The sequence below is a fragment of the Enterococcus sp. C53 genome, assembly GCF_040887425.1.
GTDB lineage: Bacteria > Bacillota > Bacilli > Lactobacillales > Enterococcaceae > Enterococcus_B > Enterococcus_B hirae.
The window spans coordinates 1-115,343 of record NZ_JBFOFT010000007.1 but is presented as its reverse complement, the minus strand read 5'-3'; the positions used below and the strand labels follow the sequence as shown (position 1 = coordinate 115,343).

At 37.8% G+C, this 115,343-nt stretch carries 113 protein-coding genes, 2 tRNA genes, 2 pseudogenes, 1 riboswitch and 1 other annotated feature (1 of these 119 running past the window's edge); of the genes and pseudogenes, 98 read left to right on the top strand and 19 right to left on the bottom strand.

Features of this window, described 5'->3' with window-relative positions; genetic code table 11:
• The 8 genes from rho to AB3I42_RS10075 all read left to right on the top strand — a co-directional run.
• Positions 1-259, top strand: the 3' portion of a protein-coding gene (rho, locus tag AB3I42_RS10110) for a transcription termination factor Rho (protein ID WP_010718706.1). Its footprint begins 1,037 nt before the window's first position; 259 of the gene's 1,296 nt are visible here — the last part of the coding sequence; its start codon lies off the left edge, out of view; its stop codon occupies positions 257-259.
• Positions 260-356: 97 nt separating this feature from the next.
• Complete coding sequence (locus AB3I42_RS10105; RefSeq protein ID WP_010718705.1) at positions 357-620, top strand: type B 50S ribosomal protein L31; 264 nt, start codon at positions 357-359, stop codon at positions 618-620.
• Between the two features lie 232 nt (positions 621-852).
• The gene (locus AB3I42_RS10100; protein ID WP_368022473.1) at positions 853-2,379 is read left to right on the top strand and encodes a M60 family metallopeptidase; all 1,527 of its coding nucleotides are present in this window, start codon (positions 853-855) and stop codon (positions 2,377-2,379) included.
• 250 nt (positions 2,380-2,629) lie between these two features.
• Complete coding sequence (locus tag AB3I42_RS10095; protein WP_010738050.1) at positions 2,630-3,094, top strand: PTS sugar transporter subunit IIA; 465 nt, start codon at positions 2,630-2,632, stop codon at positions 3,092-3,094.
• Positions 3,095-3,165: 71 nt separating this feature from the next.
• Positions 3,166-4,593 carry a PTS fructose transporter subunit IIC gene (locus AB3I42_RS10090; protein WP_010738049.1) on the top strand — a complete coding sequence of 476 codons (1,428 nt, stop codon included), beginning with the start codon at positions 3,166-3,168 and terminating at the stop codon, positions 4,591-4,593.
• The gene (locus AB3I42_RS10085) at positions 4,593-5,456 is read left to right on the top strand and encodes a ketose-bisphosphate aldolase (protein ID WP_368022472.1); all 864 of its coding nucleotides are present in this window, start codon (positions 4,593-4,595) and stop codon (positions 5,454-5,456) included. The genes AB3I42_RS10090 and AB3I42_RS10085 overlap by 1 nt, the downstream gene beginning before the upstream one ends.
• A 270-nt stretch (positions 5,457-5,726) precedes the next feature.
• Complete coding sequence (locus tag AB3I42_RS10080) at positions 5,727-6,497, top strand: DeoR/GlpR family DNA-binding transcription regulator (protein WP_081123240.1); 771 nt, start codon at positions 5,727-5,729, stop codon at positions 6,495-6,497.
• Between the two features lie 206 nt (positions 6,498-6,703).
• A complete protein-coding gene (locus AB3I42_RS10075; protein ID WP_368022471.1) occupies positions 6,704-9,454 on the top strand; it encodes a discoidin domain-containing protein in 2,751 nt (916 codons plus the stop codon).
• A 177-nt stretch (positions 9,455-9,631) separates the two neighbouring features.
• Here AB3I42_RS10075 and AB3I42_RS10070 read toward each other — a convergent pair whose 3' ends face one another.
• Both AB3I42_RS10070 and AB3I42_RS10065 read right to left on the bottom strand, forming a co-directional pair.
• Positions 9,632-10,819 carry an MFS transporter gene (locus AB3I42_RS10070; protein ID WP_010738045.1) on the bottom strand — a complete coding sequence of 396 codons (1,188 nt, stop codon included), beginning with the start codon at positions 10,817-10,819 and terminating at the stop codon, positions 9,632-9,634.
• Positions 10,820-10,837: 18 nt separating this feature from the next.
• Complete coding sequence (locus AB3I42_RS10065; protein ID WP_010718697.1) at positions 10,838-11,116, bottom strand: hypothetical protein; 279 nt, start codon at positions 11,114-11,116, stop codon at positions 10,838-10,840.
• A 194-nt stretch (positions 11,117-11,310) separates the two neighbouring features.
• Here AB3I42_RS10065 and AB3I42_RS10060 point away from each other — a divergent pair, with 194 nt between their 5' ends.
• A complete protein-coding gene (locus AB3I42_RS10060; protein WP_010738044.1) occupies positions 11,311-11,967 on the top strand; it encodes a Crp/Fnr family transcriptional regulator in 657 nt (218 codons plus the stop codon).
• A gap of 116 nt (positions 11,968-12,083) precedes the next feature.
• Here AB3I42_RS10060 and AB3I42_RS10055 read toward each other — a convergent pair whose 3' ends face one another.
• Genes AB3I42_RS10055 through AB3I42_RS10045 form a run of 3 tightly spaced genes read right to left on the bottom strand, consistent with a single transcriptional unit; the run spans position 12,084 to position 15,359 of the window.
• The gene (locus tag AB3I42_RS10055) at positions 12,084-12,881 is read right to left on the bottom strand and encodes a TPM domain-containing protein (RefSeq protein ID WP_368022470.1); all 798 of its coding nucleotides are present in this window, start codon (positions 12,879-12,881) and stop codon (positions 12,084-12,086) included.
• A complete protein-coding gene (locus AB3I42_RS10050; protein ID WP_010718694.1) occupies positions 12,878-14,089 on the bottom strand; it encodes a hypothetical protein in 1,212 nt (403 codons plus the stop codon). The genes AB3I42_RS10055 and AB3I42_RS10050 overlap by 4 nt, the downstream gene beginning before the upstream one ends.
• 22 nt (positions 14,090-14,111) lie before the next feature.
• Positions 14,112-15,359 carry an SPFH domain-containing protein gene (locus AB3I42_RS10045; protein WP_010718693.1) on the bottom strand — a complete coding sequence of 416 codons (1,248 nt, stop codon included), beginning with the start codon at positions 15,357-15,359 and terminating at the stop codon, positions 14,112-14,114.
• A 297-nt stretch (positions 15,360-15,656) separates the two neighbouring features.
• Between AB3I42_RS10045 and dnaX the strand changes: the two genes are divergently transcribed.
• From dnaX to AB3I42_RS09995, 10 genes are all read left to right on the top strand, one after another.
• Positions 15,657-17,405: a DNA polymerase III subunit gamma/tau gene (gene dnaX / locus AB3I42_RS10040; RefSeq protein WP_010738042.1), complete on the top strand. Its 1,749-nt coding sequence runs from the start codon at positions 15,657-15,659 to the stop codon at positions 17,403-17,405.
• Between the two features lie 24 nt (positions 17,406-17,429).
• Positions 17,430-17,741, top strand: coding sequence for a YbaB/EbfC family nucleoid-associated protein (locus AB3I42_RS10035; RefSeq protein WP_010718691.1), 312 nt, complete (start codon positions 17,430-17,432; stop codon positions 17,739-17,741).
• A 23-nt stretch (positions 17,742-17,764) separates the two neighbouring features.
• On the top strand, positions 17,765-18,361 hold the full coding sequence (gene recR / locus AB3I42_RS10030; RefSeq protein ID WP_010718690.1) for a recombination mediator RecR: 597 nt from the start codon (positions 17,765-17,767) through the stop codon (positions 18,359-18,361).
• A gap of 63 nt (positions 18,362-18,424) precedes the next feature.
• Complete coding sequence (tmk, locus tag AB3I42_RS10025) at positions 18,425-19,069, top strand: dTMP kinase (protein WP_081123239.1); 645 nt, start codon at positions 18,425-18,427, stop codon at positions 19,067-19,069.
• A 14-nt stretch (positions 19,070-19,083) separates the two neighbouring features.
• Positions 19,084-19,413: a cyclic-di-AMP receptor gene (locus AB3I42_RS10020; RefSeq protein ID WP_010718688.1), complete on the top strand. Its 330-nt coding sequence runs from the start codon at positions 19,084-19,086 to the stop codon at positions 19,411-19,413.
• 8 nt (positions 19,414-19,421) lie between these two features.
• On the top strand, positions 19,422-20,363 hold the full coding sequence (holB, locus tag AB3I42_RS10015; RefSeq protein ID WP_010718687.1) for a DNA polymerase III subunit delta': 942 nt from the start codon (positions 19,422-19,424) through the stop codon (positions 20,361-20,363).
• A 35-nt stretch (positions 20,364-20,398) separates the two neighbouring features.
• Complete coding sequence (locus tag AB3I42_RS10010) at positions 20,399-21,223, top strand: stage 0 sporulation family protein (protein ID WP_010738041.1); 825 nt, start codon at positions 20,399-20,401, stop codon at positions 21,221-21,223.
• Complete coding sequence (locus AB3I42_RS10005) at positions 21,216-21,560, top strand: DNA replication initiation control protein YabA (protein ID WP_010718685.1); 345 nt, start codon at positions 21,216-21,218, stop codon at positions 21,558-21,560. The genes AB3I42_RS10010 and AB3I42_RS10005 overlap by 8 nt, the downstream gene beginning before the upstream one ends.
• Positions 21,561-21,982: 422 nt before the next feature.
• Positions 21,983-22,849 (top strand): 16S rRNA (cytidine(1402)-2'-O)-methyltransferase, encoded by an 867-nt coding sequence (rsmI, locus tag AB3I42_RS10000; protein ID WP_368022469.1) that lies wholly within the window; start codon positions 21,983-21,985, stop codon positions 22,847-22,849.
• A gap of 145 nt (positions 22,850-22,994) precedes the next feature.
• Positions 22,995-23,255, top strand: a complete 261-nt coding sequence (locus AB3I42_RS09995) for a hypothetical protein (protein ID WP_081123238.1) — start codon at positions 22,995-22,997, stop codon at positions 23,253-23,255.
• A 301-nt stretch (positions 23,256-23,556) separates the two neighbouring features.
• Here the strand turns inward: AB3I42_RS09995 and AB3I42_RS09990 are convergent, their stop codons facing one another.
• Positions 23,557-23,904 (bottom strand): thioredoxin family protein, encoded by a 348-nt coding sequence (locus AB3I42_RS09990; protein WP_002328072.1) that lies wholly within the window; start codon positions 23,902-23,904, stop codon positions 23,557-23,559.
• 221 nt (positions 23,905-24,125) lie between these two features.
• Between AB3I42_RS09990 and AB3I42_RS09985 the strand changes: the two genes are divergently transcribed.
• Both AB3I42_RS09985 and AB3I42_RS09980 read left to right on the top strand, forming a co-directional pair.
• Complete coding sequence (locus AB3I42_RS09985) at positions 24,126-25,076, top strand: permease (protein ID WP_010738040.1); 951 nt, start codon at positions 24,126-24,128, stop codon at positions 25,074-25,076.
• A gap of 10 nt (positions 25,077-25,086) precedes the next feature.
• Positions 25,087-25,950, top strand: coding sequence for a TIGR03943 family protein (locus tag AB3I42_RS09980; protein ID WP_010718682.1), 864 nt, complete (start codon positions 25,087-25,089; stop codon positions 25,948-25,950).
• A 142-nt stretch (positions 25,951-26,092) separates the two neighbouring features.
• Here the strand turns inward: AB3I42_RS09980 and AB3I42_RS09975 are convergent, their stop codons facing one another.
• Together AB3I42_RS09975 and AB3I42_RS09970 are read right to left on the bottom strand one after the other, a co-directional pair.
• Positions 26,093-26,584: a threonine/serine exporter family protein gene (locus tag AB3I42_RS09975; RefSeq protein ID WP_010718681.1), complete on the bottom strand. Its 492-nt coding sequence runs from the start codon at positions 26,582-26,584 to the stop codon at positions 26,093-26,095.
• 15 nt (positions 26,585-26,599) lie between these two features.
• Positions 26,600-27,352 carry a threonine/serine exporter family protein gene (locus AB3I42_RS09970; RefSeq protein ID WP_010738039.1) on the bottom strand — a complete coding sequence of 251 codons (753 nt, stop codon included), beginning with the start codon at positions 27,350-27,352 and terminating at the stop codon, positions 26,600-26,602.
• A 119-nt stretch (positions 27,353-27,471) separates the two neighbouring features.
• On the opposite strand from AB3I42_RS09970, the gene AB3I42_RS09965 reads away from it, so the two are divergent.
• From AB3I42_RS09965 to AB3I42_RS09930, 8 genes are all read left to right on the top strand, one after another.
• Positions 27,472-27,542: transfer RNA gene (locus tag AB3I42_RS09965), tRNA-Gly, on the top strand.
• Between the two features lie 285 nt (positions 27,543-27,827).
• Complete coding sequence (locus tag AB3I42_RS09960) at positions 27,828-28,544, top strand: DNA/RNA non-specific endonuclease (RefSeq protein ID WP_010718679.1); 717 nt, start codon at positions 27,828-27,830, stop codon at positions 28,542-28,544.
• A gap of 268 nt (positions 28,545-28,812) precedes the next feature.
• A complete protein-coding gene (locus AB3I42_RS09955) occupies positions 28,813-29,079 on the top strand; it encodes an IreB family regulatory phosphoprotein (RefSeq protein WP_010718678.1) in 267 nt (88 codons plus the stop codon).
• The gene (gene ruvX, locus AB3I42_RS09950) at positions 29,076-29,507 is read left to right on the top strand and encodes a Holliday junction resolvase RuvX (RefSeq protein WP_010718677.1); all 432 of its coding nucleotides are present in this window, start codon (positions 29,076-29,078) and stop codon (positions 29,505-29,507) included. The genes AB3I42_RS09955 and ruvX overlap by 4 nt, the downstream gene beginning before the upstream one ends.
• Positions 29,508-29,530: 23 nt before the next feature.
• Positions 29,531-29,842, top strand: coding sequence for a DUF1292 domain-containing protein (locus AB3I42_RS09945; protein ID WP_010718676.1), 312 nt, complete (start codon positions 29,531-29,533; stop codon positions 29,840-29,842).
• Positions 29,843-30,236: 394 nt separating this feature from the next.
• A complete protein-coding gene (locus AB3I42_RS09940; protein ID WP_306690401.1) occupies positions 30,237-30,722 on the top strand; it encodes an RNA polymerase sigma factor in 486 nt (161 codons plus the stop codon).
• A complete protein-coding gene (locus AB3I42_RS09935) occupies positions 30,722-31,648 on the top strand; it encodes an anti sigma factor C-terminal domain-containing protein (protein ID WP_010738037.1) in 927 nt (308 codons plus the stop codon). Before AB3I42_RS09940 ends, AB3I42_RS09935 begins: the two co-directional genes overlap by 1 nt.
• A gap of 730 nt (positions 31,649-32,378) precedes the next feature.
• Positions 32,379-32,555: an SEFIR domain-containing protein gene (locus tag AB3I42_RS09930; protein WP_014834493.1), complete on the top strand. Its 177-nt coding sequence runs from the start codon at positions 32,379-32,381 to the stop codon at positions 32,553-32,555.
• A 72-nt stretch (positions 32,556-32,627) separates the two neighbouring features.
• On the opposite strand, the gene AB3I42_RS09925 is transcribed toward AB3I42_RS09930, so the two are convergent.
• A complete protein-coding gene (locus tag AB3I42_RS09925; protein WP_368022468.1) occupies positions 32,628-33,461 on the bottom strand; it encodes a GNAT family N-acetyltransferase in 834 nt (277 codons plus the stop codon).
• A gap of 283 nt (positions 33,462-33,744) precedes the next feature.
• On the opposite strand from AB3I42_RS09925, the gene AB3I42_RS09920 reads away from it, so the two are divergent.
• From AB3I42_RS09920 to AB3I42_RS09890, 7 genes are all read left to right on the top strand, one after another.
• Positions 33,745-35,385: a malolactic enzyme gene (locus AB3I42_RS09920; protein WP_368022467.1), complete on the top strand. Its 1,641-nt coding sequence runs from the start codon at positions 33,745-33,747 to the stop codon at positions 35,383-35,385.
• Positions 35,386-35,603: 218 nt separating this feature from the next.
• Positions 35,604-36,926: a 2-hydroxycarboxylate transporter family protein gene (locus AB3I42_RS09915; protein ID WP_368022466.1), complete on the top strand. Its 1,323-nt coding sequence runs from the start codon at positions 35,604-35,606 to the stop codon at positions 36,924-36,926.
• A 305-nt stretch (positions 36,927-37,231) separates the two neighbouring features.
• Entirely contained in the window at positions 37,232-37,627 is a 396-nt protein-coding gene (locus AB3I42_RS09910; protein ID WP_010738034.1) for a DUF1310 family protein, read from the top strand.
• Between the two features lie 26 nt (positions 37,628-37,653).
• Entirely contained in the window at positions 37,654-38,679 is a 1,026-nt protein-coding gene (locus AB3I42_RS09905; protein WP_368022465.1) for a hypothetical protein, read from the top strand.
• Entirely contained in the window at positions 38,680-38,844 is a 165-nt protein-coding gene (locus AB3I42_RS09900; RefSeq protein ID WP_154650182.1) for a hypothetical protein, read from the top strand.
• A 16-nt stretch (positions 38,845-38,860) separates the two neighbouring features.
• Positions 38,861-39,178, top strand: a complete 318-nt coding sequence (locus AB3I42_RS09895) for a hypothetical protein (RefSeq protein ID WP_010738032.1) — start codon at positions 38,861-38,863, stop codon at positions 39,176-39,178.
• Positions 39,179-39,201: 23 nt separating this feature from the next.
• Positions 39,202-39,450: a hypothetical protein gene (locus AB3I42_RS09890; protein ID WP_010738031.1), complete on the top strand. Its 249-nt coding sequence runs from the start codon at positions 39,202-39,204 to the stop codon at positions 39,448-39,450.
• A gap of 184 nt (positions 39,451-39,634) precedes the next feature.
• Here the strand turns inward: AB3I42_RS09890 and AB3I42_RS09885 are convergent, their stop codons facing one another.
• Entirely contained in the window at positions 39,635-41,029 is a 1,395-nt protein-coding gene (locus AB3I42_RS09885) for a PLP-dependent aminotransferase family protein (RefSeq protein ID WP_131773396.1), read from the bottom strand.
• Between the two features lie 91 nt (positions 41,030-41,120).
• On the opposite strand from AB3I42_RS09885, the gene AB3I42_RS09880 reads away from it, so the two are divergent.
• From AB3I42_RS09880 to AB3I42_RS09845, 8 genes and pseudogenes are all read left to right on the top strand, one after another.
• Entirely contained in the window at positions 41,121-42,086 is a 966-nt protein-coding gene (locus AB3I42_RS09880; RefSeq protein WP_131773029.1) for an ornithine cyclodeaminase family protein, read from the top strand.
• A gap of 1 nt (position 42,087) precedes the next feature.
• Positions 42,088-42,879 carry a PhzF family phenazine biosynthesis protein gene (locus AB3I42_RS09875; protein ID WP_010738028.1) on the top strand — a complete coding sequence of 264 codons (792 nt, stop codon included), beginning with the start codon at positions 42,088-42,090 and terminating at the stop codon, positions 42,877-42,879.
• A 308-nt stretch (positions 42,880-43,187) separates the two neighbouring features.
• Positions 43,188-44,294 (top strand): alpha-hydroxy-acid oxidizing protein, encoded by a 1,107-nt coding sequence (locus AB3I42_RS09870; RefSeq protein WP_368022464.1) that lies wholly within the window; start codon positions 43,188-43,190, stop codon positions 44,292-44,294.
• Positions 44,295-44,556: 262 nt separating this feature from the next.
• Positions 44,557-45,627, top strand: a complete 1,071-nt coding sequence (locus AB3I42_RS09865) for an ABC transporter permease (protein ID WP_010738026.1) — start codon at positions 44,557-44,559, stop codon at positions 45,625-45,627.
• A gap of 12 nt (positions 45,628-45,639) precedes the next feature.
• On the top strand, positions 45,640-46,311 hold the full coding sequence (locus tag AB3I42_RS09860) for an ABC transporter ATP-binding protein (protein ID WP_010718656.1): 672 nt from the start codon (positions 45,640-45,642) through the stop codon (positions 46,309-46,311).
• Positions 46,312-46,332: 21 nt separating this feature from the next.
• The gene (locus tag AB3I42_RS09855; RefSeq protein ID WP_010738025.1) at positions 46,333-46,905 is read left to right on the top strand and encodes a TetR/AcrR family transcriptional regulator; all 573 of its coding nucleotides are present in this window, start codon (positions 46,333-46,335) and stop codon (positions 46,903-46,905) included.
• A gap of 278 nt (positions 46,906-47,183) precedes the next feature.
• A complete protein-coding gene (locus tag AB3I42_RS09850; RefSeq protein WP_306690397.1) occupies positions 47,184-49,829 on the top strand; it encodes a hypothetical protein in 2,646 nt (881 codons plus the stop codon).
• A 456-nt stretch (positions 49,830-50,285) separates the two neighbouring features.
• Positions 50,286-52,598, top strand: a pseudogene (locus AB3I42_RS09845) (glycosyl hydrolase family 18 protein).
• A gap of 266 nt (positions 52,599-52,864) precedes the next feature.
• Here the strand turns inward: AB3I42_RS09845 and rnhC are convergent.
• Entirely contained in the window at positions 52,865-53,779 is a 915-nt protein-coding gene (rnhC, locus tag AB3I42_RS09840) for a ribonuclease HIII (protein WP_181914352.1), read from the bottom strand.
• Positions 53,780-54,000: 221 nt separating this feature from the next.
• On the opposite strand from rnhC, the gene zapA reads away from it, so the two are divergent.
• The 7 genes from zapA to AB3I42_RS09805 all read left to right on the top strand — a co-directional run bounded on the left by zapA (position 54,001) and on the right by AB3I42_RS09805 (position 62,363).
• On the top strand, positions 54,001-54,438 hold the full coding sequence (zapA, locus tag AB3I42_RS09835; RefSeq protein WP_081123231.1) for a cell division protein ZapA: 438 nt from the start codon (positions 54,001-54,003) through the stop codon (positions 54,436-54,438).
• Positions 54,439-54,459: 21 nt separating this feature from the next.
• Positions 54,460-55,008, top strand: a complete 549-nt coding sequence (locus AB3I42_RS09830) for a CvpA family protein (RefSeq protein ID WP_010718650.1) — start codon at positions 54,460-54,462, stop codon at positions 55,006-55,008.
• A gap of 129 nt (positions 55,009-55,137) precedes the next feature.
• On the top strand, positions 55,138-57,498 hold the full coding sequence (locus AB3I42_RS09825; RefSeq protein ID WP_010718649.1) for an endonuclease MutS2: 2,361 nt from the start codon (positions 55,138-55,140) through the stop codon (positions 57,496-57,498).
• A gap of 85 nt (positions 57,499-57,583) precedes the next feature.
• Positions 57,584-57,898, top strand: a complete 315-nt coding sequence (gene trxA / locus AB3I42_RS09820) for a thioredoxin (RefSeq protein ID WP_010718648.1) — start codon at positions 57,584-57,586, stop codon at positions 57,896-57,898.
• A 195-nt stretch (positions 57,899-58,093) separates the two neighbouring features.
• Complete coding sequence (uvrC, locus tag AB3I42_RS09815) at positions 58,094-59,872, top strand: excinuclease ABC subunit UvrC (protein WP_010738020.1); 1,779 nt, start codon at positions 58,094-58,096, stop codon at positions 59,870-59,872.
• 336 nt (positions 59,873-60,208) lie between these two features.
• Positions 60,209-61,108: an ABC transporter ATP-binding protein gene (locus tag AB3I42_RS09810; RefSeq protein WP_010718646.1), complete on the top strand. Its 900-nt coding sequence runs from the start codon at positions 60,209-60,211 to the stop codon at positions 61,106-61,108.
• A complete protein-coding gene (locus tag AB3I42_RS09805) occupies positions 61,101-62,363 on the top strand; it encodes an ABC transporter permease (protein ID WP_010738019.1) in 1,263 nt (420 codons plus the stop codon). The genes AB3I42_RS09810 and AB3I42_RS09805 overlap by 8 nt, the downstream gene beginning before the upstream one ends.
• A gap of 89 nt (positions 62,364-62,452) precedes the next feature.
• Here the strand turns inward: AB3I42_RS09805 and AB3I42_RS09800 are convergent, their stop codons facing one another.
• Positions 62,453-63,172 carry a gamma-glutamyl-gamma-aminobutyrate hydrolase family protein gene (locus tag AB3I42_RS09800; RefSeq protein ID WP_034867347.1) on the bottom strand — a complete coding sequence of 240 codons (720 nt, stop codon included), beginning with the start codon at positions 63,170-63,172 and terminating at the stop codon, positions 62,453-62,455.
• 215 nt (positions 63,173-63,387) lie between these two features.
• Positions 63,388-63,436 (top strand) — a sequence feature (sodium ion sensor (DUF1646 type); this cis-regulatory element may regulate processes involved in with the transportation of sodium ions).
• A 107-nt stretch (positions 63,437-63,543) separates the two neighbouring features.
• Between AB3I42_RS09800 and AB3I42_RS09795 the strand changes: the two genes are divergently transcribed.
• The 10 genes from AB3I42_RS09795 (at position 63,544) to AB3I42_RS09750 (ending at position 73,760) form a co-directional block, all read left to right on the top strand.
• Positions 63,544-63,897 carry an ATPase V gene (locus tag AB3I42_RS09795; protein ID WP_205943385.1) on the top strand — a complete coding sequence of 118 codons (354 nt, stop codon included), beginning with the start codon at positions 63,544-63,546 and terminating at the stop codon, positions 63,895-63,897.
• A complete protein-coding gene (locus tag AB3I42_RS09790) occupies positions 63,884-65,878 on the top strand; it encodes a V-type ATP synthase subunit I (protein WP_181914353.1) in 1,995 nt (664 codons plus the stop codon). The genes AB3I42_RS09795 and AB3I42_RS09790 overlap by 14 nt, the downstream gene beginning before the upstream one ends.
• Positions 65,879-65,901: 23 nt before the next feature.
• Complete coding sequence (locus AB3I42_RS09785; RefSeq protein WP_010738015.1) at positions 65,902-66,372, top strand: V-type ATP synthase subunit K; 471 nt, start codon at positions 65,902-65,904, stop codon at positions 66,370-66,372.
• 27 nt (positions 66,373-66,399) lie between these two features.
• The gene (gene ntpE / locus AB3I42_RS09780; RefSeq protein WP_010738014.1) at positions 66,400-66,984 is read left to right on the top strand and encodes a V-type sodium ATPase subunit E; all 585 of its coding nucleotides are present in this window, start codon (positions 66,400-66,402) and stop codon (positions 66,982-66,984) included.
• A 14-nt stretch (positions 66,985-66,998) separates the two neighbouring features.
• Positions 66,999-67,985: a V-type ATPase subunit gene (locus AB3I42_RS09775; protein WP_181914354.1), complete on the top strand. Its 987-nt coding sequence runs from the start codon at positions 66,999-67,001 to the stop codon at positions 67,983-67,985.
• Positions 67,975-68,286: a V-type ATP synthase subunit F gene (locus AB3I42_RS09770; protein ID WP_010718638.1), complete on the top strand. Its 312-nt coding sequence runs from the start codon at positions 67,975-67,977 to the stop codon at positions 68,284-68,286. The genes AB3I42_RS09775 and AB3I42_RS09770 overlap by 11 nt, the downstream gene beginning before the upstream one ends.
• A gap of 20 nt (positions 68,287-68,306) precedes the next feature.
• The gene (locus AB3I42_RS09765; RefSeq protein ID WP_010718637.1) at positions 68,307-70,088 is read left to right on the top strand and encodes a V-type ATP synthase subunit A; all 1,782 of its coding nucleotides are present in this window, start codon (positions 68,307-68,309) and stop codon (positions 70,086-70,088) included.
• Positions 70,081-71,457, top strand: a complete 1,377-nt coding sequence (locus AB3I42_RS09760; RefSeq protein WP_010718636.1) for a V-type ATP synthase subunit B — start codon at positions 70,081-70,083, stop codon at positions 71,455-71,457. The genes AB3I42_RS09765 and AB3I42_RS09760 overlap by 8 nt, the downstream gene beginning before the upstream one ends.
• A gap of 7 nt (positions 71,458-71,464) precedes the next feature.
• Entirely contained in the window at positions 71,465-72,097 is a 633-nt protein-coding gene (locus AB3I42_RS09755; protein ID WP_080292479.1) for a V-type ATP synthase subunit D, read from the top strand.
• Positions 72,098-72,413: 316 nt separating this feature from the next.
• On the top strand, positions 72,414-73,760 hold the full coding sequence (locus AB3I42_RS09750) for a TrkH family potassium uptake protein (RefSeq protein WP_010738011.1): 1,347 nt from the start codon (positions 72,414-72,416) through the stop codon (positions 73,758-73,760).
• An 86-nt stretch (positions 73,761-73,846) separates the two neighbouring features.
• On the opposite strand, the gene AB3I42_RS09745 is transcribed toward AB3I42_RS09750, so the two are convergent.
• Positions 73,847-74,218, bottom strand: coding sequence for a VOC family protein (locus AB3I42_RS09745; protein WP_010718633.1), 372 nt, complete (start codon positions 74,216-74,218; stop codon positions 73,847-73,849).
• Positions 74,219-74,347: 129 nt separating this feature from the next.
• Between AB3I42_RS09745 and AB3I42_RS09740 the strand changes: the two genes are divergently transcribed.
• Positions 74,348-74,785, top strand: coding sequence for an NUDIX hydrolase (locus AB3I42_RS09740; RefSeq protein ID WP_034867355.1), 438 nt, complete (start codon positions 74,348-74,350; stop codon positions 74,783-74,785).
• 90 nt (positions 74,786-74,875) lie between these two features.
• Here the strand turns inward: AB3I42_RS09740 and yidA are convergent, their stop codons facing one another.
• Genes yidA through AB3I42_RS09725 form a run of 3 tightly spaced genes read right to left on the bottom strand, consistent with a single transcriptional unit; the run spans position 74,876 to position 77,897 of the window.
• Positions 74,876-75,688 carry a sugar-phosphatase gene (gene yidA, locus AB3I42_RS09735; protein ID WP_010718630.1) on the bottom strand — a complete coding sequence of 271 codons (813 nt, stop codon included), beginning with the start codon at positions 75,686-75,688 and terminating at the stop codon, positions 74,876-74,878.
• A gap of 24 nt (positions 75,689-75,712) precedes the next feature.
• Complete coding sequence (locus AB3I42_RS09730) at positions 75,713-77,083, bottom strand: HD domain-containing protein (RefSeq protein ID WP_010738007.1); 1,371 nt, start codon at positions 77,081-77,083, stop codon at positions 75,713-75,715.
• A complete protein-coding gene (locus AB3I42_RS09725; RefSeq protein WP_010738006.1) occupies positions 77,067-77,897 on the bottom strand; it encodes a lipoate--protein ligase family protein in 831 nt (276 codons plus the stop codon). Before AB3I42_RS09725 ends, AB3I42_RS09730 begins: the two co-directional genes overlap by 17 nt.
• A gap of 370 nt (positions 77,898-78,267) precedes the next feature.
• Between AB3I42_RS09725 and AB3I42_RS09720 the strand changes: the two genes are divergently transcribed.
• From AB3I42_RS09720 to AB3I42_RS09670, 11 genes are all read left to right on the top strand, one after another.
• Entirely contained in the window at positions 78,268-78,705 is a 438-nt protein-coding gene (locus tag AB3I42_RS09720; protein WP_010718627.1) for a DUF1934 domain-containing protein, read from the top strand.
• Between the two features lie 75 nt (positions 78,706-78,780).
• The gene (rpoE, locus tag AB3I42_RS09715; RefSeq protein WP_010718626.1) at positions 78,781-79,392 is read left to right on the top strand and encodes a DNA-directed RNA polymerase subunit delta; all 612 of its coding nucleotides are present in this window, start codon (positions 78,781-78,783) and stop codon (positions 79,390-79,392) included.
• 134 nt (positions 79,393-79,526) lie between these two features.
• Positions 79,527-80,039 carry an RNA polymerase sigma factor gene (locus AB3I42_RS09710; protein WP_010738005.1) on the top strand — a complete coding sequence of 171 codons (513 nt, stop codon included), beginning with the start codon at positions 79,527-79,529 and terminating at the stop codon, positions 80,037-80,039.
• A 27-nt stretch (positions 80,040-80,066) separates the two neighbouring features.
• Positions 80,067-80,960, top strand: a complete 894-nt coding sequence (locus AB3I42_RS09705; RefSeq protein ID WP_010738004.1) for an RsiV family protein — start codon at positions 80,067-80,069, stop codon at positions 80,958-80,960.
• A gap of 585 nt (positions 80,961-81,545) precedes the next feature.
• Complete coding sequence (locus AB3I42_RS09700; protein ID WP_010738003.1) at positions 81,546-82,271, top strand: GntR family transcriptional regulator, LSA1692 subfamily; 726 nt, start codon at positions 81,546-81,548, stop codon at positions 82,269-82,271.
• A 1-nt stretch (position 82,272) separates the two neighbouring features.
• Positions 82,273-83,574, top strand: a complete 1,302-nt coding sequence (locus AB3I42_RS09695; RefSeq protein WP_081115184.1) for a Sapep family Mn(2+)-dependent dipeptidase — start codon at positions 82,273-82,275, stop codon at positions 83,572-83,574.
• A gap of 145 nt (positions 83,575-83,719) precedes the next feature.
• Positions 83,720-84,667, top strand: a complete 948-nt coding sequence (locus tag AB3I42_RS09690; protein ID WP_034699124.1) for a N(4)-(beta-N-acetylglucosaminyl)-L-asparaginase — start codon at positions 83,720-83,722, stop codon at positions 84,665-84,667.
• Between the two features lie 61 nt (positions 84,668-84,728).
• Positions 84,729-85,058: a PTS sugar transporter subunit IIB gene (locus AB3I42_RS09685; protein ID WP_181914355.1), complete on the top strand. Its 330-nt coding sequence runs from the start codon at positions 84,729-84,731 to the stop codon at positions 85,056-85,058.
• Between the two features lie 52 nt (positions 85,059-85,110).
• Complete coding sequence (gene celB / locus AB3I42_RS09680) at positions 85,111-86,466, top strand: PTS cellobiose transporter subunit IIC (protein WP_010738000.1); 1,356 nt, start codon at positions 85,111-85,113, stop codon at positions 86,464-86,466.
• 14 nt (positions 86,467-86,480) lie between these two features.
• Positions 86,481-86,999 carry a GrdB-related putative oxidoreductase gene (locus tag AB3I42_RS09675; RefSeq protein ID WP_131773398.1) on the top strand — a complete coding sequence of 173 codons (519 nt, stop codon included), beginning with the start codon at positions 86,481-86,483 and terminating at the stop codon, positions 86,997-86,999.
• A gap of 375 nt (positions 87,000-87,374) precedes the next feature.
• Positions 87,375-87,986, top strand: a complete 612-nt coding sequence (locus AB3I42_RS09670) for a hypothetical protein (RefSeq protein ID WP_081123229.1) — start codon at positions 87,375-87,377, stop codon at positions 87,984-87,986.
• 214 nt (positions 87,987-88,200) lie between these two features.
• Here the strand turns inward: AB3I42_RS09670 and AB3I42_RS09665 are convergent.
• A tRNA-Arg gene (locus AB3I42_RS09665) sits at positions 88,201-88,272 on the bottom strand.
• Between the two features lie 59 nt (positions 88,273-88,331).
• On the opposite strand from AB3I42_RS09665, the gene rpoN reads away from it, so the two are divergent.
• The 8 genes and pseudogenes from rpoN (at position 88,332) to AB3I42_RS09625 (ending at position 98,172) form a co-directional block, all read left to right on the top strand.
• Positions 88,332-89,663: an RNA polymerase factor sigma-54 gene (gene rpoN / locus AB3I42_RS09660; protein ID WP_010718616.1), complete on the top strand. Its 1,332-nt coding sequence runs from the start codon at positions 88,332-88,334 to the stop codon at positions 89,661-89,663.
• Positions 89,664-89,815: 152 nt separating this feature from the next.
• On the top strand, positions 89,816-90,907 hold the full coding sequence (locus tag AB3I42_RS09655; protein ID WP_172595671.1) for a sugar-binding transcriptional regulator: 1,092 nt from the start codon (positions 89,816-89,818) through the stop codon (positions 90,905-90,907).
• A 40-nt stretch (positions 90,908-90,947) separates the two neighbouring features.
• Positions 90,948-91,949: a type I glyceraldehyde-3-phosphate dehydrogenase gene (gene gap / locus AB3I42_RS09650; protein WP_010718614.1), complete on the top strand. Its 1,002-nt coding sequence runs from the start codon at positions 90,948-90,950 to the stop codon at positions 91,947-91,949.
• A gap of 110 nt (positions 91,950-92,059) precedes the next feature.
• Positions 92,060-93,250, top strand: a complete 1,191-nt coding sequence (gene pgk / locus AB3I42_RS09645) for a phosphoglycerate kinase (protein ID WP_010718613.1) — start codon at positions 92,060-92,062, stop codon at positions 93,248-93,250.
• Between the two features lie 155 nt (positions 93,251-93,405).
• Positions 93,406-94,161, top strand: a complete 756-nt coding sequence (tpiA, locus tag AB3I42_RS09640; RefSeq protein ID WP_010718612.1) for a triose-phosphate isomerase — start codon at positions 93,406-93,408, stop codon at positions 94,159-94,161.
• Between the two features lie 115 nt (positions 94,162-94,276).
• Complete coding sequence (gene eno, locus AB3I42_RS09635; RefSeq protein ID WP_010718611.1) at positions 94,277-95,575, top strand: phosphopyruvate hydratase; 1,299 nt, start codon at positions 94,277-94,279, stop codon at positions 95,573-95,575.
• Between the two features lie 261 nt (positions 95,576-95,836).
• Positions 95,837-96,863: pseudogene (locus tag AB3I42_RS09630) on the top strand (alpha/beta hydrolase).
• A gap of 172 nt (positions 96,864-97,035) precedes the next feature.
• On the top strand, positions 97,036-98,172 hold the full coding sequence (locus AB3I42_RS09625) for an ArgE/DapE family deacylase (RefSeq protein ID WP_368022463.1): 1,137 nt from the start codon (positions 97,036-97,038) through the stop codon (positions 98,170-98,172).
• A 168-nt stretch (positions 98,173-98,340) separates the two neighbouring features.
• Here AB3I42_RS09625 and AB3I42_RS09620 read toward each other — a convergent pair whose 3' ends face one another.
• Both AB3I42_RS09620 and AB3I42_RS09615 read right to left on the bottom strand, forming a co-directional pair.
• Positions 98,341-98,907, bottom strand: coding sequence for an ECF transporter S component (locus AB3I42_RS09620; protein ID WP_010737992.1), 567 nt, complete (start codon positions 98,905-98,907; stop codon positions 98,341-98,343).
• A 5-nt stretch (positions 98,908-98,912) separates the two neighbouring features.
• Positions 98,913-99,887 carry a nucleoside hydrolase gene (locus tag AB3I42_RS09615; protein ID WP_181914356.1) on the bottom strand — a complete coding sequence of 325 codons (975 nt, stop codon included), beginning with the start codon at positions 99,885-99,887 and terminating at the stop codon, positions 98,913-98,915.
• Positions 99,888-99,910: 23 nt separating this feature from the next.
• Positions 99,911-99,955: riboswitch (PreQ1 riboswitch) on the bottom strand.
• Positions 99,956-100,168: 213 nt separating this feature from the next.
• On the opposite strand from AB3I42_RS09615, the gene AB3I42_RS09610 reads away from it, so the two are divergent.
• From AB3I42_RS09610 to AB3I42_RS09530, 17 genes are all read left to right on the top strand, one after another.
• Positions 100,169-101,164, top strand: coding sequence for an alpha/beta hydrolase (locus tag AB3I42_RS09610; RefSeq protein WP_010718606.1), 996 nt, complete (start codon positions 100,169-100,171; stop codon positions 101,162-101,164).
• A 71-nt stretch (positions 101,165-101,235) separates the two neighbouring features.
• Positions 101,236-101,511 (top strand): GNAT family N-acetyltransferase, encoded by a 276-nt coding sequence (locus tag AB3I42_RS09605; protein ID WP_010718605.1) that lies wholly within the window; start codon positions 101,236-101,238, stop codon positions 101,509-101,511.
• Between the two features lie 279 nt (positions 101,512-101,790).
• Entirely contained in the window at positions 101,791-102,027 is a 237-nt protein-coding gene (gene secG / locus AB3I42_RS09600) for a preprotein translocase subunit SecG (RefSeq protein WP_010718604.1), read from the top strand.
• 220 nt (positions 102,028-102,247) lie between these two features.
• Positions 102,248-102,997, top strand: coding sequence for a carboxylesterase (locus tag AB3I42_RS09595; RefSeq protein WP_034867368.1), 750 nt, complete (start codon positions 102,248-102,250; stop codon positions 102,995-102,997).
• Positions 102,998-102,999: 2 nt separating this feature from the next.
• Entirely contained in the window at positions 103,000-105,366 is a 2,367-nt protein-coding gene (rnr, locus tag AB3I42_RS09590) for a ribonuclease R (protein WP_034867370.1), read from the top strand.
• 39 nt (positions 105,367-105,405) lie between these two features.
• Entirely contained in the window at positions 105,406-105,870 is a 465-nt protein-coding gene (gene smpB / locus AB3I42_RS09585) for an SsrA-binding protein SmpB (RefSeq protein ID WP_010718601.1), read from the top strand.
• A gap of 300 nt (positions 105,871-106,170) precedes the next feature.
• Positions 106,171-106,890, top strand: a complete 720-nt coding sequence (gene atpB, locus AB3I42_RS09580; protein ID WP_010718600.1) for a F0F1 ATP synthase subunit A — start codon at positions 106,171-106,173, stop codon at positions 106,888-106,890.
• Positions 106,891-106,940: 50 nt separating this feature from the next.
• On the top strand, positions 106,941-107,156 hold the full coding sequence (gene atpE / locus AB3I42_RS09575; RefSeq protein ID WP_010718599.1) for an ATP synthase F0 subunit C: 216 nt from the start codon (positions 106,941-106,943) through the stop codon (positions 107,154-107,156).
• Positions 107,157-107,365: 209 nt separating this feature from the next.
• Positions 107,366-107,890 carry a F0F1 ATP synthase subunit B gene (gene atpF, locus AB3I42_RS09570; RefSeq protein ID WP_010718598.1) on the top strand — a complete coding sequence of 175 codons (525 nt, stop codon included), beginning with the start codon at positions 107,366-107,368 and terminating at the stop codon, positions 107,888-107,890.
• The gene (gene atpH, locus AB3I42_RS09565) at positions 107,877-108,419 is read left to right on the top strand and encodes an ATP synthase F1 subunit delta (RefSeq protein WP_010737988.1); all 543 of its coding nucleotides are present in this window, start codon (positions 107,877-107,879) and stop codon (positions 108,417-108,419) included. Before atpF ends, atpH begins: the two co-directional genes overlap by 14 nt.
• Positions 108,420-108,441: 22 nt before the next feature.
• Entirely contained in the window at positions 108,442-109,998 is a 1,557-nt protein-coding gene (gene atpA / locus AB3I42_RS09560) for a F0F1 ATP synthase subunit alpha (RefSeq protein WP_010718596.1), read from the top strand.
• A gap of 13 nt (positions 109,999-110,011) precedes the next feature.
• Positions 110,012-110,914, top strand: a complete 903-nt coding sequence (locus tag AB3I42_RS09555; protein WP_010737986.1) for a F0F1 ATP synthase subunit gamma — start codon at positions 110,012-110,014, stop codon at positions 110,912-110,914.
• A gap of 22 nt (positions 110,915-110,936) precedes the next feature.
• Positions 110,937-112,343, top strand: coding sequence for a F0F1 ATP synthase subunit beta (gene atpD, locus AB3I42_RS09550; RefSeq protein WP_010718594.1), 1,407 nt, complete (start codon positions 110,937-110,939; stop codon positions 112,341-112,343).
• A gap of 13 nt (positions 112,344-112,356) precedes the next feature.
• Entirely contained in the window at positions 112,357-112,779 is a 423-nt protein-coding gene (locus AB3I42_RS09545; RefSeq protein WP_010737985.1) for a F0F1 ATP synthase subunit epsilon, read from the top strand.
• Positions 112,780-112,997: 218 nt separating this feature from the next.
• Positions 112,998-113,744 carry a hypothetical protein gene (locus tag AB3I42_RS09540; protein ID WP_368022462.1) on the top strand — a complete coding sequence of 249 codons (747 nt, stop codon included), beginning with the start codon at positions 112,998-113,000 and terminating at the stop codon, positions 113,742-113,744.
• A complete protein-coding gene (locus AB3I42_RS09535; RefSeq protein ID WP_368022461.1) occupies positions 113,731-114,507 on the top strand; it encodes a hypothetical protein in 777 nt (258 codons plus the stop codon). Before AB3I42_RS09540 ends, AB3I42_RS09535 begins: the two co-directional genes overlap by 14 nt.
• A 144-nt stretch (positions 114,508-114,651) precedes the next feature.
• The gene (locus AB3I42_RS09530; protein ID WP_010737982.1) at positions 114,652-115,320 is read left to right on the top strand and encodes a hypothetical protein; all 669 of its coding nucleotides are present in this window, start codon (positions 114,652-114,654) and stop codon (positions 115,318-115,320) included.
• The last annotated feature ends 23 nt before the right edge of the window (positions 115,321-115,343 follow it).

Genomic DNA, 115,343 nt, shown 5'->3' with positions numbered 1-115,343 from the left:
TCGTGAACTATCTGAGCGTCGTATCTTCCCTGCCATTGATATCAAGAAATCTGGTACGAGAAAAGAAGAGCTTCTAATGCCAGAAGATCAATTAGAAGAAATTTGGAAGTTACGAAAGAATATGGTCGGCGATTCATTGGAATACACCGAACAATTGATCCGTTTTTTAAGAAAAACCAAAAACAATCAACAATTTTTCAAAGAATTCCAAGATGTCTCGTTCGGTAAAAAAAATCAGACAAGAAATCTAAAAAGATAATTGCAACGTTGTTAGAAACATGTTAAGATGTTACTGTTGTATATCGACAAATCAACTCTGGTTCAGCAAATGGGTCAGGGCAAAGGAGCGAAAACGCATGAAAGAAAACATCCATCCAGATTACCATCCAGTAGTGTTCTTGGATTCAACAACTGGCTTTAAATTCTTGTCAGGTTCAACAAAAACTTCACAAGAAACAGTTGAATGGGAAGACGGTAATACATACCCAGTCATCCGTGTCGAAGTTACTTCTGACTCACATCCATTCTATACTGGACGTCAAAAATTCACACAAGCAGACGGACGTGTGGACCGTTTCAACAAAAAATACGGTCTCAAAGACGCAAACGCTGCAGAATAATCAAAACATTGTTCATACGATGTTTAGCAGACTATCTGATAAAGGTAGTCTGTTTTTTTTGTGTTTTCTGTTTCTGATAATCAAAAAATGGTCACTAAAAATTTATCATACCATATTATTTAAAAGTCTGATTTTCATTATTTCCTTCTGTTGGAAAAAAACGACAACATTTATAAAATAATGCATGTTAATGTTATATTATAAATAAAAAATAACATTAAGAGGTGCTAATATGAGTAAGAAGAAAGCAATGATTTGGGGGTCTTTACTGTTCAGTATGGTTATTTTATCAAATGACCTAAATGTTGAGGCAACAGTAAATGAACCGACTATTGGGACGGAAGTCGTTCTTTCAGAGCGAAGTAATGAAAACGTTTCAACGGTTTTGAATGCTTATCAAAGTGAGGATGTTGAGAGTTATCGGGAAGAAATCGGGAATTGGTTTGGTCCTAGTAGCAATCAATCTACAGGGATCTATAAACGTAAAAATGATACGATCGAAATTTATGTAGATGAAACGGCGCAACAACTACCGACGTATACGATTACCAGGGCTAGTCTGAAAGATTATCTCGAAGGGGCAACGAAAGGGAAACGACTAAATAGAGGAAGAAACGTCATTTCCGGTACTCAAGAAGGCGTGATCCATATCCAAAATGAATCCACTCACATCACGCAACAAAAAACGAGAATTGAAATACGTGGTGGTATTACAATTCCACGTTTTATTCTAGGAAAAATGACCAATAAAGATTGGCAGAATGAAGTAAGAAATCATCCAAATGCACCTGCTTATGAATTGGTCAGTGATCGAGTTTTGGTTACAGGATCCGACAAAACAATTAATTATGTGAAGGACCCAACTAAAATTTCAACAACGAAAGAAAAAGTAATTGATCTTCACGATCAAACAGCCGGACTCGATAATAGCGCTACAATCCATCGTCTACCAACTGGCTTAGTTCAACATATGCGTGAAACGAGTGCCAGAGAAGATTATATGTACGCGTATGAACAACATACTGGTTTTAATTATGCAGATGGGATGAGAGTCTTGTTAGATCCAGACGGTTCCTCACAGTGGGGGATTTGGCATGAATTAGGTCATACCTATCAAATTGATGATATGGGTTGGGAGGATATGACCGAAGTGACCGTGAATATCTTTTCGATGCGGGTACAAAAAGCATTAGGGCAGCGTAGTCGTTTAGAAGAAGATCGCGTATATACGGATATTTTCAATTATTTGAATCGAAGTCAATCGAAAAATTTTGATAAACAAGATGAATTTGTTCGACTAGGAATGTTTTGGCAGCTGGAATTAGCATTTGGCAGCGACTTCTATCCTAAACTACATCAGTTATATCGTGAAGAAAGTCCACAGCTATGGACAGAACAAGACAAGCGACAACATTTTATCTTATCTGCTTCAAAGATCAGTAACAAAAATCTAACGCCATTTTTTGAAAAATGGGCTATCGAAGTTACTGCTGATACTAAAAAAGAATTAGCAAGACTACCAAAATTAACGAAGAAAATCTGGGAATATCGTGATGAAATGAAAGGTGATGTAGGAAATATTACCGATGATGATAATAACAATGGCAACACGGAAGATCCTTCAATTGAAACTTGGGATAAAGATAAAGTGTATGTTGCTGGGGATATTGTCATGTATAAAGGTGTAAAATATCGTGCAAAATGGTGGAATACCGATAAAGTTCCTGGAGAAACGATTGACTGGGAAAGAATTGATTGATCATCAATAAACACAACGTATTTTGATTGTAACGGTCAAAATACGTTGTGTTTTATTTATATAAGGAACGCCTGAAACACATGAATCTCTAATTTTGATGAACGCTATCGATCATTTTTTTGACTGATTTTTTAAAAATTTGATCCATTTTTCGTTATTCGTTCAAAGCATTGAATGGCTGAATTAGGGATGCTATACTTGCCACAGTTATTAGAAAGCGTTAACAAATAGTGAAAGGAGGCTATATGGAGTGGAGATTAGTCAACTGATTTCAGAAGAATTGATTCTTTTCGATGACTCAATTCGATCAAAAAAATCATTATTTGAATATATCGGTACTACACTTGAAACCACACATAGAGTAAAAAGTGCAAAAAAAATAATCAAAGCATTATTCAAAAGAGAAGAGGAAGTGCCTACAGGGATTGAAGCTGGATTTGGTATCCCACATGCTAAAAGCAAGGCTGTCATTACACCAACCATTTGTTTTGTTCGTAGCAGCCAGATTACAGAATATCTTGGCTTAGATGGGGAGCCAATTGCATATACTTTTGCAATCGTGGTTCCTGCAAACGCTGCTGACAGTCATCTTGAGATTCTCAGTGCGTTGTCAAGGCGATTAATTGATCCAAACTTTAGAAAACAAATCAAAGAAGCAAATTCAGCCTCAGAAATTATGACCGTTTTAAAAAATGAAGAAAAAGCAATCCGTTAAATGAATCATCGAATAATGTCACACGCATCAACTGAGACCGTTATTGAATAAGCAGATAGGGGAGAATAACGATGAAAATAATTGGTGTAACCGCATGTCCTACGGGAATTGCGCATACGTATATGTCCGCTGAGAAATTAGAAGGGACTGCTAAAAAACTAGGCCATGATGCAAAGTTTGAAACGCAAGGAATCAAAACGGAAAATAGGTTAACTACAAAAGAGATTGCTGAAGCAGATGCGATTATTCTAGCAGTTGATAAAGAAATTGATATGCAACGTTTTACGGGTAAAAGAATCAAAAAAGTTTCAACGAGTCGAGCAATTAAAGAACCAGAATTGGTAATTGATGAAGCATTAAAAGGGATCAATACGTTAGAAATTGCTCAATCAGTTGAACAAACAAAAGCCACGAAACAAAAAGCCACACTTTATAACCATTTTATGAGTGGTGTGAACTATATGTTACCGTTTGTGATTGCGGGCGGAATTATTATCGCATTAAGTTTTGCTTTTGGGATCACTGCAGCGGATCCTAAATCAGCTGACTATAATGTCCTAGCTGCCGCATTTTCTAGAATTGGTGGAGACACCGCTTTTGCCATGATGGTGCCAGCTTTAGGGGCAGGGATTGCGACCTCTATTGCGGGGAAAGCTGGCTTTGCACCTGGGATCGTGGCAGGGCTACTGGCATCTACTGGTGGTTCTGGATTTCTTGGAGGAATGATCGGGGGGCTGTTAGCAGGGTATGTGACAGATTTTCTGGCAAATAAAATTCCTGTAAAAAAAGGTATCTTAGCGATGTATCAATTGATCGTCGTTCCGTTAATATCTATCTTGATCATTGGTTTAGCAATGGTTTTTGTAATCGAACAACCCATTTCGTGGTTATTAGAAGTATTAACCAATTGGTTGAATAGTTTAGGTAATACTTCCGGATTAATGTTTGGCTTGATCATCGGCGTGATGATGGCAGCTGATATGGGAGGGCCGATCAATAAATCGATCTCAACTTTTTCCATTGGTTTGATGTCGGCCGGAGTCAATGCACCGATCGCAGCATGTATGGCAGCTGGAATGACCCCACCGCTGGGGATCGCCTTAGCCACACTGTTGTTCAAGAAAAAATTTACGAAAGAAGAACGGACTTCTGGTCAATCCTGTTGGGTGCTTGGTGCTTCTTATATTACAGAAGGAGCGATTCCCTTCGCAGTTTCAGATCCGATTCGAGTCATTCCGAGCTTGATTCTTGGCTCTGCTACTGCAGCGGGTATCTCAATGGCTGCCGGTGTCACATCCATTGCTCCTCATGGTGGGATTTGGGTCATGCTGATACCTAATGTGATCAATCACCTACCCATGTATTTGCTAGCGATTGGTGCTGGGACAGTAGTTACGGCTCTTTCACTTGGATTATTAAAGAAATCAAGCGAAGAACAAGTCGGAAATGAAGAAAAAATAGTGAAGCAAGAAAAAATAATAAATGAGGTGGAAGTGTAATGTTATATACAATGAAAGAGCTATTGAAAGTAGCTAAAGACAATCAATTTGCGGTTCCTGCTTTTAATATTTGTAGTTATGATATGTTAAAGGCAATCATGGAAGAAGTAGAACGGTTAAATGCACCAGTGATTTTAGAGATCCATCCCGATGAGATTGCTTACTTGAATGATGAATTTGTTGCTGCTGTTCGAGCTTATGCGCATAAAAGTAAAGTACCTGTAGTGATCCATCTTGACCATGGCGGTAAAGTAAGTGATGTGTTACGGGCTATCCGCAATGGCTATACCTCGGTTATGATTGATGCCTCCTTGCAATCCTTTGACGATAATATAAAGATAACTAAAGAAGTGGTGGCTCTAGCTCACGAGGTAGATGTGTCAGTCGAAGCAGAAATTGGTACGATTGGGAATAATGGGTCAGCAGAAGGTGGGTCAGCTAATATTAGTTACACAGATCCTGAACAAGCAAAACAGTTTGTTGCAGAAACGAATATTGATACATTAGCTATCGCTATTGGAACAGCACATGGCTTATATCCTAAAGATAAAACACCAAAATTGAATATCGAGTTATTGAAAGAATTGAATGAGACCATCGATTTGCCATTTGTTTTACATGGTGGTTCAGGAAATCCGGATAAAGAAGTAAGCGAAGCAGTTAAATATGGTGTAGCTAAGGTCAACCTTAGTTCGGATCTTAAAAGTGTCTTTTTCGATGCATTAAGAGAAATCTTAAATGAAAACCCGGAAATGTATGAACCGAATATGATCTACCCTTATGCGAATCAAAAAGTACAGGAAGTAGTGAAACATAAAATGACGATCTTAAACACGATCGATCAAGCCAAGTGTTATAAATAAGACGAATTTCTCACCGTTTATTCGTTTTAGAGATACTAGAAGAGACCGAGACAAGTTTTGACACAGTCTCCAATGAAATCGAAATCGAGTGGTCATGAAAAAATGCTCAGTATTTCTAGGAATAAGCCAATGAATCGCTAACTTTAGTTGTTTCGGCTGATGTCCTATAGCGAAGCATTTTCATTCTAACCACTCGATTCTGTTTTTGGATGTAGGTGGAGGCATCTTTGTTTATGGTAAAATAAAGCGAAAGAGAAAGGAGTGGGGAAGATGTTAAGTGACGTAGAAGAGCGACAACAAACGATTGTCAATCATTTGAAAATCAACCAATTTGCCAGGATTACTGAATTGATCGATTTAGTAAATTACAGTGAAGCGACAGTGAAACGAGATCTTGTTGTCTTAGAACAAAGTGGTCTGATCCGCAGAGTCCGTGGTGGGGCTATGTTAGTAGATAATCAGAAAATCGATGTACCATATATGATGAAAATCACCCATTTAGAGGAAGAAAGTGAAAAACGTTATATTGCGGATATTGCAGCTAATTTGATCAAAGATGATATGGTTTTATTTTTAGACTCTAGTACAACTAGTTTGCATTTAGTTCGAAATTTAGGTCGATTTGAGGGGCTGCAAATCATTACGAATGGGGTCATTACTGCTGCTATGTTAAGTGAATTTACTTCAGCAAAAGTATCGATCGTCGGTGGTAAAATCGTTCAAAAACGAGCAACGATCAACGGAGCAAAAGCGTATAATGATATTTTGACTTATGCTGCTGACCTTGCAATCATCAGCTGTCGAGGATTTGATTTTAATCAAGGCGTGACGGAAAAGCATGAAGGAGAAGCGTTAGTAAAAAGAGCGTTTCGTAAACAAGCCAATCATTTGATGGTGTTAGCTACACAAGATAAATTAGAACAACGCTTCATTCATCAAGCAATTGCTAGTCATGAAATCGATTATTTAGTGACCAGTCAGAAATTAACGAACGAACAATTGAAAAAAATCTATGAACACCACACAGAGTGTTTTTATTAATCAGAAAGACCAATAAAAGTGGATGTTCTCATAAAATTCATTCATTGATAACACCTATAATTTGTATCAAGAAAGCTATAGTTTGTTCATGTACACCCTTTTTAGTAAGCGCTATCATAAATTTTGGAAGATAATAATTGAGAAAGGAGTAACGAGTGAACAGTTGCAGCAAGCGATTAGATAAGAACAAATCATAGGAGGTAGCGATGAAGAAGTTAGAAGGTACTTTAGCTGGATTGTTGGTAACGGTGATGATGGGAATTGCTCTGAAAGAACCGGTCGTTTATGCACAAGTAGATGCCACAAATCCCGAGGTAAGGGTTTCGATGGATAATCAACCGGAGTCCTCTTACTGGTTCCCTGATGAATTGCTTAAATGGACGTTTGATCAGGATACAGATGCGAAATACAATGTTAGTGTTGAGCCTTTAGCCACACGAGTGGAGAAATCACACTTATTAAAATCGAATACTACCCAAAACGAAAAGATGAAGGTTGTCGCACTTTCGATCATGAATAATAGCACTAGTGGAAATGCACCAAGAGGGAGCAATCAGTTTGATGCAAATGTTTTTTCGGATTGGCAATATATTGATCAATTGGTTTATTGGGGAGGCTCAGCTGGCGAAGGTATCATTGTTCCGCCAAGCCCAGATGTTACCGATGCGGCGCATAAAAATGGTGTGCCTGTTTTAGGCACGATCTTTTTTCCACAAGGGGCCCATGGCGGAAAAATCGAATGGTTGAATACCTTTTTAGAAAAAGATGCTCAAGGTCATTTTCCAATCGTGGACAAGATGATCGAAGTCGCACAAAGATATGGGTTTGATGGATGGTTCATCAATCAAGAGACAGAAACCAATCTAACGAAAAAACACGCTGATTTAATGAAAGAACTGATTGTGGAATTTAAACAAAAATCAGCTGGAGCGTTAGAGGTTATGTGGTACGATTCCATGACGAATGACGGGAAAATGGATTGGCAGAATGCGTTAACTGATCAAAACCAAGATTATTTAGTGGATGCTAATTTGAATCCAGTAGCAGATAGCATGTTTTTGAATTTTTGGTGGAATACCTCTAGCTTAGCAGGCCAAGATCTATTGCGTAAATCAAAAGAAAAAGCAGAAAGTTTAGCCATTGATCCCTATGATTTATTTGCGGGAATCGATGTCCAAGAAAAAGGGTACGATACACCGGTCAGCTGGGATTTGTTTACGGATAAGAAGGGAATACCCTATACTTCACTAGGGCTTTACGTCCCAAGTTGGACCTATTCTTCTTCCAATGACCCAATGGACTACCAACAAAAAGAAGAAAAATTCTGGATCAATGAACAAGGGGATCCTACTAAAAGTACACTACCAACCGGCACAAGTTGGCCTGGAATCTCTACTTTTTCGGTTGAACAAACCGCTATTACGCAATGGCCTTTTATCACCAATTTCAATGTTGGAAATGGTTACAGCTATTTTAGCAATGGGCAACAAGTTTCAACAAATGAATGGAATAATCGAAGTCTCCAAGATATCATGCCGACTTACCGCTATATTATCGAAGAAGGAGCTGGCAATAAATTAGCTGGTAGCGTGGACTATACTACTGCTTTTAATGGTGGGAGTTCTTTGGCTTTTAAAGGTAAGATGGCAGAAAAAGTAACAAGTAAGATCAAACTGTATCAAACAAAAGTCAAAGTCGAAAAAAACATGTCATTTACGACGACAGCCAAAGCATCTGATCGAACCACGTTGAAACTAGTGTTAGGTTTTGCTGATGGTACATTTGAAACGTTTAATGGCAATAAAAAAATAGGGAATGACTGGACAACGGTTTCTTATCCTTTGAATAAAGCAACTGGAAAAGAAGTAACGTCGATTGCCTATGAGGTAGCCTCAGCAAAAGCAAATGAGAATTATGAGTTATTCTTAGGTCAAATTTCTGCGACACCTAAAAAGGTGCTGAGTCCAACAGCGGTCAATGATGTTACGTTCGATGATTTGTCATTTGACGAAGAAGCAATGTTTGCCGGGATCAGATTATCTTGGACTAGTCCACAAGCAGATCGCATCAAACACTATGAAATTTACCGCGTTCTAGACGATGGAACACGTGTCTTTATCGGAGCCACACCTGCTGAGAATTATTTTATCAATGGCTTAGAACGTCAAAATGCAACAGCTACAGCTATCGAAGTTGTGCCAGTTGATATCTATGGCAACAAGGGTGAACCTTCCAGACCAAACAGTTTTGACTGGCCACCTGTTCAGTTACCACGTGCTTCCTTTACTGTCTCAAAAACTTTGGTAGCGCCAGGAGAACCGATCACTTTTACGAACACCTCTTCACGAAATACCCAAAGTTTAAAGTGGACATTCAAAGGTGCTGATGTAGAGTCAAGTACGGAAGAACAGCCTCGTGTCACTTATTCAAAAGAAGGAAGCTACGATGTAGAATTGACAGCGATCAATGAAGCAGGAGAAACGACAACTGAAATGAAAGGGATCGTTACGGTTACCAAGAATGCCCAAGCTGGTCTGAGTTTATTATCTAAAGGTGCCAAAGCAGAAGCCTCTTCATATGTGAATGAATCAGAGGCACCAAAGTTTGCTGTCGATGGTGATCTTGGAACAAAATGGTGTGCTGTAGGGAGTGCGCCACATACCATCACGGTTGATTTAGGAACAGCTAAATTGATCAGTGAAGTGCGCATGGCCCACGCTTCTGCAGGAGGAGAAAGTGTAGGCATGAATACCAAAGCTTATACTATAGAAGTGAGTGCAGACGGAGAAAATTTCCAAGAAGTTTCGCGAACAACTAATAATACGCAAGGTTCAACGCTAAATACCTTTGCAGCAACGACTGCCCGATTTGTGAGAGTCATCATCGATCAACCAACTCAAGGCGCAGATACAGCTGTCCGTCTTTATGAACTAGAAGTTTATGGGTTAGCAGAATAAAAGTTGAGTGATTGTTTCTGAACAAAAAGGAGTTTTGACAGAAGTATCTAATCATGAAAATAAGCCGAAGAATCCAAAAATAGTTTCTTCTATCTTTGGATTCTTCGGCCAATGTTTTGCTAGAGGTGAATACTTCAACACCTTTTATTCGTTTCTTGAATCAGTTTCAGTTCATCACTAATTCCATTCAAGTTTTGCTGAGTGGCTCTTTTTTTTATTATAAACGATATAGAGAACTGTACAGATCAAAGGAATGATACCAGAAACAATGTATAATCCTCTAAATGACGTATAAGATTTCAATATTCCCATCAAGTAGGGGCCAACACCTAGACCTAGATCTAATCCGATGAAGTAAGTTGAAAGAGCGATACTGATACGGTGTTCTTTGACGATTTTCAAACAAACTGCTTGTCCGTTTGACATGAAAGTCCCGTAACCTAAACCAACGAGTGCGCCTGAAATAAGTAAGGTGATGCTGTTCGTTGTCGCACTTAGTAGAAACAAGCCAGCAGTCAAGAACAAATAGCTAGGATACATGACATACTGTTCGCCTTTAGCATCAAAAATACGTCCCGTCAATGGGCGAGTGAAGGTGATAACTAACGCATAGACCACAAAGAAAAAGGAGCCTGCAGCGACTAAATGAATGACTTTCGTATAAGAAGACAAGAAGGACAAAACACTTGAATAAGAAAGACCCATTAAAAAGGCGATTCCTGTAATGAACAATGCTTTTTTCTCAATGAATCCATGGATACTCCAAGATTGTAGTGATTTTCTTTGAGTATCAGATAAATCAATGTTTTTGACTGGGAACATCAGACAAGCAATCGTTACAAGAAAAACTAAAACGATAGAAAACCAAATAATAAAATGAAAATCAGTCAGATTAAGCAAGATCATTCCTAAAAAGGGTCCGATAGCAGCAGCTAAACTAGTACTTAAACCATAATAATTGATTCCTTCTCCTTTTTTTGATTCAGGAATATAGGCAGTGACGATCGCATTGGTTGCTGTCGAAACGGTCCCGTAGCCAAACCCATTTAAAAAACGTACCAGATATAATACGCCGATCGTTGGGGTGAAAAGATAGGCTAAAGTAGAGAGTAAATAAAAAATCGCTCCACCACGCAAAGTAAACTTGCGCCCAAATAATTCAAGTTGTTTACCCATAAATAAACGAGCCAAAAGTGTACCTATGATGTAGATACCAGAAGCAAAACCTGCTTGGCTCATACTAGCATGTAAATCATCTTGAGCAATAACGGCAATAATGACCATCAGTAAATAATAAATTAAATAGACAATGAAATTAATAAGAGTGATTCCGATAAAATGTTTATTGAATAATTTTTTTTCCATTTGCTTTGTGTTTACCCCTTAATCTGAATAAGCTTTTAATTTTTGGATTTGTACTTCAACATCGTGGTAATTTGATGGATAGCGATCGACCAATTGACGAATGAACAAGTCTCGAGTCGTCATAAATAATTCTAAAAATTCTTCTAATTCATTCGATGGTTTTTCATCGACTGCTTTGATCAATTCAATCGAATTTTGGTAAGCATCATTTAAGAAAACCAAAGAAGCTTTCATGTCAAATCTTGTTTGATAAGCTGTTTCAAGTCGATTAATAATTGTTTTCATCCAGTAGTTCATATTTTTTTCCTCAATTCTTTCATTTTTTTTTACATTCGCAGTATAACGAAACGAAAAGAAGAAAAAAATCACAGACATAATTTAAAATGGTACTTAACAAATGTTAATATCATTAGTAAAATACCTTTGGGCTTTAAAATACTTAGAAATCTTGTATTATTTTTTTAGATAAATGTTTGGATGGGGGAGCATGATTGGACAGCAGAGTGCTAAAGGAATATTTAGAGAAAAATCAATTTCCAATTGTACGAAAAAGATATCATAAGTATCTAACTTTTGAAGGAGTGGAGGATTGTTACACGTATATTTTAAAAGAAGGCACGGTCAAAGCAAGTGTCATCTCAAATGATGGTCGTGAGTTCAACTTGAGGTATATTAAAGATCTAGAGATTGTTTCACTTTTAAAAGATGAATATTCGCAGTTTATTGATTCGCCGTACAATATTCGGATTGAATCTGAATATGCAGAATTTTATCGAATCAATCGAGTGAAATTTTGGGAACATATCAATGAAGATCCAAAGATGCAACATTATGTAAAAGAGTATTATCGTTATCGTTTACTGTATTCCATGAAAAAAATGCAACAAATGCTTTTAAATGGGAAATTAGGTGCTGTATGTACGCAACTTTACGAGTTATATGATTTATTTGGGGTTCGGACCGAAGAAGGCATGATGATCGATTTTGTGATCACTAATGAAGAAATCGCCAAGTTTTGCGGAATCTCTACCGCTAGTAGTGTGAGTAGGATCTTAAAACAACTGAAGGAAAATGGGATAATCACCGTTAAAGATCATCGGATCATTATCACCAATATGGATTTATTAGAAGACAATATTATCTTTTAAACAGGATCAGTGGAAAACATAAGATGCTTCCTTCATGTAGTTGTATCAGCTTTAGCTGACGACAATGCATGAAGGAAGCATCTTAATTTACGGATGAACGTTTCTATTTTAGTGCTTTAAAAGCTTCGGCCTCCGCCACCGAAAGTCCCGCCACCGCTGGAATGTGTCGTACTTCCGCCACCACCGCTACCAGGAGGTGGACTTTTTGGAATCCTGCGTGTAGTGACAAAGGAGTTGGTTAAGCGATCTGTTTTATCCGTTAATTTTACGTTTGATTTTTCTCTAAATGGGTATTTATAAGTTCCTGATTTCAACTGATACCTCGAAACTGTTACAAAGTAGAATACGAGGCTCAATGCCAGGGCTAAGATGATAGAAATCACTATTTCAGTCGTCGTCAACACTTTATACCGCGTGATCTTACCAGTCTCTTCATCAATTTGATAATGTCCTCCAGGAACTCCAGCTTCTACATATTCTGAAGTTTTAGTCAAATAGGCTTGAGCTGCTGCAAAATAAGCCGAATTCGTCATTTGGTCGTAGACATCATCTAACGTGTCATTGATCCGAGCATCATCAAGATAATCGATCATATTACCAGAAGTTGAAATGTAAATCTCACGTTGTCCCATATCTAACAACAGAACAGCCCCATTATGATCATTACCGATCGCATTTCTTAAGTAATCATCTGCAAACGTTCGAGGTTCTTCTGAGTTGGAAGTCGTCGTTACGATAAAGATTTGTCCTTTGATCTTCTCATTGATAGGCTGGATTTGTTGCTCTAAAGATTGGATCTGCTCTTGCGTGAACAAACCAGCTTCATCGTTCACTGCGGGCGTAGCAGCGTCAACGGAAGAACTCCAAAAGAAACCGAATAGGACTAGAAAGAAAAGCAAAATTCTTTTTTTCATATCAAGTATCCTCCAATCATAAAGAGGATCGCCAATACAGCAAAGATTCCAAAAGCCGTCAAGCCCAGTTTTTTATGACTGATGGGTAAAACACCGCTGACTTTACCTGTTTGACCATTCATGGCGTAATAATAGACTTTCTTATTGGCATCACTACTGCGATAAGTGACTAACCATACCGGTAAAAGAACATATTCATTATTCTCACTAGTGATATCTGTCGAAGTCCGAACATTGGTCAATGTGGTATAACCATTTGCGGTGTCACGTAACAATTTCTCGGAGTAATCTTGCAGTTCATCTTGCACTTGTGATTTGATTGCTTCATATTCGATATCTCGTTTTTCTGCTTGAAACCCTGCCAGATACTGACTTTTGAAGTCAATTGCCTTGTTCAAAGGAAACGGTTGGACTGCTTCCACCATTTTTTGTTGGGTATTCTTGGACAATGCATTTTTTACTAGTTCTTTAAAGGAAAGTGAGCCTTCTCGATGAACAGCAAACTGTTTGGTTTCTGTATACTCGATGTCACCCACTCGCCAAATACGAATCACTGTTCCGGTCGCTTGCATAGAGCCGTCAACGGTTGCATCCGTTGTCCAATAAGGAAAATAAACGCCAGTTAGTTTGTCGATTTGGTCTTTGTTGAAAAATTCTTTGGGTACAAACCATTTTTTCTTTGTCCAAGCTAAGAATTTTTCGACCGCCTCTTCTTTTTCGACTGCAAACGGTAAGACTTTATTTGGCAGTAATTTTCCACTTAACCGTCCGGATAAAACAACTGGATTGTGACAATAGTAGCAGTAAGTAGCAGCCGTTGTTGCATCGGTCACGATCTCTGCTCCACAGCTTGGGCAAAGAAATAGTTCCATCGTTGCTTCTGTTTCTTCTTCCACTGATTCAGCTGGTGTTGCTTGATCGCTAGGATCAGAAAAACCACCAGCTTCTTCAAACGCTTTTCGTTCTGCTTCATCCATCTGCTCCAACTGTTCATCTGCAGTAAAAGTAAAATCTTTTTCAGAATCTTGTTGGGAAGGCGGTTGATCTTCTGAGTGAATCCCTCGGGCTGCTTTTTGTTCTTGTTCGTACTGACTGACTTCTTCCTCAGTGTAAACATTTAAACAATAGTCACAGTGGAATTTTTGATCTTTTGGATCAAACGTGAGAGGACCCCCACAGTTTGGGCATTTATGTGTAAGAACGTCCATTCTATCCACACCTTTCTAAAACTTAGTCGAGTGGGATTCCTTTGAATGGTTTTCCACAATTTGGACAAAACTTAGGGATACCATTTGAAAGATCGACCACTTCGTTACATTCACTACATTTCATTTGTAACTTTGGTTGGACATTTGCAACTGGCTTGGCTGCCCCACAGTTAGAACAGAATTTTCCCGTATTTTCAGTTCCGCAGACTGGACATGTCCAAGTATCATTGCTCCCTTGAGCGGTTTGTTGGTTTTGTTTTTCAGCTTGTTGTTTGATTTGTTCCTGGTTATTTTGTGCTGCTTGTGAAAGGTAAGAACCATTAGCATTCATTCCCATTCCCATGCCCATAAAGCCAGTCATCGCCCCGGCATCATTTTTACCAGCTGCTTCCATCCCACGAGCAATCGAACCTTGAACATAGCCTTCACGGACACTTGGATCTCCCAACATCGCACCTTCATTACGCATATTGATCAATTTCACTGAATCATCTGTGTAAGAAATACTTGCTACTGCGACAGAAACGATTTCCATACCACGTAATTCATTCCAAGATTCATCTAAAACATTGCCCATGTATTTACTTAATTCTAAGCTTTTTGATGGAACATAAGAAATGCGCTGACCATCAGCAGACATTTGGTTGATTGCAGCTTGAAGAGCTGTTAAAAATTCTGCCAGATACTGCTCATTAATATCTGAGATTTCTACTTGCGTTTTGTTTTTAGGAATAGCGTTGGTATAAAACAAAATTGGATCAGTAATATGGATCGAATAAGTACCATGAGCTCGTAAGAACAATTCAGCATTGTAAAAATTGTCAAAATAGTTCAGCGGCGCACTGGTACCAAACTTGATTCCTTTGATTTCTTGAAGATTGATATAAAAGACTTGTTGCTTTTGAGGTGTCACGCCACCGAATTTAAAACGTTCAAAAGTTTCTGCGATCGCACCTTTCAATGAACCATTGAACATGGAAGGAGCAGAGTCATTTTTGATCGTGTAGTAGCCTTCTTCAGCAGTATAATCAATGATTTTACCACCATCTACAAGGAGCATCATCATATTCGGATAGACATGGACAACGGTTCCGTCAGTTAGAACATCCTCTGTTCCTTTACGATTGGAGCCACGTTTATCATCTTTACGTACTTTCACACCTTTTGTCATAACTGTTGTATCGCTCATATCCGCTGGTTCGATTACTTCGATCCATTGATCTGCTAATCCACCGCCGATCATGCTTGTTGCTGCTTTGATAAGACCCATAAAAAATTCCTCCCTTTATGAATGTTGATTGTTAAATGAATGACTCTATTATACCATAGGAGCAATAAAAAACTCTCAGACGGAAGATGGATATTAGCTGTTTAGCTGATTTTCTTTCAGTTGAAAAAAACAAGGAAGATCGAGAAAGCTGTTTGTGAGTATTTATTTGAAAGAATCGGGGAATACACAAGTAACTACAAACGACAAATCATGATTCTTCTCATAACTATAGTAGTTTTTTTTAGCAAAATCACGTATAATAAAAGATAGTGAATTTTTCAAAAAAGGGGGATCTTCATGGCATATCAAGCACTCTATCGTGTCTGGCGTTCACAGCGTTTCGAAGACATCGTCGGGCAAAAAGCGGTGACACAGACGTTGAAAAATGCTATCGTTTCCCATAAAACTTCTCATGCTTATCTATTTACAGGACCACGAGGAACTGGTAAAACGAGTGCAGCTAAAATTTTTGCAAAAGCTATCAACTGTCCGAATAGTCAAGATGGAGAACCTTGTAATCATTGTGAAATGTGTCAGTCGATTACAGCGGGAACACAAGAAGACGTGATTGAAATCGACGCAGCAAGTAATAACGGAGTCGAAGAAATACGTTTTATTCGAGATCGAGCGAACTACGCACCGACAAAAGCAACTTATAAAATCTATATCATAGATGAAGTGCATATGCTTTCTACCGGAGCGTTCAATGCATTGTTGAAAACTTTAGAAGAACCTAAAGAAAATGTTATTTTTATTTTAGCAACAACCGAGCCACATAAGATACCAGCAACGATCATTTCCAGAACACAACGCTTTGATTTCAAACGAATCAATGCAGCAGATATCGTTGAGCATTTGGCATACATTTTAAAGCAATCAGACGTACAATATGAAGAACCAGCACTAGGGGTTATTGCTCGAGCAGCAGAAGGCGGGATGCGTGATGCGCTAAGTATCATGGACCAAGCGATTTCTTTTAGTAATGGGATCGTAACTGTGGATGATGCGATGCAAGTTACCGGTAGTCTAACCAACGAGATGATGGATGAATTTTTAGGCGCTTGTGTGAATAATGAAGTGCCCAAAGCGTTAGAATCATTAACAGATATCTTAGCTGCTGGTAAGGAAGCACGGCGCTTTTTAGAAGATCTTTTACAGTATTGTCGTGACTTACTGATGTACCAACAAGCACCAAACCTCGTAGCAGAACGAACAACTTCACTTCGAGAACCATTTGTCGAACTAGCAAAAGAAGTACCTGCACCTCGACTTTTTCAGATGATCCATATTTTGAGTGAAACACAAAATGAGATTCGTTTTACTAATAGTGCTACGATCTATCTGGAAGTAGCAACCGTCAAGCTAGCTCAAGCTTCTGGTTCAGCTGCTCCTTCAAGTAGTAACCAAGCAAGTGAAGTAGACAGTCAGTTAATTAATCAGCTACAAGCAGAGATCAAAGAGCTGAAAAAAGCGATCAATGAGATCAAAACGAATGGGGGAACCCCTTCAACTACTGCCAAGCAAACACAAGCTCCTGTTCAAAAGAAACAAGCAAGTACGTATCGGATACCAACTGAACGAGTGTATCAGGTTCTAAGAGAAGCGACCAGAAAGCATTTGAATGAAGTCAAAGAAGTCTGGGACGATTTGTTGATGAGTTTGTCTGTGACACAACGAGCGATGCTTAAAGCAAGTGAACCAGTTGCGGCTAGTCCTAATGGGTTAGTCATTGCGTTTGATTACGAGATCGTTTGTCAACGAGCTGCTAACGACGAAGAATTACAGTTGGCGATCCATAATAATTTAAGTCGAATGATCAAAGACTATGCACCAGATTCAGTCTATATCACGAGAGAAAGCTGGCCAACGATCCGCAAAGACTATTTAGTCCAAGCAAAAGACGGGAGTAATGATGATTCTTTTGCTCCGGAAGATTCAGATGAAGAGATCGAACTGATCCCTCAACAAGCACCAAGTGAAGAAACGATCGTCACGAAAGCCGAAGAAATCTTTGGCACAGATGTTGTGACAATCATTGATGATTAAATAAAAAAAGGAGAATGATCAATTATGATGCGCGGAATGGGAAACATGCAAGGGATGATGAAACAAGTCCAAAAAATGCAAAAAGAGATGGTTCAAGCACAAGAACAATTGAACGAAACAGAATTTACTGGTGTAGCAACCAATGAGTTAGTGAAAGTTATTTTTACAGGTGATCGTCGGATGAAAGACATCCAAATCAGTGAAGGTGTCGTGGATCCTGAAGATACAGAAATGTTGCAAGACCTGTTGATGATGGCTGTCAATGATGCTTTGACAAAAATCGATGCAGAATCTGAAAAAACAATGGGAAAATATACTAAGGGGTTACCCTTCTAATTTTTCCTAAAGGGGTAATGAAAATGCAATATCCAGAACCAATTGCTAAATTGATCGATAGTTACATGAGACTGCCAGGGATCGGTCAGAAAACAGCCACAAGATTAGCTTTCTACACGATCGATATGAAAGATGAAATCGTGAATGAATTTGCTAAATCGTTGTTAAGTGTCAAACGAGATCTTCATTTTTGTAGTGTTTGCGGCAACATCACAGAAGAAGACCCATGTGAGATTTGTAAAGATCCTTCAAGAGACCGGGGGGTTATCTTAGTCGTCGAAGAACCAAAAGACGTGATGGCGTTAGAAAAAATGCGGGAATATCGTGGGCTTTATCATGTTCTACATGGGGTTCTTTCTCCAATGGAAGGGACTGGACCTGAAGATATCAACATTTCTTCGTTACTTGAACGCCTACATGATGATCAAGTGAAAGAAGTGATCATTGCAACAAATGCAACCACTGAAGGAGAAGCTACTGCCATGTATCTTTCACGATTGATCAAACCGGCTGGTATCAAAGTCACTCGATTGGCCCACGGCTTATCCGTTGGTTCGGATATCGAATATGCTGATGAAGTGACCCTGTTAAAAGCGGTAGAAGGCAGACGCGAGTTATAAATTTTCTATAAAAAAGAATTTCGGCTACAATAAAGAAGTAACGCAAGAGATGGGGGCAAAAATGTGAACGGACTATTTATTACGATCGAGGGACCAGATGGAGCTGGGAAAACCAGTATTCTAAATGAGTTATTACCTCTTTTGAAAAAAGTAGCAAAAACAAAGATCATTCAAACAAGAGAACCAGGTGGGATCCCGATTGCCGAAGAGATTCGGGCAGTTATCCTTGATCCTAAAAATGATCGGATGGATGAACGGACAGAAGCTTTGCTATATGCTGCGGCTAGAAGACAGCATTTGGTCGAGAAAGTCCTACCTGCTTTATCAGAAGGAAGCATTGTTTTATGTGATCGATTTGTAGACAGCTCATTGGCTTATCAAGGGGCGGGACGTAGAATCGGTGTTTCTGAGATTGCCCGCTTGAATGAATTTGCTACAGAAGGTACGACACCTGACTTTACCCTTTATCTCGATATTGATTCAGATACTGGATTGCATCGCATTAAAGAGAACCGAAGAGGTCAAATCGATCGATTAGATTCAGAAGGATTGGAATTTCATCAACGAGTACGTCATGCGTATTTAAAAATAGCTGAAGAGAATCCTGAACGTATTTATAAAATTGATGCAAGAAAGAGCTTTGAAGAGGTACTTCAAACAAGTTACAGAGCCATTGTTGAACAATATCCACAATTTTTTGAAAACTAGGAAGGTGACTGTATATGAAAATTATTTTAGCAATTATTCAAGACAAAGACAGTAATCGTTTATCCAATGAATTGATTGATGCCAATATCCGTGCAACAAAATTATCTTCAACTGGTGGCTTTTTGAAAGCTGGCAACAGTACATTTATTGTTGGGATTGAAGACGAACGTGTAGAAGAAGCATTAGAAATCATCAAAAAAACTTGTGAATCAAGAAAACAATTTGTTTCAACACCTGTCACGTTGGATATCTCTATGGACGGTGGAGTTCCTTATCCAGTAGAAGTTGAAGTCGGTGGAGCAACCGTCTTTGTGTTACCAGTTGAAGGATTTCATCAATTTTAGGAGGCGCCATGGATCAAGAATTTACGCTGGATCAAATGCAACCTATCGTGTATCAACAGCTTCAACGAAGTTTTGAGCATGGGCGCCTCGCTCATGCTTATCTTTTTGAAGGCGAAAAAGGAACGGGAAAACACGAAATGGGGATTTGGTTAGCACAACACCTGTTTTGTACGAATCTGCAGGAACAACTTCCTTGTGGAGTATGCAATAATTGTCAACGAATCCAAAACCAAGAACATCCAGACGTTTTAACGATCGTACCAGAAGGGCAAACGATCAAAGTCGATCAAATTAGACGTTTACAAACCGAATTTAGTCGTAGTGGTTATGAATCTCGGAAGAAAGTTTTCCTTATTCAAGAAGCAGAAAAGATGAATGCAAGTGCAGCAAATAGTTTGCTTAAGTTTTTAGAAGAACCACCAGGCGATTTTCTAGCGATCTTAGAAACAGATTCGATTGGGCGAATCCTACCAACGATTCAATCACGCTGCCAAATCTTGCATTTTCAGGAGCTGGCTAAAGATGCGTTGATTTATAAATTACAACAAGCACAGATTCCTTTAGAAAAAGCGAAACTTTTGACTTTCTTGACGAACAGTTTCACAAAAGCAGTTGAAATATCGCAAAATGAATGGTTTAATGATGCTAAGGATTCGATTCAACAGTGGTTTGTGTATTTGCAAAAAAATGATACACAAGCATTCATTTATGTTCAAAAAAAGTTAATAAAGACTTTTAAAGAAAAATCGCAACAATTTACTGGTTTATCGATCTTAATGTTTTATTATCAAGAAGCTTTACAACAAGCTTTAATAGCAGAAAATCTTAGAAAAGTAACACGTATTAATCAGACGATTGAGCGTATTTTATTAGCGGAACAGAAATTAAGAAGCAATGTCAGCTTCCAAGCAGTAGCGGAACAGTTTGTTTTACAAACAATTACTGGCTGAGACAGCAGGAAAAATGAGGGTCAAGGGGGATGGAAATGGTCGAAGTAGTAGGTGTCCGTTATAAAGAAGCAGGTCCTATCTATTATTTTAAACCTGGTCAATTAACGTATGAATACAACGAGAAAGTAATCGTTGAAACTCAAAAAAACTTACATATTGCAACTGTCGCCATTCCTAAAGCAGAACTTGATCCGGAAGAATTGCCTGAGCAAATCAGTTCAATTTTGCATAAAGCGACACAAGCAGAACTCGAAAAAGAACAAAAAAATAAAGAAGATGCAGAACAAGCCAGGCTGATTGCGAAAGAAAAAGTCAAAAAACATGGGTTAGAAATGAAGATCATTCATGTAGAATATACGTTAGATCGTAGTAAACTCATTTTTTCATTTACAGCAGATGGACGAATTGATTTTCGGGAATTAGTCAAAGACTTAGCTGCCGTGTTTCGCACTAGGATTGAACTTCAACAAATCGGAGTACGAGATGAAGCAAAATTGCTAGGTGGAATTGGCCCATGTGGACGGCCTTTATGCTGTGCTTCTTTTTTAGGAGATTTTGTCCCAGTTTCAATCAAAATGGCAAAAAATCAAAATTTGTCCTTAAACCCGACTAAGATATCTGGGTTGTGTGGACGTTTGATGTGTTGCTTGCAATATGAAAATGAAGAATATGAATTAGCAAAAAAAGCACTTCCAGATTTTGGAACAGTGGTTAACACTCCTGATGGTAAAGGGAAAGTTGTCGGCTTGAACTTACTTAATCGACTAGTAAATGTTCGATTAACAGGTCGGGAAAATCCAATCGAATATGAATGGGATGAATTGAAAAACTTCATCCAGGTAGGTGAGATAAATGGATAAGAGATCATTATATGATGGCTTGAACCAATTAGAATCAGAGCTAAGAAATACATTAACTGAATTGGTGGAAATGAAGCAAGCATTACATGAGATCGTTGAAAAAAATACAACGTTGGAAATGGAAAATCAACGTTTAAGAGAGCATTTACGGGAATTAAATCAAGTACAAACACCAGCAGATAATGTGAAACAAGAACTTTCAAAATCTCGTATGAACTTAGAAAAGATTTATGAAGAAGGCTTTCATGTTTGTTATGATCTCTATGGCTCAAGACGTGAGAATGACGAACCTTGTGCCTTTTGTTTAGAAGTCATCTATCGAGAAAGCGGACGGTAAACAAAGAGATTTGAAACAAGCCTGATATTGCTTATTTTTAGCGATCAATAAACGGCACTCACAGTATCACTTCTACGGAATTAAGTCCGAAAATAAAAAATAAGAAATGCTATTTTTCAATGTTTCGCCCTTAATTCTTAAAGGAGGCCGTGTTGTTCACGACCTCTTATATGGCGTTCAAAGCATTGCTTCTGCGGAATTAAGCTCAAAAAATTAAAAATATGAAAAGCTATTTTCAATTTTTCGTTCTTAATTCTTGAAGCAGCCCATGCTTTTCACGACCTTTACACGGCGTTCAAACATCAGCTCCTTGAAATAAGCCTGAATTTTTCAAAACATGAGAAGCTGTTTCAAAAAATTCTTTCTTATTGTCATCGGAGCTACCCGATGTTTTCACGACCTCTTACACAGGAGAATAAATCATGCTTAATCAAAAAAGTTTTAAAGGACATCATGAAACTGGCTCGTTTTATTTAGTACCGACTCCGATTGGTAATTTAGAAGATATGACTTATCGTAGTGTACGGATATTACAAGAAGTAGACTTGATTGCCAGTGAGGATACACGAAATACCCAAAAATTACTGAATCATTTTGAGATTCAGACACCGCAAAAAAGTTTACATGAACACAACTATAAGGAACGAATTCCGCAATTGATCGCTGAGTTGATGTCTGGTCGCTCGATTGCACAGGTAAGTGATGCTGGGATGCCTTCTATTAGCGATCCAGGACATGAGCTGGTACTTGCTTGCATCCAAGCGGGGATTCCAGTAGTCGCTATTCCAGGACCAACTGCTGGGATGACTGCGTTGATTGCTTCAGGCTTGTTACCTCAGCCATTTTTATTTTATGGTTTTTTAGGAAGAAAGAAAAAAGAACAACAAACAACGTTAGAAACATTGAAAGAATACACAGCTACATTGATTTTTTACGAATCTCCTTATCGGATCAGTGCAACTTTAACGAATATGTTGACTGTTTTTGGTAACCGTCAAGTTGTTTTGTGTCGAGAATTAACAAAAATCCATGAAGAATATTTACGTGGAAGTATTGAAGAGTTATTAGACTACATTGAAGAACACCCTGTAAAGGGAGAATGCTGTTTATTGGTTGAAGGAAATACTGGAAGTGAAGAGCCACAAACACAAATTGAAGGATCATTGAAAGAACAAGTCGAACAGTTGATTGCTCTTGGGGAAAAAACAAATGCAGCTATTAAAGCTGTTGCTGTAAAAAACGGACTCAAAAAGCAAGAAGTATATCGACAATTTCACGACTTGGACTAGTTGTATCGAAAAAGATATTTTTTGAAGGAAAGTTATGTCCGAATTGCATAGGAAAGAACGTTTCTTTATTGGTAATGACCATTTGATTTCAATGAAAAATTGAACTGATTTGAGACTTTTTCTAACGATTATCGAGGTGATCAATGTGAAAACACATGTAGGTTTACTTGATAAGATCAGAGTGATAAAGACGCAACCATTGCTTGTTCGGTTTACATTGGAAACCATTCATCAGCCACTTAATTGTATTGTTGCAAATGTCGAGATTGCGGATAAGTTGATGATGATGGAAGAAAGAAAATATAACATTGCTGTTACAGGACACTTGAATCGACGTAATCAGCTAGTTGTTGAGAGTTTGCAAGTGAGAAATCCAGATCAATATACACGAAATCTCAAAATCTAGAGCGAGTGCGAGAAGTACTATGAAATTAGTGCGGTGCAATGTTACCCGCAGATTTCAAATATTAAAACACCATGGAGATTGAATGAAGTTCAACCTCTATGGTGTTTTTACGTAATGTCAACTACATAGCTAAATAAACCATAGTGAAAAAAATACTAGAACGAATTTCCAAAATTTCGCCCATAGTAAGATGAAGGGAACTTAAGCAAATCTAAGTAAACCTAAGAGGTATTTTATCCTATCTAAAGGTTAGCGCGCATTAATTATCTTCATATGGCTATAGTATAGGTTAAGACAACGATTACTGAAACAATTCTTCATAGCTGATCGTTTCATCAGAGTTATTTAACTGATCCAGCAACGTTTCTAGTTTCGCAAAATTGATAAAGCGTGCTTGTCGTTCGACTTCTTTATTTTTATGGTAGATCAAAATAACAGGAGCAGTCAATATTTGAAAGGCGCTAGCTACTTCAGGTGTTTCCACAGCATCTAAATGAAAACTAGGAAAATCATACTGATCCAATAATTTCTTCAAACGAGGAAGAACAGCATGACATACGCTGCAATTTGGCATAGATAAGTAAAGAACTACCGTTTCATCTTGTGCTAATGACTGATGTACTTCTGATAGATTCGTGGTTTTTTTCATATAAAAAACGTCCTTCCTAATCAAAACAGCCTTTCACAATAAACGTTGTGAAAGATTTCGTGAACCCATTTAATCACAATAAGAAAAAAAGTCAATTAACTTGTCTTATTTTTATCAAATAAAAGATAAGAGTTAGGTAAGAAATAGAAGTAATCTTGTTTTTTTTTAGCGAAAAGCGTATATTATTCTGGCAAATGATGTTTATAGTAAGGAGCGAAAAAATGTTTTCTTTTATACCAAATTCGGTATTGCAGATGAGTACGATTTTTCTATCAATCGTTATTGAAGCTTTACCATTTGTTCTATTAGGCTGTCTCATCTCTGGGGCACTACAAGTCTTTTTAACACCTGAGCGAGTCAAACGCTGGTTACCAGACAATCGCTTTTTATCCATTTTGACTGGTTCTGTTTTAGGATTTTTCTTTCCATCCTGTGAATGTGGGATCGTACCGATCGTTCATCAGTTTGTCAAAAAAGGAGTTCCTGTGCATACCGCTTTTGCATTTATGTTAACAGCACCTATTATCAATCCAATCGTCATTTTTTCTACTTTTATTGCATTTGGGAACTCTTGGGAAATGGCCGGTTGGCGAATGGTTGGAAGCTTTGTGGTAGCGTTGATCATTGGTATCTGGCTCGCTTATTTTCAAAAAGAAAGTGTATTGAAAACGAAGATCCAACAAACAATCGATCATAACCATCATCACAACCATCATCATGACCACACCCATGGTACCAATAAACACGAGGAGGTCAAAATTGGGAGAATCAAGCAACTTAGTCAGCAAACAGGTCATGTCCTCACACATTCGATCGATGAATTTTTTGATACGGGTCGGTATCTGATTGTCGGTGGTCTGATTGCCGCTAGTATGCAAACTTACTTGCCAACTCGTGTCATGTTGACACTGGGCTCAACCAAACTACTAGCAATTATTATTATGCTTCTTCTAGCTTTTACGATGTCCCTATGCTCGGAAGCAGATGCGTTCATCGGGTCCTCCTTACTCAGCCTTTTTGGTACAGCTCCTGTGGTGGCATTCTTAGTATTTGGACCAATGGTGGATATCAAAAACCTTTTGATGATGAAACGCTATTTTAATGGTCGCTTTATTTTGATGCTCATTGGTTTGATAGCCGTTAGTGTGATTGGTTTTACATTATTTATCTAGGAGGAGCAGTATGATACGATTTTTGATATTATCTGGTTATTTTGAGCTAATGATGTATTTACAAGTATCTGGGAAATTAGATCAGTACATCAATGTTCATTATCGTTATTTGGCTATTTTATCGATGATTTTATCTGCTTTACTTGCATTGGTCCAATTGTATATTTGGGTCAAGAGTGATTCAGTAAAAGGGAAAAAACAGGTAGATGAAGAAGTACACCATCACCACGATCATGATCACGATCACGGGTTAACCAAACCCTCACAACGAGTGATCGCTTATGTTCTGTTGGCTTTACCTGTTATTGTCGGTACTTTATTTCCAACAGTCAGTTTAGATACGACGATTGTGGAAGCAAAAGGATTCAATTTTCCAATAAGTAAGGAGTCGGTTGGAGACCCTGAAATGCAGACACAATATTTAAAGCCTGATACGAGCATTTATTTTAACAAGTCTGACTATTTGGATCAGATGAAAAAATTAAAAGAAAAATATGATGACAAACAGCTTATTAAGATCACTGATGAGAATTACTTGGAAGTCATGGAATTGATTTATAATTACCCAAGTGAATTTATTGGGAAAAAAATCTCTTATGAAGGCTTTGTGTATAAAACGCCAGATGGGGAAAAAGAAGATAATTTCTTATTCCGTTTTGGAATCATCCATTGCGTTGCTGACTCAGGTGTATTCGGTCTATTGACACATATGCCGGAAGGAACGAATGTCAAAAACGATGAGTGGTATAAAGTAGAAGGCACCATCCAATCTGACTATTATGAACCCTTCAAACGGGACATTCCAGTTGTAGAGGTCAATACTCTAACCAAAATCGAGGCGCCCAAAAATCAATATGTGTATCGGTCATTTTAAAGCAAAGACTAAAATTATTAGTGACAAAAACAACTGATGTGACAATAAAAAACCAAAGTACTTGAAAATAGCTTGTAGCTTGCCTATTTTCTAGATACTTTGGTTTTTTATTCATGGCATGATTATTTTTGCCGTTACTTTTTCATTTATGAACGTTTTTAGTTGTTCTTTTTTTTCGTTTCAAAAAAATGGCTTCTCGTTTTAATTTGAAGTTTCGGATATTGTGGTTGAAGACCTCTGATAAAACGAGTCCTAAAGCAATAGCACCAGCAATCATGATCGCTTGAACTGTATAACTTGCAGCTGCCTGATACGAGCCAGTTACTAGATTTCTCACTGCTTGATAAGCCAGACCTCCAGGAACTAGTGGTACCATGCCAGGGATATTAAAGATGGTTACAGGCATTTTTAATCGTTTAGAAAAAAGATCACTGATAAATGCAACACCTAAAGAACCCAGTAACGAACCAAAAGCCGGCGTACCACCTAAGTCCACACATACCCAATAGATCATCCAGCCAAAGGCACCAGAGAGCCCACAACAAATCAAGGCACGTCTAGGAACGTTGGTGATGATCGCAAAAGCTGCTGTGGCTAAAAAGCTAAAAGAAAATTGAATAAATAGATTCCACATCATCATGTTCCTTTCTCAATAAAAAAGTTGGAAGATAAAGGCAATCGCAAATCCGATCATTGTGGCAGTCATCATGGCCTCTGTACCACGAGAAACTCCAGAAACATAGTGTCCAGCTAGTAAATCCCGAATAGCATTTGTAATCTGTACTCCAGGAACAAGGGGCATGACACAACCGATGATGATCAAATCCTGATTGGCACCTAATCCGACACGAATGCTGAGAATAGCTGTAAGACCAATTAACAAGGAAGATAAGAACTCTGACAAAAATTTGATCCGAAAAAATTTTAAACTATATAAGTAAATCGCATAGCCGATACCGCCGATCATCAAAGTGATTGGTAGATCACTCATTTCTCCACCAAATAATACCATGATCGTTCCGCTAATCACCGCAGCACTTAAAATTTGAAGCCATACTGGGAAAAATGATCGGTCTTTTTCAATGGCTTGTAAGGCAACGTAGAGATCATTCAAAGTTAACTCACCAGCAACATATTTTCTAGAAAGATTATTGACATTGACAACTTTTTCCAGATTAATGGAGCGATTGGTGATTTGTTCCATTCTAATGGTTGACGTACGGTCAAGACCAATAAACAAACCCGTTTGAGTAACATAGCTGACCAGTCGATAATTGCCAGAAGCAAGAGCGATTCGGCTCATTGTGTCTTCTACTCGGTACATCTCAGCGTTGCTTTCCATCATGATTTTGCCAGCTAATAAACAAGTATCAAGTAATAAATCCAACTCTTTTTCTGTCATAATATTTTCTCCAATAGTTCATTTGTTGCTTTTATTTTACTACAAATGACTAAATAAAAGAGAAATAAATAAATACTTGAGTATGAAAAGAAAGAGGCGTATACTGATTTTTGTAAGATGCGGGTGTAGTTTAGTGGTAAAATCCCAGCTTCCCAAGCTGATGTCGCGGGTTCGATTCCCGTCACCCGCTTAAACGAACGATAAGAATGAAGAGAAACAGTATTGATCACATGTTGTTTGATCAATACTGTTTTTTGTTTTTGAGTCACAAGGTATTTTTTGCTTGATTAAGTGAAAACATACTGTTTTAAGATCAATGATTTTTTATGATGTATTCTTTTTAAGAAGAGATCAATTTTTAATTAGTATAGAGAATTAAAGGTAGAAATAAATGGAATAAAATAAGTTTAAATATTTTAAAAAAGGGGAACGTATGTTAAAGTTTAGAATAGTTGTTTAGAAAAGGAGTAAAGAAATGCAGAAAAAATCAACAAAAGCCATTATGGGTGTGGTTGTTGCTGTTTTAGCAGGGGCACTAGGACTATCAACACAAAAAAATTCAGATATCGTTCAACAAATTACTGGGTTATTTGACTCAACCCCACAAGCGTCAAAAGTAGCAGACGTACCAGAATATGATGGGAAGCATCAAGAAATTGAGATCAATCAGAATCGCCCGGATTTCACTGAAGAAGATTTGAGCTTAGCTAAAGGAACATGGCAAAGCTATTCAAATATTGATCGATTGAACCGTGTAGGTGCGGCCAATGCGTTATTGGGAAAAGACCTTTTTCCCAAAGAAAAACGCGAGCCGTTGTATATTGATCCAACTGGTTGGAAACAAAAAAAATTAAGCGATGGCCAATGGCTTTATAATCGTAGCCATTTGATTGGTTATCAATTGACTGGACAAAACAACAACATCAAAAATTTGATGACAGGTACTCGTTCATTAAATGCGCCGTATATGCTAGTCCATGAAAATGATATTGCCGCTTATATCAAAGAAACCAATCATCACGTTCGTTATCGTGTCACTCCACATTTTAAGGGGAATGAATTAGTTGCCAGAGGAGTGCAATTAGAAGCAGAAAGTATTGAAGATAAAAAAATAAAATTTAATGTGTTTATTTATAACGTTCAAGAGGGTTATGAAATCAACTATGATACCGGACAGGCGAGAAAAAAATAGCTAATGACATTCGATAGTATACGAAAAAAGTATGAACTTTTTGAAGAATTATCGAAAAAGCTTATATTTATTTAAATATAGCGTATACTTTGGTTAAGATACGATCAAGTAACTGAACATTTGATCACAAATATGTTAAAGTAATTAGAAGTCTGTTTATTAATTTAACCGGAAGTTTTTTAAGATTTATTTGTAGTTTTAAGGTAATTCGAGTAAAATAAAAGTGTAGAAGGTAAATGAATACCTTGCGGGAAAGAGGTGTAGAATCATGGGTTTTACAGATGAAACCGTACGTTTTGGTTTTGACGATAGTCGTAAAAAAGAAGTAAGTGAGACATTAGCGATCGTTTATCGGGCTTTAGAAGAAAAAGGCTACAATCCAATTAATCAGATTGTTGGCTACTTGCTTTCTGGAGACCCGGCCTACATTCCTCGTTATCGTGATGCAAGAAACTTGATACGTCGTCACGAACGCGATGAAATCATGGAAGTAATTGTTAAAGATTATCTAACAAACCATGGGGTAAGTATATGAGAGTAATGGGCTTAGATGTGGGCTCAAAAACAGTTGGTATTGCTGTTAGCGATCCATTTGGTTGGACCGCTCAAGGAGTAGAGATCATTCGTATTGATGAAGAGGCGGAAGAGTTTGGCTTTGACCGTTTGAAAGAACTAGTCGATCAATACGAAGTAGACCGATTTGTCGTAGGCTTACCTAAAAATATGAATAATACAATTGGACCAAGAGCAGAAAGCTCAATGGCTTATGGAGAAAAAATTAAAGAATTATTCTCGTTACCAGTTGAATATCAAGATGAACGACTAACCACAGTTCAAGCTGAACGAATGTTAGTTGAGCAAGCCAATACATCAAGAGCTAAAAGAAAAAAAGTGATTGATAAATTAGCTGCTGTCATGATTTTACAAAATTATTTAGACGGTTCAGGAAAAAAATTATTTTAATTTCAATGAAAAGAGGGAGACTTATGACAGAACATAACCACACACATGACCACGATCACGAAGGGCACGAGCATATCACCTTAGTAGATGATCAAGGAAACGAAACGTTATATGAAATTTTATTAACAGTTGATGGACAAGAAGAATTTGGCCGTAACTACGTATTGCTTTATCCAGCTGGTGTACCAGAAGATGAAGATGTTGAGTTACAAGCCTATGCTTATGTCGAAAATGAAGACGGCACAGAAGGCGAACTAGAACAAATCGAAACTGATGCAGAATGGGACATGATTGAAGAAGTATTCAACACGTTCATGGCTGAAGAAGAAGAATAGTCTTAAAATGACGGCTGAACCCTTGATGGATAAGGGTTCAGTTTTTTTTTGTTTTGCTTTGACCAAGGTTATTAAAAATCGGCTCTTTGTCAAGAAGGACTGATGAGTGGAGTAAAATCAAATCTGAGTCTGAACAATCAACTCGGTTTCATCAGCCACATAAATAATAGAGTCAAAATAGTTAAGTGTATTTTGTTTTAAGGAATGATCAAGAATAAAGTATGCAGAAAATATCTGATTTCTAGATAGGAATATAAAACCCTTCGTAGGGTACGATATAATAATAAGAGGTTCTTTGTGATGAAGTATGTGACTTGTCATTGTTTCTAAGAATGAAATGACAGATAAAGTGAATATTCTTGTCCACTTTTTCAGATGTTCAAGCGTTGTATAGATGAAAGGAGAAAATGAAATGAAACAGGAGGGAACATTTGAAGAAGTATTACTTTTATTAGGGCAAGAAGTAATCAGAGTGCTAATAGAAAAGGGGAGTACGTTGGAAGACGCAGAAGATGCTGTTTCTAAAACCTATGATACTATATTTTCTTCTCTTATCTATATGACACAGGATAATTTACGTCCTTGGTTTTTTAGAGTTTCTTTCAATAACTATATTGATTTATTCAGGAAAAAGAAGCGTGAAAAAGAGCTTATTTTTCGCTATGTTGACTCTCAGTCGAATGGAACTAATGAATCAGAAAATTTATGGATGATTATCGACTCGCTAAAAAGGCAAGAACAAGAATTACTGATTTTTAAGTATTATTATCGACTATCGTATGAGGACATCGCGAGTATATTAAATCAAAAAGTAGAAACCGTGAAAAAACAATTATACAGAGCACGAAAAAAATTAAAGGCAAACTGGGAGGATGAGTGATGGATTTGAATAGGAGTATCAAAAAAGCCAAAAGAAAGCAGATAATAATGGTCAGTTGTGTTTCAATCATAATTTTTCTTACGATGTCGGGTATCTTGGTTTTTATATTAGATAAAGTCGCTACGAAAAATTATCATGAGCTAGATCAGTCGTTATTTGCTTACCAAACAATTGCCTCACCAAATACACAAATTGACTCACAAGTGATTGCTAACAGCTCAATTTTGGGCGGGGAGGTCGTAACTAACCAATCGAAAAACATTGATGGCTACATTGTACCCTGGAGTAGTTTACATAGTAAGTACAATGTTTTTGGCAACGAAGTGGACAATAATGAACGGATGACATCTTGGTATCATTCCCTTAAAAATTCATATGAATATAATCGTCAAACCAAACAAAAAGTCGCCACATTCTACAATCCGACGATTGAAAACTATTATGGTGGGGTGAAAAATGAATTAGCGGATTTAAAAAACACGGATGATTTACTTGCAGAAGTAGCTATTTCCTTTGATCGGCCCTATCGCTATAGTGAAGTGAAAAAAATGTTTCCGGAAAATGTCAATGTTGTCTGGTTGTATTTGTTTTCTGAAGAGAGAGACGAAAGCAAAGGACGTTCGGGTATGCCAACGTATGGTTTTCAGCTAAGTTTTGATGAAAAGAATCAGCTGATTGATGCAGAAGCAGATAAAGATTATTTTTTCAGCTCATTTGAATCACACGTTTCTTCTGTGAATAATAAAGCAATGGTAAATTTTCTAAAGGAAAACGAAAATAAGAAAGTAGATGACCTAGAAGTCTTAGGAGTAATGATTACAGGACAAGCAAAGAATTTAGCAGAACTAAAAGACAAACCCTTTGTTAGAGGCAGTTCTGTTGGTGTAACAGTACCGATTGTTCCATACATTGTACCAGAAAAATAGTAAGCTATCCTAAACAAGGAAATTGAATGAGTTCGTTTTAAAATAAGAGCTAAGAAAATCCCCAATTATTTTAAATACAAATTCAAGGAGACCAGTTATGAAAACTAGAGTGCTTATAAAAACCTGTGAATTTCTGCTCTTAATATTAAGTCTATTTTTAGCTGTAAAACATTACATTTTGCTGTTTCCAAAAAAAGTAAAAATTCTTTTATGTCTCATCAAAAAGGACTATTACTTCCCTTATGGATGGAAAACACTATCGATTTAGTAGTAACAGTGATCGTGTTACTCTTGATAATCGTACTTTCATGATATAGATAAGTACTTACCTTAATTTATAAAACATGCTGACTGATAAAATAGGATCAGCAGACGGGGGCAAAAATCTTGAATTTTTGTCCCTTTTTGTCTTTCCTTTTTAGTGGGTGCCACATTTGTAATGTTGACACGTGGCTCTATGGGAATCATTTCTCTATATAACATTGCGCTACAAAATTTTATTCAAAATTTGGTGTGACAAATACTAAGAAAAATTTTTGCCATGTATAAAGAAAAGTTACAACTAGATTTTTCAATGATTATATAGTGTCTATTTAGGGCACGCTTTAAATAGACGTTTTATTTTATAGATGATTCGGGGGACAACTATAGATAATCTACATTAGGTATAGAAAGAGTAAGTTGTGCTACATATATAGTATTAATTACATATTCATAAGGGAAAATACTATTGGAAAATATTAAAACAAAAAAGGTGTATATTTCGTATAGTTGGTCAAATAAAGAACACAAGGAAAGGGTAATACGATTAGCAGAAGAGTTGGTGAATCTTGGTTCCTTGTCAGATATTATTGAGGGAGAGCCTATAAAAAATGTTGGTGAACTTCACCAACATCAAAACGTATAAAGCCATTCTATATAGAGCATTTCTTAACTGAAAAACTGTTTTATTTCTAGTGATACTTTGGAGTGACAGCTTTCAATATTTAGTCAGTTGGCAAACATAGTAATCAAATGTACTTTTCTTTTCAAAGCCCATGTTTACATATAAATCATATGCAATTTGATTGGTTGCATCGACTTCTAAATAAATTTCTTTTTCTTCTTTGATTAATAATTCTTGGATCAAACGGTTCAAGCAAAGTTTACCTAACCCTTGACCACGAAAAGCCGGTGCTACGACTAAGCCGTAGATACCATAGGAAGATAGATCCTCTTCGATTCGGGCACAAGCAATCAGTTGATTTTCTTTATGAAAAACAACTGTTTTCTCTAAATCTTCAGATGACAATGAAGGAACCGTTGCCCCAATTTCTCCTAATTGGAGTTGGGCAATTAGGGAAGATTCCTTTAGAGTAGCTTTTTGTGGTCGATAAGGAGAATCTAGCTGTTTAAATTTGTTTGGCTGAAGAATCAACCGATACTCAGTAAACTGTTTGTTCAATTCTTTTTTCGACTCAATGTAATTTTTCAAAAAAAGGTCATGTGGATCAGTGATGTAAAGAATCGTTGTTCGGCCGATGGTTTGAGCAAATCCCATCATTTCGTCAAGTAGTTGTTGTAAACAAGCCAAATTTTCATGCACGATCATTGTCACTTCTAGTTCACTCTCATCATAAAAACTTAAAAAAGCATAGGCAATAAGTGTCTCTTCTTTAAAACAAAGGACATGGCGGATCTGGTCGTTCGTTTGTTCAGCAAAATCAGGAGCTAGTTTAAACTGGCAGTGACGCTGCTGTTCGATCTGTTCTTTCAATTCACGGATCGTTTGCTTGGTATCAGGTTGTAGCTGTCTTGTGATAAATACTTTCATTTATTTTCCCCAATCAAAAGATTTTTCTCATCTTATCTTATTTTTTTAACCAACACAATAAGAAAGTGAATCGCGGTAGTTGGTCGTTCCTTCATTTGGTCATGGAGCCAGAAAGCGAGTCATTGTATTCAACGAGAGTGTCATACAAATGCAATGCTCATAAAAATATAGTTTATAAGGAAAAGTGACATATAAATAAAATTTATGGTAGGTATTAGTTTTGACTATATTCTTTTCTCACGCCTATACTTCCCTTGTTACTAAAACCTAGGAGGAATTAGCTATGTTGACAGGATTAAACTTATTAAATAATCCATTTTTAAATAAAGGAACAGCTTTTACGAAAGAAGAACGTGCGAAATATGGGATTACAGGTATGTTGCCAAGCACAGTCCAAACGTTAGAGGAACAATCGATTCAAGCATACGGACAATATTTGAGTAAACAAAGTGATCTTGAAAAACGAATCTTCTTAATGAATTTATTCAATACAAACCGGACACTCTTCTATAAATTAATGGGACAACATTTAGTTGAGTTTATGCCAGTTGTTTATGATCCAGTCGTTGCGGATTCAATCGAACAATACAATGAAATTTTCTTAAAACCGCAAGATGCTGCGTTTCTTTCAATTGATGAACCAGAAAATATCAAAGCAAGTTTACAAAATGCTGCGGACGGTCGAGACATTCGCTTGATCGTGGTGACTGATGCAGAAGGAATCTTAGGCATGGGTGACTGGGGAGTCAATGGTGTAGATATTGCGATCGGTAAATTGATGGTTTATACAGCAGCTGCTGGAATCAACCCTGCCCAAGTATTACCTGTATCGATTGATGCAGGAACAAATAATGAAGAATTACTAAATAATCCATTGTATTTAGGAAATCGCCATCGTCGTGTGACAGGACAAAAATATTATGAATTTATCGATCAATTCGTTGATGCAGCAACGGATCTTTTCCCAGAACTATTACTACATTGGGAAGATTTTGGACGAGGAAATGCTGCAACGATCTTAGAAAAATATGAAGATAAAATCACTACTTTCAATGATGATATCCAAGGAACAGGGATTGTTGTTCTTGCTGGTGTACTAGGTGGACTGAATATTTCTGGAGAATCATTGAAAGATCAAACGATTTTGACTTTTGGAGCCGGTACTGCGGGCGTAGGTATTGCCAATATTCTATTAGACGAAATGATTCGTCAAGGTGTATCAGAAGAAGAAGCTCGAAAACACTTTTATCAAGTAGACAAACAAGGGTTATTATTTGAAGATACAGAAGGTTTGACTCCAGGACAAATTCCTTTTGCTCGAAAACGATCTGAATTTACTAATTCTGCTGAACTAACAACTTTAGAAGCGGTCGTAAAAGAAATTCATCCAACAATCATGATTGGGACATCGACTCAACCAGGTGCGTTTACGGAAGAAATCGTTAAGGAAATGGCAAGCCATACACCACGTCCAATCATCATGCCATTGTCTAATCCAACGAAATTAGCGGAAGCGAAAGCCAAAGATTTAATTGAATGGACTGATGGGAAAGCATTAGTAGGAACTGGGATTCCGGCAGCAGACGTGGAATACCAAGGAGTAACTTATCAAATCGGACAAGCAAACAATGCGTTGATGTATCCAGGGTTAGGACTTGGTTTGATTGCTTCAACGGCTACAAGTGTGAATGCTGAGATCATTTCTCAAGCAAGTCGTGCATTAGGTGGAATCGTTGATGTTACACAACCAGGCGCAGCAATTTTACCTCCAGTTGCGAAGATCACTGAATTTTCTCAAACAATTGCAGAAACAGTAGCGAAATCTGTTGTTTCTCAAAAATTGAATCGTGAAGAAATCACTGATATCAAAGCAGCAGTGGAATCTGCTAAATGGGTACCAGAATACCAAGAGTTAGACAAATAAGCTTGACCAAATTTCTAAAACAAAGTGAATGAAGGATTAGTTGAGCACAATCATACACAGAGTACGTTAATCGGTGAAAGGAAAGCAGCTGATTAGGTGCAACGAGGTGAAAAATGGGAATCACCTGATGAAGAAGCTATAAAAATCAGATATTGAACTATTTTTCAACGTACCTCAGCCTTTCACCGTGCTTTTTTATTCAGAAAGGATCTGTATGAATGACACAAAGAGAAGAATCAACTACAAAAGTTGAAGAAAAAACAAAAGAAGCATTTTGGACAACTAAGATTACTGGAGTAAGTCTTCCTATCTATTTTGTTATGGTATTAGTCCTGATCGTTGCAATGGCACTTGGAAAATTACCAACGAATATGATTGGTCCGATCGCTGTTCTAGTGATATTCGGGAATTTATTTCATTTTATTGGTACAAAAATCCCAATCGTTAGAAGTTATCTAGGTGGAGGTTCCGTATTTGCGATCTTTGCCTCAGCTGCAATTGCGACTTTTGGTATATTACCAGAATACGTGGTGAAAGCTACTGAAAATTTTGTAAGTAACATGGGTTTCTTAGATTTTTATATCGCAGCTTTAATCACTGGGAGTATTTTAGGGATGAATCGTAATTTACTAATGAAAGCATCGGTACGTTTCATTCCAGTAGCACTTATTTCAATGATTGTCTCGTTTTTTGCTGTTGGTCTAGTTGGAATGTTAATTGGTAATGGGTTTGGACGTTCCGTACTGTATATCTCTTTACCAGCAATGGCTGGAGGAGTTGGAGCTGGCGCAGTTCCATTATCTACGATTTATGCGAACGTCTTAGGAACAAATGCTTCCTCTATTATTTCTCAATTACTCCCAGCTACAGCAATGACTAATGTCTTAGCCATCATTGGAGCAGCTTTGGTTGCTCGTGCAGGAAAATCAATGTCTAAATTGAATGGTGAAGGCAAACTTATGGCAAAAGGCGATCTTGGTGACGGTAAACCACGGAATGTGAAACCATCGATCCCTCAATTAGGTGTAGGTCTAATGGTGTCATTGACATTCTTTATTTTAGGACAAATTGGCAACTACTTTGTGCCAAAAATCCATGCGTATGCGTTCATGATCATCATTGTCGTGATTTGTAAAATTACAAATCTCTTACCTGATTATTATGAGGATGCAGCAATTATGTTCAATAATCTGATCGTTAAGAATTTAACAGCAGCTGTCCTTGCAGGAATAGGGATTGCGCTATTGAATCTAAATGTCTTAGCTTCAGCGTTAACTTGGCAATTCGTTGTTTTATGTTTGACAAGTGTTGTAGCAATCTCGCTCACTTCAGGATTCGTGGGACGTTTGTTCGGTTTGTACCCAGTTGAATCAACCATTACAGCTGGATTGTGTAACAATTCAATGGGTGGTACAGGGAACGTAGCAGTATTATCTGCGGCTAATCGAATGGAACTAATTGCTTTTGCGCAAATGGGAAATCGTTTAGGCGGTGCAATCGTCTTGATCATTTCAGGATTTTTGATGCAACTATTTTCTTAAGGAACGAAGACAATAATTTTTTCCTTACTTTAATCGATAAGAAAAACATAGATCTGGAACAACGTTTGTTCCAAATCTATGTTTTTTTGTTTACATTCTTCTAATTGAGCAGGAACTACCCATGATGAAAGTCACGAGTGTACTCGGCTAATTCATCAAACCAAAAGCATGAATCGTAAAAGAAACCAGATCAACAAAAAAATTGGGTTTATCTGACAAAAATCTTCAAGTACTTGCGTATCTCTATTATGAAAAGAGAATGACGAACGTGTTGGTCAAATAGATAGAAAACAGGAAGAGGATTTATGAAAAAACAAAACATGTTGTATCGTTTAATGAAAATTTTAGGGATAGCAGTAATCATAATCGGAGGGATTGTGTACATGAAACAAAAGCAGCTTAATGAAGAAATGGTCAATATGATTAAGAGTGACCGAGTAGCGCAACTGATCGAATCTGAGTTAAAACGGTTAGATCCCAAAGCATTAGCAGCTGAAGGAATCGTCCATTCGTATGAAATTGATTACGAAAGTATTGAACCTAATCGTTTAGGAGGAATCAACGTTGAATTGATCATTAATCAAGATGAAGAGTTAACATTAGGATTGGTAGTCAATGAGCGCAGGAACCAATTAGTGAATGATGGATTAGTTCTCTCAGAAAAACTAGATAGGCTGATTGAGAGAGCGGATCAGTTATGAGTATGACTGATGAAGAGAGAATAAAAATGATAAGCCAAAGCTATATGAATCTCGAAGTGAACAAAAAAATTTCAGTGAATCGTCAAACATATGGTTATGTATCAAAGATAATAGATAACAAAAAAAGTGGAGAAAAAAGTTTTATCATTACCGACGGAAATCCAAAAGTGCAAAAGCCAAAAGAAGTGAAACAGATAACTATCCTTTATCAAGGCTCGATAGGGATCAATAAAATACTGGTAAATCCTGGAGATGTATGGCGAGATTGGGGAGTAAATAATCTTCCTACGGCTGTCCAAGTGATCAATGCAGGAGGAGCAACTGCGATGCCGCAATTAAAGTCTGCTGCTCGTACATTACAAGAAACCATGCAAATGTATCCCAATGCCAAAGTTTCAGTATACGGCCATTCTTTAGGTTCAATGAATGGACAATATGCTATTTCAGATTTGCCGACTGCTTTTCATGATCGGCTAGAGGGAGTATATCTCTACCAAGGCCCCAACATTTACAGTATTTTAAATCCCAGACAACAAGCAGCGGCAGATAAATTAACGAATGAAGGAAAGATTTTCAATTTTATTGACACAAGAGATTTAGTACCAATCGGGTATTCACTGACAAAAAAACAAGTGGGCACAGTAATTGAAGTGACATCTAAAAAAGTGAAGTTGGGCAAACAGCATATGTTGGGCGGTTATTTATTTGATCAAGATGGGAATCTAGTGACACAATCTAAAGGGATTATCCCATTAGCAAAACATCAAACAAGCAAAGAGTTGGATCGGCTCGCTGAGATTCATCATCAATTTAGTCACAGCGGTAAAGGAATTTCTTCTTCACAAGAGATTTTTTTAGATGCGATGCAAGCGAAAACGATTACCTTGGGATACAAACAAGCGATTCAATCTGAGATAGACACAGTGGTCATGTGGCTAAACAATGAGATTGAACAGGCTAATCTTCTTTGGAGCCAAACGAAACGGGATACGAACCGCTGGGGTGAACATTTGAATGATACCGAAAAAATGGCTATTCTGGCAGAAAATTAGGTGACAGAGTACACACTAGTCCGTCAGCCAGTGGCTACCTATGAACAACAACTAACCCTATTGCAAAAGGTCCAACATGAATTAGATGCGCTACTGAAACAGATAGTTACCACCATTGAAGAACAGGTGAGGACAGATAAAACATTGTCCCAATATCTTTCATAAAATGGAGGGGTTATGGATGAAAAAAGGTGAAGGACAGTCTCAACCTATGGAAAAACAGTTATATTCAGAAAAAAAACAATTAGAAAATCAACTCGACCAACTAAAGAAAGAAAAAAGTAAATTTGATCATTACTTAGATCACTTAGCAGACCAGTTCCATGATTTTTTGTTTTTTGATGTTTCCCCCCACAGAAAACAGTTCTATCATCTGTTAAATGATAGTAAAGAAGAGGCGGAAAGGATTTTTCGCAGAGAGAAAAGAATGATCGAATGTCGCATTGAATGTCCATTAGTAGAGAAGTATTCTGCTTTAGAGAAAGAATCTAACAACTAATAAAAACGAAAAGGGAGAAAAACATGTTTGAAGAATTACAAAGAACATTGGAGAAACAACTCATACGGCTTATTGTTGCAACACCAAGTCATGCCACATCGCAAAATAGAAAAAAGTTAACTAAGCTAACGCTTCAACAGAAGAAACAAACGTTGAAACAGCTGACTACAAGTTATGCAAATCATTTAAGTCACGTTTCTAAAGGAACATGGGTCAAGACAGCTATCCAAGTGATCGAAAGAACGGCGAATCAATTCGAATGGCTTACTTAAGGAAGTAAAAAAGTTGAGCATGAAGTTGTGCTAAACTTTTTTACTACGAGTAAATGATCGATTCAATGATGAACCGCAATAACAAGAGAAGACGTTCTAAATCAAAGGAGTGATGGATCTTCTCTTGTTTGCCAGTGATTGAATGATTTTTTGAGTATACCTAAGAATAGAAACTAAAAAAAAATCATAAATAAGCATCGATTTCTTCTTTAATGATCCGTAATCCTTTTTTTAAAATCTCCAAATGATTGGATGATAGGGCGATTCGGATAAAAGGATCAGCTTGTTGTTGACTAGTGAAGCGATTCGAGTGATAGATTCTTATCCCTTTGTTCAAAAAATGTTGTTCTACATCTAAGGGAGAAATATCGGCTCGGATCGGAATATTTCGATAATAAGGATAAGGATTCGAAGGACGAGGTAAATCAAAATACGCATCAAAGCAGTCATTTGCTTCGGCTGTTCGCTTTAATTTTGTTGTTAAGATTTTCTGGACTGTTTCTGGTGAGTGCAAGATTTGAGTGATGATTTCTGCATCTAAACCAGATGTTTTGACGTTTATATTAAAGATTGCTCGTTCAATTCGTTCTCTTAAACGTTCTGGGAATACAAGATAGGCTACACGAAGACCTGAACAAATGAATTTGGTCATTCCTGACAAGTAAATGGTTTGGTCAGGTAGCAGCTGTTGAAACGGTGGCAAAACTTGTTGTTGAAAATGGGTCGTTAAAAAAGAATGAATATCGTCTTCAATAACTAATAACTTTTCTTTGGAAATAATAGCTTTCAATTCATTACGCCGTTGGAGAGACAGTTGAAAACCGATGGGGTTATTACAAGAAGGCATCAGATAAATCCCTTTTATTTTCTTTTTATGACACTCTTGTAGCAATAATTCAGGTTTCATTCCTTCTTGGTCGAAATCGATCGGAACTACTTCTAAGTGATACAAATGCGCTAACTCAATAAAATTGGAATAGGTATATCGGTCAATAGCGATTCGATCTCCAGGAGAAAAAAAGGCGGCAAGTGTCACAGCAAGACCATTTTGAACACCAGAAACGATTGCGGTATGATGAATCGTTGTTTGAACCCCTTGAGTCTGTAACCACTCGACTGCCGTCTTTAATTGAAAATTGGTTCCCATAGGATCACGATAATTCAATAAACCCACGATATTGGGGTTGAGACTGACTGAATGGATAAAAGGCAGTACAAGATGGTTGCAGTCTTCAAAAGAACTAACTAATCCAAAATCAATCACATGCTCAGCTACTTGATTAGTTGAAATCGTGATTGAAGTAAAAGCATTAGGGGAAACGAACGTACCACTTCCAATATTCGTGTACAAGAGACCTTTCTCAATACCATATTTATAGGCCTGACCGACAGTTGTAAAATTGATATCTAAATAGTCGGCTAATTCTCTCTGAGAAGGAAGTTGGGTATTTTTTTGTAACTTACTTGTAAGAATATCTTCTTCTAGCTGTTGGATCAGAGATTTATAGATGGGGCGTGTTAATTGTGTTTTATCAGGTCGCCAAGTGATCGGATAATCTTCATAAGAATTTATGGGCATTTTATTCACCTCTAAAATTGTATTCCATACAATTATACTATTGAATGTATATAATTCAATGATAATATATGGACGTGAGGGGGAGATTTTTATGAGAAAAATCGATTTTGAAGAAGCAGTATCACGATTAGATTTTCAAGAGGCAATTGAAGTAATGCGTCAGTGTTTTAGCGATTATGGCGAAGGAAAAATTAGTCAAAATACACGTATGGTAGAGATTTTGCCAGATGGTAAAAACAAAAATGTTTTTGCGATGATGCCTGCTTATCTTGGTAAAGATCGTTATTTTGGTGCAAAAATCATTACTGCATTTCCTGATAATCATTTACAAGGACTATCTTCACATTTGGGGGAAATTCTATTATTTGATTCTAAAAACGGTGTACCTGTAGCGCTAATCAACGCGAATGCAGTCACTTGGATTCGTACCGCTGCAGTTTCCGCTTTAGCCACTGATATATTGGCGAAAAAAGAAGCGGCATCATTAGCTTTAATCGGGGCTGGACAACAAGCAAGCTCGCATTTGAATGCGATCTGTGCTATACGTTCAATCAATAAAGTATCTGTCTATGACTTGAGTAAAGAAAGAAGTCAACAATTTATTGAGGAAATGCAAACAGCATACCCGGAAATTGAATTTTCAAGTGGAGAAACACTCGCAGAAACAGTGCAACAAGCTGAGATCATTTGTACACTAACACCTAGTAAAGAGGCGTTTTTGAAAAAAGAATGGCTTACTCCTGGTGCGCATATCAATGCTATTGGTACGTTTACACCAGATACACGTGAAATCACTAATGAGTTGATGAAAAGCAGTGCCATCTATGTCGATGATTATGAAGCTGCAATGAAAGAAAGTGGGGATCTACTGATTCCGATTGCTGAAGGAGAATTATCAGAATCAGCGATCTCAGGCTCGTTAAGTGAATTGGTTTCAGGAAAAAGATTATTAAAAGACCAACAAGAAACAATCACGATTTTTGATGCCGTTGGCTTAGCGATTGAAGATCTATGTTGTGCAGAATATATTTATCAAAAAGTTAAGGAGTCTGAATAAAATGAAGTTAAGTTATTATGTTGTTGATGCATTCACACAAGAAGTGTTTAAAGGGAATCCAGCAGCAGTCTACGTTTTAGAGAAGTGGTTACCAGATACGGTGATGCAAAAAATTGCTATTGAGAATAACTTATCTGAAACAGCATTTACTGTCAAAAAGGAGGAACACTATGAGTTACGTTGGTTTACTCCGGATCGTGAAATCGACTTATGTGGACATGCTACTTTAGCAACAGCGTTTGTTTTGTTCAATTATTATGGGGTAGAGGAAGAAACAATCAAATTTACTAGTCAAAGTGGCGAACTTCTTGTGACAAAACAACAAGAAACTTACTATATGGATTTTCCAAGTATCATGCCTAAAAAAGTAGCAATTTTACCTGAATACGAAAAAGCGATCGGTGCAAAAATCAAAGCTGCTTATTTAGCGCGAGATTTATTTTTTGAACTGACAGATGAAGAAACCGTAAAACAGTTGCAACCAAACTTTTCAGCTATTAAAAATTTTGATTTGGGCGTTGGCGTGATCGTAACCGCACGTGGTCAGAAGGAAGATTTTGTTTCTCGTACATTTTTCCCGAAATTAACGATCAATGAAGATCCCGTTTGCGGTTCTGCTCATTCCAATCTTATTCCTTATTGGGCAAATAAATTAAGTAAGAAAAAAATGATTGCCCATCAGCTTTCACCAAGAGGTGGCTACCTTGATTGTGAGTTACGAGGGGAGCGGATCATGATTGGTGGAGAAGCAGTGCTATTCGCTCAAGGAGAAGCTTATATTCCAGAAAAATAAGCATCGCAAATGAAGCAGGAGTTCCCTCTGACAATCTATACCTTTTTCTTCTAGGGCAATTTCCAGAGGATAGAAGTAAGCCTGTTTTTAGAGATACTAGAAGAGGCTGAGGCAGGTTTTGGCTTAGTCTCTTCTTTTCAACCATAATATTGAAGCTTTCCTAGAAACTCTCTCTATTATTTTACTACTACTTTACTGCTAGAGTTCAAACAGATTATTTGCCTGTATCATTTTTGAGAGGTACGATAATAATGCAAACGCTATCATAAAATTCATGGTTCTTAATTCGAGAGAAAGAAGGCTTTATTATGGAAAAAGTTTATCAAGCTGGTACACATGAAGGGATGATTGATTTCATCAATATGGAAGATCTGGAATTAGCAGCTACTCAAGTAATCCCTAGTGGTGGATATGGCTATATCAGTAGTGGTGCAGGGGATTTGTTTACTTATCGAGAAAATCAAAAAGCCTTTAATCATCAATTGGTTATCCCTCATGTTTTGAAAGATGTGGAATTACCTGATACAACGACCTATTTTTCTGATGAAACATTAGCCGCACCAATCATTATGGCACCAGTAGCAGCGCATGGATTAGCCCATGAACAAGCTGAAAAAGCTTCGGCTAAAGGAGTATCAGAATTTGGAACGATCTATACAGCTAGTTCTTACGCTTCTTGTACCTTGGAAGAAATTAGAGCAGCTGGTGGTCCTGAAGCTCCTCAGTGGTTTCAGTTTTATATGAGTAAGGACGATGGGATCAACTTGGATATCTTGGAAATGGCAAAAAGAAACGGAGCAAAGGCGGTTGTTTTAACAGCTGATGCAACAGTTGGCGGAAATCGTGAAACAGATCGGCGAAATGGTTTTACTTTTCCGTTGCCCATGCCAATCGTTCAAGCTTACCAATCGGGAGTCGGTCAAACGATGGATGCAGTCTATAAATCGTCTAAACAAAAATTAAGTCCAAAAGATATCAAATTTATTACGACCCATTCAGAGTTGCCAGTTTATGTCAAAGGGGTACAATTAGAAGATGATGTGTATCGTTCTCTTGATGCTGGTGCACAAGGGATTTGGGTCTCCAATCATGGTGGTAGACAGTTAGATGGTGGTCCAGCTTCTTTTGATTCATTACGCTATGTAGCTGAAGCTGTGGATAAACGTGTACCGATCGTATTTGATAGCGGTGTTAGACGAGGGCAACATATCTTTAAAGCGATTGCTTCAGGAGCTGATTTAGTTGCCATTGGTAGACCAGCCATTTATGGACTTTCTTTAGGAGGAAGTACAGGAATCAAACAAGTATTTGATTTTTTCAAAACAGAACTTGAAATGGTCATGCAATTAGCTGGAACTCAAACTGTTGAAGACATCAAAAACGCAAAATTGAGAGAAAATCGTTTCATGTGTTAAGACAAAAAATCGGTTTATCAATAGGGATTAAGTAGCAAAATAGCTTGAACAGATAGTGACTTTGGATAGCATTTTTGAATGATCGTGCTTGTTTTAGGAAAGAAAATTTCAACAAGATATTAACCAGTTTTATAGCGATAATCAAACGGTAAGGCAAACTTATTTAGCCTTACCGTTTTTTTGTGAGCAGATTATTCCTCTAAAAATTTATCAAGTGATAAACTTGTATTATTGTTTGATAAACTTTTAAAGGAGGAGTTAGATGTTTTTAGCATTAAATGAAATCATACATTCAAAATTACGCTATGCGTTGGTTGCTGGGGTGATGTTTTTAATTGCATATTTGGTCTTTTTTTTAACCGGTTTAGCGTATGGACTGGCACAAGATAACCGAACGGCTGTCGATAAGTGGGAGGCAGACTATATTGTACTGTCAAAAGATGCCAATACGAACCTAGGGATGTCAATGATCACGAAAAAGACAGCGCAAGAAGTAAAAGGGGATAAGGTGGCTTACTTAGCACAAACACCAGGGGTCGTAACCAGTAAAGACAACGATGAGGCAGGAAAAATCAATGTGAGTTTTTTTGGTATTGATCCAGATCAATTTATCATGCCTAATATTGTTGAAGGTAAGGCCTTTGTTGGGAACGATGAAGCAGTGGGTGATATTAGCTTAAAAGAAGAGTATGGTCTAGGAATTGGCGATACAGTTAAACTTTCTGGTAGTGACAAAACCTTTCGATTAACTGGATTTACCGAAAATGCGAAGTTCAATGTATCGCCAGTTTTATATACAACACTTGATGCTTACCAAGAAATTCGTTTTGAAAAAACAGATACAAGTGAGAATGCTCGAATCAACGCGGTGGTTGTTAGAGGACAGATAGATGATTTACCAAATGATCTTGAAAAAATCAGCATTTCTAAATTTATCAATGAATTACCTGGCTATAGTGCGCAAGTACTCACTTTTGGTTTTATGATCGGCTTTTTGATCGTGATTGCAGCGATTGTAATCGGAATTTTCATTTATGTGTTGACCATGCAAAAAATCAATATTTTTGGTGTTTTGAAGGCGCAAGGAATGACAGGAGGGTTTATCGCTCGCTCAGTAGTGGCCCAAACTTTCTTACTCTCATTCTTTGGGATCGGTCTTGGTTTGTTGGGAACAGTGGGGACCTCGTTCCTTTTACCAGATACCGTACCTTTTCAAAGTAATTGGTTATTTTTCGGAGTTATCAGTGTTTTGATGTTAGTGGTCGCCATTTTAGGTGCGCTGTTTTCGGTACGAGCAATTGTAAAAATCGATCCGTTGAAGGCAATTGGTTAGGAGATGAAAAAAATGAAAGCAATCGAATTTAAAGATGTCGAAAAGAATTTCAAAGATGGTGATCAAATCGTCCACGCACTGAAAAAAACCAATGTCAGTGTAGATAAAGGCGAATTTGTTGCGATCATCGGTCCTTCTGGTTCAGGAAAAAGTACTTTCTTGACCATTGCAGGTGGCTTACAAACACCTAGTAAAGGGTCTGTTTTGATCAATGGGCAAGAGTTTAGTGCTCAACCTGAGAATCAGCGGGTAAAATTACGTTTTAAGGAAATCGGATTTATTTTACAAGCGTCTAATTTGGTTCCATTTTTATCGGTTAAAAAGCAATTGATATTAGTGGATAAAGTCAAACATGAGAATCGTCAGAAAGAAGCGAATGAACTATTTGAACAGTTAGGTGTTGCCGAATTGGTCAATAAATATCCAGAAGAATTATCAGGAGGAGAACGGCAAAGAGTCGCCATTGCTAGAGCGCTTTACAACGATCCGTCCATTATTTTAGCAGATGAACCAACAGCCAGTTTAGATTCAGAAAAAGCAAGAGAAGTCGTAGATATTTTAGCGAAAGAATCGAAAGAAAAAAATAAAGCCATCATTATGGTCACCCATGATACACGCCTGATTGACAAATGTGATAAAGTGTTTATGATGGAAGACGGTGTTTTTCAAGAAAAAACAGAATAAGCATAAAAAGAAGGTGTGTATGTGGTTCATCGCTATAACAAAGACACGCAAAAAAAGATTTTACATGAAGCCAATCATTTGTTTATGTCAAAAGGCTATCTCGGCACGTCTACTCGTGAAATTGCTAAGAACGCTGGGATTACCCAACCCAATCTTTATCATTACTTTAGTGACAAAGAAAAACTTTACCAGGCAGTTCTGGAACAACATTTGAAAACAGTAGGGGACGATTTGAGGAAAATCGCCGCAACGGGTGCCGATGATTTTCAACAAACGTTAACTAAGATGGCTGAATATCTTATCGAAACCCATCTCATTGATTTGTTTATGATGCTGCATGATTTGAAGCTCAATCTTTCAGCTGAAACAAGAAATCATTTGTTTTGTTTATGGAAAAAGAATTATCGGGAACCTTTTGAAAAGATTTTTGCCAATCATCAACAACTATTACGAAAAAACGTCACACAGGAACTGGCAGCGAAACATTTTTTCCTTTTGCTAGCCCCTTATATTACTGAATCTGGTCATTCAGAGGAACAGCCTTTTGATGTGGCGACTTTGATCGATCTATACTTAAATGGGGTTATTGTTTAGCTTGTGACAATAACGGTAGTGTAAGCTCTGTTCGATTGGATGGATCTGATGCTTTTGAGACACCATTTGTCTCCAAAACATCAGATCTATTTCAAAGAACGAACACTTGCACACCGTTTTTTTGTGTTAATGTTGCGGATGGGATTCATTCGTTAGTTGAAGCGGCTTTTCTATTAGGGAATTTCAATAAATTTTTTTTTTTTGAAAAAAAAGGAACGTTTCTCCCTATTTTCCACTTTATACTTAAGCTCAATGAATAAACGAGAAGGGAAAGAGAAATGAAAAGAACTTTGTTCTATTTAGATAGGGATAGTTATGTTTGCTATTTATTAGAGAAAATCAAAGAGATAGATGAAAAACGAAGTATCGAACACCATTTATTAATGGAAGGGGCAAATCGAAAGTCTATAGAGACAGTCAGTCAAATCAAGAAGATGGATTTCTTACCAATATTTAAGGATAAAACCCAGCAAGAGATAGTTAACGAAGCCACTCAATACTGTCAATCACTGCTAAATGTTTTTAATAGTGCGATAGGAAAAAAAACTATTACAAATTATCTTGTGCTACATGACCTGAGTCCAGAATTGACTAAAGAAATTGTTGAAGGACTAGTTTTTAAGGGAACTGTGAACAAACATGGATTTTTTAAAAAGATAGAAAAGAAAAAACAATTACATAAAAAGTACAATGAAACATTGGTCAAATATGGCACAAATGAAGGGATAAAAGCAATTGAAAATCAACTCATTTTAAATGAACTTCCTCGATCTGAATACAACAAAATAAGTGCAACAATTGGAGAATTTTTGTTTCCTACATGGGAGAATTCCAGATACTCTAAACAAATTACTTTGACGGCTAAAAGATGTAATGTATTTTTAGAGGATTTCGGTGAGACAGAAGGATTACTAGCTGTTCAATATTATTTATTGTTGCAAAATACATCAGCAGACAGAGCGAAGGATATACTTAATGAAGTTCAATTACCCAAGACAATCAATCAAAAAGAGTATAAAGACCTTCTCGTTGCAACGCTCTATTATAATAATATGGGGGCAACAGAAGTAGAAAATCGGCTAGTTCTACAAGGAGTAGATCGTAAATTTTTTAATCAGATAGGAGAAATTTTAAACATCAGTTTATTGCCTTCCTTGAAAGATGAACCTTTATCAAAGGAGGACAAAATAACTAAAGCAGTCAAATATTGCCAAAGTTTTTTAAATTACTGGTATCCAAACAAAGTAAATGGAGTTAAATCAGTCAATAATTACCTTATGTTGGAAGATTTCCCTCCTGCAATCAATATCGAAGTCATAGAGCGAATAAAAGATTCTATGAATGATGAGGATCGAAAAAATTTCCATTTTTGTTTAACTAGATATAGAAAATATAGCCAATTTGTTCGAGAATTAGGATCAGAAATGGGCAGAAAAAAATTCGAGAATTATTTTATTTTAACTTATCCTAGTTTACAACAGCTTCATCAAATAAATGAATACATCGATCAATCAATATTCCCAATGATAGATATGACTAAAAGAGGGGCAATTAGCACATTAGTTAATCGGTGCAATTCTTTTTTAGAAGACTTAGGACCAAAAAGAGGCTTTGTAGCGATTCAAAAATACTTATTGTTACAAAATACAGCGCCCAAGTATGTTGATAAAATTTTTAGAGATCTAAGGTTTCCTAAAACTATCAATAAATTTTATTTACAGAAACAATTCGAGGAAGTGTACAAGTGCCAATCGATGTTGATAGGATCTCAAGGAACTTTTGGAAAGAAACAATGTGAGGAATATCTTATCTCACAAGGAATGAATCGAACGCAGATCGATCAATTGAGTAAGATACTAAATGTCACCTTGCTTCCTTCTTTGAAGATGAAGTCGTCTCAAAAACTCATTGACGAAGTAGTCCAACGTTGTGAACGTTTTGAGCCATTGGCAACACGGAATTATCTCGTGCTTCAAGAGCTGCCTCCAGATATTCTTGAGGAAATTTTTACAAAAATCCCTTCAAAAGTAAATGTTGTTCTTGACAATAGTTATTTGACTATCAAAGAAGAAGTAAGACTTGTTAAGGAGTGCCAAGCATCTTTTAATAAGTTAGGGCTCATTGAGTGGAAAAAATCAAGTGAAAATGACCTTGCCTTAAGGGGGGCGAATCAAGAATTAGTCACATTGATCAATAACCATGTAAATGAAGAGTTATTCCCCAAAACTGGACGTTTATCTGGACAGTTGAATCGTTGTCACTCGTTTTTAAAGGATTTAGGTAATGAAAAAGGAATGAAGGCTATTGTTCATTTTCTATTATTTACAGAGAGACCACTAAAGGAAACACTTCATGTGATTGATGCGTTTGATTTTTTTTTGCCGGTTTCTTCAGATGCATTAAAGGTGAGCATCATTGAGAAGTATTGTGATCATATCGTACAAAAAAAGGATGATTGGCTCTGGCAAAGGAAAGAAATAGAAAATACATTGATTTCCATAGGTGCAAGTAGAAGAATCAGTAATCGATTAAGTGATCGTTATGAGATTCCATTATTTCCACCGATTTTTGATGGTAAACTCTCAGCAGATGAGATCAACAAAGGGAAAAGGGACATAAGGAAACGTTGTGATGAGTTAATCAAAGAGAACCGATCCAAGGGGGGACATATACATGCGCTGGTCAATTACTTTTTCTTACAAAAAATGCCAGTCAAAATTGCAAAAGAAACCATCAAAAAGCTAAAATTAGAGACCATCACTAAAGACGAGGTAAAAAGAGTCGTGTTAGCTAATTATTATACTTATCTTGGAGAAAAAAAACCACTAGCTGAACATTTAAAATCGGCTAAACGATACTTACGTACATTAAATTGTTTTAGAGAGCAGGAATCGCAGATTAAATATGATCGTCAATTTCCTTGAAAAAGTTTTCAGTTAAATGTTAATGATGAAACGAAAAGAATCAGGAAGATCCAACTCTAAGAGGATACATTCAAAAATGAACAAATCATACATAAAAAGATTCGCAGCATTTTGTCCAATTTATTTTGGTTAAATGCTTTTTTTGTTCTTTTATAAATATAAAAATAAAAAATAATAGTTATTTTAAATAAAGCAGTAAAAAAAGATGGAAAAGAGAAAAGAGAATAGGGATATTTATTAGTTATTTTAGATAACTATAAATATATAAATGTTAATATGCAACACAAAAATATCAAATCATTTGATGCTTTGATAAGATAATGTTAACCTTGTTTTGTAAAGGTTATTATTTTTTTGTTTTTTAGGAGGTTGGTTTATTAAAAATAACTGATTTATTTTATGGGTAATAAGTTTCATTAGGGGAGTTCGTATAGAAAAAGAGGGGAAGGGTTAAAAATGAAAAAGTTGAAAAAAATTAGTTTGACAGCGATGTTATTTTATTCTGTTATTTCTCTGACAACGCCATTATTCAGCCACAAAGAACATGTGCATGCTGAAGAAGCTCAGGAAATTACAAAAAAAGCGTCTTATCGTAATGTGATGTATTATGGTGATTGGTCGATTTGGGGAGGAGAACAAGAATTTTATCCTAAAGATATTGCCGCAGACCAATTGCCGCATTTAAATTATGCCTTTTTAGATTTTGATAGTAATGGTGAGTTGAAATTTACAGATAAAGAAGCCGCTGTAGGCGTGCCAGCAGGTGAAGCAGAAGTCGGATGGGGAAATGCTGCTTCTGGATTGTTGAATGCGCTTCAAAATTTGCGTGGACAAAATAAAAACTTAAAAATTGGCGTGTCATTAGGTGGTTGGTCAAAATCGGGTGATTTTTCTGAAGTTGCAGCTAGTCCTGCGAAACGAAAAAAATTAGTGGAAAACATTACTAAATTCTTAAAATATACCAACATGGATTTCGTTGATATTGATTGGGAATATCCAGCAGATGTTCGTGAGCCTGATCGTGTCGACAACAAAAATGATGAAGGAACACCTAACGCAAAACCAGAGGATAAAGAAAATTATATTTTACTATTAAAAGATATTCGAGCGGCGATCGATAAACAAGGAGTGGAATTAGGTAAGACTTATGAACTTTCCGTAGCATTACCTGCGTCCCAAGGAATGTTGGACAAGGGAATTGACATCAAACAACTATTTGAAGTAGTTGACTTTGCGAATATGATGACTTATGACATGAATGGTGCTTGGAGTGCAACAAGTGGTCATCATACTGCACTTTATGGTAATCCTAACGACCCGAACTATGCAAATGGGTTGTCCGTTGATCAGACCGTTCGCTTTTTGAAAGAACATGGGGCTCCTTCAGAAAAAATCGTTATCGGCGCAGCTTTCTATACTCGTGGGTGGAATGAAGTAGCTAAAGGGACAGACCAAAATACTCCTGGATTATTCCAACCTGCTGAAAAAAGCAATAAAGATGCAGACCAAACGCCGACATATGGTGCGGACAATGAACATTCTCTGGCACTTGGGGATGGTGGCCGAGCAGGTGGAGTTTGGTCCTACCGAAACATTGATGAATTAAAAACTAAAATCCCGACTCTAAAAGAATATTGGGATGATACAGCCAAAGCACCATTTTTATACAGCGAAGTTTCAAAAGAGTTCTTTACCTATGACAATGTAAAATCAATTAATTACAAAACGCAATATGTGAAAGAGCATGAATTAGGCGGTGTAATCTCTTGGATGCAGTCGCAAGATAAGCCAACAACGAGTACGAAAAGAGATGAACTGACCAAAGCAATCAAAAATGGGTTGTTTGGTACAGAAAAACTTCCAGAGCATAAAATTGTATCAAGTGATCTAAATGTCGAGGTAGGAATTTCTACTTATTCTGAAAATAGTTCAAAAGGGTATGAATTAGTCATCAAAAATAAAGAAACACTAAATGAAAATTCGGACGTTTTATCAGCTATTGAATCTTCTCACAAGACAATTAAATTACCACGATACACTTTAGCGTTGAATTCAAATGAGATTCTTAGTAGTGGTGATTACAAAGCAGGCGAGGTTTCAACCTCAAATGGAACGGTGACGATCGATTTAAGTGGGGTTTATGAAGGAAAAGAGCTTAAACCAGGGGAGACATATACGTTTAGATTAAAATCAAATGCAACTGATGTATCCGTTGATCATATTGCTTCTATAAATCTAGCACAAAGAATTACAAAAGCCGGTATAGATATCTCGCAACAAACGATTTATGGAGAGGATTCAACTAATCCAACACCAACGCCAACACCAGATCCAGAAGATAAAGAAGCACCATCTATTCCGACTGATCTGACAGCTTAAAATGTGACAGAGACAAGCGTGACGTTGAACTGGATCGCTTCGACGGATAATAAAGGAGTAGCAGGTTATTATGTTTATCGTGACGGACAACAAGTTAGTCAAACAGCTACTACCAATTATATTGACAAATATTTAATGGCTGGTTCAACGTACATTTATACTGTAAAAGCGTTTGATCATTCTGGTAATGTTTCAGAACACAGTCAACCTTTGAGTGTGACAACACTAGATAGCACATCTTCATCAAAATATGAAGCATGGAGTGCTACAAATGTTTACAAAGCTGGTGATAAGGTGTCTCATAAAGGGCAAAACTATCAAGCTAAATGGTGGACAAGCGGGGAAGAACTAGGTACTGAACAATGGGGACCTTGGGAGTTGATTGATTAAATTGCTGGTTATTAATGGGTAAAACATACTAAGTTTTAACGTTTGGGACTAATTAATTGGCTCCCATCGCAGTGGAAAAAAGTTCTATTCTACTGTGATGGGAGTTTTTATGCTATCTAAAAGATCAGGCTATACTCTTAAGGTCAAATGACCAATTGGATAGCCTGTTTTAAGAGGTCTTATGACCGTTGCTTCAACGCTTCATTCCTATAGAATGATTTCTGAAACAACGTTTATTATTTTTAGAATAAAGCGTTAAAGGGATATCATAAACTCATTTTTTTTGCTTTTTCAGTATTCGCAAAATGTAATTTTGCATAATTTGCTAACAAATCAACGCCACCTTGTTCAATGATTTTTGCAGCTATTCGATCCGACTTTGTTCCAGCGCCAGAAGGTAACTCTAAACCGACCTCTGCTGATTCTTTGGCTAATTCTTCTAGAAAACTTGCTCGGCTGATGATCGATGCCGCAGCTACCGCTAAGTGGTATTGTTCTCCTTTAGTCACAAAATAGAGTTTTTCTTGCACTTGATTTTTTTCCAAACGGACATACTTTTTATAATTGCTTTCTGGTGTAAACTGATCGATCAAGATTGCCTCTGGTTTGACAGGAGCAATTTTTTTCAGCAGTAGATGGATCGCTTGATTATGCAAAGCAACTTTCATACGCACAGCATTGTATTTCGGTTGGATCTCGTTATATTTTTTAGGCTCGAGTACTAAAAGTTGATAAGGGATCGTCTTCTTCAAGATACTAGCCAATTGAATGATTTGAGGATCTTTTAATTCTTTTGAATCACGAACGCCTAGTTTTTTTAGTTGTGTTAGTTGCTCCTTGGCCACGTAAGCAGCACAAACTGTCAATGGACCGAAGTAACTCCCATTTCCCACTTCATCACTTCCTAATACAGATAAAGATTCGATGTTCTTAGGCAAAGATGCAGCTGTTTTTCCAGCTTTGGGTTTTGCTGAAGCTGCCTTTCCCCATTGACTTGCTTCTTTTTCGGCATTTGCACCTTGGAACATGACTTTTCCTGAGGTGTATGCAGTGATGATCGTGCCATTTTTTTTAGCAGCAAATACGGTATAAGGAATTTTTTTAGGTAAAAGATAAGAAAGATAAGCTTGTTTCATTTTTTCCATTTGGGCAGTCGTTACTTTGATGATAATATTACTCATTATGTACCTCCATTTTAGTTAAATTAATAAATTTAGATGCTTGTTAGATGAAAGATCCCTCAATAGTTCCTTGTCGTTCAGTTAGGGACGAGACATAGCATTTTTTCAAAGTTTATCATATAATGATAAGGTAAATATAAGAAAATTTGTGTACAACTGTTAAATCATTAATTTCATGGTACACTAGATAATAATTTTATCAATAGGGGGAAATGATTCGGATGGCGCACGAAAAAACACGCTATAAAGCAGTGATTGCCGACCAAAATTACACGATTATTGGACGTGAAACAAAGCACCATATGGATATCGTGACAAATTTGATCAATGAACAACTAAAAGAATTGAAGGATTTGTCTCCGCAAATCGATAATGAACAAGCAGCGATCTTAATGGCTGTCAATGCGCTCTCGGATCAATTAAAGAAGCAAGAAAGAAATCTCGAACTTGAAAAAGAAGTAGCAGATTTAAAGAAAAAAATGATCAAATTTGTGGAAATGGAAAATCGAATCAAAAGAATTGAAGCGATTGAAAACGAAGCACGAGAAGTGTTGAAAGAAAACGGACAAGCAGATCGAGAAATCAAGAATCATGTGGAAGCCCAACAAATTTTAAATGAAAAAAGAAAAGGTCAAATCAAACAAAAATCTTCAAATTGATGAAAGAGAAAGGAACAAGACATGTTAAGTCTTTTGATTTTATTTATCTTGCTGCTTGCATTTTTTTCAGGTGCGAGACGAGGATTTTCTATGCAGGTCGTTTATACGATCGGTTATATCTTGTCATTTATGGCAGCTCAGCACTTTTATAAGGATCTAGCAAGTCGTCTGGAATTATATATTCCTTATCCTGCGGTAACATCTAATTCCCAAATGGTCTTTTTTGATCAGACATTTTCTTTCAGATTAGATGAAGCTTTTTATGCAGGAGTCGCCTTTTTGCTGATTTTATTTATCGGAGGATTGCTTACTCGTTTTATCGGGATTTTTGTTCATAGCTTGACCTATATTCCGATCCTAAAACAAGTCGATTGGCTTGCGGGAGGCATCTTATCTTTAATCGTTGCCTATGTCACGATATTTTTGCTCTTGAGTTTATTGACTTTTGTGCCAGTAGATATCGTTCAAAAACAATTTAGTGGAAATAGTCTTGCCCGCTTTATCGTAGAGCAGACACCATTTCTAACGAATAAAATCCATGATTTATGGATAACGAATGTGATAAACTAATCAAAAATTTTTTGTAAAAGTGTAACAGTAAGTAGTGAAAGAAAAAAACGAAGTTGTGACAGGACAGCAAAGACCAATGAGTCAATGCGAAATGTGACAACTTCTTTTAGTGAAAGTTAGGGTGATAACGTGAATAATCGAATCCTAGAAACATTAGAATTTGAAAAAGTGAAACAGCTTGTTCGTCAGTTTGTGGTAACCGCGCAAGGAACAGAAGAACTCGCAAAGTTAGTGCCGATCAACCAACAAGAGAAATTAACAGATTGGTTAGCAGAAACAGAAGATGGCTTAAAAGTTCAAAGGTTACGTGGGGGAATCCCTATTCCTAAGTTAGAGAACATCCGACCTCATATGAAACGAATTGAGATCGGTGCTGATTTAAATGGACTCGAATTAGCGCAAGTTGCACGTGTTTTATCGACTACAAGTGAATTAAAACGATTCTTTGCTGATTTAGCAGATAGCGAAATTGAATTTTTACGTCTTTATTTCTGGGCAGAACAATTGGTGACGATCCCCGAATTGAATCGACGTTTAAAAGAGTCGATCGATGAAGATGGGCGAGTAACAGATGATGCTTCCCCTGAATTAAAAATCATTCGTCAAAATATTCGTCGAAGTGAACAAACGGTGAGAGAACAACTAGATGGCATTGTTAGGGGGAAAAACGCCAAATACTTAAGTGATACGATTATTACCATGCGAAATGATCGCTATGTGATTCCTGTCAAGCAAGAATACCGGGGTGTCTTTGGTGGGGTAGTCCATGATCAAAGTGCTTCTGGGCAAACATTATTCGTTGAACCAAAGCAAATCGTTGAATTAAATAATCGCTTGAGACAGTATCAAATTGCAGAGCGTAATGAGATCCAACGTATTTTAAGTGAACTTTCTGCTGAACTGGTTCCTCATCGACATGAAATCATTCATAACGCATACGTGATCGGTAAACTAGATTTGATGAACGCCAAAGCACGTTTTGGGAAAGAACTGAAAGCCATCGTTCCTGCAATCAGTGTAGAAAATCATGTCATTTTAAAACAAGCAAGACATCCGTTGATTGATCAAGAAAAAGTGGTGGCTAATGATATCAGTATTGGAAAAGAGTACCAAGCGATCGTGATTACTGGTCCAAATACTGGAGGAAAGACGATCACTTTAAAAACTTTAGGATTGTTACAATTGATGGGGCAATCGGGTTTACCGATCCCTGTAGATGAAGAAAGTCAAATCGGTATTTTTGAGGAAGTATTTGCTGACATCGGTGATGAACAATCCATCGAGCAAAGTCTCTCAACATTTTCTTCCCATATGACAAACACCGTCGATATCTTGGCGCATGTGAATGAAAAAAGTTTAGTCTTGTTTGATGAATTAGGCGCAGGAACAGATCCCCAAGAAGGGGCAGCTTTAGCGATTGCTATTTTAGACGATCTTGGGAAAAAATCGGCTTATGTGATGGCTACGACACACTATCCAGAACTAAAAGTTTATGGATACAATCGGGCGAATACAATCAATGCAAGTATGGAATTTGACGTTGATACACTTAGTCCAACGTATCGTCTGTTGATTGGTGTACCAGGGCGAAGTAACGCATTTGAAATCTCTAGCCGCTTAGGATTAGATCAATCAGTCATCAATGAAGCCAAACAATTAATGAATGACGAAAGCCAAGATTTAAATGAAATGATCGCTGATTTAGAAAATCGACGAAAAATGGCTGAAACGGAGTATTTAGAAATGCGCCACTACGTTGATGAAGCACAAGAGTTATATGAAAACTTAAAAGAGGCGTATCGTTATTTCTTTGAAGAACGAGAAAAAGAAATCGAAAAAGCTAAGAAAAAAGCCAATGAATTAGTTTCTGAAGCACAAGAAAATGCGGAAAAAATCATTGCAGATATTCGTAAAATGCAACAACAAGTAGGACAAGGAAATGTAAAAGAGCACCAATTGATTGATGCGAAAACCAAATTGGCAAACTTACATCAAGAAGAACAACTGAAAAAAAATAAAGTGTTGAAAAAAGCCAAAGAACAAAAAACATTGAAACCAGGCGACGAAGTTTTAGTGACAACTTATGGTCAAAGAGGAACCTTGTTACGTAAAAACGGGGAGCAATGGCAAGTGGAAATCGGGATTTTAAAAATGAATGTTTCTGAAAGTGAATTAACGCCCGTTGCTCCACAAAAGGAACCAAAACAGCGGGTCATTCATGCTGTACGTTCTGAATCAGCTAGTCACGTGTCGAACCAACTAGATCTTCGTGGCAAACGCTATGAAGAAGCGTTGAGTGAGGTTGACCAATACCTTGATTCAGCGATCCTTGCTGGCTATCCCCAAGTAACGATCGTACATGGAAAAGGGACCGGAGCTTTGCGTCAAGGAATCACCGACTACTTGAAAAATCATCGAAGTGTCAAAAGTTTTGAATTTGCTCCTGCTAACCAAGGCGGTAATGGGGCGACGATCGTTAAATTTAAATAAAACTTACTAAATGTAAGCAGAAGGCTCGTCTCGAATCAAGAAAGGTGCTATAATGACTCTAGACTAAAAAATGGAGGTCTTTGATATGTCACAAGTAGTTACAGATACGACATTTAACGAAGAAACAGATAAAGGCTTAGTATTAATCGACTTTTGGGCAACTTGGTGTGGACCTTGTCGCATGCAAGCACCAATTTTAGATCAGCTGTCAGAAGAATACGATGAAGATGAATTCCGAATCGTAAAAATGGATGTAGATGAAAACCCACAAACACCTCAACAATTTGGGATTATGAGTATTCCAACATTATTGTTGAAAAAAGATGGGCAAGTCGTTGAAAAAGCGGTTGGTGTACACTCGAAAGAGCAATTACGTCAAATGATCGATCAATATTTATAAACATCTGGAATGTTACTGAGATATCAATCAATGGATTGATATCTCGGTTTTTTTGTCCTTAGCACAAATTTCAGTAAAACCTTTCTCTAGTTTATCTAAACCCTCAAACAAGTCTAGGAAACAAATGAGCCGATTACGATTCTTTTTGACAGACATGTTATAATTAATTCAATGAAATTTGAAAGGAAGTATTTCATGAACGAACGTATCAAAAATAAATTAGCCTTACTTCCTGATCAACCTGGCTGCTACTTGATGAAAGATAAAAATGGCACCATCATCTATGTTGGGAAAGCAAAGATTCTCAAAAATAGAGTCCGTTCCTACTTTACAGGTAGTCATAATACCAAAACCGAACGATTAGTTAGTGAGATCGAAGACTTTGAATATATTGTTACAGAATCCAATATCGAAGCTTTACTTTTAGAAATCAATTTGATCAAGAAAAATGATCCTAAATACAATATCATGTTGAAAGATGATAAAACGTATCCTTTTTTGAAAATCACAAACGAAAAGTACCCACGCTTAGTCATTACACGTAAAGTGTTAAAAGACAAAGCAGTTTATTTCGGACCATATCCAGATGTTGGCGCAGCCAACGAGACCAAAAAAATCCTTGATCGGTTGTTTCCGTTACGCAAGTGTAAACCTAGCCAAACGAAAGAACCGTGTTTGTATTATCACTTAGGCCAATGCCTTTGTCCTTATTATTTTGATGTTGATCCACAAGTTTACACGAAAATCGTTGATGAAGTTAAAAGCTTTTTAAATGGTGGCTATGAAAAAGTTGAATCAGAAATCCACCAAAAAATGGTTCAAGCTGCTGAAAAGATGGAATTTGAAAAAGCGGCAGAATACCGCGATCAGATACGAGCCATTGAAACGATTATGACTCGTCAAAAAATGACCAATACAGATCTGGTGGATCGAGATGTTTTTGGCTACGCCATTGATAAAGGCTGGATGTGCGTCCAAGTATTCTTTGTGAGACAAGGGAAATTGATTGAACGGGATGTTTCGATGTTTCCTTTTTATAATGAAGCAGAAGAGGACTTTTTGACTTATATCGGGCAGTTTTATCAAGAAAATGAACATTTTATTCCTAAAGAAGTCTTGATTCCTGACACGATCGATCAACCGAGTGTGGAGGCATTGTTGTCCACAAAAGTTTTACAACCTAAACGTGGTGAAAAGAAAAAATTAGTAGAACTTGCGAATAAAAATGCTACGGTTGCATTGAATGAACGATTTGATTTGATTGCTAGAAAGCAAGAACGAACGATTGGGGCAGTGGAACGTTTAGGGAATGCCATGAATATCCCTACACCTGTTCGGATTGAATCCTTCGATAATTCGAATATCATGGGAACCAATCCAGTAGCGGCAATGGTGGTATTCATCGATGGAAAGCCAGCAAAAAAAGAATACCGCAAATATAAAATCAAAACGGTCACAGGACCAGATGATTATGCTTCGATGCGAGAAGTGATCTATCGAAGATATTCTCGTGTCATTCGAGAAGGTCTCCCTTTGCCTGATTTGATTTTGATCGATGGTGGGAAAGGGCAAGTAGATGTCGCCAAAGATGTTTTAGAAAATCAACTTGGGATCGACATACCAGTGGCTGGTATGGCTAAAAATGATAAGCATAAAACGAATGAACTCCTTTTTGGAAATGAACTTTCGGTGGTTCCATTGGAAAGAAATTCGCCCGAGTTCTTTTTACTTCAACGGGTCCAAGATGAAGTCCATCGGTTTGCGATCACATTCCATAGACAACTACGAAGTAAAAATAGTTTTGCTTCTAAGCTGGATGAAATTGAAGGATTAGGACCGAAAAGAAAAAAATTACTTCTAAAAGAATTTAAATCGTTGAAAAATGTTACGGCAGCGACGATGGAAGAACTCCAACAAATTGGGCTACCAAAAAATGTTGCTCAAAATGTTTTTGATAAATTACATGAGAACTAGCATAGGACACTTTACAAACCACGTAAAGTGTCCTATGATTTTTTGTATAACAAATGATGTAGAATTCGTTTTAGTTCGACGAGGCGGGAAGCGCTATGATGACTATTGGAAATGATTATAGCCAACCTAGACTGAATAAATGTCAAAATGGTCGTTGTTTCAATGAAAAAGTGGGAAAGAATGGTTTTCTTTTTAAACTATTCATTTTTCAATAGACTTTGGACCTTTAATTGATAAAGAATCTCTGGACTATTTCATTTTTTGCATTTGTATGCGATTTAAGTTGTCTGAACTATCTGAATATGGTAGAAGAAATGGAGACGAAGGAGTGAGACGATGTTAGAAGTGAAAGATTTGGTTAAGACGTTTGGAGACTATACCGCTGTTGATCATGTGTCTTTTCAAATACCTGATGGAAAGATTATGGGGCTGATCGGACAAAACGGGGCAGGAAAAACCACAACTTTTCGATTGATCTTAGATTTTTTGACACAGGATCAAGGGGAAGTTTTATGGAATGGACAACCTTTGGGAGAAAAAGACTATGACATTATTGGCTATCTTCCTGAAGAACGTGGGTTGTATCCGAAAGTAACGATTCAAGAGCAATTGTTGTATTTTGCTGAATTGAGAGGCAAAAAAAGAAAAGAGATCGAACCAAAAATCGATTTTTGGATGGAAAAGTTCCAAGTAAAAGGAAAGAAAACCGATAAAGTAAAATCATTGTCTAAAGGAAATCAACAAAAAGTCCAATTGATTGCTACGTTGATCCATGAACCTAAATTAATCATATTGGACGAGCCGTTTAGTGGGCTTGACCCAGTCAATGCAGAATTGCTGAAAGATGGGATCATTGAGTTAAAAGAACATGGCTCATGTGTTATTTTCTCCAGTCACAATATGGATAATGTTGAAAAAATCTGTGATCATTTAATTATGTTGCGTAATGGAAAAATGGTGTTAAGCGGGAAAGTCCATGAAATCAGAAATTCTTTTGGACGTACAAAGTTATTCTTAGAATCTGGCTTGTCCCAGCAGGAAGTTGCAATGATCGAAGGAGTCGAAAAAGTCGTCACTCATGAAGATCAAACGCTTGAAATCACTTTAAACGATCCTGATGTAGGAAAAGAAATCTTTACCCGAGCAACACAATTTGGCTATATTCCAATGTTCAATCAACAACCGCCTACCTTAGAAGAGATATTCAAAATGAAAGCAGGTGAGATTGATGCGTAAATTTTGGATCATTACAAAAGATGTCTATTTAAAAAATGTCAAATCTATCTCTTTCTTAATTATGATCTTAGTGCCATTCATTATGATAGGAATCGTTTATTTAGCAGGCAATTTTGCTCAGCAAAACAGTGAGATTAATAAAATTGGTGTATTGTCCGAAAATCAACAAGTAACGCAACAGCTTGAACAAGTAAAAACCGATGAGTTCAGCTTTCAAGCGGTTGATTCGCAAACACAAGCTCAAAAAGAATTAGCCGATGAAAAAATTGATGCCTATTTAGTCGTCACGGTCGAAAACGATCAGCTAAAAGGTCAACTTTACAGTGAAAATTCGTTAGGACAAAGTACACAATTGTTGATCCAACAGCAATTAACTGGGTTGCAATCACTATTGCGAGCTAGCCAACTGGGACTTTCTCCTGAAGAAGTAGCTAGTCTTAGTCAACCAGCAAGTTTGACTAGACAAAAAGTAAGTTTTGATAGTAATAACAAAATGAAAGTTGGAGAAGATAATTCTGGCGTACAATATGCGATTAGTTATGCAGCAACCATTATCTTATTTATCATTATCCTGACTTATTCACAAATCATCGCGCAAGAAATTGCTTCTGAAAAGGGAACTCGAATCATGGAAGTCATTTTATCAAGTACGACAGCTCAAAAACATTTTTATGGTAAATTGACTGGTGTCTTGTTAGTTGCTTTAACGCAGATGGCTCTATACGGTGTGATTTTGACTGTGGGATTCCAACAATTTAAACATATGGATTTTGTAAAAAGTATCATAGAGAATATTTCACTAGATAAGATCATCGGACCATTTTTATGGTACGCATTGTTGTTTATGTTCTTTGGTATCTTGATCTTCTCCGTTTTAGCGGCTTTATGTGGATCATTAGTCAACAAAGCAGAAGATACAGCAAAAGCGATTTTACCAGTTACTTATCTTTCTTTAGGTGGCTATATGCTTGGGTTGATCTTAGGCGCATCTGATCCAAACAATATCGTGATTCGGATCACGTCCTATATTCCGTTCCTTTCTTCTTATATTATGCCGATTCGTTTGGCGAATGAGACAGTGGGAATGACTAGTGTATTGATTTCACTTGTAGTGTTAATCATTGTCACATTCCTGCTAATGTTCTTCTCAGCGAATATGTATAAATCAAATGTTCTTGTTTATAGTGAAGGTGGCTTATGGAGTTCATTGAAACAGTCACTTTCAATTATGAGAAATGAACGTAAGAAATCCTAACCGACTGACTATTAAAAGCAGTATCGGCACAACAAAATGGTATTTAGGATATTCTAGAGGAAAAAAATCGTTGCCCAATCACTTCAGGACTAAAATTCTTGAACAAAAAAATCAAATAATCCTTGGTCAGTGGAATTGCTTGAATGTGTCAGCTCTGGATGCCATTGTACACCAAACAATCGAACATCCTTATCGAGACTTTCAATCCCTTCCACTAGACCATCAGGAGAAAAGGCTGTAGCTTTTAATGAAGGTGCCAGCTCTTTCAACGCCTGATGATGATAAGAGTTTACCAAATAAGTATCAGGTAGTAGCTGATGTAATAGAGTGTCGGGTAAAATCTCTACTTCATGAGTAGCAAATTGTGGGGCGGTTGGATGCTGTTCATGTTTGACCGACCACTTAGGGTAAGTGGTTAAATCTTGATACAAACTACCCCCAAGCACGACATTTAAGAGTTGCATTCCACGACAAACAGCAAAAATTGGTTTGTTTTGCTTCAGAGCCTCGCTGATAAGTGCCGCTTCAAAGAGATCTCTTTGAAGATTGGTTTCTAAAAGTTTTGGATGGGGAGGTTCATGATACAGTTGTGGGGAAATATCCTGTCCACCGGCTAAGATCAGTTTATCGATTTGGTCAATATAAGCAGAAGCAGTCTTAGGGGATGAGATCGGTAAAACGATCGGTAAACCATCCGCCTGCTGTACAGCATTGACAAAGCCTTGGGGAGTATAGGTTACTTGATTTCCTTGAAAAGTATCTGTCGCTCGGATCAACTGATTTCCAGCAATTCCAATAATGGGTAACATAAACATTCCTCCAAATCGTCTATTCGTTCTATTCTATCAAGAATAAAAAAAATTTAAAACTATTTGAAATAGATCTAGTTTGGGAATAAATATGAAGAAAAAATTTTTTTCATGAGAATTTCTTATAAAAAAACAGAGTTACCGAGGAAAAATATGGTGTTTTTATTGAATTTTTTCGTCATTTTGGTACAATAGAATTAAATCACGAATAAAATGGTTGGGCATAATGCTTCAAGGATCGCGTTCTTCAAGGGGTGAGAAGAACATATTGAAGGGCTCAGCATCATTAGTCAACTAAAGGGCACATACTTTCAATGTAACGAGAGCATGTGTCCTTTTTTAATCGAAAGGGGGAAGTGATTGTGACAGAAATGGCGCGAATTTTGACAAGAATCAAAGAAGCAGAAGAGAATAATCAGAAAAAAGAAGAGCAGGTCAAAGCTGAACTTGCTCAATATGAACAATTAAAAAATAACGAATTAATCGATTTGAATAAAGAATTCCAAGAACGATTAACCAAGCTGATGAAAGAAAAAAGAAAAAATGAAGAGGAAGTAACTGAAGACGAACAGCACAAACTGGAATTGATTTTAGAACAATTTCGTCAAAAAGTTCTTGAAATAGAAAAAACATATTTAGAAAAAGAAGAAGAGGAAATAGCGAAGAAAAAGAACTTAACAAATGAGATCATTGAAAGGATGAAACAAAACAATGGCTGTCACTAAAATGGAAAAAGTGACTCTCATTTCAGATAAGAAAAATCGTGAAATCTTGTTGCAAGCAGTTCAAGGACTCCATGCAGTAGAAATCCGTGATCTGTTCCAAGAATCTGAAAACAATCAATGGGTAGAGACGTTTTTTCCTGAACCAGAGATGATCGATAAGGACAAGGAACTTGCGAAATTATCCTATAAATTAACGGATATTCGTACAGCTATCCAATTTATCGAACATCATGGCGAAAAAAGTCAGAAAAAACAACACTTAAAAAGGCGTGAACTTTCGTTAGATACTTTGGAAAAAAATTATTCAGAAGAAGCTTTTTCGAAAAAGCTGGAAGAAGTCTTACTTTTGAAGGAACAATGGGAGCAACTGGTAGACGAACGCCAACAATTGGAAGACCAAGAGAATTGGTTGCTCAATTGGCAAAATCTGGATTTGGCGCCTAAAGCATTTAATAGTCAAATGACCAAGCTAGTCATTGGAACGGTCAATGCTAAAAATGCTGAATCTTTTAAAGCTGAAGTTGCTGAGATAAACGAAGCCTATTTAGAAGAAATCAACTCTTCACCAACAACGACTTACTTTGCCTACATTGTTTTACGAGCTGACGAGTCACGCATGGAAGAAATCGCCAGTCGTTATGGATTTGTTAAAGAAGACTATCTGTATGAGGGGACACCACAGCAACAGTTAGTTGCTGCAAAACAAAGTTTACAGGAAATCAAGGACCAACAAAAGAAACTGTCTTCAGCCATTGGAGCTTGTAGTGGGTATATCAAAGATTTCGAATGGACGGAAGAAATCTTCTTGGCTCGCTCTGAACGAGAAGCAATCAAGGACCGGATCATTCATACTCCTTATCTGATTCTGATTCAAGGCTGGGTGGATCATGAAGAAAAACAAGAATTGATCCACATGCTACAAAATGTCTTAGCAAGTGAAGAAGTCTATTTGACCTTTGACGAGCCAACGGACAATGAAATTGCTGAAGAAGTACCGACCAAACTAAAAAATCACCCGATCGTCGCTCCTTTTGAGATGTTAACGGAGATGTATAGTTTACCAAAGTATGAAGAAGTTGATCCAACGCCGTGGATGATGCCGTTTTACCTCGTCTTTTTTGGCATGATGGTGGCGGATATCGGGTATGGGTTACTGATGTTTTTAGGGGCATTTTTACTCCAAAAATTAGTGGTATTGCCACGGGGAATGCAACGTTTTGCAAAATTCTTTGAGATTCTAGCAATCCCTTCGATCATCTGGGGATTTATCTATAGCTCATTTTTTGGGGCGGCATTGCCTAAAGAAATTTTTGGTATTCATTTACCATTTCCGATTTTGTCTACTACAGATGATGTCAACACGATCTTGATTTTATCCGTAATTTTTGGGTTGATCCAAATTTTAGTCGGACTATTTATTGCTGCTAAGGAACATATCAAACGAAAAGCATATGTCGATGCCGTGAATGATGGGTTTGCTTGGCAAGGGATCTTGCTTGGTGTCATTCTGATTTTATTGGGAACGATGATCCTTAAAAACAACGCCTTTGTTTATTTAGGCGGTGCATTAGCTGTTCTTTCAGCCGTATGTATTTTGATCATTCCTGTTTTCCAATCTTCTTCAAAAGCCAAGGGGATCGCCAAAGGTGCGTATAATTTATATGGTCTAACTGGCTATATCGGAGACTTAGTCAGCTATACACGACTAATGGCACTGGGAATCTCTGGAGGAAGTATTGCCGCAGCATTCAACATGTTAGTTGCTTTTATGCCTCCAGCTGCTCGTTTTAGTGTCGGAATTTTATTGATCATTGTCCTACAGGCTTTGAATATGTTCTTAACACTTTTGAGTGCCTATGTACATGGCGCACGATTACAATATGTAGAATTTTTTGGAAAGTTTTACACTGGAGGAGGGCGTTCCTTCAAACCACTAAAAACGGTGGAGAAATACGTCAACATCAATCATAAGAAAAAATAGAAATATTGGAGGAATTTGATACAATGATGGATTATTTGATTACTCAAAATGGTGGAATGGTATTTGCAGTATTAGCGATGGCAACAGCAACGATTTTTTCAGGAATCGGGTCTGCTAAAGGCGTTGGAATGACTGGGGAAGCGGCAGCAGCATTGACGACCAGTCAACCAGAAAAATTCGGACAAGCGTTAATTTTACAATTACTTCCAGGTACCCAAGGATTATACGGCTTCGTTATCGCCTTCTTGATTTTTATCAACTTAGGCAGCGATATGTCTGTCGTTCAAGGATTGAACTTCTTAGGAGCTTCCTTACCGATTGCCTTTACTGGTTTATTCTCAGGGATCGCTCAAGGGAAGGTTGCAGCTGCTGGTATTCAAATTCTAGCGAAAAAACCTGAGCATGCAACGAAAGGGATCATTTTTGCTGCGATGGTTGAAACATATGCCATCTTAGGTTTCGTTATTTCTTTCTTACTGGTCTTAAATGCGTAATAGCCTAGCTTATAAGGAGGAATGACGGTGGATGCGATTGATAAAATCATCACTCAAATAAATGAAACAGCACAACTCGAACGTGCATCATTCGAAGAAATGAAGCGCAAAGAAATCGATCAAAAATTCGAAGTGAAAAAGTGGCAGATCGAAGCAGATTTTCAGAAAGAAAAAGCAAGTAAACTGGAAGAAATTGAACGAAGTTATCGCCAGTTGAGAAACAAGCAAAAAATGCAAGTGAAACAAGAAATCTTAAATGCGAAACAAGAAGTTTTACAGCGTTTATTCACGGAAGCAACGCTTCAGTTAGAAAATGAACCAAAAGAAGAACAACTTGCGTTGATGAAGCAAATGATCCAAACATTACCGATCAATGGCACAGCTCGCTTGATCCCAGGAGAAAAATCAGCGGATATCTTAACACCTGCGGTCATCGCTGAATGGAATGAAGAACTTCCTTTTGAATTAATCCGGGAAGACTTTACTGAAAAAGCACAAGCAGGGTTGATCATTGATGATGCTGGTATCCAATATAACTTTTTGTTTAGTCACTTGATCAAGGAAATTCAAGAGACGATGAGTGCTGAAATTGCCAAAGAATTATTTGACTAAGGAGGGATTGTCAAATGGAGTATCATGAATTAAATCCCTTGATACGTGGTAGAGAATTAGAGTTGATTTCAAAAGACACGTTTGAGCAAATGATCCAAACCGATTCGATCGATTCACTTGGAGAAATCTTACAATCCACGATCTATCAGCCGTATATCTATGACGGCTTTGACAAGGATTTTGAAGCCAATCTCTCTCAGGAACGCAGCAAATTATTCCAGTGGTTGAAAGAATCTGCACCAGAACCAGAAATCGTTTGGATCTATACGATGCGTTACACTTTCCATAATTTGAAAGTATTGACAAAGGCTGAGATCACAGGGCAAAACCTTGATCACCTTTACATCCATGATGGATTTTATTCGCTGGAAGTGTTGAAAGATGCGATTCACACGCAAGTGTCGGTGGAATTGCAAGACAGTCTCATGGATTATATTCGAGAAGTTCATGAATACTGCGAAGAATCGACTATTTTACAAGGGATCGATGTGATTTATGACCGTTGTTTTCTAACCGAGCAACGTCGCTTAGGGGAACAGCTTGGTTACCCTGAACTATTAGAAGAGATCATTGCTTTTATCGATTTAACGAATATCACCACGACAGCAAGAGGGATCTTGCAGCATCGTTCTGCAGGTTTTATGACAACAGTTATTTCAAGTTCAGGAAGTATTCCGAAAGACACATTGCTTTCCTTTGTTCGTGGGGAGATGGCATCTTTTACTCAGTTTTTACTGACAACAGATTACAGTGAGCTATTAAAGCAAGTCATCCATGAAGAACAGATTGATTTAGTTAGCTTGGAACAATTGAAAGATGATTATTTAAGTTCTTTTTATCAAGTAGCACAGACACAAGCGTTTGGCCCGTTACCATTACTAGCTTTTTTGAACGCAAAAGAAGTCGAAAGTAAAAATCTGCGCCTTTTGATCATTGGCAAACGAAATCACTTTTCACTGGAACAACTAAAAGAAAGGATGAGACAGGTCTATGACTTATAAAATCGGAGTAGTAGGTGACAAGGATTCTGTCTCGCCTTTTCGATTATTTGGCTTTGATGTACAGCATGGTACGACAAAGACTGAAATAAGAAAAACAATCGATGAGATGGCTAAGAATGAATATGGTGTGATCTATATCACCGAACAATGTGCAAATCTGGTCCCTGAAACGATTGAGCGCTATAAAGGACAATTGACACCTGCGATCATTTTGATTCCTAGTCATCAAGGAACCCTTGGTATCGGTTTAGAAGAGATCCAAAATAGTGTGGAAAAAGCTGTTGGACAAAATATTTTATAATAGGAAAAGGAGATAGTCATTTGCAAATTGGAAAAATCATAAAAGTCTCCGGTCCTCTCGTTATGGCAGAAAATATGTCAGAAGCAAGTATTCAAGACATGTGTTTAGTGGGAGATTTAGGAGTCATCGGCGAAATCATTGAGATGCGTCAAGATGTGGCGTCTATTCAAGTATATGAAGAAACTTCAGGAATTGGTCCCGGAGAACCTGTTCGTTCCACTGGGGAAGCACTATCTGTTGAGCTAGGACCAGGAATCATTTCACAAATGTTTGACGGGATTCAAAGACCACTGGATACATTTATGGAAGTGACTCAAAGTAACTTCTTAGGACGTGGGGTCCAATTACCAGCTTTAGATCATGAGAAACAATGGTGGTTTGAAGCGACAATCGAAGAAGGAACAGAAGTAAGTGCTGGAGACATCATTGGGTACGTGGATGAAACGAAGATCATTCAGCACAAAATCATGGTCCCTAATGGTATCAAAGGAACTGTACAAAAAATTGAATCTGGATCATTTACGATCGATGATCCGATTTGTGTGATCGAAACGGAACAAGGCTTAAAAGAGCTGACGATGATGCAAAAATGGCCAGTACGTCGTGGTCGACCAATCAAACAAAAATTAAATCCAGATGTACCGATGATCACCGGTCAAAGGGTCATTGACACGTTTTTCCCAGTAACTAAAGGAGGAGCGGCAGCCGTTCCAGGTCCGTTTGGTGCAGGGAAGACAGTTGTGCAACACCAGATTGCTAAGTGGTCGGACGTAGATCTAGTGGTTTACGTTGGTTGTGGGGAACGAGGAAATGAAATGACGGATGTCGTCAATGAATTTCCTGAACTGATCGATCCAAATACAGGCGAGTCTTTGATGGAACGAACTGTGTTGATCGCTAATACATCGAACATGCCAGTAGCTGCTCGAGAAGCTTCTATTTATACGGGAATCACGATTGCCGAGTACTTCCGTGACATGGGGTATGATGTAGCAATCATGGCAGATTCCACTTCTCGTTGGGCAGAAGCACTGCGTGAAATGAGCGGACGTTTAGAAGAAATGCCTGGTGATGAAGGTTATCCCGCTTATCTGGGCTCTCGTCTAGCTGAATACTATGAACGTTCAGGACGTGTCATTGCTCTAGGCTCTGACCAACGTGAGGGCAGTATCACTGCCATCAGTGCGGTTTCTCCTTCTGGTGGAGATATCTCTGAACCAGTGACTCAAAATACCTTACGTGTGGTGAAGGTTTTCTGGGGATTAGATTCTAGTCTTGCTCAAAAAAGACATTTTCCATCGATTAACTGGATCCAAAGTTACTCATTATATTCAACAGAAGTTGGCAGATATATGGATCAAATCTTACAGCAGGATTGGTCTGATATGGTAACTGAAGGCATGCGGATCTTGCAAGAAGAAGAACAATTAAATGAAATCGTGCGCTTGGTAGGGATCGATTCGCTTTCTGATAACGATCGCTTGACCCTTGAAGTAGCAAAATCGATTCGAGAAGACTATTTACAACAAAATGCTTTTGATGATGTAGATACGTTTACTTCAAGAGAAAAACAATTCAACATGTTGAAAGTTATTTTGACTTTTGGGAAAGAAGCTCGAAAAGCCTTATCGTTGGGAGCGTACTTCAATGAAATCATGGAAGGTACAGTAGCGGTCAGAGAACGCATTAGTCGGAGCAAGTATATTCCAGAAGAAGAGTTAGCCAAAATTAGTAGTATAAATGAAGAAATCAAAGAAACGATCCAATTGATTGTTTCAGAAGGAGGGATGACCGATGATTAAAGAATATCGTACAATCAAAGAAGTGGTCGGCCCTTTGATGGCAGTCGAAAAAGTTTCGGGAGTCAAATATGAAGAATTGATTGAAGTTCGGATGCAAAACGGCGAGATTCGTCGTGGACAAGTACTAGAAGTCCAAGAAGACAAAGCGATGGTTCAGATCTTTGAAGGAACCAGTGGAATCAATCTAAAAAATTCTTCCGTACGCTTTTTAGGACACCCTTTACAATTAGGAGTATCAGAAGACATGATCGGTCGGGTTTTTGATGGTCTTGGTCGACCAAAGGACAATGGACCTGAAATCTTGCCAGAAAAATATTTAGATATCAATGGCGAAGTAATCAATCCAATTGCCAGAGATTATCCCGATGAATTTATCCAAACAGGGATTTCAGCAATCGATCATTTGAATACATTAGTCCGTGGGCAAAAATTGCCGGTTTTTTCTGGCTCAGGTTTACCACACAAAGAGTTGGCTGCCCAAATTGCTCGCCAAGCAACTGTTTTGGATTCTTCCGATGATTTTGCTGTGGTTTTTGCTGCCATCGGTATTACTTTTGAAGAAGCCGAATTTTTTATGGAAGACTTTAGACAAACAGGTGCGATTGATCGCTCCGTTATGTTTATGAATTTAGCTAATGATCCAGCAATCGAACGAATCGCCACACCAAGAATGGCATTGACGGCCGCTGAATATTTAGCTTATGAAAAAGGCATGCACGTCTTAGTCATCATGACCGATATGACCAACTATGCAGAAGCGCTCAGAGAAATTTCGGCCGCACGTCGAGAAGTTCCTGGCCGTCGTGGTTATCCAGGCTATCTTTACACAAACTTAGCCACCTTATTTGAACGGGCTGGACGGATTAGAGGATTGAAAGGTTCTGTAACTCAAATTCCGATTTTGACGATGCCAGAAGATGATAAGACTCATCCGATTCCCGATTTGACGGGTTATATCACAGAAGGTCAGATCATTTTAACGAGAGAGCTTTATAAGAGTGGGATTCAACCACCGATCGATGTCTTGCCTTCTCTTTCACGGTTGAAGGACAAAGGAACAGGTGCTGGTAAAACAAGAGAAGACCACGCAGCAACGATGAACCAATTGTTTGCCGCCTATGCGCAAGGAAAACAAGCGAAGGAATTAGCTGTCGTTTTAGGTGAATCTGCCTTGTCAGATATTGATAAAATCTATGCAAAATTTGCGGAACGATTTGAAAACGAATATGTCAACCAAGGATTTTACACCAATCGGACAATCACAGAAACGCTTGACTTAGGTTGGGAACTGTTGGCGATGCTTCCAAGAACCGAGTTAAAACGAATCAAGGATGATTTACTGGATAAGTATTTGCCAGAAGGGAAGTGAGTTCCTTATGCGATTAAACGTCAATCCTACGAGAATGGAGCTAACTCGTTTAAAGAAACAATTAACGACAGCGACAAGGGGACACAAACTTTTAAAGGACAAACAAGATGAATTGATGCGTCAATTTATTTTACTGATCCGTAAAAATAATGAGTTACGCCAAGCAATAGAAAAAGAAACCCAAACAGCAATGAAAGATTTTGTCTTAGCAAAGTCAACAGTCGAAGAAGCTTTTATTGACGAACTTTTGGCATTACCAGCGGAAAACGTCTCACTTTCTGTAGTTGAGAAAAATATTATGAGTGTCAAAGTTCCCCTCATGAATTTTCAATACGATGAAACATTGAATGAGACACCATTAGAGTATGGCTATCTTCATTCTAATGCAGAGTTGGATCGTTCGATCGATGGTTTTACGCAGCTCTTACCAAAGCTTTTGAAGCTGGCAGAAGTTGAAAAAACATGTCAACTTATGGCTGAAGAGATCGAGAAAACCAGAAGAAGGGTCAATGCGTTGGAATATATGACGATTCCTCAATTGGAAGAAACGATTTATTATATTAAAATGAAGCTGGAAGAAAACGAACGAGCAGAAGTAACTCGCCTGATCAAAGTGAAAAATATGGGAACAGAAGAGTAAGGCTGATCCAATTCAGCATTCTAATGGCTTTTTTCATGATCAGAACAAATCGAATTTAGCGTAAGAAGAAAAAGTAGTCATTTATTTTTCTTCTTGCGCTCGTTTGCTTATAATGGAAAGAGGTCGTGAAAGAAGCGTTCAGCTCCGAGCGAATAAGAGAGGATTTTTTAAAATAGCTTCTCCTATTTTAGAAAATCATCGCTTATTGCCGAGTAGTTGCTTCACGCCAATGATTCATTTTGTACCTATTTATGATTGCAGAACAAAATGTCGTTCTGAGATCTTAGATAAAAATTAAGCATAAGGAATGACTATCATGAAAAAAAGAGTAAGAAAACGATTATCACCTGTCCAGCTAATTGCTGCTGGTTTTTTTATCTTGATCCTGTTTGGAGGTAGCTTACTGACGTTACCATTTTTTAGCCGCAGCGGAGAAAGCACCCATTTTATTGATGCCTTATTCACTGCAACCTCAGCTGTTTGTGTGACTGGTTTGACGACACTGAATACTGCGGAGCATTGGAATAGTGCAGGACAGTTTTTGATCATGACCTTGATTGAAATCGGTGGGTTAGGCTTTATGATGATCCCGATCCTCTTTTTTGCTATTGCGAAGAAAAAAATCAGTTTTAGTATGCGGATTGTGCTAAAGGAAGCCTTAAACCTTGAAGAGATGTCGGGTGTAATTAAGTTAATGATCTATATCTTAAAATTTGCGGTGGTGATCCAAGTAATCGGGGCGGTTGCTTTGAGTGTAGTTTTTATTCCTGAATTTGGTTGGGCTAAAGGAATCTGGTTTAGTATCTTTCATGCCGTTTCTAGTTTTTGTAATGCAGGATTTGATTTATTAGGAGACAGTTTACTCGCGGATCAAACAAATGTTTACCTGATCATGGTCGTTTCAGCGTTGATCATTGCAGGTGGATTAGGTTTTATTGTCTGGCGTGATATTCTAAGTTATCATCGGGTCAAAAAAATCACACTACATTCAAAAGTCGCCTTATCTGTAACTGCACTCTTATTAATTGGTGGATTTATTTTATTTCTCATCACTGAAAGAAATGGACTGACTTTAGTTAAAGGTACGTTTACAGAAAGATTAGCGAATACATTTTTTATGAGTGTGACACCAAGAACAGCAGGCTATTACTCTATTGATTATTTACAGATGAGTCATGCAGGATTGATTTTAACGATGTTTTTGATGTACATCGGAGGAACTTCTGGTTCGACAGCTGGAGGACTGAAAACTACGACATTAGGAATTTTATTGATCCAAATGCATGCCATGTTTAAAGGAAAGACACGAGCAGAAGCCTTCGGTCGAACCATTCGCCAAGCAGCCGTGCTACGTGCATTGACTCTTTTCTTTGTAACTCTCTCTTTATGTGTTGTTGCGATCATGGTCCTATCTGTGACGGAGACGATTCCTAAAACGTCAGGAATCGAATATATTGCGTTTGAAGTCTTTTCCGCTTTTGGGACAGTTGGATTGACGATGGGGTTGACCCCGGATTTGACATTGATCGGAAAACTAGTCATTATTTCTTTGATGTATATCGGTCGAGTAGGAATCATGACAGTCGTTTTTTCACTACTAGTAAAAGCGAACAGGGCAGAAGCCAATTACAAATACCCAGAAGAAAGCATTATGCTTGGGTAGTTGTGAAGGTATCGGGGAGTTTCGATGATAATAAAAAAGAAACGCTCAAAACAAGAGAAGCTGTTTTGAGCGTTTTTTTCACAACCTTATCCCCGAATAACTTCGATTTTATATCCGTCAGGGTCAACAACGAAATAATAAGAAGGAGCTGTTCCTGGAAGTCCTTTTAGGTCTGTCACATTGAATCCTTCTGCTTGGTGTTTTTCGTGAAGTGCTTCTAAATCATCCGCAGCAATAGCAATGTGTCCATAGCCATTCCCTAGATCATAGCCTTCATGATCATAGTTATAAGTTAATTCTAATTCGTAGTCATCTCCTGGTAAAGTTAAATAAACAAGGGTGAATTTGTTTTCTGGAAAATCACGGCGACGACTTTCTTCAAAGCCAAACGCTTTTTGGTAAAATTCTAATGAAGCGTCAAGATCTTTCACTCGAACGCAAGTATGAGCCATTTTCATAAATAACTACTTCCTTTCCTTTTTTTTTCATCATAACAAAAAAAGAAAGAGCAATAGAAGATTTGCGCTTGTTTATGAGAAAACTCTCATGTAAAATAAAAAGTAAATAAGCTTAAGGTGGACAAAATGATGGATAAACCAGTATTTGGTGAAAAAGAAGCAGGGGTCCAGTATTCCCCCCGATATGCTGCCTATATCATCGTGGAAGAAAAGAACAAACTAGCTTTGATTGAAGCTCCAAATGGTGCTTATTTTTTACCTGGTGGAGAGATTGAAGCGATGGAAACAAAAGAAGCAGCTCTTAAGAGAGAACTCCTTGAGGAAATGGGGATCGTCGCAGAAATTGCGACTTATCTAGGGGAAGCGGATGAGTATTTTTATTCCAATTACCGTCAGACCTATTACTATAACCCTGGCTACTTTTACGTGGCAAACGGCTGGCAACAAATGGCAGAACCAACTGAAAAGACGAATACCATTTGGTGGGTCACGCCACAAGAAGCCATTGAAAAATTAAAACGAGGTAGCCACAAGTGGGCGGTTGAAAAATGGTTATTGAACAATTAAAACAATTAAATCAAGAAAAAATCCAAAACCAGCGTACAGTCAGTGACGAACTGGTTTTGGATTTTTATTTAGTAGCAAATGTTATTTTTATTATGATAAAACATACGTTTTGATTGCTTCTGCCACACCATGTTCTTCATTTGTTTTAGTGACCACGTTGGCAGCTTCTTTAACTAGCGGAACAGCATTACCCATCGCAACGCCTAAGCCAGCATATTCAATCATCGATAAGTCATTTTCGTTGTCACCAATCGCCATGATCTCATCCTGATCGATTCCAAGATGTTGCGCTAAGTTCGCAACGGCTGCGCCTTTACTTGCTTCTTTGTTTAATACTTCAAAGTAATAAGGCGCACTTTTCACTGTCGTGTATTTTTCACGGAATGTTTGGGGCAAACGAGCAATCGCAGCATCTAAGATATCAGGTTCGTCGATCATCATCATTTTAACCAAATTGATATCTGGTGTCATTTCTTCAGGTGTGCGATATTTCAACGGCATATGAACTAAGCTGGCTTCATGGATCGTATACGCACTGATATCACGATTAGAGGTGTAAATCGCCTGATCATCAATGGAGTGTAGATGACTGCCAACTCGACGAGCCATCACTTCGATTTCTAAATAATCTTCATGTGTCAAACCATGACGTGCGATGATTTTTCCTGATTTTGTTTGTTGGACAAGTGCGCCATTGTAGGTGATCACGTAGTCATTTTCTTGGAATAAATCGAGTTCATTCAACTGTTCCTGGACACCAGGCAACGGTCTGCCGGTACACAAGACGATAGCTACTCCTTTAGCGACAGCCTGAGCAATCGCTTCTTTGACGTCTGCTGTAATTTCTCTTTTCTCATTTAATAAGGTTCCATCGATGTCGATGGCGACTAACTTGATAGACATAATTTCCTCCAGTGATCGTGTGTTTTAGTTTGTTTGGGTAATCAGTGAACCATTGCGGATATGGCTTGCAAATTCTTGATAGGTTTCGTCAAATAGATCGTAGTGATTTCTTAAAGACGGATCAACCATTTCTTTTGGAAAGAAAAATCGTTCATCTCCTTGTTCTTGTCCAGCAAGAGCAGCCACAAGTTGGCTCACCTCTGATAATTCTACCAAAGTTCCATCATTTCGCAAGATTTCGATTTGTGTTCGATGGCGTCCTTCTTCGGGGCGATAAAAATCATAAGGCAAATCATAACTGGAATTGATGGCAGTATAGTAGACAGGATTGTAGCCAACTTTTTCCACAAGAGCAGTCATTTCCTTGATCAAGGAAGAAGAGCGATCCCCAGAAAAAGTTGCCGATTTTAACGGTTTACGGTATAAGAAACGTTTAGCTAAATCACTTAAGATTGGATCAGAAAATTCCGTCCATTGGGTAAAATAAGTTCCTAAAACGCCATCGTCTAATTTTAAATACTCTTCCAGTGTAAAGTTTTCGTCAAGAAACGGTAAGAGTAGTTGAGAATGGGATTCAAACACATTGGGATCTTCTCGATACAACTCATGCGCCCGATGTAACAAGTGTTCTAAAATTACTTCCATGCCACGAGACACAGGGTGGAAATAAACTTGAACGTACATTTGATAGCGACTCACAATATAATCTTCGACTGCGTGCATCCCATTCATCGAAAAGGCGATCCCGCCTTTATAGGGACGAATGACACGTAAAATTCGTGTTAAATCAAACGTACCGTATTCTGTCCCAGTGTAATAGGCATCTCGCAACAAGTAATCCATTCGATCAGCATCGATCTGACTCGAAATCATTTGGACGACTTGGGGATTAGGATACGTTTTTTGGATCACACTGGCAACTTTTTCTGGAAATCCTTCTTCCACACGATTCAAAATTTGATAAACTTCCGTTTCAGGAGAAGTAATGATTTCTACAGTGATCGCTTCATGATTCGTATGGAAAATATGTTCAAATGTATGAGAATAAGGACCGTGACCAACATCGTGAAGCAATGCTGCGCACAACGTAACCAAACGTTCTCGATCATCCCAGCCGTCAGCGCCAATTTTTTCTTGAGGGAAATTGCGGGAAAAGATATCACAGATCCGTCTTGAAATTTCATAGACCCCTAATGAATGAGTGAACCGACTATGTTCAGCGCCGTGAAAAGTAAAGGAAGAAGTGCCTAACTGTTTGATACGGCGCAATCGTTGGACTTCTTTTGAATTGATCAAGTCTAAAATGACTTGGTGTTGGACATGGATATAGTTATGGACCGGGTCACGAAAGACCTTTTCGATCGGTAATAATTGATATTTATAAGGAATAGTCATCAGCAAGCTCCTTTAATTTATTTCGTTCTTCCATTCGATTGATTTGATCCGTCCACTGTTCAGAAGTGACATGTGCCTCTTTCCAACATAGCGCATCAACTGAACGACTCTCTCCATAGAGTTGTGTGAGTGCCAATTGGAATTGTTGTTTTACATCCTCAATGGTTAAAGGCGTTTCAAGTAAATCAGCTAAGGTTGCCATACTTTCAGGAACGACCGCCGGGTAACCATTCGTGCCGAAATCCTCTTTCAGCGCTTCTTGATAGAATCGTTTCATCGCTTGACCTCTGGTTTGTTGTGCGCCATTGACACTAACATACATCATCACAGAAATCCCGTTTTTTATGCGACGTTGGGCGATCCCCGCAAACTTTTTACCGTTGATACTCAGGTCATACGTACCAGGACAATAAGAATGAGTCACTTCAAAAGCTTCGATTGATACGGTTGGAAAAGCCAGACGAGTCAATGTGAGCATTTTTTCATAGGCAGCATCAATCGATATCTTCTCCTGTTCGTTTTGAGGGAAAATCAATGAGATATTTAAAACCCCTTGATCAGAAATGATCCCTAATCCACCAGCGTTACGAACGATTGGCTGATAGCCTGCTTTTCTTAGCTCCTGAATGCCTTCATGGAAGTAGGGCGTTCGAGTATCTTTCATTCCTAAGATCACCGTTTGTTCATATTGCCAAAAATGGAGAAAGTTTTGGTTGTTTTTTTTTGAATACTCGGTTAAGATATCCGTCAGAGCAAAAGGGGTAAAATCATTTTTTTGATAAATTTTTTGATCCAAAATAATTGTTGGATTCATTACATTCGCTCCTTTATATAATTAATCATCGATTGACATTCCAATGATTCACGTTTGTCATCGTTTCATGGGAGTTTCTCTCATTATTATACTATACTCTAATATACTCTAAAAAAAGAATTTATTGAGTCTGGGACAAAACTTGGCTCAGTCTCTTCTGGTAGCTCTAAAAACGAATAAACGGTGTTCAAGCATCAGCTCCTTGAAATAAGCCTGAATTTTTCAAAATATGAGAAGCTATTTTAAAAAATTCTTTCTTATTGTCATCGGAGCTCCCCGATGCTTTCACAACCTCTTCGATGACGAGTTGTTTGACAAATAGACGAAAACTAGGAACAATGTACCTATATGAAGTAAAGGAGAAGGTAAAATGGCACAATCGCAAGGAACACCCATTTCAATCAAATTACGGACGAAAGTCATGCAAAATGGGGAACATCAAGACTTTTTCTTTGATCTGAAAGGTCAAATGGTCAAAATTGGGGATACGTTATACATACGATACCAGGAAATTCAGGAAAATACAGCAGAAGAAATCCCTGTAACGATCAAATTGATGCCCGATGGACAGGTTCAATTGATTCGTGCGGGAGAAACACGGATGCGACTAAAATTCGGGTATCGTGAACGTTTGGAAACAACGTATCGGACACCTTATGGCATGCTTCAAATTGAAACGTATACCAAAGAATTACATGTTAGTTTGAAAGACCGACCAACCGCTGGGAAAGTAATGATTGAATACGACTTGCTAATGGGACCAGAAAAATTAGGGGAATATTATTTAACTTTAGATTTTACTGCTTAAATCGCAAAGAAACGTTTGATTTTTTACGTATGATTTTGTATGATAAGGAGTAGACTGTGAAAGGACGTGTCCTGATTGGAAATTAGTGTATTTGAAGGTGCAAACAAAAACGAATTATCAATGATCGAAGTAGCACATGCGATCTTAGAACAACGTGGCGATGTGATGGATTTTTCTGATTTAGCCAACCAAATCCAAACCTATCTTGGAAAATCAGACAGTGAGATTCGTGATTCACTGGCACAATTTTATACTGACTTAAATATTGATGGTAGCTTTATTTCATTAGGTGACAATCGTTGGGGCTTGCGTTCATGGTATGCGATCGATTCGATCGATGAAGAAGTAAACCATGGAATTGACGAAGAAGATGAAGATACACCTCGTCGACGCAAACGTAAAAAAGTCAATGCCTTTATCAACGATGATGAAGATGCGATCGATTATAATGATGATGACCCAGAAGATACTGACTTGTCTGACGAAGATGACGATGATCTTTTTGAAGATGATGATGACGATGATGAAGAAATCGCTGCTTATAACTCTGACTTGCAAGAAATCGGTGCAGACGACACAAGTGACGATGAAGAAGAATTACCAGGCAACATCGAAGAAGATCTAAGCATCATTGAAGATGACGATGAAGACGAAGACTACGAGGACGAAGAGTTCACCGAAGAATAGACTTTCGGCTTCATAGCTGCAGATCCCCCAATAAGGGATCTGCAGTTTTTTTGTATTGATTTTTTACATAAATAAAAAAATAATTGAAACTTTTTGGTTTGTTTGATCGTCATAGTAAGTGAGAGGGAAAGGAGATGGGTCCGATTTTTAATCGTTACAAGAAAAAGAAGCAAATCGAAAAATCAAAGAATTTATTAAGTGAATTGATCCAAGAGGAATATGAGAAAATGTTTCGGATCACAATGAATTATGTTCATAACAAAGAAGAAGCATTGGACGTAATGCAAGACAGTTTTCATAAAGCGTTAGCTGCTATTGAACAAGGGAAAGAGATTGAACGATTTTCAGCTTGGTTTTATCGTATTTTGATACGAACAGCGATCGATGCTTGGCGTAAGCAAAAACGAAATCAATCGGAAACATTGGAAGAAGAAACGATTCAACTCGCTCACACAACGGACGATTCATTGACTGATTTACATGGAATCATTGAAGGAATTGATAGCCCCGAAAAGGAAATTTTGATTTTACATTTTTTTGAAGGCTTTCGTTTAAAAGAAATTGCAGAGATTCTTGATTTGAATGAAAACACCGTCAAAACCAAAATGTATCGTACGTTAAATCAGCTAAGAAAAATCTTACAGTAAAAATCACAATAAAGGAGAGAAAGACGGATGTATTCAGCTCAGAAGGAACTAGAACAACTGAAACAAGTCTATCAACAACAAGAAATCCCTCATGGTATCAAAAATGAGATGATCAAGCGCTACTCACTAGAAGAACAAAGGTTTAACCAGCGAGTGAAACGAAAAAAACAAGTGAAAGGACTTATTCTATCTTTTGCTATTATTGCGATGATGTTCAGCAGTATTTTTTTTAACAATCAAATTCGTAGTTTTGCTGAAGATTTACCCTTGATTGGCCCAGTCGTGAAATTAATTTTAGGGAAAACACTGTCTGATGAAACAATCGAGATCCGAGTGCCGCAAATCAGTACAAAAGATAAAGAAAATAGTCAGACGATTGCTGGACTGAACAAAAAGTATTTTCGTGAAGGACAAGAAAACTTTGAAAAAGCAAAAGTACAGTACCAAGACTTTAAAACAAATCATTTTCAAGTTACGGGAGATTATCAGAAACTGTTGGATGATCCGCGTTTTTTAGTGATTGAACGAAAGATGACACAAACTGCCGCAGACAGCTATACGGAAAAGCGTTATGATACGATTGATAAAAAAAGCGGAGTAGTCCTATCTTTACCACTTTTATTCAAAGATGATCAGTATCTTTCCGTTTTGACAAATGAAGTCAAAGAGCAAATGCAAAAAAATAGCAAAGAAAACCCTGATCAGTATTATTGGACAGATGATGATTTTAAAGATGGACTAATCAAAAAAACGCCATTAGTTACTAAAGACACATCTTTTTATATCAATAAAAATCACGAGCTAGTCTTAGTTTACGATCAATTTTCGATCGCACCTGGCTATATGGGCACACCAACCTTTGTGATACCTAAAGAAGTGACACGTTCACTTTTAGCTTCTCCAGATTACTTAAATGAGTAAGCTCAACCTAAAAAATAAATAACTGATCCTTTGCGCTATCATAAGAGTTGATTTGATTTTGGAAAAATACTTCAAATAGTTCAATTATACATGGTTATAATATATACAAAATGTCTAGGACAGCCATTGTTGGATAAATAGCTGTTTAAGAGAGATTGAGACAAAAGTATTTCGCATCAAGAAATAAGAAGGAATTTCCGAAAATTGACAAAAAACGCAAACACTGGTTTTTGCTGTTGATTGTTACCTACTTGGTGCTTCACAAATTTTTGGTCAATTTCGACAAATTTTTTGAAGATGCTACTTTTTTCTCACCGTGAACAAGAGGTCAGCTCTTTGAACATCATTTATTCGTTTTTAGAGATACTAGAAGAGACTGAAGCAAGTTTTGTTTCAGTCCCTTTTATTTTAGAGAACTATCCAAATTTCGTCCTAGAATTTTTTGTGCAAATATCGTAAATGATGTGAAAGTATATACTTTTTAGTATATACTTATTGTTGGATAAAAATATTTTCTCATTATTGTTGGTTCTGCTAATAAATAAAGCTAGCAGAAAGTTTGGAGAATATTTTAGGAGGAATCTCGTGAAAAAACAACCAAAATTTCAAGAAATTGCGAATGAAATTGAGAAGCGAATCATGGAAGGAATTTACGTTTCTAGTCAAAAATTACCTTCAGAATATGATTTAGCAGACGAGTTTCAATGTAGTCGTTTAACTGTTCGTAAAGCAATCGAATTATTGATCAGCCAAAATAAGTTGATCAAAGAAAAAAGTAAAGGCACGTATGTCATGAAACAACCTAAGATCCAAAGTGGCTCTGGAGGACTGCAAAGCTTTACCGAAACTGCTCGAATCCAAGGGAAAAAGACAAAAACGCAAGTCTTAGAATGCGAAGTTACTGAACAACTACCAACGAATGTTAAACAAGCTTTTGGTGAATCGATTTCTGAGCCAATCGTTCATTTGAGACGATTACGTTATTTTGATGACGAACCAATGACGGTTGAAAATCTTTATATTTTAAAACGTTATCTGGGAGAAGTCTCTCAAGAAGAATTAAGTGGGTCACTCTATCAAGTGATCGAAAAAAACGTTGAAATTGCTTATTCCCACCAAGAAATCGAAGCAGTGAAAGCGACGGCTGACGTGGCAAAACTCTTGCAAGTAGCTGTGGATGAACCGATGTTGTTTGTCCATTCAATGACATATTCGCCAGCAGCCAAACCAATCTTATATGACTGCTCGTATTATCGTGCAGATAAATATACATTTAAAAATACGTTGATTCGTCAAAAAAGGAGTGAATAAATTGAAAAAACGCAAGTCGATGATTGATGAACATTGGGAGGAATTTCTTGAATTTCTTCAAACAGTTATGAAAGTACCAAGTGTGAAAGGGGAGCCGGAAGATCATGCTCCGTTTGGGAAAGCACCTCGAGAAGTGTTGGACCTTGTACTTAAAAAAGGAAAAGAAGTAGGGTTTAAGACCAAAGTGATTGATGATGCGATCGGGTACGTCCAATGGGGAGAAGATGATGAGGACTATATTGGGATCATTGGTCATTTAGATGTGGTTCCAGCAGGATCGGGATGGGATTTTCCACCCTTTGATTTAAGCGAAAAAGATGGACGCTTTTATGGACGAGGGATTTTAGATAATAAAGGGCCGATCATTAGTTGTTTTTATGCTCTGATCCTGTTGAAAAAAATGGGAGCGGTTCCTAAAAAAACGATCCGCATTATTTTTGGGACTGACGAAGAAAGTGGGATGTCTGATGTGGCGCATTATTTACAGGCTGAAGTTCCGCCATCATTTGGTTTTACGCCAGATTGTAAATATCCAGTTGTTTACGGAGAAAGAGGAGTAGTCAACCTAACGATTCATTTCCCATTAGTTAAAGAAGAAGTTATTCAAATCAGTGATTTTGCAGGGGATCAATATCGAGATCATGTGCCAGACCAGCTGAGTGTGTCGATTAATGCGAAAAAATTTGATGTGGAAGGAAAACGTTCTCCAAGTAATGCCCCAGAATTAGGAGAGAATGCGATTACGCTGCTTGCCGAAAAAATCAAAGCAGATTCAGCTGTTCCAGAACAAATACGAGCTTATTTTGATTGGATCTGGCAAGCTTTCCACAATAAACATTATGGAGAAGGAATCGAGCTTGCTTTGTCTGATGAAGATTCAGGCAGGTTGATTCTTACACCTGTGAATTTGCAAAAAAACACTAACGGGTTAGATTTAGAAGTTGCTTTTCGTTACCCTGTTTCAGTCACAGAAGAGGAAGTCGTGAGTGGGTTGGCTAAACAGTTGCCCGAGAAAGCGACTTTTACAATCAATCGCAGTATTCCAGGGATCTGTCAGAAAAAAGATTCGCCTGAAATCAAAAAACTATCTCAAATTTATGGCGAGATTACTGGGAACGACCCTACACCAGTGACGACAACGGGTGCTACTTATGCCAGAAAGATTCCTAATGTATTAGCGTTTGGTCCCTCTTTTCCAGGGCAAAAAGGGATTGCGCATAACAAAAACGAGTATATGGAAGTAACAGATCTGCGTATGAATTTAGAGATATACCTGCGAAGCATTCAAGCATTGATCGAATAAACAGTTATATATTTTTAAAAAAAAAGATTATCAGAGACTTCTCTTATAAATCAATTAGATTTTAAGAAAAGTCTCTTTTTAGTATAGACATAATAGTATATACTAAATAAAATAGATGTAAGCGCTATATATAGGAGGAGTAAACATGTGGGGAATTATCGCAACGTGGCGTATGGCACATGATGGTGTGTTAGCTGCCAAAGAATTATTAGAACAGGAAGGAACATGCGGAGATGCTGTGGAAACGTCAATCAAATGTGTAGAAGACTATCCATTTTATAAATCAGTTGGCTATGGTGGCTTGCCAAACGAACGAGGCATTGTAGAAATGGATGCGGCTTTTATGGATGGGGATACGTTCAAAATTGGGGCAGTGGCTGGGATCGTAGATATTGCGAATCCAATATCAGTTGCCAGAAAATTAAGTAATGAAAAATTCAATAGTTTTCGCGTAGGACAAGGAGCCACTGAATATGCAATGCTAGCAGGATTCGAACGGAAAAACATGCTAACGCCAAGAGCTAAAAAAATTTGGCAAAAACGAGTGGCAGAAGTGGCGAAAACGAATCTAAGCCCCTATGACGGACATGATACGGTGGGCGTAGTTTCTTTGGATCAACACACTGGCATGGCTGCAGGAACGTCTAGTTCTGGATTATTTATGAAAAAGCAAGGTCGTGTGGGAGATTCCCCTTTATCAGGTTCTGGTTTTTACGTCGACAGTCAAATCGGTGGTGCGACAGCAACTGGTCTAGGAGAAGATCTAATGAAAGGCTGTCTAGCTTATGAAATTGTTCGCTTGATGGGAGAAGGAGTTACTCCACAAAAAGCCTGTGATCAAGCTGTGTATTCTTTTACTGATTTATTAAAAGAACGGTATGGCAAAGCAGGTGCTTTTTCATTAGTTGCTATGAATAAAGCAGGTGAATGGGGAGTTGCGACCAATGTCGAATTTACGTTTACTGTTGCAACTGAAAAGGAGCAACCAGCTATCTACTTAGCTAATCCAGGAGTTGATCAGACAACGATCATTGAACCAATCACCAAAGAATGGCTGGATGCTTATGAAAAACGCATCAAAGCCCCAGTTTGATCCCAGTATCGAAGTCATTTAGCTGATAATCAGCATATGTATATATAAGGAGGAGAAAAAAATGACAACAAAAAAAATCTATTTATTCTGTGAAGCAGGTATGTCAACAAGTATTATGGTCAATAAAATGATGGAAGTAGTCACAAAACATCAGATGCCACTAGAAATCCATGCGTTCCCAGCAATCCATGCAGAGGAAAAAGTTGAACAAGAGAAACCGGTAGCTATCTTATTAGGACCACAAGTTCGTCATTTAAGTGACAAAATGAAAAAAACGTTTGAGCCGTTAGGCATTCCTGTAGGCACAATTGCCACAGAAGCATATGGCATGATGGATGGCGAACGTGCGATGAAAGATGTCCTGAAAATGATCAAAGAAAGTAGAAAATGAGTTTTTGTAAACGGAAACAGTCGGAGTCAACAAAAAGATCGGGGGAAAAAAGATGCAAAAATTTTTGAATTGGTTAGAAAAAGTTTTGACACCAATGGCAAAAACGGTTGGAGAAAATAAATATTTGATTGCTATACGAGATGGCTTTTTACTTTCTACACCGTTATTGATCGTGGGGTCATTGTTTCTAGTATTGACCAACTTTCCAATACCAAATTGGAATGAATGGATGGCTGGATTTTTAGGGGAAAATTGGGCAGTCATGTTGAATAAGCCTGCCACTGCCAGTTTTGATATTATGACGATTTTAGCAGTTGGGGGCATCGGTTATAGTTTAGCAAAGCAATTTAAAGTGGATGCGATGCAAGCAGCAATTATTTCTTTAGTTTCATTCTTTATCGTAACGCCTTTTACCACATTATTTACGCCAGAAGGTTCGACTGAAGTATTTGAAGTCGGAAGTCTTCCTTTACGTTGGATGGGATCAAGTGGTTTATTTTTAGGTATGGTAGTTGCTTTAGTAGCGACTCGTATGTTCGTTGCCTTGATTCGTACAGGGTGGACAATCAAAATGCCAGATGGCGTGCCGCCTACTGTTGTTAAATCGTTTGAAGCATTGATTCCAAGTTTCGTCATCTTAACGTTCTTTATGGTGGCGAATTGGGTAGCGAGTTTAACCACATATGGGAATTTACAAGAAATCCTGTTTAAATTCTTACAAACACCATTGTTAAGTTTAGGGAATACCTTAGGTGCTATGATCATTGCGTACTTATTTTTACATTTTTTCTGGTTTTTCGGAATCAACGGTTCAAGTGTCGTAGGTGCAGTTTTCAATCCAGTTCTTCGTGCTTTATCGATTGAAAATCTAAATGCGTTTAAAGACGGACATGAAATTCCTAATATCATTACAGGTCAATTTCAAGATATGTTTGCAACATTTGGTGGGGGCGGTTCTACCTTATCATTGATTTTGATTATGATTCTTGTATGTAAAAGTCAGCGAGTGAAAAAACTTTCACAATTATCGCTTGTACCAGGAATTTTCGGGATCAATGAACCGATCATCTTTGGTTTACCGATCGTATTAAATCCAATCATTTTGATCCCATTTGCTTTAGTACCGACGATCAATATCATTATTGCTTATTTTTGTATGGATCTAGGGTTAGTTGCTTACACCAATGGGATTCAACTTCCATGGACAACGCCACCGATCATTTCAGGCTTTTTAGTCAGCGGTTGGCAAGCTTCTGTCCTTCAGGGATTACTTATTTTATTAGGAATGGCAGTTTATTATCCATTCATCAAAGTGTTAGACAATCAATATCTGAAAGAAGAGCTTGAGGCAGAAGAATCAACAGCAGAAGAAATCAATTTTGATGACTTTGATTTTGATACCTTATAAAAAGGAGTAGGAGCATGAAAAAAATCATTTTGATCCTCAACCATGTGACCGCAGGTATGGGAAGTGACGAACAAGCACAATTACCTCCAGGTGGAAAAAAAACAGCTCTAGGACCGGGAGAAACATTAGCGCCATTGTTTAAAGAAAAAAAGGCAGAGATTATTGCTACTTTATACTGCGGTGATCGTTACTATTCAAGTCATCCAGAAGAAGTCAAACAAAAATTTATCGGATTCGCCAAAAAGTTTGGAGCAGATGCGATATTATGTGGACCAGCTATGCATTATCCTAATTTTGGAGAGATGGCAGGCGGGTTAGTCGAAGCTTTTAACAAAGAAGGCACTCCTGCTGTCGCTGCAATGTCTGTTGAAAATCCTGCTGTAGCAAAATATCAGCAAGTGATCCCCATCGTTAAAATGCCAAAAAAAGGTGGGATCGGACTAAATCAATCCTATAAAAATATGGCAACAATCGTGACACAGTTAGCGAAAGGAGAAGAACGAACTTCCTCAGAACAAGAAATGATCTTTTGAATCAAAAGTGAATAAACGGAGCATAATGACTTTTCTTAAGTTGAAAAGCTGTTTCGATAGATGACGGAAAAAAGCCAATCATTACGTATGTTTTGATTGGCTTTTTGTGTGAAGAAGGTTGCAAAGAATAGTTTGCCACAAGCAGGATCAGGGGAGATGAGCAACACGTAAGGCTTTGATCAATGTTTGGGTAGAAAGATTCAATCAATTAGCTAACTGAATTTCATCGTTTGCCAACTTGCTCCTTCTCTTTATTGATTTATTCCTTCTCTTTATTAAAAAGTAGAGTGAAAAATAGACTTGAATCTCAATGGATCGTCCAATAAACTATTTATTGTAAGCGATTTATTCTTAATTGAAGAAAAGTGGTGATGTATGAACAAAGTAAAGATACTCATGAGCTTGTTTGTTAGCTCTATACTTCTATTGTTGGTTTCTCATCCCCAAGAAATAGCGGCAACTACAAGCAAGTCTAATGTAGGAACACATGCAACATTTTCCAAAGTAATGACTTATGATCAAATGATTGAGCAACTCACAAATGATCTTCAGCTTTCATCAACAAAAGCAAGGCAAAAACTCGAATCTTCGGACAAGATTGTTCACACAGTTACTCGAAATAGAGCAACCTTTCGTGTACTGTCGCATACTGTGACGGTGAATAAGACGTACAAGCCAACGATGCGGTTTTATTGTGAAACGAGTGAAAGTGGTCATTTTAGAGCGATTAAACGAATAGTAGCAATAAATTTGGTTAGAGAAGACCAGAAAGTGGCAAAAGCCTTTTCCGGAACTGTCTATGTCAACTTAGAAGAAGCCAATCGTATCTATTATATCGTGAATGGTGACTTCTTTAATCAAGGCACGACTTCATGGAAAAACGGATCAACGAGTGGTGTAGACAGTGCGCTAGATCTAAGGTTTACTACAAAGGATGCCGGGAGCCATTACCAATACAGTTATAGTGAAAACCGAATCACTTTTTGATTTGCAGGCGGGTAAGGAAGTGGACAGCGATCGCTAACCATTGCTGAATAATAGTGAATGGTTAAAGAAAAGTGATGGGAGAGATATGGGTGGCTCGTAAAACTTAGTTTACACAAAAAATAACGAAAAAAGCTGATCCATACATGCGGATCAGCTTTTTATCTTTTAAATTTAGAAAGCAAAACATTCCCAAATATGCTAAGATAGCAATAGACGCGTCCTGAGGGAATCGAACCCCCGTCTCAAGAACCGGAATCTTACGTGATATCCACTACACTAAGGACGCAAGTACAGACACAATTGTAACGAAACTAAAAAAAAATTACAAGGGGAATGGACAAAAAAATGAAATTTCAACAAAACTTTTCACAAAAACAACAGCAAACACAAAAATTAGCCATGACACAACATCTGCAACAGTCCATCCAGGTATTGCAATATAACAGTGAAGAGCTCTTGGCATTTGTTGAAAATCAAGCATTAGAAAATCCATTGATAGAAGTAGTGGAACCAGAATGGCAATCTGACTATCAGAAGATCAGATCAGCCAATGATAATGAAGAAACCAACTACTTAAATCAAATTCCCGATACCAGTGTTTCCTTATTTGAATCATTGATCGAACAGATCCATTTGAACTATCGGCAGACCTTCTTACGTCAGTTAGTTCTTTATTTAGTCGAGTACATTGATTTAAATGGATTTTTGACGATTGATTTAAAAGAGGCACAAGAACAAACAAATGCAACTTCGATTGAGATCCTTGATGCACTGACGCTGGTCCAACAACTTGAACCAGCAGGTGTGGGGGCACGAAGTTTACAAGAGTGTTTGATGTTACAAACGGAAAGAGATGACTTTGCACCAGAGTTAGCGTATATCGTTTTGGAAGAGTGTTTTGAGTTGCTGGTTGATCGCAAATGGAAAGAGATCGCTCAACGCTTTTCAATCGAACTTAGTGAAGTACAACGAATCTTTGATTACATCCAAACACTTAGCCCAAGCCCTGGCCGAATTTTTGATCGAAGCAGTGAACTATATATCATTCCTGATGTCAAAGTGATGGTTGATAAGGACCAAAAAGTGTCTGTCCTCTCTAGACGAGGAAATCAACCAGACGTTCGTTTCCAAGAACATTATTTTAATCAGATGCTTAAAAGAGCAGACAAAGAAACGCAAGCTTACTTGAAAGAACGGAAACAAGAATTTGACTGGTTGAAAAAAACGATTCTACAACGAGGGGATACGATTTTACGGGTGGCTCAAATCATTGTTTCCCATCAACAAGCCTTTTTCACAAATAAAGAAAGACCAATTAAACCGCTGACATTAAAAGAAGTGGCAAAAGAGTTGGAAGTACATGAATCCACTGTCAGCCGTGCCGTCAATGGAAAATACCTGGAAACTGAATTTGGGGTTTTCGAGCTTAAGAAATTCTTTACAACTAGACTACAGCAAAGTGGGACAGATACTGAGACCGATCTCTCAGCTGATACTGCACAAAAGAAAATCCAAGAACTTGTGGATCAAGAAGACAAAATCAAACCACTTTCTGATCAAAAGATCGTAGAATTATTAAAAAAAGATGAAATATTGATTTCAAGAAGGACGGTTGCAAAATATCGTGACCTGCTGGGAATCCCAAGTTCATCGAAAAGAAAACGTTATGATAGATAATGTGAATCTCGACTAGAAAAAAATGAAAAGTTTTTTCTAGTCTTTTTTTATTGAAAAAAACGGGTAAAACTGTTAGACTTACATTCGTGAGGTTGAGATTTTCCTTTTAAATACTTAGTAGTAGGAAAGTCGCTTTTCTTTTTTTATCGTACATGGGTCGTTTTGAGTCTACATTGGACAAATATCGTCCAACTAAGGAGATCGCTATGCTTGATGAATTGAAAATGATTGAATCTGTTGCACCGGATATTATCGAGGTTTTACAGGAAAGATATAAAATTTTACGTAATATTTATTGGATGCAGCCAATAGGTCGTCGTAGTTTATCAGAGAGTATGGGCATCACAGAACGCGTATTACGAACAGAAACAGATCTATTGAAACAGTTAGATTTGATCAACACCTCTAAAAGCGGTATGACTTTGACCAAAAAAGGAGAAGAAGTTTATCAAAGCCTTGAGAACTTCATGGATCAACTTTTAGGAATGCATCAGACAGAAAAAAAACTGGCTGAGTATTTTGGGAATCAACGTTGTATCGTGGTATCAGGAAACAGTGAAGAACAGCCTAAAGTGGCGGATGCTTTTGGTGAAGCATTAAATGAAGCTTTAGATTTGTTACTACCGGAGGGCAATAATATCATTGCTGTAATGGGGGGGACAACGATGGCTGTAGTAGCTGAACAACTGACAAATTTGGAAAACAATCAGCGACATAATCTATTTGTGCCAGCTCGTGGTGGTATCGGAGAGGCTGTGACTGTACAAGCCAATTCCGTAAGTGCTAGAATGGCTACAAAAGCAAGTGGAAATCATCGTGCATTGTATGTTCCAGAACAATTAAGTTTAGCAACGTACAATTCCTTGCTCAATGAACCCTCTATTCAAGAAGTGTTAAACTTGATTAGTCAGGCAAATTGTGTTATTCATAGTATTGGACGCGCACTCCATATGGCAGCACGTCGAAAAATGACTGAAAAGGAATTAGTCATGCTGAAACAGGCGAATGCGGTGGCGGAATCTTTCGGCTATTTTTTCAATGAAAATGGCGAAGTCGTATATAAAGTTCCTCGCATCGGAATCGAATTGAAAGATTTGGCAAATGTACCCATCATTCTTGCGATTGCTGGGGGAAAGTCAAAAGCAAAAGCGATTCGCGCCTATATGAAAAATGCACCAAAACAAACGTGGCTCATCACTGATGAAGCTGCAGCAAAAGAGATTTTAAAAGGGGTATCCCTTTAAAATAAATATTTTTTTGATTTTCATAAGGAGGAAATCTTAAATGACAGTTAAAGTAGGTATTAATGGTTTTGGACGTATCGGACGTCTAGCATTCCGTCGTATCCAAGATGTAGATGGAATCGAAGTAGTAGCAATCAACGACTTAACAGATGCTAAAATGTTAGCACACTTGTTAAAATATGACACAACTCAAGGACGTTTCAACGGAACAGTTGAAGTTCACGAAGGTTCATTCAACGTTAACGGAAAAGAAGTTAAAGTTTTAGCTAACCGTAACCCTGAAGAATTACCTTGGGGCGAACTAGGTGTTGACATCGTTCTAGAATGTACTGGTTTCTTCACTTCAAAAGCAGCTGCTGAAAAACATTTAACAGCTGGTGCTAAACGTGTTGTTATCTCAGCTCCTGGTGGAAATGACGTTCCAACAATCGTTTATAACACAAACCACGAAACATTAACTGGTAAAGAAACAGTTATCTCAGGTGCTTCATGTACTACTAACTGTTTAGCTCCTATGGCTAAAACATTAAACGACAAATTTGGTGTTGTTGAAGGATTAATGACAACTATCCACGCTTACACAGGTGACCAAATGACTCTAGACGGACCTCATCCTAAAGGTGACTTCCGCCGTGCACGCGCTGCTGCTGCAAACATCGTTCCTAACTCAACAGGTGCTGCTAAAGCTATCGGTTTAGTAATCCCTGAATTGAACGGTAAATTAGACGGAGCTGCTCAACGTGTTCCTGTACCAACAGGTTCATTAACTGAATTAGTTACAGTTCTTGAAAAAGAAGTAACTGTTGACGAAATCAACGCAGCAATGAAAGAAGCTTCAAACGAATCTTACGGATACAACACAGACGAAATCGTTTCTTCTGATATCGTTGGTATGACTTTCGGTTCATTATTTGACGCTACACAAACTAAAGTAATGACTGTTGGCGACAAACAATTAGTTAAAACTGTTGCTTGGTATGACAACGAAATGTCTTACACTGCACAATTAGTACGTACTTTAGAATACTTCGCTAACTTATAAGATAGACCAAACGTACAAGTGTAATTTATAAGCATGTACACTTAAAAGCGGGGAAGCAATCGCGCTTCTTCCGCTTTTTTTGATAGTAAGTTTATTTAGGAGGAAATAAAATGGCTAAGAAAACAGTGAAAGATATTGATTTAAAAGATAAAAAAGTTCTTGTCCGTGTTGACTTTAATGTTCCTTTGAAAGATGGCGTGATCACAGATGACACACGTATCAAAGCAGCATTACCAACAATCAACTACGTATTAGAACAAGGCGGAAAAGCAATTCTTTTCTCTCACTTAGGACGTGTAAAAACGGAAGAAGATAAAGAAGGTAAATCTTTAGCTCCAGTTGCAAAACGTTTAGGCGAACTATTAGGAAAAGAAGTAACTTTCGTTCCTGAAACTCGTGGTGCAGAATTAGAAGCAGCAATCAATGGCATGAAAGATGGCGACGTGGTTGTTTTTGAAAACACTCGTTTTGAAGACATTGATGGCAAAAAAGAAAGCAAAAATGATGCAGACCTAGGTAAATACTGGGCTTCATTAGGTGATGTATTTGTCAATGATGCTTTCGGTACAGCTCACCGTGCGCATGCTTCAAACGTCGGAATTGCTTCAACTGGTATCCCAACAGTTGCTGGATTCTTGATGGAAAAAGAAATCAAATTTATCGGTGAAGCCGTTGAAGAACCAAAACGCCCTATGATCGCAATCTTAGGTGGCGCAAAAGTTTCTGATAAAATCGGTGTAATCGAAAACTTGATTCCTAAAGCAGACAAAATCTTGATCGGTGGCGGAATGACTTACACATTCTACGAAGCTAAAGGAATCAAAATCGGTAACTCTTTAGTAGAAGCTGATAAAGTTGAATTAGCAAAAGAATTGATCGAAAAAGCTGGCGACAAATTAGTCTTGCCAATCGATAACGTTTGTGCTCCAGAGTTCTCAAACGATGTCGAAACACAAGTAATCGAAGGCGATATCCCTGAAGGATTGATGGCTTTAGACATCGGCCCTGCGTCAGTGAAATTATTTGCTGATACATTACAAGGTGCAAAAACAGTTGTTTGGAACGGACCAATGGGTGTGTTCGAAATGAGTAACTTTGCTAAAGGTACAATCGGTGTTTGTGAAGCAATCGCTAACCTTGAAGATGCAACAACAATCATCGGTGGTGGTGACTCAGCAGCAGCTGCAGAACAATTAGGTTTTGCTGACAAATTCACACATATCTCAACAGGTGGCGGCGCAAGCTTAGAATTACTAGAAGGTAAAGAACTACCTGGTTTAGCTGCAATCAACGATAAATAAGCATCGTTCGTTGTATCTGATTTAGATGAAGACAGCTGCTTTTTGCAACGGTGAATTGATTCAAACTCAAATAAACTTAACCAAAAAGCAGCTTTTTCTTTTTATACGTGGAGGAGAGTTCCACGACTCATAATTTTAAAGGAGTGCATACTGTCATGCGTAAACCAATTATCGCTGGTAACTGGAAAATGAACAAAACTGCATCTGAAGCAAAAGAATTTGCTGAAGCAGTAAAAAACAACATCCCTTCAAATGAAAAAGTTGATTCTGTTATCGGATCACCTGCTTTGTTCTTACAAGAACTAATGGCTTCAGCTGAAGGAACAGAATTAAAAATCTCAGCACAAAACTGCTACTGGGAAAACTCAGGTGCATTCACAGGTGAAACTTCACCAGCTGCTTTAGCAGACTTAGGTGTGGACTATGTGATCATCGGACATTCAGAACGTCGTGAATACTTCCATGAAACAGATGAAGACATCAACAAAAAAGCGAAAGCTATCTTTGCAAACGGCATGATCCCAATTCTTTGCTGTGGTGAATCTTTAGAAACTTACGAAGCTGGAAAAACAGCTGAATGGATCGAAGGACAAATCACTGCTGGTCTTGAAGGATTGACAGATGGCCAAGTAAGCAACATGGTTATTGCTTACGAACCAATTTGGGCAATCGGTACTGGTAAATCAGCTGATGCACAAATTGCTGACGAAATCTGTGGCGTTGTACGTCAAACAGTTGAAAAATTATACGGCAAGGAAGTATCTGATGCAGTACGTATCCAATACGGTGGTTCTGTAAAACCAGAAAACATTGCTGAATATATGGCGAAAGAAAATGTTGACGGAGCATTAGTTGGTGGCGCAAGCTTACAAGCTGATTCATTCTTAGCATTATTAGACGCTGTAAAATAATTAGTGAAAATTTGCGAAAAATGCAAGAAATGTTTGCACTAACGCCTAAAATTAACTAAAATCGTATATGAGGGAAATCCCTTAGGAAAAAACAAACTCAAAGGAGAGACAAAACATGTCAATTATTACTGATGTTTACGCTCGCGAGATCTTAGACTCACGCGGTAACCCAACAATCGAAGTAGAAGTATACACAGAAAGCGGAGCTTTTGGCCGTGGAATGGTTCCTTCAGGTGCTTCAACTGGTGAATACGAAGCCGTTGAATTACGTGATGGAGACAAAGCTCGTTATGGCGGTAAAGGTGTAACTAAAGCTGTTGACAACGTAAACAACATCATTGCTGAAGCAATCATTGGCTACGATGTACGTGACCAAATGGCAATCGATAAAGCTATGATCGCTTTAGACGGAACTCCTAACAAAGGTAAATTAGGTGCGAACGCAATTTTAGGTGTATCTATCGCTGTTGCTCGTGCAGCTGCTGACTACCTAGAAGTACCTTTATACCACTACCTAGGCGGATTCAATACAAAAGTTTTACCAACTCCAATGATGAACATCATCAACGGTGGATCACATGCGGATAACTCAATCGACTTCCAAGAATTCATGATCATGCCTGTTGGCGCTCCAACATTCAAAGAAGCTCTACGTATGGGTGCTGAAGTATTCCACGCATTAGCAGCAATCTTGAAATCTCGTGGATTAGCTACTTCTGTTGGTGACGAAGGTGGATTCGCTCCTAACCTTGGTTCAAACGAAGAAGGTTTTGAAGTAATCATCGAAGCAATCGAAAAAGCTGGCTATGTACCTGGTAAAGACGTTGTTCTTGCTATGGATGCTGCTTCTTCAGAATTCTACGACAAAGAAAAAGGTGTTTACGTATTAGCTGATTCAGGCGAAGGCGAAAAAACAACTGACGAAATGATCAAATTCTACGAAGAATTAGTTTCTAAATATCCAATCATCTCAATCGAAGACGGATTAGACGAAAACGACTGGGACGGATTCAAGAAATTAACTGACGTATTAGGCGACAAAGTTCAATTAGTTGGTGACGACTTGTTCGTAACAAACACTCAAAAATTATCTGAAGGTATTGAAAAAGGAATCGCTAACTCAATCCTAATCAAAGTTAACCAAATCGGTACTTTGACAGAAACTTTTGAAGCAATCGAAATGGCTAAAGAAGCTGGCTACACAGCAGTTGTTTCTCACCGTTCAGGTGAAACAGAAGATTCAACAATCTCTGATATTGCTGTTGCAACAAACGCTGGTCAAATCAAAACTGGTTCTCTATCACGTACTGACCGTATTGCTAAATACAACCAATTACTACGTATCGAAGACCAATTAGGCGAAGTTGCTGAATACAAAGGTTTGAAATCTTTCTACAACTTAAAAAACAAATAATTTTAGGACGATCAAGTAAGTACGACGGATAGCGGAGCGTCGATTATGTAGCTGCGCTGGTCTACTTCATTCTTAAGTTATTAAAAAGTACCTTTCTCTTATCTTGAAGATAGGAGAAAGGTCTTTTTTTGCAGAAAAAAATTTAGAGATTATCCTAACAAAAACTGAATTACATAATCGTTTTTTGTCACGTTTACAAACGATTTAATTATTGCTAAAATATTACGATAAAAGCAAAAAACAGAATAATGGGGAAAGTGAATGAAAGAAAAAATCTTTAAGGGATTAAAATGGTTTGGTATTTTGATCCTAAGTATCATTTTACTGGTCGTGATCGCTTTTCAAGTTTCGCCAAGACCAGGTGCTTATGTGATCCGACATCTGTTTAGCGACGCTGTAACGATCACAGATAAAGAAACGTATGAACAAGCAAAAGCAACCACTAGTTTGCTCGCCGATCGTTCTTATCAGTCGCAATTCAAAAAAAAACAACTATGATATCTATTCTCCTAAAGATAGTGAAGCACCATTGCCAACGTTGATCTGGGTTCACGGTGGAGGTTATGTGAGTGGAGATAAAGTAGGAGTAAAAGAATTTGCAACAAAATTAGCTTCAGATGCGCACATCGCAGTTGTTGCTATGAACTATGAGCCGGCACCTAGTTCTCAGTATCCCAATCAAGTAGTCCAAGTCAATGAATTAGTCCAACAATTAAAAAAAGAGAACAATCAGAAGTTGGATCTTTCGAAGCTGATTTTTGGTGGTGACAGTGCAGGCGCTCAGATTGCCTTACAGTATGTCACTATCCAAACAAATCAGCAGTATGCAAAAGAAATGAAGATGAACCAAATAATCGATCCATCGGCGATCAAAGGGGCCATTTCTTACTGTGGGCCAGTTGACTTGCAACAAACAGCAAAACAGCAATCGAGTGATCGATTGATGCATTTCTTCGTTAAAACGGTAGCTTGGTCTTTGATTGGAACGAAAGATTGGCAAACAGACGAACGCTTATATCAAGCCAGTTTAGTTGATCAAGTTTCAAAAGACTTTCCGCCTACGTATATCACAGATGGAAATACATATTCATTTCAAGATCAAGGGATTGCTTTCGCAAATAAATTAAAAGAGTTAGACGTTCCTGTAGACGAACTATTTTATAAAGACCAGAAAAAAGAAATCAGTCATGAATATCAATTTAATTATACATTGCCAGAATCAAAAACTTGTTATGATAAAACGGAGCGGTTCATTGAAAACTGTTTTCGATCTACAACAGCTCAATAACGAATTGCCGAAGCATCCCGAAATAGCTCCTTCTATTTTGGGGTGCTTCGATGTCTTTAGACATAGGAGTGTCAATGGCTGCTGCTAGCTAATCGACTGAGAATGGATGAATGATTGAAAATGACACACTGTTTCAGTAAAATAGAAAGAAACAGTAGGAGTGTGGGACAGGATGGGAAATGAAGAAAAAATAGCTATTTTACAAGAACTGATCCGAATCAAGTCAGTGAATGGGAACGAAGGGGAAGTAGCCGCCTACTTAAATCAATTATTGAATCAACATGGAATCCAAGGAGAAATCATTTCTCACACTGAGGGGCGTGATAACTTGGTGGCGACGTATCACAATGGTCAAGGAAGAGTATTAGGTTTGTCTGGTCACATGGATGTTGTGTCTGCAGGAGACGAATCGAATTGGACCTATCCGCCTTTTGCAGCAGAAATAAAAGGCAATCGTTTGTATGGTCGTGGTGCTACCGATATGAAAAGCGGGCTAGCCGCTATGGTGATTGCGATGATTGAATTGAAAGAGTCTGGCAAACCGTTTAATGGGACAATCAAATTATTAGCGACAGTAGGGGAAGAAGTCGGAGAATTAGGTAGTGAACAACTGACAAAAGCAGGTTATGTCGACGATTTAGACGGACTGATCATTGGGGAACCTACCAATTACCATTTGATGTATACTCACATGGGTTCAATTAACTATACCGTTGTTTCTCATGGTAAAGAAGCTCACAGCTCAATGCCTCAAGAAGGCTACAATGCGATCAACCATTTAAATGAATTTATTACGCGTGCAAACGAGCAAATGGATGCTTTAGCGAATGATTTCCAAAATTCAGCGTTAGGAAAAACGATTCATAACGTTACAGTGATCAACGGAGGAAATCAAGTCAACAGTATTCCAAGTCAGGCGCAATTACAAGGAAATATCCGCTCAATCCCTGAATTTCCAAACGATCAAATCATTGATTTATTGCAAAAGATCGTGGATGAATTGAATGAAGGAACGAACTATCACTTAGAATTGACGATCGACTACAATAAGATTCCTGTGAAAGCAAATCCTGATTCTTTGTTGATCCACCATATTCAAAAACAGTTCAAGCAACCATTGCCCCTAGTAGGTGCAGCAGCAACGACAGATGCAGCTGAATTTACTAAATCCGCTCACTCCTTCGATTTTGTGGTATTCGGTCCCGGAGTCGTAAACTTGCCTCATCAAATAGACGAATATGTAGAAATCGATAATTACTTGGATATGATTGACACATATCAAGCAATCATCTTGTCTTATTTAGCATAACAGCCTATTTTGGTTCAAAGTACAAAAAAGTACAAAGTAGATCCTTCAATTAAATCAAAAAAAAGCAAAACAAATTTTCATGTTTTGCGTTTTTTTTTGATTTACTAATTGAAGTAACCGACTTCTATTCGCACGTGTATTTACTCCAGCTCATCACAACTACGCAGCTCAAATCGCTCTGTTCACAACCCTTTTCGGCAATGCCAAGACGACAAGGGTGACGACGACTACTGAGAGCAGGCGGTCGAGGTAATCGGTACCCGCTTGAACGAGAATCACGCTCATTGTTTGATTGAACCCAATTCCATGGAGGAACTGAACGATCATGCTTGAACCAGAAGAAGTGACTCCCCCAAAGAGTTTTACAGTGATTAGGGAAGAAAGGATGGTTCCAGGCAGTGATAAGACAAGCGCCCAGAAAACTAAGGTCCAGCGGTTCTTACTTCGAGTGAATCGTTGATGGAAAATCACTCCAGCAAGTAAACCTGTTACCATTTGAACAGGTGAATAATACAACGAGAAGATATCGGTGGTAACACCACTTAATACCCCGCTGGCTAAGCCAGTGAGTAACCCAAATACCGGACCTAACAAAGTCCCAGCGAATATGGTACCGATCGAATCAAGATAGATCGGTAATCGTAGCCATAATGCAATGGTTCCGCCGATATAATTGATTCCGATACATAAAGCGACGATCGTAATCGTCTGTGTGGTGATTCTTTTTTTGCGCATGTTTTTCATCCCATCTTTAATTTTTCCAGATCTTTTTTAATCGTTTCTTCTTGTGCATTTAAAAGAACGGTCAAAAACTTCCGAAAAAATAGATGAGTATCAACTTCTGTCATAATGGTGCTGTTTGGTGCTTTTTGCCAAAAATCAAAGCGATCGACTAGTGTTTGCCCACGGCTGATTCCTTGCGTTTCAACAGCGGTATAACTAGTAAATCCCTGACAAATGCTTTCGTCGATAAAGTAGGCAACGGCCAGAGGATCATTGATGACGCACCCTAGGATTCTTTCTTGTTGCCAGTGAAAATCGAAATAAAAACGAGTGATCGCTTTTAGAAATTCTCCTTCTTCAGGATTGAGCTGACAACAATATTCTAATAAGGTAGGTGTCAAAACGATTTCTCTCGTAACATCTAAACCGACCATTTCAATCGTGTTCCCTAAATTTTCAAACACAAAGGCAGCTGCATCAGGATCGCACCAATAATTGTACTCAGCAACTGGTGAACAGTTTCCGTGGCTTTTGTAGGTGCCACCCATTGAAATAAATCGCTCGAAATGTTTCCCTAAATGTAGATTTTTCATCAAAGCACGAGCAATATTGGTCAAAGGGCCAAGTGCAATGATCGAGGTGTTTGTTTCTTTAGAAAAGTATTCCGCCAAAAAATCGACTGCTGATTTTTCTTCTATTTGTTTTTCTTGTACTTGAGCAAAGTTTGTCTCGCCTAATCCGTCCATCCCATGAGTGTCTTGTGCGCTAATAAACGGCTGTTTCAACGGTTGTGTTTGCCCTTGATAGACGGGGATGTCTAAGCGTCCGCAACGTTTCAAACATTTGAAAACATTTTGGCTACCGATCGTCACAGGTACATTACCGCAGACCGTCGTGATCGCAACCACCTCGATTTCGGGGGACTTGATGGCTAACATCAATGCTAAAGTGTCATCGATTCCAGGATCGCAGTCAATAATTACTTTTCGCATTATTTCCAATCTCCTTTCTGTAGAGATACTTAGTTTTTTATTCTGGGAAGTTTCCGAACCAGTCCAAGGATACTCCTTGATTAAAATGCACGGAATCAGTATACTGGCTTTTAAATAAAATGTAAATGTTATCTTATTTTTTATTCCTATTTGATCGGTTTTAAATTTCAATGAAGCCTAGGGTGAAAACTTGAGCAGTTTTTTTAGAAAATGGTACAATGGAATAGAAGGCTATACAGATTGATAATAGAAAAAATATTTATGGAAAGCGGGGAAGATAAGTGATTGTCATGTATCTTATTCTTATAGTTCTCATTTTAGGCGCAGTCATTTATCGTGGACTTTCTTCTTACTATGCGCAAAAATTAATTCAATCGGGTTTACAAAGAGGATATGATTGGTATGAGAAAACTGGTCATCAGTTGATGGACCCATCGGCTTTTACGATCGTGGAAAAGCAACGGCAACTTGCGGAAACAGAAGCTGAGGGCTTTTGGAATAAAGGCAAAGAAATCGAAGTCAAAAGTCATGATGGGTTAAAACTATTAGGACGAATCTTTCAAAGTTCCTCTCCCAACAAAAAATGGGTTGTTTGTGTCCATGACTATCGAAGTGATGGGAAAACAGATATGTCTTATATTGGAAAGAAATATGCAGAAGCAGGGTTTAACGTCTTGATTCCTGATTTGCGTGCTCACGGCAAGAGTGAAGGAGAAATTATCGGGATGGGGTGGTTGGATCGTTTAGACTTGATTATCTGGATCAACTATATTTTACAGATGCAGCCAGATGCTAACATTATTTTACATGGGAGTTCAATGGGTGCCTCTGCTATCATGATGGCTAGTGGGGAAAAACTACCTCCTGCAGTTCGAGGGTTTATCCTGGATAGCGGGTTTGTTTCCGTCTATGCGGAGTTTCGCTACATGTTGAGCAAACTAACCTTTCTTCCTAAAAAGATGATCATGCGCCATGCAAATCGCTATGCAAAGAAATATGCTGGTTATTCTTTGAAACAGGCGTCAGCAACCCGTCAGTTGGGCAGTAACCATCTGCCAGTATTGATCATTCATGGGGAAGAGGATCAGTTCGTTCCAGTCAGTGCCGCTTATACGATCCAAAATGCGACAGCTGGTGAAAATGATCTTTTTCTGATCCCAGAAGCTCAACATTTAGAAGCAGCCGTGAAAGATCCCACCAAATATTGGACGGTTGTTTTCTCATTTATCGAACAGCGAATCGATTGGAGAGAATCAGGTTATTCCGAGTATAAATAATTGTTTGCTGAGAACTAGACTGTTAGAATCAAGGAGAACAAATTATTTGGTCAATACGGGGAGTGGCGAAAATGGAAATTAAAGAAGAAAAAAATCGTTTCGTATTATTGAATGATGAAGCAAAAGAAATCGGGGAAATGACTTGGTCGGATGCAGGACCAGACATCATGATCATTGATCATACATTTGTAGAACCAGAGTATCGTGGACAAAAATTAGCAGAAAAATTAGTGCTTAATGGCGTAGAACTAGCTCGAAGAGAAGGTAAAAAAATTATTCCATTGTGTCCATATGCGAAGAAAGAATTTGAAAGAAAACCTGAATATCAAGATGTGCTTCGTAAATAATCGACTCGTTTTCGTACGATCGTCAATGAATGAAATGACAAAAAGTGGATCTATCCGCTAAATGAACTTTTTTTAAATTAGAGAAACCGAAATTGTAGCAACCGGCTATCAGCGGTGTTATTCTTTCGGTTTTTTCGTCTTTTCAGTCTTTGCCCATGAATAAGTACTAATACTAAATGTTATCTAAAATTGGAGCCCCATTCGCAAGAGAAGGTTGTCAGAGTTTTTTTTATATGATAAAGTAAAATAGATGATATTTTACGGAAAGGAGGCTGCTTAATGTATAATGTAATTTTAGGAATCGTGATCGTGTTATCGATTGTAATGGTCATTGCAATCATGATGCAACCAAGTAAACAAAACAGTGCAGCAAGTGCATTTACTGGCGGAGCGGATCAATTATTCGGTAAACAAAAAGCACGTGGTTTTGAAGCAGTCATGCAACGTTCGACAGCGGTAATGGGTGCCATTTGGATGATTTTATTATTTGTACTAGCCTTTTTATCTTCTAAATAAAAAGTTGATTTAACGATTAGTCGAAATAATTATGAATCGTTTTTTCGTTCAAAAAATTTCGGCTTAATTTTTTAAGTAGTTGATTTGAATGAGCGAAAAAAGAATTCCTTTCATGCAGAGCAGTGATTGACGTCGCGGCTCTTTTTTATTTGCCAAAAGAGCGGTTTTGTCCTAAGGGATCGCCAATCTATGTTAAAATGAGAAGAACGAGGTGAACCTAATGAAAAGTCTACCAAAACCCCTTTATGCAAAACATAGTAAGAGAGCTGTGCTACTCTTACATGCCTATTCTGGAAGTCCGAATGATGTGCGCATGCTGGCTCGATATTTGGAAAAGTCAGAATATACTGTCTATGCTCCATTATTTACTGGACATGGAACGCTAGCTCCACAAGACATTTTAGCGCAAAAAACGGAAACATGGTGGGAAGATACGAAACAAGCCATCCACTTTTTAAAAGCAGAAGGTTTTTCCCAAGTTGCCGTTTTTGGATTATCAATGGGAGGAATCTTCGCTGTTCGAGCATTAGCAGAACAGTCAGAGATCATTGGTGGCGGATGTTTCTGCTCACCGATTTCACCAGTTGAAAATCATGTACCAGAAAATTTTGAGCGATATGAACGTTATGTGCTAAAACTTGCAGGGGAATCTGAACAGGAAATCGAAGAAACTGTCGCTGCGCTTCGACCAAATGTTTATCAGCAATTAGCAGAGATACAAAACCAAGCAGCAATTACAGAAGGAAAACTTAGTGACATCCAAGCACCTGTTTTTTTAGCCCAAGCCGGTCAAGATGAAATGATTGATCCAGCTGGAGTCTACGAAACAGCAAAAAAATTAGCCGATAAAAGAGTGACCCTTCAATGGTATCCCAACAGCAAACATGTGATCACCGTTGGAGAGTCTAGAAAATTACTGGAAAAAGATGTGTTGGAGTTTCTAGAGAATTTACCTTGGAATGAGGAATGAAAATGACAAAAGAAACATTGAAAGAAAAAATTATTTTTTTTATTGAGAGCGAGCGCAAAAAAAGCTTTTCAATGGAAGAAATCGCCCAAGGATTGGGCTTGCAAAAAAGTGAAGATTTCAAGCTACTCGTTCAGACGATCGCTCAAATGGAACGAGAACAAAGTGTGGTCTTTACCAAAAAAGGAAAAGTGAAGCTGCCATTAAAACCAGTATTGATCGAAGGAACGTTTCGGGCCAATGAAAGAGGCTTCGGCTTTGTGACGATTGATCCAGAAGAAGATGATATCTATATTCCTAAAGAAGCAACTGGGTATGCCATGGATGGCGATACGGTAGCGATCGATATCATAAAAACGGCCGATACTGCGATGGATCGTGGAGCAGAAGGTAAAGTAGTTGAGATCCGCAAACGAGCAACTACGCAATTAGCTGGGGAATTTGTAGCTTACACAGAGGAAGAGATAAGTGAAACGGATCTTTATGGGGTGGTTATCCCAAAAGACAAAAAATTGAATCAGTTTAAAGTTTATGCAGCAGCTGAAGGGATTCGACCAGTTGATGGGAGTATCGTAATGGTTGAGCTGACCCATTATCCTGAGAAAAACTACGCGACCAGTTTAGAAGGTATTGTCAAACAAGTCATCGGCCATAAAAATGATCCTGGAATGGATATCCTATCGATTGTTGTCTCAAACGGGATTCCGACAAAATTTCCAGATGATGTCTTGGCAGAAGCTGATCAAGTGCCAGATACGATTAATGAAAAAGACCTAGTTGGCCGGAGAGACTTACGGGAACAATTGATCGTGACGATTGACGGAGAAGATGCCAAAGATTTGGATGATGCCGTTACTGTGAAAAAATTAGCCAACGGTAATTATTTCTTAGGTGTACACATTGCAGATGTTTCCAATTATGTGACCGAAGGAAGCCAGTTAGATCGTGAAGCTTACGAACGAGGAACGAGTGTGTATTTAACCGACCGTGTCATTCCAATGATCCCACAAAGATTATCAAACGGGATTTGTTCATTGAATCCTCACGTACCAAGACTAACAATGAGTTGTGAGATGGAGATTGATCCAAATGGTCAGGTGGTATCTCATGATATTTTCCCAAGTGTCATCCAAACGACGGAACGAATGACCTATACAGCGGTCAATCAGATTTTAGAAGAACAAGATGAGCAGGTAATGGAACGTTATCAGCAATTAGTGCCGATGTTTCAAGAGATGCAAGAGCTACATCAGATTTTAGAAGAAATGCGGATTCGTCGAGGAGCGATTTCTTTTGAAGACCGTGAAGCAAAAATACTCGTAGAACCAGATGGACAACCAACTGATATCTTATTGCGAAGCCGTGGCGTAGGCGAACGGTTGATCGAATCTTTCATGTTGGCGGCAAATGAAACGGTGGCGGAACATTTTAATAAACGCAACTTTCCATTCATTTATCGGATTCACGAGCAACCTAAAGAAGAAAAGATGCAACGTTTCTTTGATTTTGCTTCCGCACTAGGAATCGTCGTTCGTGGAACAAAAGGAACGATCACACCTAAAGATCTTCAAAAAGTCATTGAAAACGTTGAAGACAAGCCGGAATCAGCTGTTATCAATACGATGCTGTTGAGAAGTATGCAACAAGCACGTTATTCAGAAGATAATTTTGGGCACTATGGATTAGCTGCGGAATATTATACGCATTTCACTTCGCCTATCAGACGTTATCCAGATTTGATCGTCCATCGCTTAATTCGCTCGTATGGACAAGACCCAAGTGAAGCAAATCAAACTTATTGGGAAAATGAGCTACCCGAAATTGCGGAGCATAGTTCGAAGATGGAACGTCGTGCGGTCGAGGCAGAGCGTGAAGTAGATGCAATGAAGAAAGCTGAATACATGATGGATAAAGTAGGAGAGGAATTTGAAGGGATCATCAGTTCAGTTGTTAAATTTGGGTTGTTTATCGAATTACCCAATACGATTGAAGGTTTGATCCATATCAATGAGTTGAAACAAGACTATTTCCACTTTATTGAGAATCATTTAGCATTAGTAGGCGAACGAACAGGGTTAACTTTTAAAATCGGTCAAAAAGTGCGGGTAAAAGTCATCAAAGCAGACCCGGAAGAACGTGCAATCGACTTTGAATTGATTGATGCAGAAGAAATCGTTCCATTAGAACGTCCAAAAACGTCAAACAAAAATCGTCCTTCTAATCGTCATCAAAAACGTTCATCAAAATCTCATACTGAACGGAATGGAAAGAAAAATTCCTATTCAAATGAGCGGAAAAAAGGAAAAGGACCATCTAATAAAAAAGGGAAAAAACCTTTTTATAAGGGAATTAAGAAGAAAAAGAAAAAATAACCAATAACCACTATGAATACCAGTTTGGAGGGATGTCATATGCCAAAAGGCGACGGAAAGTTAATCGCCCAAAATAAAAAGGCTCGCCATGATTATTCGATTATCGATACGATGGAAGCAGGAATGGTGCTGCAAGGAACAGAAATCAAATCGATCCGAAACAGCCGAATCAATTTGAAAGATGGATTTGTCCGTATTCGAAACGGTGAAGCATTTTTGCATAATGTTCATATCAGTCCCTATGAACAAGGCAATATTTTTAACCATGATCCGTTACGAACAAGAAAGTTACTATTACACAAAAAACAGATTTCACGGCTAGAGACTGAAACAAAAAATACCGGGGTCACGATCGTACCCTTAAAAGTATATATTCGTGATGGGTATGCCAAAGTTTTGATTGGTCTTGCGAAAGGGAAGAAATCTTATGACAAGCGAGAAGATCTAAAACGAAAAGATGTGGATCGTCAAATTGATCGAACATTAAAAAATTTCTCTAGATAATTTCATTATCCTTTTTCGCATATTCGGTGCTTTTAGGTTTACTTAATGATAAAATTTGTTAGCATTTAATCTGATAAAGCATGATATCACAGGTTTTTTCTTGTAAAACGCCACGATGATTTTTAGGAAAAAGCAAACTTTTTTGACTGAAATAAAAAATTGTCTGATTTTCATGAAAATGTTTTGAATTTTCTGTTTCATGGTGGTATGATACCGTTTGGTTAGAAAACGATTTAGAAAAACCAGATGTACACATGAATTTGATTTTATGTGAAATTCAGGGAAAAGAGGTGAAATGGATTGGATGAACGCTCGCTAACGTTCCATATTGGACCGGTTTGGTTTGATGGTACTGTTTGTATGATGGTGTTATTGACCTGTTTGATTGTCTTCTTCTTAGTTTACTTCTTTACAAGAAATCTTAAGATGAAACCAACGGGGAAACAAAATGCGCTGGAATGGGTCATTGACTTTACCCGAGGGATCGTAACAGATAATCTGCCTAGAAAAGAATTGAATAATTTTCATTTGTTGGCTTTTACATTGTTCTTGTTTGTCTTCGTGGCAAATAATATAGGTTTAATAACGAAAATCGTCTTACCTAGCGAAACAACACTTTGGAAAAGTCCGACAGCAGACCCGTTTGTTACTTTAACTTTGGCATTTATAATGATCACACTTACTCATTTATTCGGGGTGAAAAAGCTTGGATTTAAAGGGTATTTTGTAAATTCGTTCTTGAAACCATATAGTTTCATGTTTCCAATGAAGCTGATCGAAGAATTTACGAACCTATTAACACTTGCTTTGCGTCTTTACGGGAATATCTACGCGGGGGAAGTTTTACTTACCTTGATTGCCAATATGATGAATAATTTAGGTTGGTTCTCATTACCGTTAGCAATTCCTTTAGAGATGGTCTGGATCGCATTCTCATTGTTTATCGGAAGCATCCAAGCATTTGTCTTTGTCACTTTATCGATGGTATATATGAGCCATAAGATTGAAGTAGAAGAGTAACATCGTTTTTAACAAACTACTATTTATCTATATTTAGGAGGAAATAAATTATGAATTATATCGCAGCAGCAATCGCAATCATGGGAGCAGCTATCGGAGCTGGTTATGGTAATGGTCAAGTAATCTCTAAAACAATCGAATCAATGGCACGCCAACCTGAAATGTCTGGTCAATTACGTACAACAATGTTCATCGGGGTAGCCTTAGTTGAAGCTGTTCCTATTCTAGGTGTGGTTATTGCCTTGATTCTAGTCTTTGCTGTTTAATCAATTAACTGTTTGAGGATAGGACTACTGTCACTAATCCTCTTTTAATTGTCAAAAACTGAAAAAAAACAACCTGATTATTTTCAAAATAATTGAGTTGTTTCATCATAATACTAGAACAAAAGGCGTTGAGGAGGCTGTTTCAATCATTGAAGTCAGGATTCCTTCATCATCCATGAGATACACCTTAAAGAAAGGAAGGCTAGCCTATGCTGAATCAATTGGCAATTGCAGAAGTTGGTAATCCGATGTTAGGTAATATCATCGTTGTCAGCGGCTCATTTTTGATACTAATGTTTCTATTGAAACATTTTGCTTGGGGACCAATCAGCGATATTTTGAAAAAACGTGAAGATAAGATCGCCAATGATTTAGATTCTGCCGAAAAATCTCGCATCAATTCAGCAAAAATGGAACAAGAACGCGAACAACAATTGTTAGCGTCTCGCTCTGATGCAGCTGATATCATTAAAAATGCGAAAGAAAGTGGAGAATTAAGCCGTCAAAATATTTTGAAGGAAACGCAAGAAGAAGTTGCACGTCTAAAAAGCAAAGCGCAAACTGATATCATGTTAGAACGTGATACAGCTTTAAACTCTGTAAAAGATGATGTAGCAGATCTTTCTCTTCAAATCGCGGCTAAAATCTTGAACAAAGAATTGTCTCCAGAAATGCATGAATCTTTAATCAATCAATATATCGAAGGTCTAGGTTCTTCAAATGAAACTAGATAAATATACTGTCGGCAGACGCTACGGTAAAGCACTATTTGAACTGGCGATCGATTCAAATAGCGCAGAAGAAATTTACCAAGAATTACTAAGCTTACGCCAAATCTATAGTGAAATACCTGGATTAGGCAACGTACTTAGTGACGTCCGCTTAGAACCTCACGAAAAACGAATCATTATGGATAAACTTGTCAGTGGGTTTGACGGTATCGTGAAAAACTTTTTAGAAGTGGTCTATAGTTATAATCGGATGTCTGAATTATCGTTTATGATCGATGAATACGAACACCGTTACAACGATTACAAAGGACTACTTTTAGGTAGTGTAAAAACAGCAGTACCACTTTCTGATGAACAATTACAAAAACTAGAAATGAATGTTGCAAAAACAATGGACTATCAAACAGTTGAATTGAAGCAAATCGTTGATTCTTCTATTATTGGTGGGGCAATTGTTGAAGCCAACCATCGAGTGATCGACGGAAGCATTCGCACGCAATTAGAAAAAATGCGTAATCAATTAAATAGATAGTACAAAGAGGTAGGTGAATCGAATGGCTATCAAAGCAGAAGAAATTAGTGCCTTGATCAAAGAACAAATTGAAAATTATCAAAACGTGCTTTCAGTCGAAGAAATCGGTACCGTGACTTATGTCGGTGACGGGATTGCTCGTGCACACGGTTTAGAAAATGCGATGAGTGGTGAGTTGCTTGAATTTTCAAACGGCTCATACGGAATGGCGCAAAACTTAGAATCAAATGATGTAGGTATCATTATCCTTGGTGATTTCGAATCCATTCGTGAAGGAGACAAAGTAAAACGAACAGGTAAAATCATGGAAGTTCCAGTTGGGGACGCCTTGATCGGACGTGTCGTTAATCCGCTAGGTCAACCAATCGATGGGTTAGGAGAAATCGTTACAGATAAAGCTCGACCAGTCGAAGCGATGGCACCAGGCGTTATGCAACGTAAATCTGTCAATGAACCAATGCAAACAGGTCTAAAAGCCATCGATGCTTTAGTTCCAATCGGACGCGGTCAACGTGAATTAGTTATTGGTGACCGTAAAACGGGTAAAACATCTATCGCAATCGATACGATCCTTAACCAAAAAGGTCAAGATATGATCTGTATCTATGTGGCGATCGGTCAAAAGGATTCTACTGTGCGTACACAAGTAGAAACTTTGAAAAAATATGGAGCAATGGATTACACGATCGTAGTCAATGCGGGTGCATCACAACCTGCGCCATTACTTTATATTGCGCCTTATGCAGGAACTGCAATGGGTGAAGAATTCATGTACAACGGCAAACATGTATTGATTATCTTTGATGACTTATCAAAACAAGCTGTTGCTTATCGTGAACTTTCATTGCTATTACGCCGTCCTCCAGGTCGTGAAGCTTATCCAGGGGATGTTTTCTACTTGCACTCACGTTTACTAGAACGTGCGGCAAAACTAAGTGATGATTTAGGTGGCGGTTCAATGACTGCTTTACCATTTGTTGAAACACAAGCTGGAGATATCTCTGCTTATATTCCAACAAACGTTATTTCAATCACTGACGGACAAATCTTCTTAGAAAGTGACTTGTTCTACGCCGGAACTCGTCCAGCCGTTGATGCTGGTTTATCCGTTTCCCGTGTAGGTGGTTCTGCTCAAATCAAAGCAATGAAAAAAGTGGCAGGAACATTACGTCTTGACTTAGCAAGTTACCGTGAATTAGAAGCATTTACCCAATTTGGTTCTGATTTAGATGCTGCGACTCAAGCGAAATTGAATCGTGGACGTCGTACAGTTGAGATCTTGAAACAAAAACTTCATGCACCACTAGCTGTTGAAAAACAAGTAGTTATCTTATATGCTTTGACACATGGATTCTTAGATAGTATTCCAGTTGACAGCATCTTAGATTTTGAACATGAATTATTTGAATATCTAGATACGAATCATGCAGATATCTTTGAAACGATCCGTACAACGAAAGATCTTCCAGAAGAAGAACGATTGAATCAAGCGATCCAAGAATACAAAGATATTTTCTTAGCGACAAAAGGAAACACTTCTTCAACAGAAGACAAATTGAAATCCATTCAAAATGCATAGTGAGGTGAGATGAATGGGCGCTTCATTAAATGAAATCAAGACTCGGATTGCTTCAACGAAGAAAACGAGTCAAATCACTCGAGCAATGCAAATGGTGTCCGCTTCTAAACTGACAAAATCTGAAGCTTCTTCTCAGAAGTTTCAGATTTATGCAAATAAAGTCAGAGAAATCGTCACTCATTTGACAGCTACTCAACTAAATGATATTGCTTCTGATAATCCTCGTGGAGATATCAATTACAATAGTATGTTAATCAGCCGTCCGGTAAAGAAAACGGGGTACATCGTGATTACCGCTGATGGTGGTTTAGTTGGTGGCTATAACAGTTCGATTTTAAAGCAAACAATGTCTATTTTAGAAGAAGACCATAAATCTCCTGACGATTATGTGATGATCGCAATCGGAGGTACAGGTGCAGATTTCTTCAAAGCTAGAGGAATTAATTTGGCTTACGAATTACGTAATTTATCGGACCAACCAAGTTTTGATGAAGTGCGTAAAATCGTAGGTATGGCAACAACGATGTATCAAAATGAAGTATTTGATGAATTGTACGTATGCTACAATCATCATATCAATTCACTAACTAGCCAATTTCGTGTAGAAAAAATGCTGCCAATTTCAGATTTAGATCCAGAAGAAGCAACTACTTTTGACCAAGAATACATTTTTGAACCTTCAAAAGAAGAAATCTTGGCGCAGTTATTGCCTCAATATGCGGAAAGCTTAATCTATGGTGCAATCGTTGATGCGAAGACAGCAGAACACGCTGCCGGCATGACTGCCATGAAGACAGCAACGGATAATGCTGCAACGATCATTGATGATTTGACGGTATCTTATAACCGTGCAAGACAAGGGGCTATTACCCAAGAAATTACCGAAATTGTTGCCGGAGCTTCGGCGCTAGAATAGTATTGAGATTGGAGGAAAAAAGATGAGTTCAGGCAAGATTGTTCAAGTAATCGGTCCCGTTGTCGACGTGGAATTTTCTTTAGACCAATCCTTACCAGATATCAACAACGCATTAGTTGTTTATAAAAATGATGAGAAAAAATCAAAAGTTGTTCTTGAAACAGCATTAGAATTAGGGGACGGAGTGATCCGTACCATTGCCATGGAATCAACAGATGGTTTACAACGTGGTATGGAAGTTATCGATACTGGTAAAGCCATTTCTGTTCCAGTAGGGAAAGATACACTAGGACGTGTATTCAACGTTTTAGGAGATACGATCGATTTAGGATCATCTTTCCCAGAAGATGCAGAACGTAGTGAGATTCATAAAAAAGCACCAAGCTTTGATGAATTAAGTACTAGTACGGAGATCCTTGAAACTGGGATCAAAGTTATCGATTTGTTAGCACCTTACTTAAAAGGTGGGAAAGTTGGATTATTCGGTGGTGCCGGTGTAGGTAAAACGGTATTGATCCAAGAATTGATCCATAATATTGCCCAAGAACATGGTGGTATTTCTGTATTTACCGGTGTTGGGGAACGTACTCGTGAAGGAAATGACCTTTACTATGAAATGAAAGATTCAGGCGTTATCGAAAAAACAGCGATGGTGTTCGGACAAATGAACGAACCACCAGGTGCTCGGATGCGGGTAGCTTTGACTGGTCTGACGATCGCTGAATACTTCCGTGATGTAGAAGGTCAAGACGTGCTATTGTTTATTGATAATATTTTCCGTTTCACTCAAGCTGGTTCAGAAGTATCTGCCCTTTTAGGTCGTATGCCTTCTGCCGTTGGTTACCAACCAACGTTAGCAACTGAAATGGGTCAATTACAAGAACGTATCACATCAACGAAAAAAGGTTCGATCACTTCGATCCAAGCAATCTATGTACCAGCCGATGACTATACTGACCCAGCGCCAGCAACAGCATTTGCCCACTTAGATGCTACAACAAACTTAGAGCGTAAATTGACAGAACAAGGGATCTATCCAGCCGTGGACCCATTGGCTTCATCTTCAAGTGCTTTGGCACCTGAAATCGTTGGTGAAGAACATTATAAAGTAGCGACTGAAGTCCAACATGTCTTACAACGTTACCGTGAATTACAAGATATCATTGCGATCTTAGGGATGGATGAATTATCTGATCAAGAAAAAGTTTTAGTTTCACGTGCACGTAGAGTTCAATTCTTCTTGTCACAAAACTTTAACGTAGCGGAACAATTTACAGGTCTTCCTGGTTCTTATGTACCAGTTGAAGAAACAGTCAAAGGTTTCCGTGAAATCTTAGAAGGTAAATACGATGATCTTCCTGAAGAAGCATTCCGAAGTGTTGGTAGAATAGAAGACGTCGTAGAAAAAGCGAAAAAACTAGGCTACTAGAAAGGGGTGCCCCATGGATCAATATTTAACTGTGAATGTGGTGACTCCTGACGGTTTGGTCTATGATCACCATGCAGCGATCGTAGTAGCACGTACTACAGCGGGGGAAATTGGTATTTTACCTAAACATGCGCCGATCATCGTTCCATTAACAATTGATGAAGTCCGTGTGAAGAGAACAGACTCTGATACCCACGTCGATTGGATTGCTGTCAATGGCGGAATCATGGAAGTTCGTGACAATGTTGTTTCAATCGTTGCCGATAGTGCAGAACGTGAAAGAGATATTGACGTTTCTCGGGCAGAAAGAGCCAAACAACGTGCTGAGCGACAAATCGCAGAAGCAAAAGAAAAAGAAGATACGAATGAATTGAAACGTGCGACAGTTGCTTTGCATCGTGCAATCAACCGAATCAAGGTTTCAAAACATTCTTAAAAGCAACGAATGAGGACCTAACAAGTAGGCCTTTAAAAATCCAAGATTCTTAAGGAGATTCCTTAGAATTTTGGATTTTTTTATCGTTTTTTTTATTGGTAGTTATATTCTAAACATAAAAAGTAAAGAACAATTACTTCTTTATTACATAAAAATATGGAACTTTCATCATTATGATACTATGGTAAACTAATTGCAGTAAAAAAGGAGGTATTATAATGCCGAAAAAGGTTCAACGGTTTTCCACAGAAGACACAAAAGAAGAAACACATACGCAACAAAAATCGCTATCTTACTCAGAAATAGTAGGCAATCTTACGGATGATCAAACAGTTTCGTTACATAAACAATTACAAGAATTTAGGGACTATCTTTTAAAGAAGAGCCTTGAATCAGAAAAACAAGAAAAAGAGGAGTTTCCATCTAACAGACATCATTTTGGTCCACCTCTATCGGAAAATAATACAGATAATCTTGCTGAGCAACAACACTCGCGATCGGAAACAATTCAAAGAAAGAGAACGTTGCAAAACATTATTAACGAAAATGAACTGAAAATGATTCAAAACCAATATAGTCATGCAGTGTCAGAACAGAATAACAAAGTACAAGTTCCCCCGTATAAGAAACAAAAAGTTGCTCCAGAGAACGAACTGGAAAATCATTTGGAGTACTCATTAGATGTCGAACGGTTACTAGAAATAGAAGAAATGTTGGGGATCAGAAACACTTCCCAATCAACAACGCTGTCTACCAAAGTCCAAGAGTCTTTATATGAAACTAAGGAATTTGTACAAGATACAAACGTGCCAATAGAAAGTAATAGCGAGTTCAGCTGTTCAACACAACAACCATTGGAGAATGGGCAGACAAGCACTCAAAGTAAGAAGGAACAAGCGCTTGTTGAATCAGTGAAGTGTTTGTTGGAGCAAAGACATAAACTATTTTTTTTTGCGATTAGCTAAAAAACATGAGATGAGTTGTCAAACTGTAAAAAACATTTTAATTGAGAATAATATAGATGTAACTGCTGAGAATAATAAAATAAAAGTAGAGTCTGAAGAAAAAACACGGCAATTATTAACGGAAGTATTTCACGGAAGGAAAAATTTATCATTTGAAAATATTAAACAAATGGTACGATTGAACAACAATGATATTACAATTTTAGCTAAGAATCACTTAAAAGTTCTCCTAGAACAAGCACACGCATCTCATCTGAATGGTTCTCAGAAGGAAACTTCAATAGATAGGATTCTTTTGACATATTCTGAATGGACTATACCAATGCAATATAAATTGTCAAGGCTGGATACTAAATTAAAAGAACAGATAGATAAATACGGCGTAATAAACATAAATGAAATATCAAAGAAAATACCATGTAGCCAAATTGATGTCATCAAGCGAACAGGGCAGTTAAATTATCAGCAATATCTCCCACCAATTTATATGTTTCACCCGCAACTAAATGAGAAAATCCAAAAGCCATTTTATGATGCAATAATACAAGATAAATCGATTCCTACTGATCAAACAAATCAATTTTTTAATCCTAGTACTGATCAAAACATTGCTTATTCGAAAGAACGAATAAAATTAAATCTCGCTAGAAAAGCTGAGTTTGAAACAGCAGAACAAAAAAACAAGACAATTATGGATCAGAGAACTCAGTTAAAAAAACAACCGATTAGAAACAATCAATCTCCCGCTATGGAAGAACGTTGAGTGTTTTAATTTTCGTAGTATGACTATTTTTTTTGTTAAATCGGAATAGGACAAAAGAAAAAAGTTCAAAGGAGGACGATTATTGCTGCTATTATTTACCTTGAAAACTAAAAATAAATAAACTTATGGGAAGGAAAATGAACGATGAAACAGGAAATAATTCTATTTTATGGCTTATCAACAAAAGCGGAAAACTTACAGAAACAGATTGAAAAAATTAGAAAAAAAGGATTCTATTCAAGTGTTACTGAAGGACAAGGTCCCTGTGATATCAGAGAGTACAATAATCATTTTTCATCGATTACATATGATCACCCAAAAAATCCGATGAATCTTGAATACTTAAAAGATTTTTCAATAAATTGGAAAAAATATATTTCACCATTTAAAGATTGGTGGCCTTTATGGTCTTACTATTTTCAACGCACACAAGATACTGAAAAAAATAAAGTAAACAATTTTAATCCTGGGCTACATAAAGCTACGAAAAAAAATATAGAACACCTATGTGAGAAAAATCGCAAATATACAGGACAGCTGATTGTTAGAGGTTGTAAAATTGGATTAGACAGTGCAAGAGATAATGAAAATGTAACCATTTATTATTGTATTGATGATTTAGATATGAAACGTATTATAGAAAAAAAGATAAAAAGGCTTTCACTCCTAAAGAACTTCGCTATCTCTTTCGCAATTGGAAAGATTTTGAAGGAAAGGTACATTTTTTTGAAGATGGATATGAAGTGCCTGCACCTTGGAAAACATCTCCAAATGAATGGAAAAGTTATAAACCAAAAAGTTGGCAAACGTTGAATGAACAACCACCCTTTCAAAAG

Bases quoted from the DNA above. Each gene is read 5' to 3' on its own strand.
- AB3I42_RS10105 (WP_010718705.1), top strand. From the start codon at position 357: ATGAAAGAAAACATCCATCCAGATTACCATCCAGTAGTGTTCTTGGAT.
- AB3I42_RS10100 (WP_368022473.1), top strand. From the start codon at position 853: ATGAGTAAGAAGAAAGCAATGATTTGGGGGTCTTTACTGTTCAGTATG.
- AB3I42_RS10090 (WP_010738049.1), top strand. From the start codon at position 3,166: ATGAAAATAATTGGTGTAACCGCATGTCCTACGGGAATTGCGCATACG.
- AB3I42_RS10085 (WP_368022472.1), top strand. From the start codon at position 4,593: ATGTTATATACAATGAAAGAGCTATTGAAAGTAGCTAAAGACAATCAA.
- AB3I42_RS10080 (WP_081123240.1), top strand. From the start codon at position 5,727: ATGTTAAGTGACGTAGAAGAGCGACAACAAACGATTGTCAATCATTTG.
- AB3I42_RS10075 (WP_368022471.1), top strand. From the start codon at position 6,704: ATGAAGAAGTTAGAAGGTACTTTAGCTGGATTGTTGGTAACGGTGATG.
- AB3I42_RS10070 (WP_010738045.1), bottom strand. From the start codon at position 10,819: ATGGAAAAAAAATTATTCAATAAACATTTTATCGGAATCACTCTTATT.
- AB3I42_RS10065 (WP_010718697.1), bottom strand. From the start codon at position 11,116: ATGAACTACTGGATGAAAACAATTATTAATCGACTTGAAACAGCTTAT.
- AB3I42_RS10055 (WP_368022470.1), bottom strand. From the start codon at position 12,881: ATGAAAAAAAGAATTTTGCTTTTCTTTCTAGTCCTATTCGGTTTCTTT.
- AB3I42_RS10050 (WP_010718694.1), bottom strand. From the start codon at position 14,089: ATGGACGTTCTTACACATAAATGCCCAAACTGTGGGGGTCCTCTCACG.
- AB3I42_RS10045 (WP_010718693.1), bottom strand. From the start codon at position 15,359: ATGGGTCTTATCAAAGCAGCAACAAGCATGATCGGCGGTGGATTAGCA.
- dnaX (WP_010738042.1), top strand. From the start codon at position 15,657: ATGGCATATCAAGCACTCTATCGTGTCTGGCGTTCACAGCGTTTCGAA.
- AB3I42_RS10035 (WP_010718691.1), top strand. From the start codon at position 17,430: ATGATGCGCGGAATGGGAAACATGCAAGGGATGATGAAACAAGTCCAA.
- recR (WP_010718690.1), top strand. From the start codon at position 17,765: ATGCAATATCCAGAACCAATTGCTAAATTGATCGATAGTTACATGAGA.
- AB3I42_RS10020 (WP_010718688.1), top strand. From the start codon at position 19,084: ATGAAAATTATTTTAGCAATTATTCAAGACAAAGACAGTAATCGTTTA.
- holB (WP_010718687.1), top strand. From the start codon at position 19,422: ATGGATCAAGAATTTACGCTGGATCAAATGCAACCTATCGTGTATCAA.
- AB3I42_RS10010 (WP_010738041.1), top strand. From the start codon at position 20,399: ATGGTCGAAGTAGTAGGTGTCCGTTATAAAGAAGCAGGTCCTATCTAT.
- AB3I42_RS10005 (WP_010718685.1), top strand. From the start codon at position 21,216: ATGGATAAGAGATCATTATATGATGGCTTGAACCAATTAGAATCAGAG.
- rsmI (WP_368022469.1), top strand. From the start codon at position 21,983: ATGCTTAATCAAAAAAGTTTTAAAGGACATCATGAAACTGGCTCGTTT.
- AB3I42_RS09990 (WP_002328072.1), bottom strand. From the start codon at position 23,904: ATGAAAAAAACCACGAATCTATCAGAAGTACATCAGTCATTAGCACAA.
- AB3I42_RS09985 (WP_010738040.1), top strand. From the start codon at position 24,126: ATGTTTTCTTTTATACCAAATTCGGTATTGCAGATGAGTACGATTTTT.
- AB3I42_RS09980 (WP_010718682.1), top strand. From the start codon at position 25,087: ATGATACGATTTTTGATATTATCTGGTTATTTTGAGCTAATGATGTAT.
- AB3I42_RS09975 (WP_010718681.1), bottom strand. From the start codon at position 26,584: ATGTGGAATCTATTTATTCAATTTTCTTTTAGCTTTTTAGCCACAGCA.
- AB3I42_RS09970 (WP_010738039.1), bottom strand. From the start codon at position 27,352: ATGACAGAAAAAGAGTTGGATTTATTACTTGATACTTGTTTATTAGCT.
- AB3I42_RS09960 (WP_010718679.1), top strand. From the start codon at position 27,828: ATGCAGAAAAAATCAACAAAAGCCATTATGGGTGTGGTTGTTGCTGTT.
- AB3I42_RS09955 (WP_010718678.1), top strand. From the start codon at position 28,813: ATGGGTTTTACAGATGAAACCGTACGTTTTGGTTTTGACGATAGTCGT.
- ruvX (WP_010718677.1), top strand. From the start codon at position 29,076: ATGAGAGTAATGGGCTTAGATGTGGGCTCAAAAACAGTTGGTATTGCT.
- AB3I42_RS09945 (WP_010718676.1), top strand. From the start codon at position 29,531: ATGACAGAACATAACCACACACATGACCACGATCACGAAGGGCACGAG.
- AB3I42_RS09940 (WP_306690401.1), top strand. From the start codon at position 30,237: ATGAAAGGAGAAAATGAAATGAAACAGGAGGGAACATTTGAAGAAGTA.
- AB3I42_RS09935 (WP_010738037.1), top strand. From the start codon at position 30,722: ATGGATTTGAATAGGAGTATCAAAAAAGCCAAAAGAAAGCAGATAATA.
- AB3I42_RS09925 (WP_368022468.1), bottom strand. From the start codon at position 33,461: ATGAAAGTATTTATCACAAGACAGCTACAACCTGATACCAAGCAAACG.
- AB3I42_RS09920 (WP_368022467.1), top strand. From the start codon at position 33,745: ATGTTGACAGGATTAAACTTATTAAATAATCCATTTTTAAATAAAGGA.
- AB3I42_RS09915 (WP_368022466.1), top strand. From the start codon at position 35,604: ATGACACAAAGAGAAGAATCAACTACAAAAGTTGAAGAAAAAACAAAA.
- AB3I42_RS09910 (WP_010738034.1), top strand. From the start codon at position 37,232: ATGAAAAAACAAAACATGTTGTATCGTTTAATGAAAATTTTAGGGATA.
- AB3I42_RS09905 (WP_368022465.1), top strand. From the start codon at position 37,654: ATGATAAGCCAAAGCTATATGAATCTCGAAGTGAACAAAAAAATTTCA.
- AB3I42_RS09895 (WP_010738032.1), top strand. From the start codon at position 38,861: ATGAAAAAAGGTGAAGGACAGTCTCAACCTATGGAAAAACAGTTATAT.
- AB3I42_RS09890 (WP_010738031.1), top strand. From the start codon at position 39,202: ATGTTTGAAGAATTACAAAGAACATTGGAGAAACAACTCATACGGCTT.
- AB3I42_RS09885 (WP_131773396.1), bottom strand. From the start codon at position 41,029: ATGCCCATAAATTCTTATGAAGATTATCCGATCACTTGGCGACCTGAT.
- AB3I42_RS09880 (WP_131773029.1), top strand. From the start codon at position 41,121: ATGAGAAAAATCGATTTTGAAGAAGCAGTATCACGATTAGATTTTCAA.
- AB3I42_RS09875 (WP_010738028.1), top strand. From the start codon at position 42,088: ATGAAGTTAAGTTATTATGTTGTTGATGCATTCACACAAGAAGTGTTT.
- AB3I42_RS09870 (WP_368022464.1), top strand. From the start codon at position 43,188: ATGGAAAAAGTTTATCAAGCTGGTACACATGAAGGGATGATTGATTTC.
- AB3I42_RS09865 (WP_010738026.1), top strand. From the start codon at position 44,557: ATGTTTTTAGCATTAAATGAAATCATACATTCAAAATTACGCTATGCG.
- AB3I42_RS09860 (WP_010718656.1), top strand. From the start codon at position 45,640: ATGAAAGCAATCGAATTTAAAGATGTCGAAAAGAATTTCAAAGATGGT.
- AB3I42_RS09850 (WP_306690397.1), top strand. From the start codon at position 47,184: ATGAAAAGAACTTTGTTCTATTTAGATAGGGATAGTTATGTTTGCTAT.
- rnhC (WP_181914352.1), bottom strand. From the start codon at position 53,779: ATGAGTAATATTATCATCAAAGTAACGACTGCCCAAATGGAAAAAATG.
- zapA (WP_081123231.1), top strand. From the start codon at position 54,001: ATGGCGCACGAAAAAACACGCTATAAAGCAGTGATTGCCGACCAAAAT.
- AB3I42_RS09830 (WP_010718650.1), top strand. From the start codon at position 54,460: ATGTTAAGTCTTTTGATTTTATTTATCTTGCTGCTTGCATTTTTTTCA.
- trxA (WP_010718648.1), top strand. From the start codon at position 57,584: ATGTCACAAGTAGTTACAGATACGACATTTAACGAAGAAACAGATAAA.
- uvrC (WP_010738020.1), top strand. From the start codon at position 58,094: ATGAACGAACGTATCAAAAATAAATTAGCCTTACTTCCTGATCAACCT.
- AB3I42_RS09810 (WP_010718646.1), top strand. From the start codon at position 60,209: ATGTTAGAAGTGAAAGATTTGGTTAAGACGTTTGGAGACTATACCGCT.
- AB3I42_RS09805 (WP_010738019.1), top strand. From the start codon at position 61,101: ATGCGTAAATTTTGGATCATTACAAAAGATGTCTATTTAAAAAATGTC.
- AB3I42_RS09800 (WP_034867347.1), bottom strand. From the start codon at position 63,172: ATGTTACCCATTATTGGAATTGCTGGAAATCAGTTGATCCGAGCGACA.
- AB3I42_RS09795 (WP_205943385.1), top strand. From the start codon at position 63,544: ATGGCGCGAATTTTGACAAGAATCAAAGAAGCAGAAGAGAATAATCAG.
- AB3I42_RS09790 (WP_181914353.1), top strand. From the start codon at position 63,884: ATGGCTGTCACTAAAATGGAAAAAGTGACTCTCATTTCAGATAAGAAA.
- AB3I42_RS09785 (WP_010738015.1), top strand. From the start codon at position 65,902: ATGATGGATTATTTGATTACTCAAAATGGTGGAATGGTATTTGCAGTA.
- AB3I42_RS09775 (WP_181914354.1), top strand. From the start codon at position 66,999: ATGGAGTATCATGAATTAAATCCCTTGATACGTGGTAGAGAATTAGAG.
- AB3I42_RS09770 (WP_010718638.1), top strand. From the start codon at position 67,975: ATGACTTATAAAATCGGAGTAGTAGGTGACAAGGATTCTGTCTCGCCT.
- AB3I42_RS09760 (WP_010718636.1), top strand. From the start codon at position 70,081: ATGATTAAAGAATATCGTACAATCAAAGAAGTGGTCGGCCCTTTGATG.
- AB3I42_RS09755 (WP_080292479.1), top strand. From the start codon at position 71,465: ATGCGATTAAACGTCAATCCTACGAGAATGGAGCTAACTCGTTTAAAG.
- AB3I42_RS09750 (WP_010738011.1), top strand. From the start codon at position 72,414: ATGAAAAAAAGAGTAAGAAAACGATTATCACCTGTCCAGCTAATTGCT.
- AB3I42_RS09745 (WP_010718633.1), bottom strand. From the start codon at position 74,218: ATGAAAATGGCTCATACTTGCGTTCGAGTGAAAGATCTTGACGCTTCA.
- AB3I42_RS09740 (WP_034867355.1), top strand. From the start codon at position 74,348: ATGGATAAACCAGTATTTGGTGAAAAAGAAGCAGGGGTCCAGTATTCC.
- yidA (WP_010718630.1), bottom strand. From the start codon at position 75,688: ATGTCTATCAAGTTAGTCGCCATCGACATCGATGGAACCTTATTAAAT.
- AB3I42_RS09730 (WP_010738007.1), bottom strand. From the start codon at position 77,083: ATGACTATTCCTTATAAATATCAATTATTACCGATCGAAAAGGTCTTT.
- AB3I42_RS09725 (WP_010738006.1), bottom strand. From the start codon at position 77,897: ATGAATCCAACAATTATTTTGGATCAAAAAATTTATCAAAAAAATGAT.
- AB3I42_RS09720 (WP_010718627.1), top strand. From the start codon at position 78,268: ATGGCACAATCGCAAGGAACACCCATTTCAATCAAATTACGGACGAAA.
- AB3I42_RS09710 (WP_010738005.1), top strand. From the start codon at position 79,527: ATGGGTCCGATTTTTAATCGTTACAAGAAAAAGAAGCAAATCGAAAAA.
- AB3I42_RS09705 (WP_010738004.1), top strand. From the start codon at position 80,067: ATGTATTCAGCTCAGAAGGAACTAGAACAACTGAAACAAGTCTATCAA.
- AB3I42_RS09690 (WP_034699124.1), top strand. From the start codon at position 83,720: ATGTGGGGAATTATCGCAACGTGGCGTATGGCACATGATGGTGTGTTA.
- AB3I42_RS09685 (WP_181914355.1), top strand. From the start codon at position 84,729: ATGACAACAAAAAAAATCTATTTATTCTGTGAAGCAGGTATGTCAACA.
- celB (WP_010738000.1), top strand. From the start codon at position 85,111: ATGCAAAAATTTTTGAATTGGTTAGAAAAAGTTTTGACACCAATGGCA.
- AB3I42_RS09675 (WP_131773398.1), top strand. From the start codon at position 86,481: ATGAAAAAAATCATTTTGATCCTCAACCATGTGACCGCAGGTATGGGA.
- AB3I42_RS09670 (WP_081123229.1), top strand. From the start codon at position 87,375: ATGAACAAAGTAAAGATACTCATGAGCTTGTTTGTTAGCTCTATACTT.
- rpoN (WP_010718616.1), top strand. From the start codon at position 88,332: ATGAAATTTCAACAAAACTTTTCACAAAAACAACAGCAAACACAAAAA.
- AB3I42_RS09655 (WP_172595671.1), top strand. From the start codon at position 89,816: ATGGGTCGTTTTGAGTCTACATTGGACAAATATCGTCCAACTAAGGAG.
- gap (WP_010718614.1), top strand. From the start codon at position 90,948: ATGACAGTTAAAGTAGGTATTAATGGTTTTGGACGTATCGGACGTCTA.
- pgk (WP_010718613.1), top strand. From the start codon at position 92,060: ATGGCTAAGAAAACAGTGAAAGATATTGATTTAAAAGATAAAAAAGTT.
- tpiA (WP_010718612.1), top strand. From the start codon at position 93,406: ATGCGTAAACCAATTATCGCTGGTAACTGGAAAATGAACAAAACTGCA.
- eno (WP_010718611.1), top strand. From the start codon at position 94,277: ATGTCAATTATTACTGATGTTTACGCTCGCGAGATCTTAGACTCACGC.
- AB3I42_RS09625 (WP_368022463.1), top strand. From the start codon at position 97,036: ATGGGAAATGAAGAAAAAATAGCTATTTTACAAGAACTGATCCGAATC.
- AB3I42_RS09620 (WP_010737992.1), bottom strand. From the start codon at position 98,907: ATGCGCAAAAAAAGAATCACCACACAGACGATTACGATCGTCGCTTTA.
- AB3I42_RS09615 (WP_181914356.1), bottom strand. From the start codon at position 99,887: ATGCGAAAAGTAATTATTGACTGCGATCCTGGAATCGATGACACTTTA.
- AB3I42_RS09605 (WP_010718605.1), top strand. From the start codon at position 101,236: ATGGAAATTAAAGAAGAAAAAAATCGTTTCGTATTATTGAATGATGAA.
- secG (WP_010718604.1), top strand. From the start codon at position 101,791: ATGTATAATGTAATTTTAGGAATCGTGATCGTGTTATCGATTGTAATG.
- AB3I42_RS09595 (WP_034867368.1), top strand. From the start codon at position 102,248: ATGAAAAGTCTACCAAAACCCCTTTATGCAAAACATAGTAAGAGAGCT.
- rnr (WP_034867370.1), top strand. From the start codon at position 103,000: ATGACAAAAGAAACATTGAAAGAAAAAATTATTTTTTTTATTGAGAGC.
- smpB (WP_010718601.1), top strand. From the start codon at position 105,406: ATGCCAAAAGGCGACGGAAAGTTAATCGCCCAAAATAAAAAGGCTCGC.
- atpE (WP_010718599.1), top strand. From the start codon at position 106,941: ATGAATTATATCGCAGCAGCAATCGCAATCATGGGAGCAGCTATCGGA.
- atpF (WP_010718598.1), top strand. From the start codon at position 107,366: ATGCTGAATCAATTGGCAATTGCAGAAGTTGGTAATCCGATGTTAGGT.
- atpH (WP_010737988.1), top strand. From the start codon at position 107,877: ATGAAACTAGATAAATATACTGTCGGCAGACGCTACGGTAAAGCACTA.
- atpA (WP_010718596.1), top strand. From the start codon at position 108,442: ATGGCTATCAAAGCAGAAGAAATTAGTGCCTTGATCAAAGAACAAATT.
- AB3I42_RS09555 (WP_010737986.1), top strand. From the start codon at position 110,012: ATGGGCGCTTCATTAAATGAAATCAAGACTCGGATTGCTTCAACGAAG.
- atpD (WP_010718594.1), top strand. From the start codon at position 110,937: ATGAGTTCAGGCAAGATTGTTCAAGTAATCGGTCCCGTTGTCGACGTG.
- AB3I42_RS09545 (WP_010737985.1), top strand. From the start codon at position 112,357: ATGGATCAATATTTAACTGTGAATGTGGTGACTCCTGACGGTTTGGTC.
- AB3I42_RS09540 (WP_368022462.1), top strand. From the start codon at position 112,998: ATGCCGAAAAAGGTTCAACGGTTTTCCACAGAAGACACAAAAGAAGAA.
- AB3I42_RS09530 (WP_010737982.1), top strand. From the start codon at position 114,652: ATGAAACAGGAAATAATTCTATTTTATGGCTTATCAACAAAAGCGGAA.